102 protein-coding genes, 2 tRNA genes and 3 pseudogenes (1 of these 107 only partly in view) are annotated in these 111,635 nt (G+C 71.7%); 61 read left to right on the forward strand and 46 right to left on the reverse strand.

From position 1 onward, the window contains the following. Positions 1-55 precede the first annotated feature (55 nt). From ACIPYQ_RS31040 to ACIPYQ_RS31050, 3 genes are read left to right on the forward strand one after another with little or no spacing between them, the layout of a single operon-like run. Complete coding sequence (locus tag ACIPYQ_RS31040; RefSeq protein WP_361752419.1) at positions 56-964, forward strand: NUDIX hydrolase; 909 nt, start codon at positions 56-58, stop codon at positions 962-964. Continuing rightward, positions 961-1,806, forward strand: a complete 846-nt coding sequence (locus ACIPYQ_RS31045) for an MBL fold metallo-hydrolase (RefSeq protein ID WP_401257235.1) — start codon at positions 961-963, stop codon at positions 1,804-1,806. The genes ACIPYQ_RS31040 and ACIPYQ_RS31045 overlap by 4 nt, the downstream gene beginning before the upstream one ends. Further along, positions 1,803-2,099, forward strand: a complete 297-nt coding sequence (locus ACIPYQ_RS31050; protein ID WP_361752423.1) for a hypothetical protein — start codon at positions 1,803-1,805, stop codon at positions 2,097-2,099. Before ACIPYQ_RS31045 ends, ACIPYQ_RS31050 begins: the two co-directional genes overlap by 4 nt. Here ACIPYQ_RS31050 and ACIPYQ_RS31055 read toward each other — a convergent pair. Further along, positions 2,096-2,905, reverse strand: a complete 810-nt coding sequence (locus tag ACIPYQ_RS31055) for a nucleotidyltransferase domain-containing protein (RefSeq protein WP_401257237.1) — start codon at positions 2,903-2,905, stop codon at positions 2,096-2,098. The two genes, ACIPYQ_RS31050 and ACIPYQ_RS31055, sit on opposite strands and share 4 nt — an antisense overlap. A gap of 118 nt (positions 2,906-3,023) precedes the next feature. After that, positions 3,024-3,698: a Crp/Fnr family transcriptional regulator gene (locus tag ACIPYQ_RS31060; protein ID WP_003981529.1), complete on the reverse strand. Its 675-nt coding sequence runs from the start codon at positions 3,696-3,698 to the stop codon at positions 3,024-3,026. A 251-nt stretch (positions 3,699-3,949) separates the two neighbouring features. Between ACIPYQ_RS31060 and nth the strand changes: the two genes are divergently transcribed. The 3 genes from nth to ACIPYQ_RS31075 all read left to right on the forward strand — a co-directional run bounded on the left by nth (position 3,950) and on the right by ACIPYQ_RS31075 (position 6,859). Continuing rightward, positions 3,950-4,816 (forward strand): endonuclease III, encoded by an 867-nt coding sequence (gene nth, locus ACIPYQ_RS31065; RefSeq protein ID WP_401257239.1) that lies wholly within the window; start codon positions 3,950-3,952, stop codon positions 4,814-4,816. Positions 4,817-4,914: 98 nt separating this feature from the next. Beyond that, entirely contained in the window at positions 4,915-5,643 is a 729-nt protein-coding gene (locus ACIPYQ_RS31070; RefSeq protein WP_401257241.1) for an NUDIX hydrolase, read from the forward strand. Positions 5,644-5,656: 13 nt separating this feature from the next. Continuing rightward, entirely contained in the window at positions 5,657-6,859 is a 1,203-nt protein-coding gene (locus tag ACIPYQ_RS31075; protein WP_401257243.1) for a MarP family serine protease, read from the forward strand. A 21-nt stretch (positions 6,860-6,880) separates the two neighbouring features. On the opposite strand, the gene ACIPYQ_RS31080 is transcribed toward ACIPYQ_RS31075, so the two are convergent. The 6 genes from ACIPYQ_RS31080 to ACIPYQ_RS31105 form a co-directional block, all read right to left on the reverse strand. Next, complete coding sequence (locus ACIPYQ_RS31080; RefSeq protein ID WP_361752433.1) at positions 6,881-7,054, reverse strand: hypothetical protein; 174 nt, start codon at positions 7,052-7,054, stop codon at positions 6,881-6,883. A gap of 186 nt (positions 7,055-7,240) precedes the next feature. Further along, positions 7,241-8,200 carry an alpha/beta hydrolase gene (locus tag ACIPYQ_RS31085; RefSeq protein ID WP_361752435.1) on the reverse strand — a complete coding sequence of 320 codons (960 nt, stop codon included), beginning with the start codon at positions 8,198-8,200 and terminating at the stop codon, positions 7,241-7,243. Beyond that, the gene (locus tag ACIPYQ_RS31090; RefSeq protein ID WP_361752437.1) at positions 8,197-8,655 is read right to left on the reverse strand and encodes a phage holin family protein; all 459 of its coding nucleotides are present in this window, start codon (positions 8,653-8,655) and stop codon (positions 8,197-8,199) included. Before ACIPYQ_RS31090 ends, ACIPYQ_RS31085 begins: the two co-directional genes overlap by 4 nt. A gap of 55 nt (positions 8,656-8,710) precedes the next feature. Further along, the gene (nhaA, locus tag ACIPYQ_RS31095) at positions 8,711-10,189 is read right to left on the reverse strand and encodes a Na+/H+ antiporter NhaA (RefSeq protein WP_401257246.1); all 1,479 of its coding nucleotides are present in this window, start codon (positions 10,187-10,189) and stop codon (positions 8,711-8,713) included. A 181-nt stretch (positions 10,190-10,370) separates the two neighbouring features. Then, a complete protein-coding gene (gene acs, locus ACIPYQ_RS31100; RefSeq protein WP_383566836.1) occupies positions 10,371-12,371 on the reverse strand; it encodes an acetate--CoA ligase in 2,001 nt (666 codons plus the stop codon). 205 nt (positions 12,372-12,576) lie between these two features. After that, the gene (locus tag ACIPYQ_RS31105; RefSeq protein ID WP_401257248.1) at positions 12,577-15,033 is read right to left on the reverse strand and encodes a SulP family inorganic anion transporter; all 2,457 of its coding nucleotides are present in this window, start codon (positions 15,031-15,033) and stop codon (positions 12,577-12,579) included. Between the two features lie 236 nt (positions 15,034-15,269). On the opposite strand from ACIPYQ_RS31105, the gene ACIPYQ_RS31110 reads away from it, so the two are divergent. After that, the gene (locus tag ACIPYQ_RS31110; RefSeq protein ID WP_401257250.1) at positions 15,270-16,574 is read left to right on the forward strand and encodes a hypothetical protein; all 1,305 of its coding nucleotides are present in this window, start codon (positions 15,270-15,272) and stop codon (positions 16,572-16,574) included. On the opposite strand, the gene ACIPYQ_RS31115 is transcribed toward ACIPYQ_RS31110, so the two are convergent. Continuing rightward, complete coding sequence (locus ACIPYQ_RS31115; protein WP_401257252.1) at positions 16,528-17,568, reverse strand: ATP-binding protein; 1,041 nt, start codon at positions 17,566-17,568, stop codon at positions 16,528-16,530. The genes ACIPYQ_RS31110 and ACIPYQ_RS31115 overlap by 47 nt on opposite strands. A gap of 109 nt (positions 17,569-17,677) precedes the next feature. On the opposite strand from ACIPYQ_RS31115, the gene ACIPYQ_RS31120 reads away from it, so the two are divergent. Next, complete coding sequence (locus ACIPYQ_RS31120; RefSeq protein WP_401257253.1) at positions 17,678-18,499, forward strand: oxidoreductase; 822 nt, start codon at positions 17,678-17,680, stop codon at positions 18,497-18,499. Positions 18,500-18,866: 367 nt separating this feature from the next. Here ACIPYQ_RS31120 and ACIPYQ_RS31125 read toward each other — a convergent pair whose 3' ends face one another. Continuing rightward, entirely contained in the window at positions 18,867-19,742 is an 876-nt protein-coding gene (locus tag ACIPYQ_RS31125; RefSeq protein WP_401257255.1) for an HAD family hydrolase, read from the reverse strand. 490 nt (positions 19,743-20,232) lie between these two features. On the opposite strand from ACIPYQ_RS31125, the gene ssd reads away from it, so the two are divergent. From ssd to ACIPYQ_RS31160, 7 genes are read left to right on the forward strand one after another with little or no spacing between them, the layout of a single operon-like run. Next, on the forward strand, positions 20,233-21,390 hold the full coding sequence (gene ssd, locus ACIPYQ_RS31130; protein WP_401257442.1) for a septum site-determining protein Ssd: 1,158 nt from the start codon (positions 20,233-20,235) through the stop codon (positions 21,388-21,390). Continuing rightward, a complete protein-coding gene (locus ACIPYQ_RS31135) occupies positions 21,387-22,535 on the forward strand; it encodes a TadA family conjugal transfer-associated ATPase (RefSeq protein ID WP_401257257.1) in 1,149 nt (382 codons plus the stop codon). The genes ssd and ACIPYQ_RS31135 overlap by 4 nt, the downstream gene beginning before the upstream one ends. Beyond that, on the forward strand, positions 22,532-23,416 hold the full coding sequence (locus ACIPYQ_RS31140) for a type II secretion system F family protein (RefSeq protein WP_401257259.1): 885 nt from the start codon (positions 22,532-22,534) through the stop codon (positions 23,414-23,416). Before ACIPYQ_RS31135 ends, ACIPYQ_RS31140 begins: the two co-directional genes overlap by 4 nt. Next, positions 23,416-24,192, forward strand: coding sequence for a type II secretion system F family protein (locus tag ACIPYQ_RS31145; RefSeq protein ID WP_401257261.1), 777 nt, complete (start codon positions 23,416-23,418; stop codon positions 24,190-24,192). The genes ACIPYQ_RS31140 and ACIPYQ_RS31145 overlap by 1 nt, the downstream gene beginning before the upstream one ends. Before the next feature lie 50 nt (positions 24,193-24,242). After that, positions 24,243-24,440 carry a DUF4244 domain-containing protein gene (locus ACIPYQ_RS31150; RefSeq protein ID WP_401257263.1) on the forward strand — a complete coding sequence of 66 codons (198 nt, stop codon included), beginning with the start codon at positions 24,243-24,245 and terminating at the stop codon, positions 24,438-24,440. Continuing rightward, positions 24,427-24,813, forward strand: coding sequence for a TadE family type IV pilus minor pilin (locus tag ACIPYQ_RS31155; protein ID WP_401257265.1), 387 nt, complete (start codon positions 24,427-24,429; stop codon positions 24,811-24,813). The genes ACIPYQ_RS31150 and ACIPYQ_RS31155 overlap by 14 nt, the downstream gene beginning before the upstream one ends. Further along, positions 24,810-25,151: an Rv3654c family TadE-like protein gene (locus tag ACIPYQ_RS31160; RefSeq protein WP_401257267.1), complete on the forward strand. Its 342-nt coding sequence runs from the start codon at positions 24,810-24,812 to the stop codon at positions 25,149-25,151. The genes ACIPYQ_RS31155 and ACIPYQ_RS31160 overlap by 4 nt, the downstream gene beginning before the upstream one ends. A gap of 27 nt (positions 25,152-25,178) precedes the next feature. On the opposite strand, the gene ACIPYQ_RS31165 is transcribed toward ACIPYQ_RS31160, so the two are convergent. Next, entirely contained in the window at positions 25,179-27,671 is a 2,493-nt protein-coding gene (locus ACIPYQ_RS31165; RefSeq protein ID WP_401257269.1) for a DEAD/DEAH box helicase, read from the reverse strand. Positions 27,672-27,752: 81 nt separating this feature from the next. Here ACIPYQ_RS31165 and bldG point away from each other — a divergent pair, with 81 nt between their 5' ends. The 12 genes from bldG to ACIPYQ_RS31225 all read left to right on the forward strand — a co-directional run bounded on the left by bldG (position 27,753) and on the right by ACIPYQ_RS31225 (position 44,407). Continuing rightward, entirely contained in the window at positions 27,753-28,094 is a 342-nt protein-coding gene (gene bldG / locus ACIPYQ_RS31170) for an anti-sigma factor antagonist BldG (protein ID WP_008743037.1), read from the forward strand. Between the two features lie 122 nt (positions 28,095-28,216). After that, a complete protein-coding gene (locus tag ACIPYQ_RS31175; RefSeq protein WP_327415512.1) occupies positions 28,217-28,654 on the forward strand; it encodes an ATP-binding protein in 438 nt (145 codons plus the stop codon). 257 nt (positions 28,655-28,911) lie between these two features. Beyond that, positions 28,912-31,314 carry a sodium-translocating pyrophosphatase gene (locus ACIPYQ_RS31180; protein ID WP_401257270.1) on the forward strand — a complete coding sequence of 801 codons (2,403 nt, stop codon included), beginning with the start codon at positions 28,912-28,914 and terminating at the stop codon, positions 31,312-31,314. A gap of 163 nt (positions 31,315-31,477) precedes the next feature. Further along, a complete protein-coding gene (locus ACIPYQ_RS31185) occupies positions 31,478-32,044 on the forward strand; it encodes a small secreted protein (RefSeq protein ID WP_401257272.1) in 567 nt (188 codons plus the stop codon). Positions 32,045-32,204: 160 nt separating this feature from the next. Next, complete coding sequence (locus ACIPYQ_RS31190; RefSeq protein ID WP_401257274.1) at positions 32,205-33,719, forward strand: methyltransferase; 1,515 nt, start codon at positions 32,205-32,207, stop codon at positions 33,717-33,719. A gap of 113 nt (positions 33,720-33,832) precedes the next feature. Next, positions 33,833-34,030, forward strand: a complete 198-nt coding sequence (locus tag ACIPYQ_RS31195; protein WP_401257276.1) for a hypothetical protein — start codon at positions 33,833-33,835, stop codon at positions 34,028-34,030. Between the two features lie 288 nt (positions 34,031-34,318). Further along, positions 34,319-37,141: a type I DNA topoisomerase gene (gene topA / locus ACIPYQ_RS31200; RefSeq protein WP_361752474.1), complete on the forward strand. Its 2,823-nt coding sequence runs from the start codon at positions 34,319-34,321 to the stop codon at positions 37,139-37,141. A gap of 237 nt (positions 37,142-37,378) precedes the next feature. Continuing rightward, complete coding sequence (gene tmk, locus ACIPYQ_RS31205; protein WP_401257278.1) at positions 37,379-40,606, forward strand: dTMP kinase; 3,228 nt, start codon at positions 37,379-37,381, stop codon at positions 40,604-40,606. Positions 40,607-40,692: 86 nt separating this feature from the next. After that, on the forward strand, positions 40,693-41,904 hold the full coding sequence (locus tag ACIPYQ_RS31210; RefSeq protein WP_361752477.1) for a DNA polymerase III subunit delta': 1,212 nt from the start codon (positions 40,693-40,695) through the stop codon (positions 41,902-41,904). 203 nt (positions 41,905-42,107) lie between these two features. Continuing rightward, positions 42,108-43,706, forward strand: a complete 1,599-nt coding sequence (locus ACIPYQ_RS31215; RefSeq protein WP_401257280.1) for an alpha/beta hydrolase — start codon at positions 42,108-42,110, stop codon at positions 43,704-43,706. Positions 43,707-43,781: 75 nt separating this feature from the next. Next, positions 43,782-44,024, forward strand: a complete 243-nt coding sequence (locus tag ACIPYQ_RS31220) for a hypothetical protein (protein WP_401257282.1) — start codon at positions 43,782-43,784, stop codon at positions 44,022-44,024. Between the two features lie 128 nt (positions 44,025-44,152). Then, positions 44,153-44,407 (forward strand): hypothetical protein, encoded by a 255-nt coding sequence (locus ACIPYQ_RS31225; RefSeq protein WP_361752483.1) that lies wholly within the window; start codon positions 44,153-44,155, stop codon positions 44,405-44,407. Positions 44,408-44,497: 90 nt separating this feature from the next. Here ACIPYQ_RS31225 and ACIPYQ_RS31230 read toward each other — a convergent pair whose 3' ends face one another. Then, a complete protein-coding gene (locus ACIPYQ_RS31230) occupies positions 44,498-46,009 on the reverse strand; it encodes an MFS transporter (protein WP_401257284.1) in 1,512 nt (503 codons plus the stop codon). A 188-nt stretch (positions 46,010-46,197) separates the two neighbouring features. Here ACIPYQ_RS31230 and ACIPYQ_RS31235 point away from each other — a divergent pair. Beyond that, positions 46,198-46,271: transfer RNA gene (locus ACIPYQ_RS31235), tRNA-Thr, on the forward strand. Positions 46,272-46,319: 48 nt separating this feature from the next. On the opposite strand, the gene ACIPYQ_RS31240 is transcribed toward ACIPYQ_RS31235, so the two are convergent. The 13 genes from ACIPYQ_RS31240 to ACIPYQ_RS31300 all read right to left on the reverse strand — a co-directional run bounded on the left by ACIPYQ_RS31240 (position 46,320) and on the right by ACIPYQ_RS31300 (position 58,028). Further along, positions 46,320-47,705 (reverse strand): tyrosine-type recombinase/integrase, encoded by a 1,386-nt coding sequence (locus ACIPYQ_RS31240; RefSeq protein ID WP_401257286.1) that lies wholly within the window; start codon positions 47,703-47,705, stop codon positions 46,320-46,322. A gap of 62 nt (positions 47,706-47,767) precedes the next feature. Continuing rightward, a complete protein-coding gene (locus ACIPYQ_RS31245; protein WP_401257288.1) occupies positions 47,768-47,968 on the reverse strand; it encodes a helix-turn-helix domain-containing protein in 201 nt (66 codons plus the stop codon). Positions 47,969-48,145: 177 nt separating this feature from the next. After that, entirely contained in the window at positions 48,146-49,381 is a 1,236-nt protein-coding gene (locus tag ACIPYQ_RS31250) for a DUF3631 domain-containing protein (RefSeq protein WP_401257290.1), read from the reverse strand. A 188-nt stretch (positions 49,382-49,569) separates the two neighbouring features. Further along, complete coding sequence (locus tag ACIPYQ_RS31255) at positions 49,570-50,496, reverse strand: bifunctional DNA primase/polymerase (protein WP_401257292.1); 927 nt, start codon at positions 50,494-50,496, stop codon at positions 49,570-49,572. Positions 50,497-50,651: 155 nt separating this feature from the next. Beyond that, positions 50,652-51,308 (reverse strand): hypothetical protein, encoded by a 657-nt coding sequence (locus ACIPYQ_RS31260; RefSeq protein WP_401257293.1) that lies wholly within the window; start codon positions 51,306-51,308, stop codon positions 50,652-50,654. Between the two features lie 11 nt (positions 51,309-51,319). Continuing rightward, on the reverse strand, positions 51,320-51,814 hold the full coding sequence (locus ACIPYQ_RS31265) for a hypothetical protein (protein WP_401257295.1): 495 nt from the start codon (positions 51,812-51,814) through the stop codon (positions 51,320-51,322). Between the two features lie 209 nt (positions 51,815-52,023). Next, entirely contained in the window at positions 52,024-54,144 is a 2,121-nt protein-coding gene (locus ACIPYQ_RS31270) for a hypothetical protein (RefSeq protein ID WP_401257296.1), read from the reverse strand. Continuing rightward, the gene (locus ACIPYQ_RS31275) at positions 54,144-55,760 is read right to left on the reverse strand and encodes a hypothetical protein (RefSeq protein ID WP_401257298.1); all 1,617 of its coding nucleotides are present in this window, start codon (positions 55,758-55,760) and stop codon (positions 54,144-54,146) included. The genes ACIPYQ_RS31270 and ACIPYQ_RS31275 overlap by 1 nt, the downstream gene beginning before the upstream one ends. 81 nt (positions 55,761-55,841) lie before the next feature. After that, positions 55,842-56,090, reverse strand: a complete 249-nt coding sequence (locus tag ACIPYQ_RS31280; protein ID WP_401257300.1) for a hypothetical protein — start codon at positions 56,088-56,090, stop codon at positions 55,842-55,844. 26 nt (positions 56,091-56,116) lie between these two features. After that, positions 56,117-56,455, reverse strand: coding sequence for an RRQRL motif-containing zinc-binding protein (locus tag ACIPYQ_RS31285; RefSeq protein WP_401257302.1), 339 nt, complete (start codon positions 56,453-56,455; stop codon positions 56,117-56,119). Then, a complete protein-coding gene (locus tag ACIPYQ_RS31290) occupies positions 56,452-57,522 on the reverse strand; it encodes a hypothetical protein (RefSeq protein ID WP_401257303.1) in 1,071 nt (356 codons plus the stop codon). The genes ACIPYQ_RS31285 and ACIPYQ_RS31290 overlap by 4 nt, the downstream gene beginning before the upstream one ends. Further along, positions 57,519-57,773, reverse strand: coding sequence for a DUF6284 family protein (locus tag ACIPYQ_RS31295; RefSeq protein ID WP_401257305.1), 255 nt, complete (start codon positions 57,771-57,773; stop codon positions 57,519-57,521). Before ACIPYQ_RS31295 ends, ACIPYQ_RS31290 begins: the two co-directional genes overlap by 4 nt. Before the next feature lie 84 nt (positions 57,774-57,857). After that, the gene (locus ACIPYQ_RS31300; protein WP_401257307.1) at positions 57,858-58,028 is read right to left on the reverse strand and encodes a hypothetical protein; all 171 of its coding nucleotides are present in this window, start codon (positions 58,026-58,028) and stop codon (positions 57,858-57,860) included. A 379-nt stretch (positions 58,029-58,407) separates the two neighbouring features. Between ACIPYQ_RS31300 and ACIPYQ_RS31305 the strand changes: the two genes are divergently transcribed. Both ACIPYQ_RS31305 and ACIPYQ_RS31310 read left to right on the forward strand, forming a co-directional pair. After that, positions 58,408-59,196, forward strand: a complete 789-nt coding sequence (locus ACIPYQ_RS31305; protein ID WP_401257309.1) for a GntR family transcriptional regulator — start codon at positions 58,408-58,410, stop codon at positions 59,194-59,196. After that, entirely contained in the window at positions 59,193-59,840 is a 648-nt protein-coding gene (locus ACIPYQ_RS31310; RefSeq protein ID WP_401257310.1) for a YdcF family protein, read from the forward strand. The genes ACIPYQ_RS31305 and ACIPYQ_RS31310 overlap by 4 nt, the downstream gene beginning before the upstream one ends. 57 nt (positions 59,841-59,897) lie before the next feature. Here the strand turns inward: ACIPYQ_RS31310 and ACIPYQ_RS31315 are convergent, their stop codons facing one another. Beyond that, on the reverse strand, positions 59,898-60,530 hold the full coding sequence (locus ACIPYQ_RS31315; RefSeq protein ID WP_401257312.1) for a hypothetical protein: 633 nt from the start codon (positions 60,528-60,530) through the stop codon (positions 59,898-59,900). An 8-nt stretch (positions 60,531-60,538) separates the two neighbouring features. Further along, the gene (locus ACIPYQ_RS31320; RefSeq protein WP_401257314.1) at positions 60,539-61,009 is read right to left on the reverse strand and encodes a hypothetical protein; all 471 of its coding nucleotides are present in this window, start codon (positions 61,007-61,009) and stop codon (positions 60,539-60,541) included. A 411-nt stretch (positions 61,010-61,420) separates the two neighbouring features. Between ACIPYQ_RS31320 and ACIPYQ_RS31325 the strand changes: the two genes are divergently transcribed. Next, positions 61,421-61,485 (forward strand) — tRNA-Thr (locus tag ACIPYQ_RS31325). A gap of 206 nt (positions 61,486-61,691) precedes the next feature. Here ACIPYQ_RS31325 and ACIPYQ_RS31330 read toward each other — a convergent pair. The 4 genes from ACIPYQ_RS31330 to ACIPYQ_RS31345 all read right to left on the reverse strand — a co-directional run bounded on the left by ACIPYQ_RS31330 (position 61,692) and on the right by ACIPYQ_RS31345 (position 65,298). Then, complete coding sequence (locus ACIPYQ_RS31330; RefSeq protein WP_401257316.1) at positions 61,692-61,922, reverse strand: hypothetical protein; 231 nt, start codon at positions 61,920-61,922, stop codon at positions 61,692-61,694. A 7-nt stretch (positions 61,923-61,929) separates the two neighbouring features. Next, complete coding sequence (locus ACIPYQ_RS31335) at positions 61,930-62,394, reverse strand: hypothetical protein (protein ID WP_401257317.1); 465 nt, start codon at positions 62,392-62,394, stop codon at positions 61,930-61,932. A gap of 449 nt (positions 62,395-62,843) precedes the next feature. Continuing rightward, positions 62,844-63,527, reverse strand: coding sequence for a hypothetical protein (locus ACIPYQ_RS31340; protein WP_401257319.1), 684 nt, complete (start codon positions 63,525-63,527; stop codon positions 62,844-62,846). A gap of 169 nt (positions 63,528-63,696) precedes the next feature. Next, positions 63,697-65,298 carry a PQQ-binding-like beta-propeller repeat protein gene (locus tag ACIPYQ_RS31345; RefSeq protein WP_401257320.1) on the reverse strand — a complete coding sequence of 534 codons (1,602 nt, stop codon included), beginning with the start codon at positions 65,296-65,298 and terminating at the stop codon, positions 63,697-63,699. A gap of 142 nt (positions 65,299-65,440) precedes the next feature. Between ACIPYQ_RS31345 and ACIPYQ_RS31350 the strand changes: the two genes are divergently transcribed. From ACIPYQ_RS31350 to ACIPYQ_RS31365, 4 genes are all read left to right on the forward strand, one after another. Further along, positions 65,441-66,739 carry a serine hydrolase domain-containing protein gene (locus ACIPYQ_RS31350; protein ID WP_401257322.1) on the forward strand — a complete coding sequence of 433 codons (1,299 nt, stop codon included), beginning with the start codon at positions 65,441-65,443 and terminating at the stop codon, positions 66,737-66,739. Between the two features lie 94 nt (positions 66,740-66,833). After that, positions 66,834-67,343: a GNAT family N-acetyltransferase gene (locus tag ACIPYQ_RS31355; protein ID WP_361752497.1), complete on the forward strand. Its 510-nt coding sequence runs from the start codon at positions 66,834-66,836 to the stop codon at positions 67,341-67,343. A gap of 88 nt (positions 67,344-67,431) precedes the next feature. Beyond that, the gene (locus ACIPYQ_RS31360; protein ID WP_361752499.1) at positions 67,432-67,950 is read left to right on the forward strand and encodes a SigE family RNA polymerase sigma factor; all 519 of its coding nucleotides are present in this window, start codon (positions 67,432-67,434) and stop codon (positions 67,948-67,950) included. A gap of 71 nt (positions 67,951-68,021) precedes the next feature. Beyond that, entirely contained in the window at positions 68,022-69,281 is a 1,260-nt protein-coding gene (locus ACIPYQ_RS31365; RefSeq protein WP_401257324.1) for a hypothetical protein, read from the forward strand. Positions 69,282-69,351: 70 nt separating this feature from the next. Here ACIPYQ_RS31365 and ACIPYQ_RS31370 read toward each other — a convergent pair whose 3' ends face one another. After that, entirely contained in the window at positions 69,352-71,046 is a 1,695-nt protein-coding gene (locus ACIPYQ_RS31370; RefSeq protein WP_401257326.1) for a bifunctional 3'-5' exonuclease/DNA polymerase, read from the reverse strand. A 394-nt stretch (positions 71,047-71,440) separates the two neighbouring features. Between ACIPYQ_RS31370 and ACIPYQ_RS31375 the strand changes: the two genes are divergently transcribed. Continuing rightward, positions 71,441-72,643, forward strand: a complete 1,203-nt coding sequence (locus ACIPYQ_RS31375; protein WP_401257328.1) for a DUF2786 domain-containing protein — start codon at positions 71,441-71,443, stop codon at positions 72,641-72,643. Positions 72,644-72,653: 10 nt separating this feature from the next. Here the strand turns inward: ACIPYQ_RS31375 and tatA are convergent, their stop codons facing one another. Then, a complete protein-coding gene (tatA, locus tag ACIPYQ_RS31380) occupies positions 72,654-72,824 on the reverse strand; it encodes a Sec-independent protein translocase subunit TatA (protein WP_401257330.1) in 171 nt (56 codons plus the stop codon). Between the two features lie 95 nt (positions 72,825-72,919). Between tatA and ACIPYQ_RS31385 the strand changes: the two are divergent. Beyond that, positions 72,920-75,016, forward strand: a pseudogene (locus ACIPYQ_RS31385) (FUSC family protein). 119 nt (positions 75,017-75,135) lie between these two features. After that, the gene (locus ACIPYQ_RS31390) at positions 75,136-75,381 is read left to right on the forward strand and encodes a DUF397 domain-containing protein (RefSeq protein WP_030656519.1); all 246 of its coding nucleotides are present in this window, start codon (positions 75,136-75,138) and stop codon (positions 75,379-75,381) included. A 110-nt stretch (positions 75,382-75,491) separates the two neighbouring features. On the opposite strand, the gene ACIPYQ_RS31395 is transcribed toward ACIPYQ_RS31390, so the two are convergent. Further along, on the reverse strand, positions 75,492-75,980 hold the full coding sequence (locus ACIPYQ_RS31395; RefSeq protein ID WP_401257332.1) for an ATP-binding protein: 489 nt from the start codon (positions 75,978-75,980) through the stop codon (positions 75,492-75,494). A gap of 361 nt (positions 75,981-76,341) precedes the next feature. On the opposite strand from ACIPYQ_RS31395, the gene ACIPYQ_RS31400 reads away from it, so the two are divergent. The 9 genes and pseudogenes from ACIPYQ_RS31400 to ACIPYQ_RS31440 form a co-directional block, all read left to right on the forward strand. Next, complete coding sequence (locus ACIPYQ_RS31400) at positions 76,342-77,220, forward strand: helix-turn-helix transcriptional regulator (protein WP_361752510.1); 879 nt, start codon at positions 76,342-76,344, stop codon at positions 77,218-77,220. 89 nt (positions 77,221-77,309) lie between these two features. Then, positions 77,310-78,767: an aldehyde dehydrogenase family protein gene (locus ACIPYQ_RS31405; RefSeq protein WP_401257334.1), complete on the forward strand. Its 1,458-nt coding sequence runs from the start codon at positions 77,310-77,312 to the stop codon at positions 78,765-78,767. Between the two features lie 41 nt (positions 78,768-78,808). After that, positions 78,809-80,884, forward strand: a pseudogene (gene mrdA / locus ACIPYQ_RS31410) (penicillin-binding protein 2); the annotation flags it as partial. Positions 80,885-80,993: 109 nt separating this feature from the next. Continuing rightward, positions 80,994-81,506 (forward strand): DinB family protein, encoded by a 513-nt coding sequence (locus tag ACIPYQ_RS31415; RefSeq protein ID WP_401257336.1) that lies wholly within the window; start codon positions 80,994-80,996, stop codon positions 81,504-81,506. Between the two features lie 24 nt (positions 81,507-81,530). After that, on the forward strand, positions 81,531-82,145 hold the full coding sequence (locus ACIPYQ_RS31420; RefSeq protein WP_401257338.1) for a PadR family transcriptional regulator: 615 nt from the start codon (positions 81,531-81,533) through the stop codon (positions 82,143-82,145). Between the two features lie 93 nt (positions 82,146-82,238). After that, positions 82,239-83,204 carry an ATP-binding cassette domain-containing protein gene (locus ACIPYQ_RS31425; RefSeq protein WP_401257340.1) on the forward strand — a complete coding sequence of 322 codons (966 nt, stop codon included), beginning with the start codon at positions 82,239-82,241 and terminating at the stop codon, positions 83,202-83,204. Next, entirely contained in the window at positions 83,201-84,001 is an 801-nt protein-coding gene (locus ACIPYQ_RS31430) for an ABC transporter permease (RefSeq protein ID WP_361752520.1), read from the forward strand. Before ACIPYQ_RS31425 ends, ACIPYQ_RS31430 begins: the two co-directional genes overlap by 4 nt. Before the next feature lie 82 nt (positions 84,002-84,083). Next, complete coding sequence (locus ACIPYQ_RS31435) at positions 84,084-84,842, forward strand: MerR family transcriptional regulator (RefSeq protein WP_361752522.1); 759 nt, start codon at positions 84,084-84,086, stop codon at positions 84,840-84,842. Positions 84,843-84,984: 142 nt separating this feature from the next. Beyond that, positions 84,985-85,665 (forward strand): annotated as a pseudogene (locus tag ACIPYQ_RS31440) (VTT domain-containing protein); the annotation flags it as partial. A gap of 174 nt (positions 85,666-85,839) precedes the next feature. Here the strand turns inward: ACIPYQ_RS31440 and ACIPYQ_RS31445 are convergent. Together ACIPYQ_RS31445 and ACIPYQ_RS31450 are read right to left on the reverse strand one after the other, a co-directional pair. After that, entirely contained in the window at positions 85,840-87,480 is a 1,641-nt protein-coding gene (locus ACIPYQ_RS31445) for a threonine/serine exporter ThrE family protein (protein ID WP_401257343.1), read from the reverse strand. A gap of 172 nt (positions 87,481-87,652) precedes the next feature. Continuing rightward, positions 87,653-88,147: an inorganic diphosphatase gene (locus ACIPYQ_RS31450; protein ID WP_008742522.1), complete on the reverse strand. Its 495-nt coding sequence runs from the start codon at positions 88,145-88,147 to the stop codon at positions 87,653-87,655. A 174-nt stretch (positions 88,148-88,321) separates the two neighbouring features. On the opposite strand from ACIPYQ_RS31450, the gene dacB reads away from it, so the two are divergent. From dacB to ACIPYQ_RS31485, 7 genes are all read left to right on the forward strand, one after another. Further along, positions 88,322-89,773, forward strand: a complete 1,452-nt coding sequence (gene dacB / locus ACIPYQ_RS31455) for a D-alanyl-D-alanine carboxypeptidase/D-alanyl-D-alanine-endopeptidase (RefSeq protein WP_401257345.1) — start codon at positions 88,322-88,324, stop codon at positions 89,771-89,773. A 38-nt stretch (positions 89,774-89,811) separates the two neighbouring features. Next, positions 89,812-90,948 carry a zinc-dependent metalloprotease gene (locus ACIPYQ_RS31460; RefSeq protein ID WP_401257347.1) on the forward strand — a complete coding sequence of 379 codons (1,137 nt, stop codon included), beginning with the start codon at positions 89,812-89,814 and terminating at the stop codon, positions 90,946-90,948. Positions 90,949-91,188: 240 nt separating this feature from the next. Then, entirely contained in the window at positions 91,189-92,223 is a 1,035-nt protein-coding gene (tilS, locus tag ACIPYQ_RS31465) for a tRNA lysidine(34) synthetase TilS (protein WP_401257349.1), read from the forward strand. A 65-nt stretch (positions 92,224-92,288) separates the two neighbouring features. Beyond that, the gene (gene hpt, locus ACIPYQ_RS31470) at positions 92,289-92,849 is read left to right on the forward strand and encodes a hypoxanthine phosphoribosyltransferase (RefSeq protein WP_030010907.1); all 561 of its coding nucleotides are present in this window, start codon (positions 92,289-92,291) and stop codon (positions 92,847-92,849) included. A 216-nt stretch (positions 92,850-93,065) separates the two neighbouring features. Beyond that, positions 93,066-95,102, forward strand: a complete 2,037-nt coding sequence (gene ftsH, locus ACIPYQ_RS31475) for an ATP-dependent zinc metalloprotease FtsH (protein ID WP_361752533.1) — start codon at positions 93,066-93,068, stop codon at positions 95,100-95,102. A 122-nt stretch (positions 95,103-95,224) separates the two neighbouring features. Then, positions 95,225-95,833 (forward strand): GTP cyclohydrolase I FolE, encoded by a 609-nt coding sequence (gene folE, locus ACIPYQ_RS31480; RefSeq protein ID WP_319726065.1) that lies wholly within the window; start codon positions 95,225-95,227, stop codon positions 95,831-95,833. 124 nt (positions 95,834-95,957) lie between these two features. After that, positions 95,958-96,662, forward strand: a complete 705-nt coding sequence (locus tag ACIPYQ_RS31485; RefSeq protein ID WP_401257352.1) for a hypothetical protein — start codon at positions 95,958-95,960, stop codon at positions 96,660-96,662. Between the two features lies 1 nt (position 96,663). Here the strand turns inward: ACIPYQ_RS31485 and ACIPYQ_RS31490 are convergent, their stop codons facing one another. From ACIPYQ_RS31490 to ACIPYQ_RS31515, 6 genes are all read right to left on the reverse strand, one after another. Then, on the reverse strand, positions 96,664-97,152 hold the full coding sequence (locus ACIPYQ_RS31490; protein WP_401257354.1) for a DUF3180 domain-containing protein: 489 nt from the start codon (positions 97,150-97,152) through the stop codon (positions 96,664-96,666). A 54-nt stretch (positions 97,153-97,206) separates the two neighbouring features. After that, positions 97,207-97,815, reverse strand: coding sequence for a 2-amino-4-hydroxy-6-hydroxymethyldihydropteridine diphosphokinase (gene folK, locus ACIPYQ_RS31495; protein ID WP_361752539.1), 609 nt, complete (start codon positions 97,813-97,815; stop codon positions 97,207-97,209). Next, positions 97,812-98,171: a dihydroneopterin aldolase gene (gene folB, locus ACIPYQ_RS31500; protein ID WP_030010912.1), complete on the reverse strand. Its 360-nt coding sequence runs from the start codon at positions 98,169-98,171 to the stop codon at positions 97,812-97,814. The genes folK and folB overlap by 4 nt, the downstream gene beginning before the upstream one ends. Positions 98,172-98,301: 130 nt before the next feature. After that, on the reverse strand, positions 98,302-98,688 hold the full coding sequence (locus ACIPYQ_RS31505; protein ID WP_401257444.1) for a nuclear transport factor 2 family protein: 387 nt from the start codon (positions 98,686-98,688) through the stop codon (positions 98,302-98,304). A gap of 82 nt (positions 98,689-98,770) precedes the next feature. Further along, the gene (gene folP, locus ACIPYQ_RS31510; RefSeq protein ID WP_361752543.1) at positions 98,771-99,643 is read right to left on the reverse strand and encodes a dihydropteroate synthase; all 873 of its coding nucleotides are present in this window, start codon (positions 99,641-99,643) and stop codon (positions 98,771-98,773) included. Positions 99,644-99,725: 82 nt separating this feature from the next. Continuing rightward, on the reverse strand, positions 99,726-101,576 hold the full coding sequence (locus ACIPYQ_RS31515; protein WP_401257357.1) for a phosphatidylglycerol lysyltransferase domain-containing protein: 1,851 nt from the start codon (positions 101,574-101,576) through the stop codon (positions 99,726-99,728). A gap of 152 nt (positions 101,577-101,728) precedes the next feature. Here ACIPYQ_RS31515 and ACIPYQ_RS31520 point away from each other — a divergent pair, with 152 nt between their 5' ends. Continuing rightward, complete coding sequence (locus ACIPYQ_RS31520; RefSeq protein WP_319726043.1) at positions 101,729-102,838, forward strand: alpha/beta hydrolase-fold protein; 1,110 nt, start codon at positions 101,729-101,731, stop codon at positions 102,836-102,838. A gap of 60 nt (positions 102,839-102,898) precedes the next feature. On the opposite strand, the gene ACIPYQ_RS31525 is transcribed toward ACIPYQ_RS31520, so the two are convergent. Next, positions 102,899-103,861 carry an ABC transporter ATP-binding protein gene (locus ACIPYQ_RS31525; protein ID WP_401257359.1) on the reverse strand — a complete coding sequence of 321 codons (963 nt, stop codon included), beginning with the start codon at positions 103,859-103,861 and terminating at the stop codon, positions 102,899-102,901. A gap of 149 nt (positions 103,862-104,010) precedes the next feature. On the opposite strand from ACIPYQ_RS31525, the gene ACIPYQ_RS31530 reads away from it, so the two are divergent. The 4 genes from ACIPYQ_RS31530 to ACIPYQ_RS31545 all read left to right on the forward strand — a co-directional run bounded on the left by ACIPYQ_RS31530 (position 104,011) and on the right by ACIPYQ_RS31545 (position 107,500). Then, positions 104,011-104,709, forward strand: coding sequence for an ABC transporter permease (locus ACIPYQ_RS31530; RefSeq protein WP_401257361.1), 699 nt, complete (start codon positions 104,011-104,013; stop codon positions 104,707-104,709). Positions 104,710-104,713: 4 nt separating this feature from the next. Continuing rightward, entirely contained in the window at positions 104,714-105,382 is a 669-nt protein-coding gene (locus tag ACIPYQ_RS31535) for an ABC transporter permease (protein ID WP_361752552.1), read from the forward strand. A gap of 41 nt (positions 105,383-105,423) precedes the next feature. Next, the gene (locus tag ACIPYQ_RS31540) at positions 105,424-106,401 is read left to right on the forward strand and encodes an ABC transporter substrate-binding protein (protein WP_401257363.1); all 978 of its coding nucleotides are present in this window, start codon (positions 105,424-105,426) and stop codon (positions 106,399-106,401) included. A gap of 109 nt (positions 106,402-106,510) precedes the next feature. Next, entirely contained in the window at positions 106,511-107,500 is a 990-nt protein-coding gene (locus tag ACIPYQ_RS31545; RefSeq protein WP_361752556.1) for a hypothetical protein, read from the forward strand. Between the two features lie 15 nt (positions 107,501-107,515). On the opposite strand, the gene ACIPYQ_RS31550 is transcribed toward ACIPYQ_RS31545, so the two are convergent. The 3 genes from ACIPYQ_RS31550 to ACIPYQ_RS31560 form a co-directional block, all read right to left on the reverse strand. After that, entirely contained in the window at positions 107,516-107,731 is a 216-nt protein-coding gene (locus tag ACIPYQ_RS31550; protein ID WP_361752558.1) for a hypothetical protein, read from the reverse strand. Positions 107,732-107,812: 81 nt separating this feature from the next. Beyond that, complete coding sequence (locus ACIPYQ_RS31555) at positions 107,813-108,757, reverse strand: nucleoside hydrolase (protein ID WP_401257366.1); 945 nt, start codon at positions 108,755-108,757, stop codon at positions 107,813-107,815. Positions 108,758-108,822: 65 nt separating this feature from the next. After that, on the reverse strand, positions 108,823-109,965 hold the full coding sequence (locus ACIPYQ_RS31560; protein ID WP_361752564.1) for an NADH-quinone oxidoreductase subunit D: 1,143 nt from the start codon (positions 109,963-109,965) through the stop codon (positions 108,823-108,825). A 31-nt stretch (positions 109,966-109,996) separates the two neighbouring features. Here ACIPYQ_RS31560 and ACIPYQ_RS31565 point away from each other — a divergent pair, with 31 nt between their 5' ends. Next, on the forward strand, positions 109,997-110,488 hold the full coding sequence (locus tag ACIPYQ_RS31565; protein WP_361752566.1) for a PH domain-containing protein: 492 nt from the start codon (positions 109,997-109,999) through the stop codon (positions 110,486-110,488). A gap of 26 nt (positions 110,489-110,514) precedes the next feature. Next, a protein-coding gene (locus ACIPYQ_RS31570) for a PH domain-containing protein (RefSeq protein ID WP_401257446.1) crosses the window boundary here: on the forward strand, positions 110,515-111,635 show its 5' portion. It continues 235 nt past the right edge of the window; only the first 1,121 of its 1,356 coding nucleotides appear in the window; the start codon lies at positions 110,515-110,517; the stop codon falls past the right edge of the window.

Consider the following 111,635-nt stretch of genomic DNA (forward strand, 5'->3'; position numbering starts at 1 on the left):
GCGTCGGCGACGGGTGACCCTCGAACATCGGGCCGGATGGCCGTAGCATCCGGCCATGCCGAATGGTCAGCATGGTCAGCAGCAGCCCCCCGCCGGAGGCCAGTGGTACCCGCCGGAGTGGCCCGACCGCATCCGCGCGCTCGCGGACGGCTCCCTCGTCCCGGTGCCACCGCGCCGCGCCGCCACCGTGATGCTCCTGCGCGACACCCCGGCCGGTCCCGCCGTGCACATGCTGCGCAGACGGGCCTCCATGGCCTTCGCCGGGGGCGCGTACGCCTATCCGGGCGGCGGGGTCGATCCCCGCGACGAGGAGCACCAGGTGGGCTGGGCGGGGCCCTCGCAGCAGGACTGGGCCGCCAGGCTCGGTACGGACGTCCGGACCGCCCAGGCCATCGTCTGCGGCGCCGTACGGGAGACCTTCGAGGAGGCGGGCGTCCTGCTCGCCGGGGAGGGCCCGGACACCGTCGTCGGTGACACCACGGGTGACGACTGGGAGGCCGACCGGCAGGCCCTGGTCGCCCGCGAGCTGTCCTTCGCGGAGTTCCTCGACCGCCGCGGCCTGCGGCTGCGCTCCGACCTGCTCGGGGCGTGGGCCCGCTGGATCACCCCCGAGTTCGAGCCGCGCCGCTACGACACCTGGTTCTTCGTCGCCGCCCTCCCCGAGGGCCAGCGCACCCGCAACGCCTCCACCGAGGCCGACCGGACCGTCTGGATCCGCCCGGCCGACGCGGCCGCCGGCTACGACAAGGGCGAGCTGCTGATGATGCCGCCGACCATCTCCACCCTGCGCTCCCTGGAGCCGTACGGGAGCGCCGTCGACGCCCTCACCGCGGCCGCGGCCCAGGACCTCACCCCGGTGCTGGCCGAGGCCGTGCTGGAGGACGACGAGGTGGTGCTCAGCTGGCCGGGCCACGACGAGTTCACCAAGCGGGTCCGCCTCGGCCGTCCGGGAGGCACCGCATGAGCGACGCCGCCGCACTGCCCGGGCAGCCCCGCGGAGTGGTCACCTCCGGGCCGGCGACCGCCCGCGCCGTGAACGTCCTGGCCCCCAACGCCTCCGCGATGACCCTGGACGGCACCAACACCTGGCTCCTCTCCGAGCCCGGCTCCGACCTGGCCGTCGTGATCGATCCCGGCCCGCTGGACGACGCGCACCTGCGGGCGGTCATCGCCACCGCGGAGCAGGCGGGCAAGCGGATCGCCCTCACCCTGCTCACCCACGGCCACCCCGACCACGCCGAGGGCGCGGGCCGCTTCGCCGAGCTCACCCGCACCAAGGTCCGCGCCCTGGACCCGGCCCTGCGCCTCGGCGACGAGGGCCTGGCCGCCGGGGACGTCATCCGGACCGGCGGGCTGGAGCTGCGCGTGGTCCCGACCCCGGGCCACACCAGCGACTCCCTCTGCTTCCACCTGCCGGCCGACCGGGCCGTGCTGACCGGCGACACCATCCTCGGCCGCGGCACCACGGTCGTCGCCCACCCCGACGGCCGCCTCGGCGACTACCTGGACTCCCTGCGCCGCCTGCGCTCGCTCACCGTGGACGACGGGGTGCACACCGTCCTCCCGGGCCACGGGCCGGTCCTGGAGGACGCACAGGGAGCCGTCGAGTACTACCTGGCCCACCGCGCGCACCGGCTCGCCCAGGTGGAGACCGCGGTCGAGAACGGGTTCGTCACCCCCGAGGCGGTCGTGGCCCAGGTCTACGCGGACGTGGACCGCTCCCTGTGGCCGGCGGCGGAATGGTCCGTCCGGGCGCAGCTCGAGTACCTTCAAGATCACGGACTGATCCCTGGAGGGCCCGAATGAACACCGTGTTCCTGCTCGTCATGCTGATCGGCACCGCCGGATGGATCACCTCGACGGTGTCGCTGCGCGTGAAGGCCCTCCAGCTCAAGGCGGACCGGACGGAGCGCCGCCTGGCCCTCGTGCTGGACCACTTCGGCATAGAGGAGCCGGAGCCGGCCGGCATGGACGAGGTGCGCGCCCACATCGCTGCCGACCGGCAGATCTCGGCGATCAAGACCTACCGCCAGATCACCGGCGCGGGCCTGGCCGAGGCCAAGCTCGCCGTCGAGGCCCTCGCCGCCGAGAAGTCCTAGCCGGCGCCCCGCGGGGTCTTCGTGCCGTGCCGGGCCGTGTACTCGTCTGCCAGCCACGGCCCGAGGTCCTCGACGTACGCGCGCAGCACGGCCGGGTCCGCGACCGGATCCAGTGCCGCGACGGCGGCGGCGCGCATCTGGTCCGCGCGCTCCGGGTAGTACCCGCCGAAGATCTCCGCGGACTCGCCGAGGTCGCTGGTCCAGCCGCCCCACCGGGGCATCACCAGCGTGAACCCGGTGCGCACCAGGCGCCGTGAGAAGAGCCGGCACAGCCTCCGGTACTCGTCCTCGGTCGACGCCTCCCGCACCCGCCTGCGCCATCCGGGCAGTGCCTCGGCCAGGTCGCCGTTGGTCTCGCGGGCGAGCAGGCTGTCCGGACGGTAGCGCGGCAGGTGCTCGGCCAGGTCCGCGCCGAGCAGTGGCGTGCACAGGCAGGCGAGGAACCAGCCCAGGTCGAATCGTTCCGCCTCGCTCAGCAGGGTGTCCTTGCCGTGCAGCAGGATGCCGACGCCGTCGATCTCCGGGAAGTCCTCGTCGAGCCCGCGCGCCAGCACCTCCGCGGCGTCGCGGTCCTCGTCGGCGGGCTCGTGGTGCAGGGCCAGCAGGAGGTCGAGGTCGGACCGCCCGGGCCGGGCCGTCCCGCGCGGCACGGACCCGTACAGGTACGCGCTGTGCAGCCGCCGCCCGTACGCGTCGCGGATCCGCCCGCGGGCGGCCGCGACGACGCCCGCGAACTCGCCCTGGACCTGTCCGAGGGAGCCCTCGCGCTCGAAGTACCCGTACGTGTCCAGCCCTCTGTGCTCCATGGACCCACTGTGCACGGAGCGGCCGCTGAGGCGTTCGAGGCGCGGGGGCCTCGTCCTGGACGTGCGAAAGGGCCCCGCCCCCTCGGGCAGGACCCTCTCGGACAAGCGGGGCCGGGCGTCAGCGCGAGCGCTTCGCCAGTCGCTCCACGTCCAGCAGGATGACCGCACGCGCCTCCAGGCGGAGCCAGCCGCGGCCCGCGAAGTCGGCCAGGGCCTTGTTCACGGTCTCGCGGGAGGCGCCGACGAGCTGCGCGAGCTCCTCCTGCGTGAGGTCGTGCACCACGTGGATGCCCTCCTCCGACTGCACGCCGAAGCGGCGCGACAGGTCGAGGAGCGCCCGCGCCACACGGCCGGGAACGTCGGAGAAGACCAGGTCGGACATCTGGTCGTTGGTCTTGCGCAGGCGCCGGGCTACGGCGCGCAGCAGCGCGGTCGCGACCTCGGGCCGGGCGTTGAGCCAGGGCTGGAGGTCGCCGTGGCCGAGGCCGAGCAGCTTGACCTCGGTCAGGGCGGTGGCGGTGGCGGTGCGCGGGCCCGGGTCGAAGAGCGACAGCTCGCCGATCAGCTCGCCGGGGCCGAGGACGGCCAGCATGTTCTCGCGGCCGTCGGGGGAGGTGCGGTGGAGCTTCACCTTGCCCTCGGTCACGACATACAGCCGGTCGCCGGGGTCGCCCTCGTGGAACAGGGCGTCACCGCGTGCGAGGGTCACCTCGCCCATGGAGGCGCGGAGCTCCGCGGCCTGCTCGTCATCGAGCGCCGCGAAGAGCGGGGCGCGCCGCAGAACGTCGTCCACGAGTCTCTCTCCTATGTCGACCAGCTCAGGGGACCGTGCTCCCCATTTTGCCGGACGGCTCAAACAGTGCGATCAATCACAAGGATGCCGGACGGACGGGCGTGCTGTGCGGCGAGAGGCCAATCGGAGTGGTGTTACCTGAGGTCCGGGCGGGTGTCAGCGGCCGGCCTTAGGCTGGCCGGGTGTCCAATAAGCCGGTGAGAGCACAGGCCAAGGGGTCCGCAGGAGTGACGGCGCCCCAAAATTCAGCCGTGGGCGAACAAGCCCCAGTGAACGCGTCCGCGAAGGCCGCTGCCACCCCCCAGGGCAAAGTTTCGGCCAAGAAAACGAAGGCGGCCAAGCCGGAATCGCGCCTGGCCATGGTGCGCAGGGCGCGGCGCATCAACCGCGAGCTGGCCGAGATCTATCCGTACGCCCATCCGGAACTCGACTTCCGCAATCCCTTCGAACTGCTCGTCGCGACGGTGCTCTCCGCGCAGACGACCGACCTGCGGGTGAACCAGACGACCCCCGCCCTCTTCGCCGCCTACCCGACCCCCGAGGACATGGCCGCGGCCGCTCCCGAGCACCTGGAGGAGCTGATCCGGCCGACCGGGTTCTTCCGGATGAAGGCCAAGTCCCTGCTCGGCCTCTCGAAGGCCCTGCGGGACGACTTCGGCGGGGAGGTGCCGGGCCGGCTCGAAGACCTGGTGACCCTGCCCGGAGTGGGCCGCAAGACCGCGAACGTAGTCCTCGGCAACGCGTTCGGCGTCCCCGGGATCACCGTCGACACCCACTTCGGCCGTCTGGTGCGCCGCTGGAAGTGGACCGAGCAGCAGGACCCGGAGAAGGTCGAGGCGGAGATCTGCGCGATCTTCCCGAAGAGCGAGTGGACGATGCTCTCGCACCGCGTCGTCTTCCACGGCCGCCGGATCTGCCACTCGCAGCGGCCGGCCTGCGGGGCCTGCCCGATCGCCCCGCTCTGCCCCGCGTACGGGGAGGGCGAGACGGACCCGGACAAGGCGGCGAAGCTGCTGAAGTACGAGAAGGGCGGCCAGCCGGGCCAGCGGCTGACCCCGCCCCCGGACTACCCGGGCCTGCCCGCGCAGCCGCTGGGGGGTGCTCCGGCGCCGTCCTGAGCGGTCCCGGGCGGACCCGGCAGTGGTGCTGCACCTGAGGAACCAATCGGTACCCGCACGGCGTTTGGCGGTGTGGGAGATCACGGACGGGGATGCCTATGACGCGCGGTAGCGGGAGCGGGACACGGGACGAGGCCGAGGCAGGGGCCCGCGAGGGCGACGGCATCGCGCTCAGCACGCACGGCCTGCCCGCGTGGCTCGACCCCGTCGTCGAGGCCGCCGGGAGCGTGCAGCCGCGGCAGCTGAGCCGGTTCCTGCCGCCCGAGGACGGCCGCGGGCGGCAGTCCGCCGTGCTCGTCCTCTTCGGGGAGGGCCCCCGAGGCCCCGAGCTGCTCCTCATGGAGCGCGCCGGCACCCTGCGCTCGCACGCGGGGCAGCCGTCCTTCCCCGGGGGTGCACTGGACCCGGAGGACGGCGATCCGCACACCACCGGCCCGCTGCGCGCGGCGCTGCGCGAGGCCGAGGAGGAAACCGGACTCGATCCTTCCGGCGTTCAGCTCTTCGGCGTGCTGCCCCGGCTCTACATCCCGGTCAGCGAGTTCGTCGTGACCCCGGTCCTCGGCTGGTGGCGCACCCCCAGCCCGGTCGGCGCGGTGGACCCGGCCGAGACGGCCCGGGTCTTCACGGTTCCCGTGGCCGATCTCACGGATCCGGAACACCGGGTCATGGCCGTCCACCCGGCCGGCCACCAGGGACCGGGATTCACCGTCGAATCGGCTCTGGTCTGGGGTTTCACCGCCGGAGTGATCGACAGGATCCTGCATTTCGCAGGCTGGGAGCGCCCCTGGGACCGCACGCGCCAGGTCCCGCTCGACTGGCGCGCATGAGACGGTGGCCCACGTGAACGTGCTGGACATCCTGTTGCTGCTCGCCGCCGTGTGGTTCGCGATCGTCGGCTACCGCCAGGGGTTCGTCGTCGGCATCCTGTCGGTGATCGGATTCCTCGGCGGTGGCCTCATCGCCGTGTCCCTGATCCCCCTGATCTGGGACCAGGTGACCGACAACGGCACCCAGGTGTCCACCACCGTCGTCGTCATCGCCGTCGTCGTGATCATCGTCTGCGCCTCGATCGGCCAGGCCCTGACCACCCACCTCGGCAACCGGGTCCGCCGCCAGATCACCTGGTCACCGGCGCGCGCCCTCGACGCGACCGGCGGCGCCCTGGTCAACGTGGTCGCGATGCTGCTGGTGGCCTGGCTGATCGGACTGCTGCTCGCCGGGACCGCGATACCCACCCTGGGCAAGGAGGTCCGCAACTCCAAGGTGCTCCTCGGCGTGTCGCGGGTGCTCCCCGACCAGGCGAACACCTGGTTCATGGACTTCAGCTCCACCCTCGCGCGCAACGGCTTCCCGCAGGTGTTCTCCCCGTTCTCCAACGAGCCGATCACCGAGGTCCAGGCGCCCGACCCGGCGCTCGCGATCAGCCCGATCGCCGAGCAGGCCAAGCGCTCGATCGTGAAGGTCGTCGGCACGGCGCCCAGCTGCAGCAAGGTGCTGGAGGGCACGGGCTTCGTCTTCGCGCCCGGCAAGGTGATGACCAACGCGCACGTCGTCGGCGGGGTCGGCGAGCCGACCGTCCAGATCGGCGGCGAGGGCAAGCTCTACGACGCCAAGGTCGTGCTCTACGACTGGGAGCGCGACATCGCCGTACTGGACGTGCCCAAGTTGAAGGCGCCGGCGCTGGAGTTCACCGACAAGGACGCGACGAGCGGCAGCGACGCGATCGTCGCCGGCTTCCCGGAGAACGGCGCGTACGACGTCCGCGCCGCCCGCGTCCGCGGCCGGATCAATGCCAACGGACCGGACATCTACCACCGCGGTACTGTCCGACGGGACGTGTACTCGCTGTTCGCGACCGTCCGCCAGGGCAACTCCGGCGGCCCGCTGCTGACCCCCGAAGGCAAGGTGTACGGGGTCGTCTTCGCGAAGTCCCTCGACGACCCGAACACCGGCTACGCGCTGACGGTGGACGAGATCCGCGACGACATCCAGACCGGCAAGGTCGCCGACCGGCGGGTCCACAGCCAGGGCTGCGCCCTCTGAGGCAAGGCGCCCGCCGGGCTCCTACGTCCGTGGATGGCGCAGGCGTGCCGAGACCCAGCGGGCCCGGCGGCGCAGGATGCGCGGAATCCCGAGGTGGAGGTCGTGGCCGTGGCGGCCGGCCCTCTCGTGGGTGCCCGGCGTAGCCGCCGAGCGGTGTTCGTGCGCGGTGTCACCGTAGTCGTGCGTCCAGCTCATACTCCGAGCTGTGCCCGTGGCCCAAGGTCGGTAACCCCGTCAGGGGCGGCCAATTGGCCTATGCGCCAGGCAATTGAATGCTCGTAAGACGAGCGTACGAGCGAACTGTCCGACTTTCACAGGGCGATCGGGTTCGGCCGGAGGGCCTGACGGGGGGCCTGGCGGGAGCCTGACGGGGGGGCGGGCTCAGCGGTCCGGTTCGGGATCCTTGAGCCAGTTCACCAGCTCCGTCGAGAAGGCCACGGGGTCCTCCTCGTGCGGGAAGTGCCCGAGCCCGTCGAACAGCCGCCACCGGTACGGGGCTTCGACGTACTCCCCGGACCCGGCCGCACTGCGCGTGCGCATCACCGGGTCGAGCGAGCCGTGCAGGTGCAGCGTCGGCACGCGCACCGGCCGCTTCATCCGCCGGTTGAACTGCAGCCCGTCGGGCCGTGCCATCGACCGCATCATCCAGCGGTACGGCTCGATCGAGCAGTGCGCGGTGGACGGGATGCACATGGCCCGCCGGTAGACGGCGAGGTCCTCCTCCTCGGGCGGCCGGGGCCCCGACCAGTCCCGGATCAGGTCCCCTACGAGCGCTCCGCCGTCGGCGACGAGTTGACGCTCGGGCACGAACGGCCGCTGGAAGCCCCAGATGTGCGAACTGGCGCGCGTCTGCCCGAAGTCCGACAGCATCGCCGAGCGCCAGCGGCGCGGGTGCGGCATGGAGGAGACGACGAGCCGGCGCACCAGCTTGGGCCGCATCACGGCCGCCGTCCAGGCGAGGTACCCGCCCAGGTCGTGGCCGACGAGGGCGGCGTCCGGCTCGCCGAGGGACCGTACGACCCCGGTGATGTCGAGGGCCAGATTGGCCGGGTCGTAGCCGCGCGGGGTGCGGTCGCTGCCGCCCACCCCGCGCAGGTCCATCGCGACCGCCCGGTACCCGGCGTCGGCGAGCGCGGTCAGCTGGTGCCGCCAGGTCCACCAGAACTGCGGGAAGCCGTGGAGCAGCAGCACCAGCGGCCCGTCACCGACCTCGGCGACGTGGAAGCGGGCGCCGTTCGCGGCGACGTCCCGGTGCGTCACCGCCTGCCCGCCGGGAAGGTCGAGCCGTACTGCCGTGGCAGCTGTGGGGGGAACGCTGGAATCCGGGGTGGGCGCTGTCATGAGGACGAGCGTGCCACACCCACAGCCTTGTCACTCACCGGCCGCGGGTGCGGCTTGACGGTCCCGACCAGTGCGGCGGTCTGCTTGACGGAGGCGATGGACTTCTCCGGCGGCTTGATCTTCTTGAACTTCCGCACCGCGATCAGCACGAGCACACCCGCGATGAGCAGGAACGCACTCCCGACGATGAGGAAGGACCAGGCGAGCCCGAGCCCGAGGTTGTGGATCCCGTAGGCGGCGGCGAAGGTCAGCACCGGAAGCGAGAAGACCGCGAGCACACCTGCGACGGCGAGGGAGGCGGAGCCGCTGCCCACGCGCTTGACGTCCTCGCGGATCTCCGCCTTGGCGAGGGCGATCTCGTCGTGAACCAGGGCGGACATCTCGGCGGTGGCCGAGGCGACCAGCTGGCCGAGTGTGCGCTCGGCTCCCTGCGCCTCTTGGTCCACTGCGCTCATCGCTCTCTCCCTCTGTCGTCTGCTGCCGTGCGGCTGTCCTGCGTCGTCAGTCAGATCATGCCGGACGGTCGCCCTCGGTGGTGGACCCGGCCGCGCTTTGGAGCGCCGCGGCAGCCGCGGCCTCGGCCTTGCGACGGTGTTCCGCCGCCCGGTCCTCGTAGATCCTGGCCATCCTCAGGTGGTACTCGGGGTTGTGCTCCTCGTAGATGTCCGGGATGCCGTCGAGGTCCTCGTCCCGCTCCTCGGCGTCGGTGAGCGCCTTGTACGTGCGGTTGCGGAGCTTGAGCATGATGCCCGCGATCACGGCGGCGATGAGCGAGCCGATCAGTACGGCGGCCTTGATCTCGTCGGTGAGGGCCGGGTCGCCGGCGAAGGCGAGCTCGCCGATCAGGAGGGAGACGGTGAAGCCGATGCCGGCGAGCGAGGCCACGGCGAGCACGTCGGGCCAGGCCAGGTCCTCGTTCAGCTCCGCCTTGGTGAAGCGGGCGGCCAGGTAGGTGCCGCCGAAGATGCCCACGGCCTTGCCGACGACGAGGCCGAGGACCACGCCGAGGGGCTCGGGCCGGGTGAAGACCTGCGCGATGGCCTCGTCGGAGAGCGAGACCCCGGCGGACATCAGCGCGAAGAGGGGCACGGCGAGACCGGCCGAGATGGGCCGGACCAGGTGCTCGATGTGCTCGCCGGGGGAGTGCTCCTCGCCTTCCCTGCGGGTGCAGCGGAGCATCAGGCCCATGGCGACGCCGGCGATGGTGGCGTGGACGCCGCTGTTGTACATCAGGCCCCAGATGACCAGCGCGAGCGGGACGTAGACGTACCAGCCGCGGACGCCCCGGCGCAGCAGGAACCAGAAGAGCGCCAGGCCCACGAGCGCGCCGCCGAGCGCCAGGAAGTCGATCTCGTTGGTGAAGAACACCGCGATGATCATGATGGCGAAGAGGTCGTCGACGACCGCGAGCGTCAGCAGGAAGGCGCGCAGGGCCGACGGCAGGGAAGTGCCGAGGACGGCGAGGACGGCGAGCGCGAAGGCGATGTCGGTGGCGGTCGGAACCGCCCAGCCGTCCATCGCGCCGTTGCCGAGGACGTTGACCAGTACGTAGACCAGCGCGGGCACGGCCATGCCGCAGACGGCGGCGATCACCGGGAGGGCGGCCGCCTTGGAGTCGCGCAGGTCGCCCGCGACGAGCTCGCGCTTGAGCTCGATGCCCGCGACGAAGAAGAAGATCGCGAGGAGCCCGTCGGCCGCCCAGTGCTGGAGGGAGAGGTCCAGGCCGAGGGAGCCGGGGCCTATGTGGAAGTCCTGGACCGCCTGGTAGCTGGCGGCCAGGGGCGGGGTGTTCGCCCAGATCAGGGCAGCGACGGCGGCCGCGAGCAGGAGCACGCCGCCGACGGTCTCGGTGCGCAGGGCATCGGCGACGAAGCGGCGCTCGGGCAGCGAGAGCCGGCCGAGCAGCTTGCGGCTCTGGCGGTCGGTGGGGCTGGGCGCTGCCACGAGGGAAAACCTCCGGGGTCGGTTGGACGGCATGGCGAAGCTCATTGCCGACCAGACTTCCCGGCACACCCTGTGGTCTTTCTTTACGCTTTCAATATTTTACAGGGTGTACGCAGGGATGTATCCGGCGATCTTCACTTTATGTGCGAAAGGGACACCCGGCGCGTCGCGCGCCGGATGCCCCCTTCGGTGTGCCCTGGTGCCGTGGCGTTCTGGCGCCTCGGTGTCAGTCCTCGCTGCCGGCGGCGGCCGGGAGCTTGCTCTGGATCAGGTCCATGACCGAGGAGTCGGCGAGCGTGGTGACGTCACCGACCGCGCGGTTCTCCGCGACGTCGCGCAGCAGACGGCGCATGATCTTGCCCGAGCGGGTCTTCGGCAGCTCCTGGACCGGCAGGATCCGCTTCGGCTTGGCGATCGGGCCGAGCGTGGTGCCCACGTGGTTGCGCAGGTCCGCGACCAGGGTCTCGGTCTCGGACGCGCTGCCGCGCAGGATGACGAAGGCCACGATGGCCTGGCCGGTGGTCTCGTCGTTGGCGCCGACCACGGCTGCCTCGGCGACCGAGGGGTGCGAGACGAGCGCCGACTCGACCTCGGTGGTCGAGATGTTGTGGCCGGACACCAGCATCACGTCGTCCACCCGGCCGAGCAGCCAGATGTCCCCGTCGTCGTCCTTCTTCGCGCCGTCGCCCGCGAAGTACTTGCCCTCGAAGCGCGACCAGTAGGTGTCGATGAACCGCTGGTCGTCACCCCAGATGGTGCGCAGCATCGACGGCCACGGCTCGGTGAGGACCAGGTAGCCGCCTCCGCCGTTCGGGACCTCGTGCGCCTCGTCGTCCACGACGGTGGCGGAGATTCCGGGCAGGGCGCGCTGTGCGGAGCCCGGCTTGGTGGCCGTGACGCCCGGCAGCGGGGAGATCATCATCGCGCCGGTCTCGGTCTGCCACCAGGTGTCCACGATCGGGCAGCGGTCGCCGCCGATGTGCTTGCGGTACCAGATCCAGGCCTCGGGGTTGATCGGCTCGCCGACCGAGCCGAGCACGCGCAGGCTCGACAGGTCGAACTTCGCGGGGATGTCGTCGCCCCACTTCATGAACGTGCGGATGGCCGTGGGCGCCGTGTAGAGGATGGTGACGCCGTACTTCTGCACGACCTCCCAGAACCGGCCCTGGTGCGGGGTGTCCGGGGTGCCCTCGTACATCACCTGGGTGGCGCCGTTCGCGAGCGGCCCGTAGACGATGTAGGAGTGCCCGGTCACCCAGCCGATGTCGGCGGTGCACCAGTAGACGTCGGTCTCCGGCTTCAGGTCGAAGACCGCGTGGTGGGTGTACGCGGCCTGCGTGAGGTAGCCGCCCGAGGTGTGCAGGATGCCCTTCGGCTTACCCGTGGTCCCCGAGGTGTACAGGATGAAGAGCGGGTGCTCGGCGTCGAACGGCTGCGGGGTGTGCTCGGCGGACTGGCGGCCGACCACGTCGTGCCACCACACGTCGCGGCCCTCGGTGAAGGCGGTGTCCTGGCCGGTGCGGCGCACGACGAGCACGTGCTCGACCTGCGGGCACTTGGCGACGGCCTCGTCGATGGCGGGCTTCAGGGCGCTGGGCTTGCCGCGGCGGTAGCCGCCGTCGGCGGTGATGACCAGCTTGGCGTCTGCGTCCTGGATGCGGGAGGCGACGGCGTCGGCGGAGAAGCCGCCGAAGACGACGGAGTGCGCGGCGCCGACGCGGGCGCACGCGAGCATCGCGACGACCGCCTCGGGGATCATCGGCAGGTAGACGGCGACGCGGTCGCCCGCCTCGACACCGAGCTCGGTCAGGGCGTTGGCGGCCTTGGAGACCTCGTCCTTGAGCTCGGCGTAGGTGATCGCGCGGCTGTCGCCGGGCTCGCCCTCGAAGTGGATGGCGACGCGGTCGCCGTTGCCGGCCTCGACGTGGCGGTCCACGCAGTTGTAGGCGACGTTCAGCTTGCCGTCCGCGAACCACTTCGCGAAGGGCGGATTCGTCCAGTCGAGCGTCTCGGTCGGCTCGGTGGCCCAGGTCAGCCGCCGGGCCTGCTCGGCCCAGAAGCCCAGCCGGTCCGCGTCGGCCTGTGCGTACGCAGCCTCTGTCACATTGGCGGCGGCGGCCAGATCGGCAGGCGGTGCGAACCGCCGCTCCTCCTTGAGCAGATTGGCCAGGCTCTCATTGCTCACGACATCTCCCTTTCCCAGGGTGTCCGTTGTGTCCCCGGGCATAGCTCATCAGTCAGCGGCCCAGGTGACAAGGGGTAGCCGAGAATTGGTTTAGACCTATATCACGATCGGTCCGCACGAGAACGACGTGCGAAGGCCTCTTCCCGCTGCAGGGGGCGGGAAGAGGCCACACGATTGCACGGATACGGGAGGCTATCGGTTCACGGGCACCGGGGTTCAGGCGCGCCTCGGTGAGGTGCGCCGCGGGTCAGGCGTGCTGGCCCACGGTGTCGAAGACGCGGCAGTCGAAGAAGTCCTCGCCCTCGGACAGCAGGTAGGCCTGCGCCTCGCCCACGTGGAAGTACATCCCGTGCAGCTCCAGGGTGCCCTCGGCGAGCCGCCTGGCCACCGATTCGTGCGCCCGCAGGTGCTCCAGCTGCTGGACCACATTGGTCAGGCACAGCTGCTCCACCGCGTCCGCGGGGAGCCGGCCCGAGATCCGGGCCCAGGCGTGGTGGCGGCTGGCCATCCGCTCCAGGCTGGGCAGCCCGTGCCGCAGCCAGCGGCGCAGGGGGGTCATCGGAACCCCGGGCGCGGAGCTGAGCAGGGCCTGCATGGCCCCGCAGCCCGAGTGCCCGCACACGGTGATGCTGTCCACCTTCAGCACGTCCACGGCGTACTCGATCGCCGCCGCCACGGAGTCGTCCGTGGACTCCGCGCCGGGCAGCGGGACCAGATTGCCGACATTGCGGACCGTGAACAGGTCTCCCGGGCCGCTGGCCGTGATCATGCTGGTCACCAGGCGGGAGTCCGCGCAGGTGAGGAAGAGCTGGGAGGGCCGCTGCCCCTCGCGGGCCAGCCGGGCCAGCTCGTCCCGCACGTGGGGGGCGGTGTCCCGCTGGAAGGCGCTGATCCCGCTGGCCAGTTGGCCCGCGCCGCGCCGCCGGGGTGCCGGGGTGGGCGCTACGGCCGCGGAGGTCTCGGCTGCCGCTGCCGCCCTGGCCGCGGCCGTCGGCGTACGGGTCCCCGTGGGGCGGTGGTCGCAGTGGTTCTGCCAGGGGGTCCAGGGCCGGCAGCACTGGTGCACCCCGCGCTGGGCCGAACGCCGGGAGCGGTCGCCGCCGTGGGCCGCGAGGATCCCGTCCGCGGTCACCTGGTGGGCCCCGTCGGAGCCGTCGGAGCCGTTGGCCGGATCGGAGCCGTCGGCCGGGTCGCCGTCGTCGGAGGTCAGGATCGCCGAGCCGGAGCGGCCGGTGACCTCCAGTGAGCCGCCGTGCGCCAGGTGGGACTCCTGCCAGTCGTGCAGGGTCTCGTAGGCCGCGTGGTCCATGAAGGAGCCGTCCAGCTCGATCACCGCGTGCCCGTCGTGCGGAATCTGGTTCAGCACCCGGCTCAGCCGTGGCACCGCGAGGAAGGTCAACTGCCCGCGCGCCCGCACCCGGTGGATCCCGCTGTCCAGCCGCTCCATGGTGATCCGGGTCCGGGCGAGCCGGTGCAGGGCCAGGGCGACGGCCACCGCGATGCCGATGGCCACCCCCTCCAGGACCCCGCCGAGCACCACGGCCACGATGGTCGTGCCGTAGACGAGGGCCTCCCGGTGCCGGGTGACACTGCGCAGGTGGGTGATGCTGACCATCTGCACGCCCACGGCCATCACCAGCGCGGCCAGTGCGGCCAGCGGGATCAGGTCGAGGACCGGGACCAGCAGCCCGGCCGCGAGGAGCACCCAGAGCCCGTGCATCATGGCCGATTTCCGGCTGACCGCACCGGACTTGACGTTGGCCACGCTGCGGACGGCGACGCCCGTGATGGGCAGTCCGCCCAGGGCCCCGGAGACGATGTTCGCCGCGCCCTGCCCCCGCAGCTCCCGGTTGAGGTCGGCGCGCGGCGGGCGGTTGCCCGTACGCCGCTCGGAGGCGATCAGCTTGTCGGTCGCGACCGCGGAGAGCAGGGACTCCACGCTGCCGACCAGGGTGATGGTCAGTACGGCGGCGATGATCCCGAGGACCGGCCCCTCGGGCAGCTCGGGCAGGGCGTGGCTGCTCCAGGACGGCAGGTCCACCCGGGGCAGGCTGAGGCCGGCCAGCGCGGCGAACACGGTGGCCGTGCCGACGGCGGCGAGCGCCGCCGGCACCTTGCGCAGGGCGCGGCCCGCCCGCCCGGGCAGCCGCGGCCAGCCGAGCAGGACGATCAGGGTCAGCACGCTGACCCCGAGGGCGACCGGATGCAGGTCGGCCAACTGGCCGGGCAGCCCCTGGACGTTGGCCACGGCGGAGCTCTGCGGTGTGCCGCCGAGCACGATGTGCAGCTGGGCCAGGGCGATGGTCACGCCGATGCCGGCGAGCATGCCGTGCACGATGGCCGGGCTGACCATGAGCGCCGACCGGGCGGTGCGCAGCGCGGCGAGGCCGAGCTGGCAGAGGCCGGCGAGCACGGTGATGGCACACGTGGTGCGCCACCCGTAGCGCTGGATCAACTCGGCCGTGACCACGGTGAGTCCGGCGGCGGGGCCGCTGACCTGGAGTGGGGCGCCGCCGAGCCGCCCGGCGACGATCCCGCCGGCCGCTGCGGCGACCAGCCCCGCCTGGAGTGGGGCGCCGGTGGCCAGAGCGATGCCGAGCGAGAGGGGCAGGGCGATCAGGAAGACGGCGATGGAGGCGGAGAGGTCCGCGGGGAAGTCTTTGCGGAGCTGTTCGGTCGTGCGTGTGGGGGAGGTGGCTGTCATAGGTTCCCGTCTCCTCTGGGGGAGGGGTGAAGCGGCGGGAGTCTCAACACTCGGTAAATGGATGGTAATGGAGAGTAAAGGCAAGCGGTGAATAATACGGGCAAATGGCTCACTAATTAGCACTCAAGAGTGATTAAGCATTTTGTCCGGCTTGTCATACCTTCCTCAAAGTTGACCGCGTGGGACGTTGCGGCACGGAAGTCCTGCGATGGAACTGCGAGGGAGAGGTGGGGCGGATGATCGCCGCCACGAAGAAGATCGCCGGGGGCCTGGTCGCCACGGCGCTGGTCCTGGGAGTCGCCGGGTGCAGTGCCTCGGGACCCGCCAAGTCCCCGAGTCAAGGGGCCCCGAACGCACGGAAGGGCAACGCCCCCGAAGCACCCGGCAGCGTCAACCGGCCCATCGGCGACGGCTCGACCGCGTACACCGGCCCCCAGCCGAACGTGCAGAAGGCGCAGAAGCTGAAGCCCGGCGAAAAGCCGCCGCAGTTCGTGGTGTTCTCCTGGGACGGGGCCGGTGAGGACAGCCAGAAGCTCTTCTCGCACTTCCGCGAGGTTGGCAAGCAGTACAACGCCCGCATGACCTATTTCCTCAGCGGCGTCTACCTGCTCCCCGAGGAGAAACGTTCCCTCTACACCGCGCCGCAGCACTTGCCCGGCCGCTCCGACATCGGCTTCGGCGACCTCCAGGGCATCAAGGACACCGCCACCCAGGTCCGCGGCGCCTGGCTCGAGGGCAACGAGATCGGCACCCACTTCAACGGGCACTTCTGCGGGCCGGACGGCGGCGTCGGCACCTGGTCCGTGGACGAGTGGAAGAGCGAGATCAACCAGGCCAAGTCCTTCGTCAAGAACTGGAAGACCAACGCGGGCCTGAAGACCATGGAGGCGCTCCCCTTCGACTACGAGAAGGAGCTCATCGGCGCCCGCACCCCCTGCCTCGAAGGCCAGAAGAACTTCATGCTGGCGGCGAAGGACATGGGCTTCCGCTACGACTCCAGCGGCATCAGCAAGCAGATCTGGCCCAAGAAGACGGACGGACTCTGGGACATCCCGCTCCAGTTGGTGCCCATGCCGGGCCGGGCCTTCGACACCCTGAGCATGGACTACAACTACATGGTCAACCAGTCCGGGACGACCTCGCAGGGAGACCCCTCGCAGCACGCGTACTGGGGCGACCAGATGCGCGACGGCCTGCGGGAGGCCTTCGACCGCGTCTACCAGGGCAACCGCGCGCCGCTGATCATCGGCAACCACTTCGAGTCCTGGAACGGCGGCACCTACATGCGCGCCATCGAGGAGTCCATCAAGACGATGTGCACCAAGCCGGAGGTCCGCTGCGTGCCGTTCCGCGAGCTGGCGGACTGGCTCGACGCCCAGGACCCCAAGGCCCTGGAATGGATGCGCACCCTTGACGTCGGCGAGGCGCCGAAGCAGGGCTGGGCGAAGTTCCTGACCGCGGGGCCGCCGGCGGCGCCGGCCGCCCCCGCGGGCGTCAAGCCGGCTGAGGAGCCGGCTGATGAGAGTGCGGACGAGGGCTGACGAAGGACTCGCCTCCGGCGGTGTTCGCGACGCCCTCGCGCAGGGTGAAGCCGGGGTCGACCTGGTCCGCCAGGTCGACCCCGGTCTTGGCGTTGCCCCAGCTCTCCGCGTTCTTGAGGTGGAACCGCACCATCTGCTCGGTGTACCGGTCCCAGTCGCGGCGCGCGTACGAGTCGTCGGCGGCGTCCTGGAGCGCCTGGAGGGCGAAGCGGTTGGTCGCCTCCAGTAGCTCGAAGGCGGCCGGACGGCCCTTCTCCATCGCCCGTACCCAGTCGGAGTGTCCGACGGTGACCAGCAGGTCCTCGCCCACCTCGTCCTGGAGGAACTCGATGTCCTCGGGGCCCTGCACCTTGTTGCCGACGACCTTCAGTGCGACGCCGAAGTCCCGGGCGTACTCCTTGTACTGGCGGTAGACGGAGACGCCCTTGCGGGTCGGTTCGGCCACCAGGAAGGTCATGTCGAAGCGGGTGAACATGCCCGAGGCGAAGGAGTCGGAGCCTGCCGTCATGTCGACGACCACGTACTCGTCCGGGCCGTCGACCAGGTGGTTGAGGCACAGCTCGACCGCCCCGACCTTGGAGTGGTAGCAGGCCACGCCCAGGTCGGCCTCGGTGAACGGCCCGGTGGCCATGAGCCGTACGGGCTCTCCGTCCAGCAGCAGCGTGCGCGCGCAGGCCTCGTACACCGGGTTGTCCTCGGTGACCCGCAGCAGGCGCGATCCCCGGCCGGGCGGGGTGGTCTTGATCATCGTGTCGGCGGACGCGATGCGCGGGTTGGAGCCGCGCAGGTACTCCTTGATCAGGGGCAGGTGCGCGCCCAGGGCGGGCAGTTCGGCGGCCTCGTCCTCGCCGAGTCCGAGCGCGGCGCCCAGGTGCTGGTTGATGTCGGCGTCCACCGCGACGACGGGGGCTTCATTGGCGGCGAGGTGGCGGATGAAGAGGGAGGACAGCGTCGTTTTGCCGCTGCCGCCCTTTCCCACGAAAGCGATCTTCATGTTCACCAAGCGTAGTGGGTCGGTAGCGCGGTGTTGTCGAGGTGAGTGAAGAAGACCACTCCAAGGAGGGGTCGGTGCTACGGGTGCGCAGTGCGTAGGCTCCCTACTTATGAGTAGCGCTTCTGACCCGTTGGTCGCCCTGACCGGGCTTCCGGGTGTCGCCGAGTCCGTGGATTCCGTACGCAAGGCCGTGGACCGGGTCTACGGGCACCGGGTGATGCGCCGCCGCAGCGGCGAGATCACCTCGGAGGCCGCCCTGCGCGGCGCCCGCGGGAGCGCGGCGCTGTCCGGTGCGGACTGGGCGCTGGAGGAGGTGCGCCGCCGCACCGACTTCGGGTCGGAGCCGGAAGCGCTGACGGTGGGCGCGGCCCTGCGGCTCACCGCGGAGGCCGGCCAGCTGCTGAGCATCTGGCGCCAGTCGCCGCTACGGGTCCTCGCGCGGCTGCACCTGGTCGCGTCGGGCTCGACGGCGGAGGGGGACGTGGTCGGCCGCCCCCGCCTGGCGGGCGAGCAGGTGGTGGAGCCCTTCGTGGACCTCCCGCTGCCCAGCGCCGAGGAGGTCGCGGGCCGGCTGGACGGCCTGTCCCGCCTGATCATCGCGGGCGGATCCGCCCCGGCCCTGGTCACGGCAGCGGTGGTGCACGGTGAACTGCTGGCCCTGCGCCCCTTCGCCACGTACAACGGGCTGGTCGCGCGGGCGGCCGAGCGCATCGTCCTGATCAACAGCGGTCTGGACCCGAAGGCGATCTGTCCGGCGGAGGTGGGTCATGCGGAGCAGGGGCGCGAGGCGTACCTGGCCGCCTTCGAGGGCTACGTCTCCGGAACCGCGGAGGGGATGTCCGCCTGGATCGCGCACTGCGGGCGGGCGATCGAGCTCGGGGTGCGCGAGTCGACGGCGGTCTGCGAGGCCCTGCAGCGCGGCGCGGCCTGACCGGGCCGGAAGGTCCCGGACATGGGTTGCGGCGACACCGTACTGCTTTGGTGTCGCCGCTGGCATTTACGCCCAGTTACCAAGCGTCCTCGATAGTTGCCCATCAGGTCGGGGACTTTGCCCGTTACCTGGTGCGGCTGGCCCGTAATCGACGGGTCGACGTCGCGTGGGTGCTCGGCGTTCATGCTTCGGTCCGTGGGCCTTACTGCGTTTTAAAGATGATCCTCTCGGATGTTCTTTGGTCTCGCGGGCCGTTGCTTTATTTGTACTCCGCTTCGGTGCCATGCGAAACCCCTGGCTCCACTTTTTACTTTCCGGGACGACTTCGGGTGAACCGGACAGCACGTATCCGCGCAGGTCAGGACAATCAGCGGGGCGAGGCGGCGGCCAGAGCATGGGCCCGGCGGCGGCTCGCGTACCAGACCAGCCCGGCCGTGGCGGCCGCGGCGCCCACGGCGGCGGCTGCGACGAGGGCCGGGCGCGTCGGCATCGACAGCCCGGGGAGCCGCTGCTTGAGCCGCACGGGCCGGTTGAACACCAGGACCGGCCACTCGCGGGCCACCGCCTCCCGCCGCAGCGCCCGGTCGGGGTTGACCGCGTGCGGGTGTCCCACGGCCTCCAGCATCGGGATGTCGGTGGCCGAGTCGCTGTAGGCGTAGCAGCGGGCGAGGTCGTACCCCTCGGACTCCGCGAGCTCGCGGACCGCTTCCGCCTTGGTGGGCCCGTAGGCGTAGTACTCGATCTCGCCGGTGAAGCAGCCGTCCTCGCCCACGACCATGCGCGTGGCGACGACCCGGTCCGCGCCGAGCATCTCCCCGATGGGCTCGACGACTTCCGCGCCGGAGGTCGACACGATCACCACGTCGCGTCCGGCGGTGTGGTGGGCCTCGATCAGTGAGGCGGCCTCGTCGTAGATGATCGGGTCGATGAGGTCGTGCAGGGTCTCGGCGACGATCTCCCGCACCTGCTGCACGTTCCAGCCCTTGCAGAGGCCGGACAGGTACTCCCGCATCCGTTCCATCTGATCGTGGTCGGCGCCGCCGGCCAGGAAGATGAACTGCGTATACGCGGTGCGCAACACGGCTCGCCGGTTGATCAGGCCGCCTTGGTAGAAGGACTTGCTGAACGTCAGGGTGCTCGACTTCGCAATGACCGTCTTGTCCAGGTCGAAGAAGGCGGCGGTGCGAGGCGAGGAGTGCGGCAAGGGCTGATTTTCCACGCCTCGAGCATATGCGCCCACCATTCGGCGTAAGGTGTGGCGCGTGGGTTTGCCTGAGAAGGCTCTCGGGTACACCATGGAAGTCACGGATCGTTCGCGACCGTGCTAACCCGGTCTGGCTCCTCCCCCCCCGAGTCGGACCGTGGGGACGACCCCCGCTCTCCCCCCCGGCGGGGGTCGTCGCATGTCCGGACGCGGTTCGCGTCCCAGCCTTCGGCCCCAAGTGACCATCCCTCCGGCCCTCCTCTTGTGCGGGGCCGACGCGGCGAAGGCCCTCACCACATCAGACTCGTGACGGTGCGTAGTGGTTCCGCCGCGCTCCGGAACTCACCTGTGCGGGTGACCGGGTTATTCACAATCGTTGGGTTGTCCACAGTTATCGAGCAAGATCCACTTGTTTTTCCTGATCGCTGCACGGTGATTCCAGCCGCGAAGTCCGCGGTGCTGGATTTGCAGTGAGAAGGGGGCGGAGATCGTGGCTCGATCGAAGTCGTGTGAAACGCCGGAACCCGTGGTGGCGGGTGCGGGAGCAGGGGCCGGAGCGGGGGCCGGGGCCGCGTCCGGCGGCGGGCGGCCGCTGATCATCACCGAGGATCCCGTGCTCCTCGACGACCTGCTGAGGCTGTGCGCCGCCGCCGGCGCCGAACCGCATGTCCACCACGCGGTGCCCGAGCAGACGGGTGCGGGCGGAGGGTCCGGCGCAAGTGACGGTAGCGCCGGAGGCGTTGGATGGGATTCCGCGCCGCTCGTGCTCGTCGGGGACGACGCCGCGCGACGGGTGCGAGGGGCGCCCCGCAGGACCGGGGTGTTCCTCGTCGGCCGGGACCTGGACGACCCCCTCGTGTGGCAGCGCGCCGTGGAGATCGGCGCCGAGGAGGTGCTGCGCCTCCCCGACGCCGAGAGCCTGCTCGTCGACCGCATCGCCGACGTCGTGGAGGGGGCCGGGCGGCCCGCCCTCGCGGTCGGGGTGATCGGAGGCGCCGGCGGGGCCGGAGCCTCCACCCTCGCCTGCGCGCTCGCCGTCCGGGCGGCCCGCGCCGGGGAGCGGACCATCCTCATCGACGGCGATCCGCTGGGCGGCGGCATGGACGTGCTGCTCGGCGGCGAGAACGCCGAAGGGCTGCGCTGGCCGGACTTCGCCGCGTCGCGGGGGCGGGTCGGCGCCGGAGCGCTGGAGGAGTCCCTGCCCGAGCTGCACGCCCTGCGGGTGCTCAGCTGGGACCGCGGGGACCGGGTGGTGGTGCCGCCCGCCGCGATGCGGTCGGTGGTGGCCGCCGCGCGCCGCCGGGGAGGGGTGGTGGTGGTCGACCTCCCGCGGCGGGTGGACGAAGCCGTGGCCGAGGTGCTGGCCCAGCTCGACCTGGTGCTGATGGTGGTGCCGGGCGAGCTGCGGTCGGTGGCAGCCGCGGGCCGGGTGGCGGCCGGGGTGCGAATGGTGGCCCGGGACGTGCGCGTCGTCGTACGGGGCCGCTGCCCGGGCGGTCTGGACCCGGAGGCCGTGGCGGGGCTGCTGGGGGCGCCGCTGGCCGGCGAGGTGCCGGTCGAGGTGGGACTGCCGGGGCGGGTGGCTGAGGGAGAAGCACCGGGGGCGCAGGGCCGGGGCGCACTGGCTCGCTTCTGCGACGGCTTCTGGCAGCGGGCGCTCGGCCCGTCCCAGGGGGTGCCGGCATGAGCGCGGTGCTGCTGGACGCGGTGCGCCGTCGGCTCGCCGAGAGCGGGGCGGAGCCGACCCCGGCGCGGGTGGCGGCGGCCCTGCGGGCCCAGGGCCGGCTGCTCGGGGATGCCGAAGTGTTGGGTGTGGCCGCAGAGTTACGGTCCGAACTGGTCGGTGCCGGCCCGCTGGAGCCGCTGCTGGCCGATCCCGAGGTCACCGATGTGCTGGTGGCGGCCCCCGACCGGGTGTGGGTGGACCGCGGTGGCGGGCTGGAGCTGACCGGGGTGACCTTCGCCGACCCGGCGGCCGTGCGCAGGCTTGCCCAGCGGCTGGCCGCCGTGGCGGGGCGGCGTCTCGACGACGCCCGGCCCTGGGTGGACGCCCGGATGCCGGACGGCACCCGGCTGCATGCCGTTCTGCCGCCGGTGGCCGTCGGCTCGGCCTGCCTCTCGCTGCGGGTGGTGCGGCCGCGGGCGTTCACGCTGGAGGAGCTCGTCGCGGCGGGGACGCTGCCGCCCGGCGGGCACCGGCTGCTGCGGGACATGGTCGAGGCCCGGCTGTCGTTCCTCGTCTCCGGTGGCACGGGAACCGGCAAGACCACGCTGCTCAGCGCCCTGTTGGGGCTGGTCGGGCCCGGCGAGCGGATTGTGCTGGCCGAGGATTCGGCCGAGCTGCGCCCCGACCATCCGCACGTGGTGCGGCTGGAGACCCGGCCGGCCAATCAGGAGGGGGCGGGCCTGGTCACGCTGGCGGACCTGGTCCGGCAGGCCCTGCGGATGCGGCCCGACCGGCTGGTGGTCGGCGAGGTGCGGGGCGCCGAGGTGGCGGATCTGCTCGCCGCCCTGAACACCGGCCACGAGGGCGGGTGCGGCACCGTCCACGCCAATGCCGCCGCCCATGTCCCGGCCCGGCTGGAGGCGCTCGGGACGGCCGCCGGGCTCGATCGGGCCGCCCTGCACAGCCAGTTGGCCGCCGCGCTGACCCTGGTGCTCCACCTGGTCCGGGACCGCGAGGGACGGCGCCGGCTGGCCGAGGTGCACGTGCTGGAGCGGGACGCCGCCGGCCTGGTGGTCACCGTACCGGCGCTGCGCTGGGCCGCCCGGGGCTTCGTACGGGAGCCGGGCTGGGACCGGCTGCGTCCGCTGCTGCGAGGTGTCCGGTGAGCGCCGCGGCGGGGCTGCCGGTGCCGGTGTTCGCCGGGGTGCTGTGCGCCGGGGCGGCCGCCTGGGGGCTCTCCGGGGGCGACCGAGTGGTCCGGCGGGCCCGGGTGGTGCTGGCCGCGGGCGCTCCGGCGGTTCCCCACGGACCGCTGCACCGGGAACGGCTGCTGATCGCCGTACGGGTGCGGGCCGCGCAGTGGCGGGAGTGGGCCTGCGTCGGGGCCGGTCTCCTGGTCGCGGTGCTCGGTGGGTCGGTGATCCCGCTGCTGGTGGGCGCTGCGGCGCTGCCGCTGCTGCGGCGGTGGCTGCGGGTAAGGACGCGGGAGCGGGCCCGGGCGGCGCGGGCCGCCGAAGTGGTGGCCCTGTGCGGGGCGGTGGTGGGCGAACTGCGCGCGGGGGCTCAGCCGGGCCAGGCGCTGACGGCGGCGATGCGGCGCACCGCTGCGGGCCCCGGCGGGCCGGGTGCGGCGGAGGCGGGAGTGCTGGCCGCCGCGGCGTTCGGCGGGGATGTGCCGGGGGCGCTGCGCCAGGCGTCGAAGGAGCCCGGCGCGGAGGGGCTGGCCGGGATGGCCGCCTGCTGGCGGGTGTCGGTGGACGGCGGCGCGGGACTGGCCGCCGGGCTGGACCGGCTGGAAGGGGCCCTGCGGGCGGAGCGGGACCGGCAGGAGTCGCTGCGGGCCCAGTTGGCGGGGGCGCGCTCGACGGTGCTGGTGCTCGCCCTGCTGCCGCTGGTGGGCCTGCTGATCGGCACCGGGCTGGGGGCGGATCCGCTGCGGGTGCTGCTGCACACCCCGATGGGGTGGGGCTGCCTGCTGGCGGGAGCGCTGCTGGAGGCGCTGGGGCTGCTGTGGTGCCGGCGGATCGTACGGGCGGGGGAGCGGTGATGAGCGGCTTCTTCGTCCACAGGCTGGGGATGGTGCTGTGCCTCGCCGTCGCGGCCCTCTGGGCGGGGGCGGTGGTGGTGGCACGGCTCCGGGAGCGGAAGGCCCGGCGCAGGATCACGGCCCTGCTCGGGGTGGAACAGGGTCTTCGCGGGCCGGTGTTCGCTTCCGCGGCGCGGGGTGTGGTGGCGGCGTGGGCCGGGCCGGCCGGGGCGCTGCTGGCGGGCTGGGTGCTCGTCGGCGGCCTGACGGGTGTGGTGGTCGGCGTGCTGGCCGCGCTCGGGGTGTGGCGGTGGCGGGCGAGGGCCCGGCCGGCCGCCGGGGTGGATCCGAGGGAGGCGGAGCGTCAGCTGCCGTTCGCCGCCGACCTGTTGGCGGCCTGCCTGGCGGCCGGGGCAGGCCCGGTGGAGGCCGCGGAGGTGGTCGGGGAGTCCCTGGGCGGTCCGGTGGGCGAGCGGCTGGCGCGGGCCGGGGCGGAGTTGCGGCTCGGCGGCGAACCGGGCGCCGGGTGGGGGAGGTTGGCGGAGATGCCGGGTGCCCGGGCGCTCGCGGAATGCCTGGAACGGGCCGCCCGGACGGGGGCGCCCGCAGCGGAGCCGGTCTCCCGGCTCGCGACGGGCCTGCGGGAGGACCGGGCGCGGCTGGCGGGAGCCAGGGCGCAGCGGGCGGCGGTGCTCGTCACCGCGCCGGTGGGGCTGTGTTTCCTGCCCGCTTTTCTCGCGATCGGGGTGGCGCCGGTGGTGATCGGAATGGCCTCGGGACTTCTCTCGAACACCTGACGTCGCATTGACCACACACATCAACAACGGAAATCCACAGGAGGTTTGCCATGAGGATCATCTGGTTTCGGGTGCGGACGGCGCTGAGCGGTCGCGGGGGCGACGCGGGGATGTCCACCTCGGAATACGCCATGGGCACGATCGCGGCCTGCGCATTCGCCGCGGTCCTCTACAAGGTGGTGACGAGTGAAGTCGTCGCGACGGCCCTTCAGTCGACCATCGGGAAGGCGCTCGATGTGCCGTTCTGAGGGGAAGTCCGCCGCGCGCCGGGGAATGGCGGACCGGGGATATGTGACGGCGGAGGCGGCCCTGGTGATCCCCGCACTGGTGCTGTTCGCGGCGCTGCTGGTGTGGGCGCTGATGGCGGCGGCCGCGCAGATCCGGTGTGTGGACGCGGCCCGGGCCGGCGCCAGGGCGGCGGCCCGGTCGGAGCCGGCCGAGGTGGCCGTCGCGGCGGCGCGGGCGGCCGCGCCGCCGGGGGCGCGGGTGGAGCTGGAGCGGGTGGGCGACCTCTGGCGGGTCAGGGTGGCGGCGCCCGCGCCGGGGCCGGGCGGGCTGCCCGTACGGCTGGGGGCGCAGGCGGTGGCCCTGGCGGAGGACAGCGTGGGGCCGCCGCCGTGAGCCGGGACCGGGGGTCCGCCACGGTCTGGGCGACGCTGGTGGCCACGGTGCTGGGGGCGGTGTTCGGCGGGGTGCTGCTGCTCGGCCAGGCCGTCGTAGCCCGGCACAGGGCGGCTTCGGCCGCCGATCTGGCGGCGCTCGCGGCGGCGGCCACCTGGGCCCACGGACCGGAGACCGCCTGCGCCACGGCACTGAGGGTGGCCCGGGCGCAGGGAGCGGCGCTCGCCGGGTGCCGTCTGCACGGCGAGGTCGCGGAGGTGACGGCCCGGGGCGCGGCCGGTCCCTTCACGCCCGCCGTCGCGGCCCGTGCGGGCCCGCCTCGGGCGTCGCCGCACTGACCCGGGCACAAGGGCCCGGGAGAGGGCTCAGCGGCCGTCAGGGCCCTGGTCAGAGCCGGAGGGCGGGGTCGGTGGGGATTCGGCGAGGAGGCGGGTGAGAAGGCGGATGGCGCCGCGTTTGTGGAGGGGGTCGTTGCCGTTGCCGCACTTGGGGGACTGGATGCAGGAAGGGCAGCCGGCCTCGCACTCGCAGGCGGCGATCGCGTCGCGGGTCGCCGTCAGCCAGGCGGCGGCGGTGTGGAAGGCGCGCTCCGCGAAGCCGGCGCCGCCGGGGTGGCCGTCGTAGACGAAGACCGTGGGGAGGAGGGTGTCGGGATGCAGCGGCACGGAGACGCCGCCGATGTCCCAGCGGTCGCAGGTGGCGAACAGCGGGAGCATGCCGATGGAGGCGTGTTCGGCGGCGTGCAGGGCTCCGCCGAGGATCTCCGGGTTGATCCGGGCCTCGTCGAGCTGGTCCTCGGTCACCGTCCACCACACGGCCCGGGTGCGCAGGGTGCGGGGCGGCAGGTCGAGTTTGGTCTCGCCCAGGACCTCGCCGGTGATCAGTTTGCGGCGCAGGTAGGAGACGACCTGGTTGGTGACCTCGACGGAGCCGAAGCAGAGCCGGGCCGAGCCCCACGGGATCTCGGTCTCGGTCTCCAGGACGGAGATGGAGGTGGTGTCGCGGGCGGTGGTGGAGAAGGGCGGGCTGGCCTCCTCCACGAGGGCCGCCGAATCCTCCAGGTCCAGGTGTTTCACGAGATACGTGCGGCCCTGGTGGAGGTGGACGGCCCCCTCGTGGACGGCGGTGTGGGCGGCCGACTCGTCGACCGTCCCCAGCAGCCGGCCGGTGGACGCCTCGACGATCTGCACCGGGCGGCCGCCGCCGCCCCGGATGTCGGTCAGGTCCGAGGCCCGTTCCCGGCGGGTCCAGTGCCAGGCGGTCGCCCGGCGGCGCAGCAGCTTCGCCGCTTCGAGCTGGGGGAGGAGGTCCTTGGTCGCCGGGCCGAAGAGCTCCAGGTCGGAGTCGGTCAGCGGCAGCTCGGCCGCCGCGGCGCACAGGTGGGGGGCGAGGACATACGGGTTGTCGGGGTCCAGGACGGTGGCCTCCACCGGACGGCGGAACAGCGCCTCGGGGTGGTGGACGAGGTACGTGTCCAGCGGGTCGTCCCGGGCGATCAGCACGGCCAGGGCGCCCTGGCCGGCGCGCCCGGCGCGGCCGGCCTGCTGCCACAGGGAGGCCCTCGTGCCCGGGTAGCCGGTGATGAGTACGGCGTCCAGCCCGGAGACGTCCACGCCCAGCTCCAGGGCGGTCGTGGCGGCCAGTCCCAGCAGCTCGCCGGAGTGCAGGGCCCGCTCCAGGGCCCGGCGCTCCTCGGGCAGGTATCCGCCCCGGTAGGCCGCGACCCGCCGGGCCAGTGAGCGGTCCACCTCGGCGAGCCGCTCCTGGGCGATCACCGAGATCAGTTCGGCGCCGCGCCGGGAGCGGACGAAGGCGACCGTGCGGACCCCCTGGACGACCAGGTCGGTCAGCAGGTCGGCGGTCTCGGCGGTGGCCGTACGGCGTACGGGGGCACCCTTCTCGCCCCGTAGCTCGGTGAGCAGCGGCGGCTCCCACAGGGCGAAGACGACCTCGCCGCGCGGGGAGGCGTCGTCGGTGATCTCGATCACCGGTACGCCGGTCAGCCGGGACGCGGCGGCCGCGGGGTCGCTGGCCGTGGCGGAGGCCAGCAGGAAGACCGGTTCGGAGCCGTAGCGGGCGCACAGCCGCCGCAGCCGGCGCAGGACCTGTGCCACGTGGGAGCCGAATACCCCGCGGTAGGTGTGGCACTCGTCGATCACGACGTAGCGCAGGGCCCGCAGGAAGGAGGACCAGCGCGGGTGGGCCGGGAGGATCCCGCGGTGCAGCATGTCGGGGTTGGTCAGGACGTGGTTCGCGTACTGGCGCACCCATTCGCGTTCCTCGACGGGTGTGTCCCCGTCGTAGACGGCGGGGCGGACGGCGTTGCCCAGCGGGGCGGCCAGTTCCCGTACGGCGCGCCGCTGATCGGCCGCCAGGGCCTTGGTGGGGGCCAGGTACAGGGCGGTGGCGCCCCTGCCGTTCGGGGCCTCGGCGCCGTCCGCGAGGGCGGAGAGCACGGGCGCGAGGTAGGCCAGGGACTTGCCCGAGGCGGTGCCGGTGGCGACGACCACCGACTCGCCGTCCAGGGCGTGCTCGGCCGCCGCGGCCTGGTGTTCCCACGGATGGTCGATGCCGGCCGCCTGGATCGCGGCTACGACGTCCGTTCGGATGCGAGCGGGCCAGACTGCATGACGGCCCGCCCGAGGGGGCAAGTGCTCCGTATGGGTGATGCGCGCAGCTCGGGAAGGCCCCCGTGACAGGCGGTCCAGGACCGTGCCGGGAGTGGGTTTTGGGTCCACGGGTGGCTTGGGCCGTCCGGGACCGTGAGTATTGGCCATTGGAACCGAGTGTGTCACCGGCGTGCGGGACAATGGTCCGAAGGCGTCGTGCGCGCCTGCCGGTAAGTGATTGAATGCCATCGCGGCAGCCAATCCCTCGCCTACCTTCGGGTGGGGAGGCCCCTAGGGGGCGCCGCTCGATAGCAAGGTGCTGGAGGATCCGTGGACCTGTCCCTGTCGACTCGCACTGTCGGCGACCGTACGGTCGTGGAGGTCGGTGGCGAGATTGATGTGTATACCGCGCCCAAGCTGCGCGAGCAGTTGGTCGAGTTGGTGAACGACGGCAGCTACCACCTGGTTGTCGACATGGAGCGAGTGGACTTCCTCGACTCCACCGGACTTGGTGTGCTCGTGGGAGGTCTCAAGCGCGTCCGTGCGCACGAGGGTTCGCTGCGCCTGGTGTGCAATCAGGAGCGCATCCTGAAGATCTTCCGCATCACCGGTCTGACCAAGGTCTTCCCGATCCACACCACGGTGGAAGACGCCGTCAACGCCACCGACTGACGGCTCCAGGCGGCCCCCGGCAGCCTTCGGGCGGCCGGGAGCCGGCAAGGAGAGCGGGGGTACCGGGCCATGGATGGCCAGGGCCCCTGTCAAGGCACGCCCGTAGTCCGAGGGGGACGCGCATGGCCACCGTTGAACTGCGCTTCAGCGCCCAGCCCGAACACGTCCGGACGGCCCGCCTCGTCGCGGCCGCCGTGGCGCGCCGGGCCGGTGTCGAGGAAGCCGTCCTCGACGAGGTCCGCCTCGCCGTGGGCGAGGCCTGCTCGCGTGCCGTCGGACTCCATCGCAGCAACGGGCTGACCGCGCCCGTCCGGGTGGTCCTGACCGAGGAGGACAAGACGTTCTCCATCGAGGTCGGCGACGAGGTTCCGGGACCGGCCGGCGGCGCCGACGCCGTGCCCGGCCTCGAGGCCGCCCTGGACCCCGACGCCGACACCGAGGACGAGATGGGGCTCGCCGTGATCAGCGGGCTCGTCGACGACGTCGAGGTGACCAGTGGCGAATCGGGCGGGACCATCCGGATGAGCTGGCCCGTCTCCGGGTCCTCCGACCTTCCCTGAGATCCACCGGGCACCCCGCCCTTCATATCTTCCGATCTTTATCAAGGCCCTGCTGAGCAGGGCCTTTTTCATTTCCCTAGATCAATGACCGGGCGTCAATGCCTTTGCCCCATTACCACTTTCGAGGGTAATGGAGTGACGCGATCTATTGCTGAGGAGCAAGAGCACGCCAATTGCGTTTCCTGCGCACTGTTTTGATCGGGGCGCGCTCCCTACAATCCGTCCACATCTTGAGCTCATCACGTCAAGGAGGACGAATGACGGGGCTCTTCACCCCTATCGCGCCGGATCGCACCACAGATCTGGCATCCGCAGTACTCACCGATGACAATCGGCTCATCGTGATCGTCATTGCGGCCGTGGCACTCGCCGCACTCGTCGTCGCGCAGATCCTGGTCCGCCAGGTCCTCGCCGCCGACGAGGGAACCGACAGCATGAAGAAGATCGCCGCGGCCGTCCAGGAAGGCGCCAACGCCTACCTCGGCCGGCAGCTGCGCACCCTCGGCATCTTCGCCGTCGTGGTCTTCTTCCTGCTCTTCCTGCTCCCCGCCGACGACTGGAACCAGCGGGCGGGACGTTCCGCCTTCTTCCTCGTCGGCGCCATCTTCTCGGCGGCCACCGGCTACATCGGCATGCGCCTCGCGGTCCGCGCCAACGTCCGCGTCGCCGCCGCCGCACGCGAGGCCACCCCCGCCGAGGGGGAGCCCGCCAAGGACCTGACCGAGGTCTCCCACAAGGCGATGAAGATCGCCTTCCGCACGGGCGGCGTGGTCGGCATGTTCACCGTCGGCCTCGGCCTCCTCGGCGCCTCCTGCGTCGTGCTGGTCTACGCCGCCGACGCTCCCAAGGTCCTGGAGGGCTTCGGCCTCGGAGCCGCCCTGATCGCGATGTTCATGCGCGTGGGCGGCGGCATCTTCACCAAGGCCGCCGACGTCGGCGCCGACCTGGTCGGCAAGGTCGAGCAGGGCATTCCGGAGGACGACCCGCGCAATGCCGCGACCATCGCCGACAACGTGGGCGACAACGTCGGAGACTGCGCCGGAATGGCGGCGGACCTCTTCGAGTCCTACGCCGTCACCCTGGTGGCCGCGCTCATCCTCGGCAAGGCCGCCTTCGGCGACCTGGGCCTCGCCTTCCCGCTGATCGTCCCCGCGATCGGCGTCGTCACCGCGATGATCGGCATCTTCGCGGTCTCGCCGCGGCGCACCGACCGCAGCGGCATGACCGCCATCAACCGCGGCTTCTTCATCTCCGCCGTGATCTCCCTGGTGCTGGTCGCGATCGCCGTCTACGCCTACCTGCCGGCCACCTACAAGGAGCTCGTCGGCGTCGAGAACCCGGCGATCACCAACCACTCCGGTGACCCGCGCATCCTGGCCGTCGTCGCCGTCGCCATCGGCATCGTGCTGGCGGCCCTGATCCAGCAGCTGACCGGCTACTTCACCGAGACCAACCGCCGTCCTGTCCGGGACATCGGCAAGTCTTCCCTGACCGGCGCGGCCACCGTCGTCCTCGCCGGCATCTCGGTCGGCCTGGAGTCCGCCGTCTACACGGCGCTGCTCATCGGTCTCGGCGTCTACGGCGCGTTCCTGCTCGGCGGTACGTCGATCATGCTCGCGCTCTTCGCGGTGGCCCTGGCCGGCACCGGCCTGCTCACCACCGTCGGCGTCATCGTCGCCATGGACACCTTCGGGCCCGTCTCCGACAACGCCCAGGGCATCGCCGAGATGTCCGGCGACGTCGAGGGCGCCGGTGCGCAGGTCCTGACCGACCTGGACGCCGTGGGCAACACCACCAAGGCCATCACCAAGGGCATCGCGATCGCCACGGCCGTGCTCGCCGCGGCCGCGCTGTTCGGCTCGTACAACGACGCGATCGCCACCGCGGTCAGGGAAGTCGGGGCCAAGGCCGGGGAGATGAACCTCAGCCTGGACATCGCCCAGCCGAACAACCTGGTCGGGCTGATCCTGGGCGCGGCGGTCGTGTTCCTGTTCTCCGGCCTCGCCATCAACGCGGTCTCCCGCTCCGCGGGCGCCGTGGTCTACGAGGTGCGCCGCCAGTTCCGCGAGCACCCCGGGATCATGGACTACACCGAGAAGCCCGAGTACGGGCGCGTCGTCGACATCTGCACCAAGGACGCGCTGCGCGAGCTCGCCACGCCCGGCCTGCTCGCCGTCCTCACCCCGATCGCCGTCGGCTTCTCCCTCGGCGTGGGCGCGCTCGGCTCCTTCCTCGCCGGAGCCATCGGCACGGGCACGCTGATGGCGGTCTTCCTCGCCAACTCCGGTGGCGCGTGGGACAACGCGAAGAAGCTCGTCGAGGACGGCCACCACGGCGGCAAGGGCAGTGAGGCCCACGCCGCGGTCGTCATCGGCGACACGGTCGGCGACCCGTTCAAGGACACCGCCGGTCCCGCGATCAACCCGCTGCTCAAGGTCATGAACCTGGTGGCGCTGCTGATCGCACCCGCCGTCGTGCAGTTCAGCTACGGCCCGGACACCAACCCGACGGTGCGGGCGATCGTCGCGGTCCTCGCGATCGCCGTCATCATCGGCGCGGTGTACGTCTCCAAGCGCCGCGGCATCGCCGTCGGCGACGAGACCGAGGGCGGAGCCGCCGAGCGGGTGGCCCAGCCGGCCGACCCCGCGACGGTCTCCTGACCCGAGGTCCCGGCAGCAGGACGGGCAGAGCCGGGCAGGGCCGGCCGTACGCCCGAAGGGCGGACAGGCAGCGCGGACTGACGCGCCGTCTGTCCGCCTTTGTGCGTGCCCGGAGGGGAGGCGTGTATCTTCCGGGCCGAGAGCCTTCGAAGGGACCAATCCGGTGAACAAGAACCTTGCGGCCGCGTTGTCGGGCGGTGCGGTGCTGATGCTCGTCCTGTCCGGCTGCGGCGGGGACGACGGCGACGCGAAGGCCAACGCGTGGGCCAAGAAGGTCTGCGACCAGTGGCAGCCCGAACTCAAGAAGATCGAGACCGCCAACGCGGACATCAAGCGTGTGGCGACGGAGAGCAGTAAGCCCGACGAGGTCAAGCAGACGGACTCTGCGGCGTTCGCGGCCATGTCGGAGTCGTACAAGACCATGGGCGCAGCCCTGCAGTCGGCGGGAGTTCCGCCGGTCAAGGACGGCGCGGCGACGCAGGAGGCGGCCGCCAAGGGCTTCGAGGCGACGGCCAAGGGCTACGCCGACCTGAAGGCGAAGATGGACGCCCTCGACCCGCAGGACCAGACGAAGTTCGCCGACGGCCTCAAGGAGGTCGCGGGCGGTCTCCAGGAGGCGACGAAGGGCGGTCAGGACGCGCTCGCCACGCTCAACGCGGGAGGCCTGGACAAGGCGATCAACGGCCAGAAGGGCTGCCAGGTCGCGGCGGCGTCGGCCTCGCCCAAGTAGCACGCCCAAGCGGCACGCCCGAGCAGCTCGCCCGGGTGGCTCGCCCAATGAGGGCGTCCGATCAGGGCGGCCGGGGTCCCGGAAGGGGCCGCGGCCGCCCTTTCGTGCATACGGGCCCGGGCTGATCGGCAGGACGGGCCCCAGCGGACACAATGGGCGCGTGAGTAACACCAGCCTTCCCACGTCCGACCACGCCGCCGAACTCCGCAGCGCCCTGCTGGCCGCCGGCTTCACCGCCGACGGGCTGCTCGACCTGCTCGGCGCCCCCGCCTACGCCGCACTGGCCCGCAGCGAGACGGTCCCCGCCCTGCGCGCCACCCGTGGCCGCGGCGACGGCCCGCTCGCGAGCCTGGTCCGGCTGTTCCTCCTCCAGCAGCCCGAGGCGTACGTGCACGCCGCGGCCGCGCTGCCCGTCGACGTGGCGCTCGCCGACGGCTGGCTCCGGATGGAGGGCGATGAGGTGCACGCCACCGTCGACGTGCGTCCGTACGGCGGCCCGGACGGCGAGGACTGGTTCATCGTGTCCGACCTCGGCTGCGCCGTCGGCGGGGCCGGCGGGATCGGCAGCCGCGAGGAGGGTGTGGTCCTCGGCGTCGGCGGTGCCTCCACCACCCTGGCCGGGATCACCGTGCGCACCCCGGTCGGCTCCGCCCTCGACGTCGGCACCGGATCGGGCATCCAGGCGCTGCACGCCTCCCGGCACGCCACCCGGGTCACCGCCACCGACGTCAACCCCCGGGCCCTGGACTTCACCCGTCTGACGCTGGCCCTGTCCGGAGCCCCGGAGGCCGAGCTGCTCACCGGGTCCCTCTTCGAACCGGTGGGCGAGGCGACGTACGACCTGATCGTGTCGAACCCGCCGTTCGTGATCTCCCCCGGCGCCCGGCTGACGTACCGGGACGGCGGCATGGGAGGCGACGACCTGTGCCGGACCCTGGTCCAGGAGGCCGGAGCACGGCTCAACCCGGGCGGGTACGCGCAGTTCCTCGGCAACTGGCAGCACGTCGAGGGCGAGGACTGGCGCGACCGGCTGCGCTCCTGGGTGCCGCGCGGCTGCGACGCCTGGATCGTGCAGCGTGACGTGCAGGACGTGACGCAGTACGCGGAGCTGTGGCTGCGCGACGCGGGCGACCACCGGACCGACCCCGGGGAGTACGCGCGGCGCTACGAGGACTGGCTGGACGAGTTCGAGGCCCGCAAGACCAGGTCCGTCGGCTTCGGCTGGATCACCTTGCGCCGGTCGGACGCCGCCGAGCCCTCGATCGTGGTCGAGGAGTGGCCGCACACGGTGGAGCAGCCGCTCGGCGAGGCGGTGCTCGCCCACTTCGCGCGCCAGGACTACCTGCGCCAGCACGACGACGCCGCCCTGCTGGAGGCCTACTTCGTGCTGGCCGAGGAGGTCGTGCAGGAGCAGGTCGGCGCGCCCGGCGCGGAGGACCCGGAGCACGTCGTGCTCCGGCAGAACCGCGGGATGCGGCGCGCCACCAAGGTCGACACGGTCGGCGCGGGCTTCGCCGGAGTGTGTGACGGCTCACTCACCGCGGGCCGGATCCTGGACGCGATCGCGCAGCTGGTGCAGGAGGACCCGGTGGTGCTGCGGGACCGGACTCCGGAGGCGATCCGGTTGCTGGTAGAGCAGGGCTTCCTGGAGCCGGCGCAGGGCCCCGCGCGGTAGCGGCACCCGGATGTAACCCGGGGTTCGCCCGGTGTACCCCAGGGGCTGGCAGTCTCCTGCGCAGCGGGTTCCGGGGGGAATCCCGAGAGTGGCCCGGGGGTAAGGGGAGCGGCGTGGAAAACGGTCCGGCGATCTTTGCGGCGGCCGTGTTCCTGCTGTTCGGGGCCGCTCTGCTGGCCTGGACGGGGGCGCGCGCACTGCACCGCGAGCCGGTGGCCGAGGGCGTGCGCCCCGTCGTGGCGGTACCTCTGCTCCTGTTCGCCGGCGGGGGCTCGCTGGCCCTCGGGGCGTGGTGCCTCGCCCGGCTCTGACGCCGGAGTGCGAGGGTCCCGTACGAGGGCCCGGCCGGGCCCCGATCAGGCCGCGAAAGCCGACGTGGGACGGGGTGCGGGAGCGGGGCCAGACGGCCCCGCGGCCACCCTGCCCGGTGATCGGGAACGCTCCGGCGCGGCATCCGGGCGGCAGAAACGGCACTTGTCGGGTTACCGTTCGAGTGGCCGTTGCGGGCTTCTGCCGTTTGACACGGGGGCGGGTTGTACCGTCACACTCCGCAGCGTCGCCGTACTGCGACCGAGTGCCGACCGGAGAGAAGAGCCAAGTTGTCCCCGACTAGCGAGACCGCAAAGGGCGGCCGCCGACTCGTCATCGTCGAGTCCCCAGCCAAGGCGAAGACGATCAAGGGCTACCTCGGCCCGGGATACGTCGTCGAGGCGAGCGTCGGGCACATCCGCGACCTCCCGAACGGCGCGGCCGAGGTTCCCGACAAGTACACCGGCGAGGTCCGCCGTCTCGGCGTGGACGTCGAGCACGACTTCGCGCCCATCTACGTCGTCAATGCCGACAAGAAGGCGCAGGTCAGGAAGCTCAAGGAGCTGCTGGCCGAGTCCGACGAACTCTTCCTCGCCACCGATGAGGACCGCGAGGGCGAAGCCATCGCGTGGCACCTGCAGGAAGTCCTCAAGCCCAAGGTCCCCGTCCACCGGATGGTCTTCCACGAGATCACCAAGGACGCGATCCGCGACGCCGTCGCCAACCCGCGCGAGCTGAACCAGCGCATGGTCGACGCCCAGGAGACCCGCCGCATCCTCGACCGCCTCTACGGCTACGAGGTCTCGCCGGTCCTGTGGAAGAAGGTCATGCCGCGGCTGTCGGCCGGCCGCGTCCAGTCGGTGGCCACCCGCCTCGTCGTCGAGCGGGAGCGCGAGCGCATCGCCTTCCGCTCCGCCGAGTACTGGGACCTGACCGGAACCTTCGCCACCGGGCGCACCGGTGACGCCTCCGACCCGTCGACGCTGGTCGCCCGCCTGAACACGGTGGACGGCAAGCGCGTGGCGCAGGGCCGCGACTTCGGCTCGAACGGGCAGCTCAAGAGCGAGGTGCTGCACCTCGACGAGGCGAACGCCCGGGCGCTCGCCGCCGCGCTGGCGGACACCTCGTTCGCCGTCCGGTCGGTCGAGTCCAAGCCGTACCGCCGTTCCCCGTACGCCCCCTTCCGTACGACGACGCTCCAGCAGGAGGCCTCGCGCAAGCTGGGCTTCGGTGCGAAGGCGACGATGCAGGTGGCGCAGAAGCTGTACGAGAACGGCTTCATCACCTACATGCGTACCGACTCCACCACGCTGTCCGACACCGCGGTGTCGGCGGCGCGGGCGCAGGTCACGCAGCTCTACGGGGCCGACTACCTGCCGGAGAAGCCGCGCGTCTACGCCGGCAAGGTCAAGAACGCGCAGGAGGCGCACGAGGCGATCCGTCCTTCGGGTGATCGTTTCCGCACTCCGGCCGAGACGGGTCTGACCGGCGACCAGTTCCGCCTGTACGAGCTGATCTGGAAGCGGACCGTCGCCTCCCAGATGAAGGACGCGGTCGGCAACAGCGTCACCGTGAAGATCGGCGGCCGCGCCTCGGACGGGCGCGACGCCGAGTTCACCGCCTCCGGCAAGACGATCACCTTCCACGGCTTCATGAAGGCGTACGTCGAGGGCGCGGACGACCCGAACGCCGAGCTCGACGACCGCGAGAAGCGGCTGCCGCAGGTCGCGGAGGGCGACGCGCTCGCCGCCGAGGAGATCACGGCGGACGGGCACTCGACCAAGCCGCCGGCCCGCTACACCGAGGCCTCGCTGGTCAAGGAGCTCGAAGAGCGCGAGATCGGCCGTCCGTCGACGTACGCGTCGATCATCGGCACGATCCTCGACCGCGGCTACGTCTTCAAGAAGGGCACGGCGCTCGTCCCGTCCTTCCTGTCGTTCGCCGTGGTGAACCTGCTGGAGACGCACTTCGGCAGGCTCGTCGACTACGACTTCACCGCGAAGATGGAGGACGACCTCGACCGCATCGCGCGGGGCGAGGCCCAGTCCGTGCCGTGGCTGAAGCGGTTCTACTTCGGCTCGGAGGACGCGACCGAGGTCGTGCCGGCCGACGGGGACCACCTCGGCGGTCTGAAGGAGCTGGTCACGGACCTCGGCGCGATCGACGCCCGGGAGATCTCCTCCTTCCCGGTCGGCGAGGGCATCGTGCTGCGCGTCGGCCGCTACGGGCCGTACGTGGAGCGGGGCGAGAAGGACGCGGAGGGCCACCAGCGGGCCGACGTACCGGACGACATGGCTCCGGACGAGCTGACGGTCGCGTACGCGGAGGAGCTGTTCGCGAAGCCGAGCGGCGAGTTCGAGCTCGGCAAGGACCCGGTCAGCGGGAACCAGATCGTCGCCAAGGACGGCCGCTACGGGCCGTACGTGACGGAGATCCTGCCCGAGGGCACGCCGAAGACGGGCAAGAACGCGGTCAAGCCGCGCACGGCCTCGCTCTTCAAGTCGATGTTCCTGGACACGGTGACCCTGGACGACGCGCTGAAGCTGATGTCGCTGCCGCGCGTGGTCGGCGCGGACGCGGAGGGCGTGGAGATCACGGCCCAGAACGGCCGCTACGGCCCGTACCTGAAGAAGGGCACGGACTCGCGGTCCCTGGAGACCGAGGACCAGCTCTTCTCGATCACGCTGGACGAGGCGCTCGCGATCTACGCGCAGCCGAAGCAGCGGGGCCGCGCCGCGGCCAAGCCGCCGCTGAAGGAACTGGGCACGGACCCGGTGAGCGAGAAGCCGGTGGTCGTCAAGGACGGCCGCTTCGGTCCGTACGTGACGGACGGCGAGACGAACGCGACGCTGCGGCGGGACGACGACGTCGAGACGATCACGCCGGAGCGGGGCTACGAGCTGCTCGCGGAGAAGCGCGCGAAGGGCCCGGCCAAGAAGACGGCGAAGAAGGCCCCCGCCAAGAAGGCCCCGGCGAAGAAGGCGACGGCGACGAAGGCCGCTGCCGCGAAGAAGACGACGGCGGCCAAGAAGACCACCACGGCCGCGAAGAAGACCACGGCCAAGAAGGCGACGGCGAAGAAGACGGCCGCCGCCCCGGCCGCGGACGAGTAGTCGAGTAGTCGCGACAAGAGCCCCACGCGAAGCGTGGGGCTCTTGTGCGTCCGCCCCGCCACATTCAGCCCCGCCTGGGGGCACCTCCCAGCGGTAGCTGGGGGAGTTTGAGGCGCCGGGTCCGGGGCAGAGCCCCGCAACGGCGCCGGGCTGATCACCGCAAGGTGGGTCCGGCGTCACACCCGGCCTCGTCCACAGGCTTCCGCACCCGCATAGCGCAGCGGATAGGCTGGGCGGATGACGCGAGCCGAGCAGCCAACGGTCGTGACCGCCCCGGCGAACCCCACCTACGACGAAGCCCTAGCAGCGGATTCCCGCGAGCGTGCGGTGCGCGCACTGCTGCGCACCCCCAGGTTGCGCCGGCTGTGGAGCGCCCAGCTGGTGAGCGGCATCGGAGATGCCCTCGCCCTGCTGGTGCTGGTGCTGCTGGCCCTTCAGGCCGCGGTGTCGGAAGGGGCCTTCGGCGGCGGATACCGCGGTGCGGCCCTCGCCGTCGCCGCCGTCTTCGGGGTCCGGATCCTCGCCACCCTGCTCTTCGGCGCGGTCCTCCTCGGCCCGCTCGCCGGGCTCGTCGGCTCGGGCGGCAAGCTGGACCGCCGCTGGACGATGATCGGCGCCGACGGGATCCGCCTCGGGCTCTTCGTCGTCGCCCCGCTCTGGCTGGACTGGATCCCGGCCCACGCACTCACCGCGCTGCTGGCCACCGTCTTCGTCGCCGGCGCCGCCGAGCGGCTGTGGACCCTGGCCAAGGAGAGCGCGGCGCCCGCGCTGCTGCCCGCGCCGCTGCCGGAGGGGGCGACCGTACGGCCGCTCCCGGACCACCTGGACGCGCTGCGCCGGCTGACCCTGCGTACGGCCTTCGCCGCGCTCCCCATTGCCGCGGCCGCGCTGCTCGCCGCGACCCTGGTCGGCAAGGCGCTCGGCCTCGGCGTGGACTGGTTCGCCGCCAACCAGGCCGCCCTCGGCTCGTACGTGGCCTCCGGCCTCTTCGCCGCGTCGGTCTCGCTGCTGCTCCCGCTGGTGCTGCCCGGCGGGGCGACCCCGCGTCCGCGTTCGCCGCTGGAGGGCCTGCGCGCCCCCAAGGCGGGCGACCGGCCCGACAAGGGCCGTACGGGCGCCATCCCCCTGCTGGTCCTGAGCTGCGCCGCGGTCGCCGGAGCGGTGTCCTGCGCCGTCGCCGTGGCCGTCCTGCACGCCTTCGACCTCGGCGGCGGCCCGGCCGCCTTCGCACTGCTCGTCCTCGCGCTGGTCGGCGGCACCGCCGCCGGCATCCGCGCCACCCAGGCCGGCAAGGTGCTGCCCGGCCTGTCCCGGCGCCGGCTGCTGGCCCTCGCCATAGCGGTGACCGGGCTGGCGCTGCTGCTGACCGGCCTCGTCCCGGACATGGCGACCGTGCTGTTCCTCTCGCTGCTTGCCGGCGTCAGCGCGGGCGTCGCCGCCAACGCCGGACACACGCTGCTGGACCAGGAGACCGAGGAGTTCCGCCGGGCCCGGGTCACCGAGCACCTCCAGGCGGTCGTACGGGTGGCCGTGGCCATCGGCGCCGTCGCCGCCCCGGTGCTGGCCGCGGCGATCGGCCCGCACCGGCTGACCGGCGCCGAGGCCGTCTTCGCGCACGGCGGCGCCGCCTTCACCCTGATGCTCGTCGGCGCCCTGCTGCTGCCGGTCGCCGTCGTGGTGCTCACCAAGGCCGACGACCGCAGCGGCGTACCCCTGCGGCGCGACCTGCGCGAGGCGCTGCGCGGCGGGGAACCGGTGCAGGCCGCGTCCGCCACCGGATTCTTCATCGCCCTGGAGGGCGGCGACGGAGCCGGCAAGTCCACCCAGGTCGAGGCGCTGGCCTCCTGGATACGGGGCAAGGGCCACGAGGTCGTCGTGACCCGCGAACCGGGGGCGACCCCCGTGGGCAAGCGGCTCCGCTCGATCCTGCTCGACGTGTCCTCCGCCGGACTCTCGAACCGCGCCGAGGCACTGCTGTACGCCGCCGACCGGGCGGAACACGTGGACACCGTGGTGCGCCCGGCCCTGGAGCGCGGCGCGGTCGTCATCTCGGACCGTTACATCGACTCCTCGGTGGCCTACCAGGGCGCCGGCCGCGACCTCTCCCCGACGGAGATCGCCCGGATCTCGCGCTGGGCGACCGACGGGCTCGTCCCGAACCTGACCGTGCTGCTCGACGTGTCGCCGGAGGCGGCCCGCGAGCGGTTCACGGAGGCGCCTGACCGGCTGGAGTCGGAGCCGGCGGAGTTCCACCAGCGGGTGCGGTCCGGGTTCCTGACGCTCGCCGCGGCCGACCCCGGGCGCTACCTCGTGGTCGACGCGGGCCAGGACCCGGACTCGGTGACCACCGTCGTACGGCACCGCCTGGACCGGATGCTCCCGCTCTCCGAGGCCGAGGTGGCCGCCCAGGTGGAGGCCCGGCGCCTCGCCGAGGAGGAGGCACGGCGCAAGGCCGAGGAAGAGGCGGCCCGCAAGGCGGAGGAAGCGCGGCTCCGGGCCGAGGAAGAGGCCCGGCTGGCCCGCGAGGCCGAGGAAGCACGGATCAAGGCCGAGGCGGAGGCCGCGCGCCTGGCCGCCGAGGAGCGCCGGCGCGCCGAGGAGGAGGCCCGGGCCAGGGCCGAGGCCGAGCGGCTGCGCGTGGAGGCCGAGGAGAAGGCGCGTGCGGCGGAGGCAGAGCGGCTGCGTCGGCAGGCCGAGGAGGAGGCCCGGCTGCGGGCCGAGGCCGAGGAGCGCCGGCTGGAGAAGCAGCGGCGGGCCGAGGAGGCCCTGCTGAAGGCCGAGGAGGCGCGCCGGCTGGTGGAGGCCGCGTCGGCCGAGGCGGCGGCGAAGGCCGCTGCCGCTGCTGCCGCGGCGGAGGCCGCTGCGGCTTCGGCGGCTGCTCCGCCCGCCCCGGCGGCGCCCGCTCCCGCTCCTGCGCCCGCCCCCGCTCCCGCTCCCGCTCCTGCTCCTGCTCCCAAGGTGGGCATGACGAAGGAGCCGCACCCGGACGACGCCGTGACGGTCGAGACCCCGGTGGTCAAGCGGGTCGTCCAGCCGGACGACGTGACCCAGACCGTCCCGGTGCCGAAGGCCGACCCGGCGTCCGCCGCGGAGACGGCGGTACTGCCGCCGGTCCGCCCGGTCGACGAGACGGCCGTGCTGCCGCCGGTCCGCCCGGGGGCCGCCCCGCAGGGCTCCGGCTCCGGTACCGGCCGGGCACGGTCCGCTTCGCGGCCGACCGCCCAGCGCCCCGAGGAGAACCCGGCCGACCGGGTGCCGTCGGGCATCTTCCGGGACTCGGCCAACGACCGGACGCGGGAGCTCCCCCTGGTCGGCGAGGACGGCCGGCAGCAGCGGCCGCGCCCGGACTGGGCCGAGGAGACCCCGCTGGACGATCTGCCGACGCTGGCGGACGAACTGCTGGGCCGCCACCGGGACGACGAGGACGGCGACGAGGGCGAACGAGGACCGCGCCGCCGCCGCTGACTCCGGCGGGGGCGGGATGGCCGGGACGGGATTGTCGGTGGCGCCCGCCACAATGGGTGCACGGAGAGTGAAAGGCGGTGGGCGGGATGCCCGTATGGGACAACCTGGTGGGCCAGGAGCGGGTCCAGACGCAGCTGGCCGCCGCCGCCCGCGACGCCGACGCCCTGGTCACGGCCATCACGAACGGGACCGCCCCGCCCGCGGCGTCCAAGATGACCCACGCCTGGCTGTTCACCGGCCCGCCCGGATCCGGGCGGGCCACCGCCGCCCGGGCCTTCGCGGCCGCCCTGCAGTGCACCAGCCCTGACCGCGCCCTCGGCGGTGAGCCGGGCTGCGGGTTCTGCGACGGCTGCCACACCACCATGGTCGGCACGCACGCGGACGTCTCCACCGTCGTCGCGGACGGCAGCCAGATCCTCGTCGCCGACATGCGGGACACCGTCCGCAAGTCCTACACGTCCCCCGCCACGGGCCGCTGGCAGATCATCCTGGTCGAGGACGCCGAGCGGCTGAACGAGAAGTCCGCCAACGCGGTCCTCAAGGCCGTGGAGGAGCCTGCTCCCCGCACGGTCTGGCTGCTGTGCTCGCCCTCCGTGGAGGACGTGCTGCCCACCATCCGCTCCCGCTGCCGCCACCTCAACCTCAGCACCCCCTCGGTCGAGGCCGTCGCCGACATGCTGGTGCGGCGGGACGGCATCGAGCCGTCGGTGGCCATGGCCGCCGCCAGGGCCACCCAGGGGCACGTCGACCGCGCCCGCCGGCTGGCCACCGACGAGGCGGCCCGGGAGCGCAGGGCGACGGTCCTGAAGCTCCCGCTCCGGGTGGACGACATCGGAGCCTGCCTCAAGGCCGCCCAGGAGCTGGTGGACGCGGCCAACGAGGACGCCAAGCAGGTGGCCGAAGAGGTCGACACCAAGGAGACCGAGGAGCTGCGGGCCGCGCTCGGCGCCGGAGCGGGCGCCGGCAGCCGGATGCCGCGCGGCACGGCGGGCTTGATGAAGGAGCTGGAGGACCGGCAGAAGCGCCGGCGCACCAGGACCCAGCGCGACACCCTCGCCCTGGCGCTGACCGACCTCACCGGCTTCTACCGGGACGTCCTGGCCCTGCAGCTCGGCTCGTCCGTGGCCATCGCCAACGAGGAGATACGGCAGGACCTCGACCGGATCGCGCGGGCCTCGGGCCCCGAGCGGACCCTGCGCCGGATCGAGGCGATCATCGCCTGCGGGGAGGCCATCGACCGCAACGTGGCCCCCCTCCTGGCGGTCGAGGCGATGACGATGTCGCTGCGCGCGGGCTGACCACCGCCGGGCTGCCGCCGGTCCGGTGCACCGCCGCCGCCCGGGTCCACACCCGGTTGACGGGCTCACCCGTACGGGCGGACCGGCCGCCGAGGCCGGGACGGGCCCGGTCCGTGCCCCGTCCGGCGCGGGCCACGGAAGGCCCGCGGCCGTCCGCCGCAGAAGATCCCCCCGGTCTCCTCCGGCAGTCGTACGCTCCGGGGATGGACACCAGCCGCCTCCTCCGTACGACCGGGACCGTGATCGCCGCCGCCGGGCTGCTGCTCTCCGGGTGCACCTCGGGAGGTCTGGACGCCCCCCGCGCCGCCGCGGGCGGATCGGACGCCCCGCGCGCCGCGGAGTCCTCCGGGGCGGAGTCCGCCACGGCGTCGGCCCGCCCGTCACCCGAAGCCGCCGCGCTGCGCCCGTACTACGAGCAGAAGCTGACCTGGCGCGAGTGCGGAGTCCCCGGATTCCAGTGCTCCACCATGAAGGCCCCCCTGGACTACGCGAACCCCCGCTCCGGCCAGGACGTCGACATCGCGGTGGCGCGCCGGGTGGCCACCGGTCCCGGCAAGCGGCTCGGCTCGCTCGTGGTCAATCCGGGTGGCCCGGGCGGCTCCGGCATCGGCTACCTGCAGGCGTACGCGGGCATCGGCTACCCCGCGCCGGTCCGCGCCCGGTACGACATGGTCTCCTTCGACCCGCGCGGGGTGGACCGCAGCAGCCCCGTCGAGTGCCTGACCGGCCCGGCCATGGACGCGTACACACAGGTGGACCAGACCCCGGACGACCAGGCCGAGCGGGCCGAGCTGGTAGCCGCGTTCAAGAAGTTCGCGGCCGGCTGCGAGGAGCGCTCGCAGCGGGTCCTGCCGCACGTCTCCACCGTCGACGCCGCACGCGACATGGACCTGCTGCGCGCCGTGCTCGGCGACGAGAAGCTCACGTACGTCGGGGCCTCGTACGGCACCCTCCTCGGAGCCACGTACGCGGACCTCTTCCCCGACCGGGTCGGCCGGCTGGTCCTGGACGGTGCGATGGACCCCACGCGGTCCGCGATCGATCTGAACCGGGATCAGACGGCGGGCTTCGAGACGGCCTTCACCTCCTTCGCCGTGGACTGCGCGAAGCAGCCCGACTGCCCGCTGGGCAAGGGCGGACCGGATGCGGTGGGGGCGCGCCTGAAGGAGTTCTTCCGCAAGGTCGACGCCCAGCCCGTGCCCACCGGGGAGGCGGACCGCCCGCTGGGCGAGGCCCTCGCCACGACCGGGGTGATTGCGGCGCTGTACGACGAGAGCGCCTGGCCGCAGCTGCGCGAGGCGCTCACGTCGGCGATGAACGGCGACGGAGCGGGCCTGCTGAGCCTGGCCGACAGCTACTACGAGCGCGGGGAGGACGGCAAGTACGCCAACCTGATGTTCGCGAACGCCGCCGTCAACTGCCTCGACCAGCCCCCTGCCTTCAAGGACCCGGCAGCGGTCGATGCCGCCCTGCCCTCCTTCCAGAAGGCCTCCCCGGTCTTCGGCGCGGGTCTGGCCTGGGCCGCGCTGAACTGCGCGTACTGGCCGGTGGAGGCCACGGGCCAGGCGGAGAAGCTGACCGCGAAGGGCGCCCCGCCGATCGTGGTGGTGGGCACCACGCGGGACCCGGCGACCCCGTACAAGTGGGCGCAGGCGCTGGCGGGCCAGCTCGATTCGGGCACCCTCCTCACCTACGACGGCGACGGCCACACGGCGTACGGGCGCGGCAGCGACTGCATCGACACCGCGATCAACCGCTACCTGCTGGAGGGCAAGGCGCCGGAGGACGGCAAGAAGTGCTGAGGCCGCCGGCGCGCTGAGCCGCCGGCGGGGGGAAACGGCTTGCCCGGGGGCGTGCGCGCTTGATGACGTGCGGGCATGAGCAGAATGGCGCAGATCATCGCGCTGGCGCGGTACGAGGACGACGACTGCTTCGGCCTGTGGATGTTCCGGGACGGGGCGCTGGTGGAGGTGGGCATCCCGGGTACGGGACGCTTCCACGGGCCGCCGCCGTCGTGGCGAACGAGCCCGCATCCGGGCACCCTGGTCCGGACCGACCTGGGCCGCGCCGAGCTGGAGCACTCGCCCGAGTACGTGCAGGACCCGCGGCTGTCCTGGTAGCGGGGTGTCGAAACGATACTGCTGCGGGCATTGGAGTGAACTGCCGTTCCCGTCGCCGCCTCCGGGCGGTTGGACCGGCCGACGCGTACTTCGACCAGCGCGTCCTTCCGTACATCCCTAGGGGAGTCATGCGTATTCGCTCTGCTGTCACCGCATCCGTCCTGGCCGCCGGCATCCTGCTGGGCGGGGCCGGCGCCGCCCTGGCCAACGACGGGGTCGACATCGACTACTTCTCCGGCGGTCGCGCGGGCTACTCGTCGAACTGCTCGACGTTCGCCGCGGTGCCCAGCAACCGCCCGGCGTTCGCCGGCCCCGTCTACCACTCGAACTGCACCACGGACGGCGAGAAGGAGTGGGCGAAGGGGCACCACCTGGGCGCCTGACCCGGGTGGCTCGCGCCCGCGGGGGCGGACCGGCGGCGACGTCGGCCGCCCCTGCGGCGTTTCTGCCACTGCGGCGGTTCCGCTCCCGGCCTAGTGCGCGGACCCGGTGGTCCTGAAGGAGCCGGGCACCATCCACACCACGAGCACCAGCACGGCGGCCGTGATGCCGATCGAGACGTACGAGGTCGTGGCCAGGGCGCTGTCGAACGCGTCGCGGGAGCGCTCCAGCAGCCCGGTGGCCTCGGCGGCCCGCGCGGCGGTCGGCAGGCTCTCGGCGTACTCCTTCGCCCCGCCGATCGACTCGGCCGCCCGGGCCGGCGCACCGGCCATGTGCGCGGCGTACGCCGCGGCGTGGACGGAGCCGAGGAGCGCGACGCCGAGGCCCACGCCGAGCTCGTACGAGGTCTCGGAGACGGCGCCGGCCTGCCCGGCCCGTTCCGCGGGGACCGCCGAGACGAGCACGGCGGCGGCGGTGGTGACGGCCAGGCCGTCGCTGAAGCCGAGGGTGACCAGGAAGACGGCGATGTAGGCGTACGAGGTCGGCTGCGGGGCCAGGGCCAGCAGGGTGAACCCGGCCACCAGCCCGGCCAGGCCGATCGCCATGCAGGCCCGTACGCCGATCCGGTGCATCAGCGTCGGCGTGAGGAGCGAGCTGCCGAGCATGGCGAGGGCGGTGGGGAGGGTGCGCAGGCCGGCTTCGAAGGGGGAGTAGCCGTGGACGTACTGCAGCCACAGGGAGACCAGGAAGAGCGCGGCGCCGGCGGCGAGCATGGCCATGAGGGTGACGAGCGCGGCGGCGGTGAAGGGGCGGTTCCGGAAGAGCCGTACGTCGAGGAGCGGATCCGCCAGCCGCAGCTGGCGGCGGGCGAACCAGGCGAGCAGCCCGATCCCGGCCGCCAGGACCAGCAGGTCCGCCGCCGTGGGGCGGCCCTTCGCCACGTGCTTGATGCCCCAGGCGAGGGCGATGATGCCGGCGACGGAGAGCACGGCGCTGAGCACGTCGAGGGCGTGCTCGCCGGCGTCCTTGAACTCGGGCAGCAGCCACAGGCCGGCGACGACCGTCACGACCACCACCGGGACGTTGACCCAGAAGGCGGCGGACCACCCGTACCGCTCGACCAGCAGCCCGCCGACGAGCGGCCCGATCGCCGCGCCGGCGCCGGCGACGGCGGCCCAGATCCCGATGGCGAGGGCCTGCTCGTGGGCGTCGGTGAAGATGTTCCGGATCAGCGAGAGCGTGGACGGCATGACCATCGCCCCGCCGACGCCGAGCAGCACCCGCCCGGCGATGAGCTGCGCCGAGGTCCCGGCGGTCGCGGCGACCACGGAGGCCACGCCGAAGAGCACGAAGCCGATGAGGAACAGCTTGCGCCGCCCGAACCGGTCGCCGACGGCGGCGGTGGTGACGAGCAGCCCGCCGAGGACCAGCCCGTAGATGTCGATGATCCACAGCTGCTGCACGGCGCTGGGCTGCAGGTCGTCGATGAGGGAGGGGAGCGCGACGTTCAGGATGGTGGCGTCCATCGCGACGAGCAGCAGGCTGGCACACAGCACGGCGAGCATCGCCCAACGCCCGGACGTTCCCGTTACGGCTCGGGCCACGGGACCTCTCATCCCTTCGGGGGGACGCACGGCAGAACGATGCACCGAATACGACGCATCTGCCCCAGTATGTGACCTCTGTCTCACCCCCGCAGAACCCGGTTCAGGGCACCCGTCCACACCCTGTAGACTTGGCGCCGCTGCTGATGAGCGCCCCTCTCCGAGGGAATACTTGTCTGACCAGCGGTGCCGCCTTAGCTCAGTTGGCCAGAGCAACGCACTCGTAATGCGTAGGTCTCGGGTTCGAATCCCGAAGGCGGCTCTGTAGAAGCCCCAGGACTCACTCGCCGTGACCTGGGGCTTTTGCTATTCACCGGATCTTGCGCCGCCGCCGCGCACGGGCGGCGCGGGTGCTCTCGGTCTCAGTCCTGGTCTCAGACACCGGATTGGGGCCAGGCATGAACGCCTCACCCATCCGGCGCATCGCCTCCCGCGAGAGCTCCGATCGCCCCTTCACGTACCGCCTCGTCTGGCTGATCTGCGTGTGCCGAAGGATCTCCATGATGGTCGGCATGTCCACCCCCAACTCGTTGAGGATGGTGCCGGCCGTGTGACGGCTCCCGTCGTGCTGACGGCGGTCACTGATCCCCGCCTCGTCGAGCAGCTCCTTGAACTCCTCCCAGTCAGCCCGCGGATCGAGCGGCCGGCCGTCAGGTCGGGTGAACATGGCGCCGCACTCCTCCCACAGCTCACCGGCGGCCTGCCGCTGCTCGTCCTGCTTGGCCTTGTGCTCCAGGAGGTAGGGCAGGAAGGGCGGTGGGATCGGCACGGGCTGCTGGCTCTTCTTCGTCTTCGGCCGGGTGAACGCCAGCCCGCCGCCCTTCCTCTCGGGGCAGGTGCTGGCGTGCCGGCGGCACGTCTTCGCGCACGGCTTCGGGCAGCCGCGCTTGTAGCCCTTGTGGGTGGAGCACTCAGCGGGGCAGGGCTCGAACCGGTGCAACCGGGCACCGCAGGCGTGCGCGTTCTTGCAGCCGTGCCTCCAGGTGAGGCGCTGGAGCTGCCAGGCGGGGTGGAACAGCCCCTGCTCCAGGTCGACGTACTGCCAGCGCAGACCCAGGGCTTCGCCCTGCCGGAAGCCCATGCCGACGCCGATGGCCCATCGCATGAAGGTGGGTCGCTGCGCGGCGGCCGCGAGGAACGCCTTGGACTCGTCCCGCGAGAACGGGTTCGCCTCGGTCTCGTCGACCGAGGGCGGGTCAACGAGCGTAGCGACGTTCTCGTTGATGAGCCTGCGGCGGTGGGCGATCTTCAGGGCTCGGGACAGGATCCGGTGCACCTTGACCACGTGTGACGGCGCGTGCCCCTCCTCCATCATGGCCGCGTACATCACCTCCAGGTGCTCCGGCGCGAGCTTGTCGAGGCGGTGCTTACCGACACCGGGGATGATGTCGTTGCGGGTCTTCGACCAGTAGTCGTCGAGGGACCGCGGCTTGAGCTTCAGGCTCGCGATGGTGCTCAGATACGTGTCCATCCACTCTGCGACGGTCGGCTTTCGCCCGGCCTTCGTGGCGCGGCCCTCGTCGCGCAACTTCTCCAGGTCGCGGACCTTCTTGCTGACCTCGGTCTCGGTCCTGGCGCGGCGGTGACGTCGGTCCGGACCACCGTCCGGCTTCACGCCCATCGTGACGCGGCCGTGCCACCACCCGTCGCTGCCCAGGTAGATGGACGACTCCATGTTCGGCTTGCGGGGACTCATGTGCTCCTCCATGCGGAAGGCGGCCCCCGGGTGTCCGGGGGCCGCCTGTGTTTGCGCTGAGATCAGACGGACTGCGGCGGGAGTTGGGCGACGAACGCGTCGATGTCCGCCCGCTTGATGCGGCGGGCCCGGCCGAGCTTGATGAAGGGCAGGTCGCCGGAGGCCATCAGCTCGTAGACGGTGGAGCGGCCGAGCCGGAGCAGTACGACGGCGTCCTTCACGGTGCAGAGGACGGGGGAGGAGGACTGTGCGGCGGTGGTCACTGCTCATATCTCCTTGTTGATCGAGTGCGGGCCGTACTCCGGCCCCCTTCCGGGGATCCGCAACAGCCGCCACGCCGCAACAGCGCTGGTTAGGGGCGCGGGTTTGTGGCGGATCCGGATTTTGTGGCGGATCGGAGCCGCCACACGCGGCTTGTGGCGGCACCGATCCGGGGTGGTTCAGGCGATGCCGGCGGGCTGTCGTGTGGCGGTCTGGTGGGGCGTGTGGCGGATGCCGGGGAGGGGTTCCGCCACAGATTCACCCCCGCTGACCTGCGGTGTGGCGGCTGTGGCGGCTGTTGCGGACTTCTGGGGGTGGGGGGTGCAGTAGCGGGCCCAGGCGTCGGCCAGGTCTTCGGCGTAGTAGCCCTTGGGGGTGGCGGAGCCGACGCGGATCCCTCGGGGCTTGATGGGCTTATTGGCCGAGGTGACGTACTGGCCGAGCATCTGGGACAGGACGCGGGAGGTGAGGGGCTTGCCGTCCAGGTCGGCCCAGGGGGCGTCGTCCATGCGGAGGAGGCATTCGAGGATGGTCGCGGTCGGCATCCGCTCCTGGCCGCGGAAGACGTGGTCGCGCAGGTCGGTCAGCAGGCGGATACCGAGGGAGGAGGCGTCGTTCTCCTTGGCGGCGGTGACCAGTTCCAGGCAGGCGTCGCGGGCCCGCTCGGGCCAGTCGCCCCCTGCGGCCTCGGCGACAGAGAGGAGCGGTTCCCACACGTCCGCCGGCCGGTCGGTGATCCCGTCGGGCATGGTGGGCCAGGAGCCGGTGACCTGCTTTCGGACGGACTCGGCCCAGGCGAAGAGCCGGTCGCGCAGGGCGTGTCCCTGCTTCTTGTGGATGCGCTCCCGCCAAGGCTCGCACTTCTCGTTGGGGGCCTTCTTGCGCATGCGGATGATGACGGAGCGGGTGAAGACGGTGTCGGGCAGAGAGCCGAGTCCCGCGAGCGCGACGGCGCAGTAGGCCGGGAAGCCCTCCACGGTCTGGTTGGCGCCGTCCCCGACGCACCGGTACATCTTCCGGCCCCGGGTGTGACCGGCGTTGAGAAACTTGCGCAGGTTCTCATCGCCCGCGGCCTTGGGGCCGAAGATCGTGTCGATCTCGTCGAAGAGGATCGTGGGCCGTTCCCCTTCGACGCCGGCGACGGACCGGAACAGCGCGGACTGCGAAGCGTCCACCGCCGGCATGGAGTTCGGCACGAGGGTCTCGATCACGTCCAGAGCACGGCTCTTGCCTGACCCCGGCTCCGGGGAGAGGAACGCGATGCGGGGGGTGGCGTCGAAGGCGTCGAGCAGGTGCGCGTGCGCGTCCCACAGCGTCACAGCGACGTAGGCGGCCTCGCGCGGGAAGATGTTGAACCGTCGGTGGAAGGCCTCCACCTCGTCGAGCAGGGCGGCGCCGTCGATGGGCTCGGGCATGGGTGTTTCCCTCCGGGCGGGAACGGACGGGGTGCGGGACGGGTCGACGGGGTGCGGGTCAGAGCCAGAAGGGACGCCTTCGGCGACGCCCTCCAGGGCGCCTACCACCGGCTGTGGCGACGGCTGCTCGGCGTCCTCGGCGACTCGGTGGTCGAGAGGGCTCTTAGAGGCGGCAGGGAGGCGGGCGTTCATGCCGCGCTCCGGCCGCCGGCGGGGTTGTTGGCGATCGACCAATCCAGACCCCGGGCGATGACGTCGTCGTAGTAGCGCTCCGACTCGGTGGCGTTGCCCGCCACCGCGCTACTAAGAGCCCGCTCAACCTCCACGCGGCTCAGGTCGCCCGACGCGACGAACCGCCCCAAAGCCCTTGCGGCCCTGAGCAGCGTGTCGTTGCGGGTTCCGTCTCCTGCGTGGGCGACGTTCTGTACTTCGTTGTCCAGGGCCGCTGTCGCGTACCGGAACCCCTTCACTGTCAGGGGCGCAGGTACGTCCCTAACGGGCTTGGGCCTGGCTGTCAGGGCGTTGGCGAGCCATCGGGGCAGGGGGATGGGGCTGATGCTGTCCAGCACTGTGTAGGAGCCGTCCGGGGTGCTGCTGCCGGGAGCGACGACGTACCCACCCCAGCCCCGGGTGTCGACGTGCTTCCCCAGACGCCCGGCGGTGTTGCCGAGCCGGACTCCGGCGGGCTGGGTGAAGTACAGGTGCTGCCCGCCGCGCGCGGTCCGGACCCGGTAGGTGGCGGGGACGGCCTGTCCGGCGCGCTCGCAGAGCGCCTCAAAGGTAGTCACGCCGTCAGGCGTTCCTTCTCCGTCTGTCGGCTTGAGCGTGTCGAGGTCGACGACGAGCAGCCCGGACGGGCCAGTCGCGATCCCGATGTTGTAAGGAGCGTGCGTCCACGCGGCCGCGAGCAGATCCGGAGCAGTGGTTGCACGCTGTTCCGGCGTGCGGTGACCGGTCGCGCACCGGCCGGTGCGCGGACAGTGGGCCTGTGCGTGACCGGCGGGCCGCTTGTCGCGGGGGCGGAGCGGGAAGACGTGCCAGCCACGTTCGGCCGCCGCGACGGCGTGGGCGAGCAGGTCCAGGCCGGGAAGGTCGATGCTGGGCAGCTCGTTCATGCCGCCGCCTCCAGCCGGGCATGGATGCGCGGCCGGTGGTCTCGCCGGATGTCGGTGGGGTGGGTCATGCTGGAGTCCTCCAGTTCGATGCAACGTGCTGGTTGACGAGGGCGGCCCCGCTTCATTGGCGTGAGAGGGGGCCGCCCTCGGCGTAGCTAGCGCCCGTGGGGGTGCCGGATGTCGAGGAGCGCGAAGGTGAGCGCGGACTCGGCGATCTGGCCGTACAGGAACGCGGCGTCGGGGAAGGCTTCGAGGGCTTCGAGGGTGTCGGCGATGTTGAATCCGTCGGGGAAGTCGGGCTCGTCGAGGTCGACGCAGGCCCAGAGGTCACCCAGGCGTTCCAGCTCACCGCGTGCCTGCTCGAAGCGCTGGTTTCCGTCCCAGCGGTCCAGCCCCTTGAAAGCGGGCGGGACGGGGAACAGTTCGTCGGGGATGGCGTTGCGGCCGTCGGGCTTGCGGCCCAGCTCAACGAGCGGGGGCCGGTGGCCTTCGAGCACGCGGAGGATGGCCCAGGCGGCGCCGTAGGCGAATCCGGCTGCCGCGTCGTCGTAGAGCTCGGTCATGCGGCGCTCGTGCTCGCGGTGAGAGGCCCCGATCTCGAACAGCGCCCGGTCGTGCGGCCGGTCCGGGACTCCGGACTGCCAGCCGGGGACCGTGACCGCGCCGTCGACGTGCCGGAGCCGATCGAGGTTGTACTGCGCGCCGGCGGCTTGCGCGGCCCGGTGGGCGATGCGGGCCTCGCGGGCCGCGGCGCCGAGTGCGGACACGCTGTCAGTCAGCGTCTCGAACCACGGGATCACGGTGCGGGTCATGGGGCTACTCCTCAGCGGTTGTTGATAGTTCCGGTGGCGCGGCCGAACAGGCCGGACGCGGTGACGTTCTGGGTGATGTGCTGGACCGGTCCCGCACCCCGGCTGCCGCGCCCGCGGGTGCGGAGGGCGAGGGGTGCGAGGGCGCCGGCGGCGATGAGGGCGACGGTGGCCCAGAGGGCTTCGGTCATGGCGATCAGTCCCGGGGCGGCGTAGGAGATCCCGAACCCGGCTGCGGCGATCCCGCCGCCGAGCGTCGGGGCGAGGAGCGCGGTCGTCTTGGCCCATCGCGGAATCGACTCCCGGACCGGTTCCGGTTCGGAGGGCGGGCCGGGGCGGGGGTGGGTGTAGGCGAGGGTGCGGATCCCGTTGGGGAGGGTCACCCAGTCCACACCGGGCGGGACCTCCGTCGGCAGCAGGACGGTGTGCGGCTCGATGGGCCGGGGACGGTGGACAGGGTCGCCGTAGCGGGTGGCGGGGGTGAGCGGCTGGTGGGGTTCGGTGTGCACAACGCGGTCCCTTCAACGGGACGGGGTCACCTACCAGAACTGGTAGGTGACCCCGTGCGGCTTGTCGTGTGGCTTGTCGTCCCGCTTGTCGCGTGCCTTGTCTTGTCGCTTGTCTTGTCGCTTGTCGCCTCCGAGGTCAAAGCCCATTTCCGCCCCTCCAGAGGGCCGGGTAGGGGTTTCTTCATGGCGGGGCGACAAGCGACAAGGAGTCACGCGTCGGGGTCGTGGGTGTGGTGGACGTAGCGGGTCTTGGTGCCCGTCCCGATCCGTACCGCGAGCCCCTCGTCGACCCATTCCTGGAGCCATCCGCTGATGGTCTGCCGGTTGGTTCCGTGGGCGTCGGCGAGGGCTCGGGCGATCGCCGACGCCCCGGTGCCTTCGGGCCCGGCCGCCTTCAGGAGGGTGAGGGCGGCCTGGCGGGCGGCGTTGTCCTGCTCCCCGCGCAGCGCGGACAGGTTCAGTCCGCCTGGAACCGGCTTCAGCCTCGGTGTGGGTTCCGCTTCGGGGTCGGGGGCGGTGGCGAACTCGGCGTCGATCTGCCGCCGGAACTGCTCGGCGAGTGCGTCCTCATCGGGCACGCCCGACGCCGTCGCGGTGTGCTGGGTGTTGCGGTGGGCGGAGAGGTTCAGGCCCCCCTCTGCTGGCGCACCCCCGGGCGGGGCCGGGGTGGCCTCGTCGGTTTCGGGTTCGGTGTGCTGGTGGTCGGTGATCCAGGCGGTGCGGTTGTAGTCCCAGCGGCGGGCGTAGTCGGGGCCGGCGGCCTTGGCGGAGATCGCGTCGAGGTAGGGGTGTCGGTCGCTGGTGGCGTGGACGATGTCGCGGATCTGGTTGGGCAGGATCCGCCAGGTCCCGAAGAGCGCGACGGGGGATTCGGGGGTGCCCATGAAGCCGGTGCCCTTGTGGGGGGCCTGCTCGACGCGCAGGCCGCGGGCGCCGGGGAACAGCTTGGACAGGTCCATGCCCTCCGTTTCCCCGCCGGTCAGCGCGACCCGGGTCTTGGCCTCGCGGCGGATCATCAGGTTCCCGAGGACGGATCCGGTGGCGCCGAGGGCGGTCAGGACGGTGCGGATGCCCATGGCGCGGAGCATCCGGATCACTTCGAGGATCTTCTTCGCGAGCTTGCGCTTCTCGGGCTCGTTGCTGACGAGGATCTCGGCGCCCTCGTCGATCACGAGCATGATCTGCGGGATCTCGCGGCTGACCGGCAGCAGGTCGGTGTTGGCCTTGGCCATGAGGTCCTGGTAGGCGCGCTTGCGCTGGAGACCGATGCGCAGGGCCGCATCGAGCATCAGCTCGGCTTCCTCGTAGGTGGCGGCGAGCCAGTCGATCCCGGGCCGCACCACCCGCTCCGTCCCGCCCTCCATCGCGGGCCTGACCCAGGGCAGGCCCGCGCTGCCGGCGTTGAGGTCGATGACCCAGGTCAACATGTCATCCGCGCGGGCGAACCCGGCCAGGATCACGTGGACCATGTTCGTCTTGCCCGATCCCGTCGGCCCGACGACGAGCGCGCACTGCTCACGGAGGTAGGTGAGGATCACCTCCGCGTTGGTGCGGTAGCCCCACGGGATCCCGGTGTGGATCGACAAGGGGCTGTAGTCGCTCGGGTAGGGAACCTCGCCGGCGAGGACGTTGACGGTGGTCACGTCGATCAGGACGCGACCCTGGTCGATGCCCGGGGAGGCGGCGGCGGTGCAGCCGTGCGGCAGCCGCGCATCAGCGGACAGGCGGCCGTTCTCGCGGGCGATGCGGTCGTAAGTGGCGCCTCCCTGCGGGAGTTCGGCGTCGATCGTGAACCCGGTGTTCGTGGGCCACATCTCCACCGCCAGCACCCGCACGGTGATCCCGCAGACCCGCTGGATCCGGTCCACCCACTCCGCGGCGATGGCCCGCCGCGGGGCGGACAGTTCGCGGGCGACCTGCCGTTCGGCGGCGGCAATGGCCTCCAGCTCCCGAGCTTCCTCGTACAGGCCGACGGAGCGGGCGGCGGCGCCCATGCCGACGCCGATCACGGCGAGGGAACCGAGTGCGGTCCAGGTGAGGGGCCCGGTGGTGAGGGCCCAGGTGGTCCAGCCGGATCCGAGGAGCCAGGACGCGGCCCGCGCGCTGATGGTGCGGGCGGCGAGTTTCTGGCGAAGGCCGGTGGCGGTGTGCCCGATCGCGCCGGCCGTGCCGATGGCGAGGGCCCAGGTGGGCGGCATGTGGGCGAGGGTGCCGACGGTGGCGACGGCGTAGGCGCCGGTGGTGGCGGAGAGGGCGCCGGTGATGGGTCCGTGGCCGGCGGCCCAGTCCAGCGCGAGTCCGTTGTGGGTGACGGTCTTGGTGGCGGTCATCAGACGTTCCAGCCCTTCTCGGCGTCGAGGCCGTTGCGGGGGTCCTCGAACCGGGCGATGTCCGCTTCGTGGGCCTGGCGGAAGGTGGGGCCCAGCTCCTCGGAGAAGGACACGGAGTTGGAGAAGGTGGAGTAGAGGTCGGAGAGCATGTCGGCGACGACCTTCTCCAGCGGGAACTCGCTGTCGGAGCGCTCGGAGAGGATCTTCAGGATGTTCGCGATGGCCTGCAGGGCCTCGGGGAGGTTCTCCAGCATGGCGAGGATCTCCATGCAGTTCTCCGGCTCGTAGGACTGCGCGGCCTGCTCCAGCTCGGCGGCCAGCTCCTCGAACCTGAACCCGGATGCGTTGCTCACGTGTGCTCCTTCGGGGGTGGGCGGTACGGGAACGTGCGGGGTGGGACGCGCGGCCAAGTCGCCGATCTCGTCGGTGTCCTGCTCCTCGGCGTCGACCTGGGCCTCGGCAGCTTCCTCATCGGCGTCGAGCTGGGCGCGAATCTCGGCGTCGCGGGCTTCGCGCTCGGCCCGGGCCCGGCCGACGAGGAACCGGTACAGGCGGCGGCCAGGGTTCATCAGCCAGGCCCAGCCGAGTTTCCGGCCGAGCGGCGTGGCGATCAGCCCGGCCAGTCCGGCGGCGGCGCCGAGGACGGCGGCGAGGGCCCGGCGGGCGTGGAAGCGGGCCGCCGATCGCAGCAGTGCCTTGCGCGCCGTCCGCTGGGCTGGGGCCTTCGCGGCGGCCAGCCGCTTGCGGTAGGCGGCCTGCTGGACCTGCTCGCGGCCCTTGCCCACCGTGCGTCCGGTACTGCGGTCCCGGGCGGAGCGGGCGGCGCCGACGGCCTTGTCGCGGATGGCAGCCGCCTTGCCCAGGCCCTTCGCCAGGGTCCGTGCTGCCGCACCCCGCGGCTTCGCCGTCGTCGGGGCGGTGCCGACGCGCTCGGCTGCCTTGGCTGCGCGCCGGGTGTCGGCGACCTGGCGGCGGGCCTGAGCCGTTGCGGTGCGTGCGGCGGACCGGGTTGGGGACTGGGTACGGGCCTGAGATCGCAGGGCCTGCACCTGCCCGGCCCGGCCACCAGCCAGACCAGCAGCCACACGGGCGACCCGCTGACGGGCCGACGGCGCACTCGTCCTGCCCGCGGTCGATCCCGACCGGCTGCCAGCAGGACGGCCCCCACGGTTGCGGGCCTGCCCGCCGGCAGTCTTTCGAGCTCCGGCTCCACTGCCGGCAGTGGAGCCGGTACGCGGCGCGGTGCGGGGCTGGGCGGGGATCCGCCCCAGGAGACCACGGCCCCCGCTCCCGGCCGGGGTCCGGGTGGAGGCCGGGGTCGACTTCCCGGCGGGGGTGTTCTTGCGGGTTTTGGAGCGGCGGTGGGCGGCGGCGGTGCCCAGGACGGCGGCGCCCGTCATCGCCACGGCGAGAGCAACCGGGCCGCCGGCCAGTGCGGCGGTGGCCAGGAGTCCAGCGGTCGCGTTCGTCCCAGAGAAGGAGAGCGGGACGACGGGGAAGCCCCCGGCGGTGTGGTCAACGGCCTTGGCCGAAGCGGCCGGGCCGGTGGCCGCGACGGGCGGGGTGGGGGTGGTTTCTTCGGGGGGAGCCTGCGGTTCGGTGACGGTCTCGGTCATGCTGAACGTGCTCCTTCACGGGAGAAGGGGCCCGGCCGTAGGCCTCCTACAGCAACGGCCGGGCCCTGCCGTACAGGCAGGTCAGAGCTGGTTCGCCTCCAGGGCGAAGAACACGACGGTGGCGTTGGCCAGCTCGGGGTACCCCTCGACGACGTACTGCCGGATGTGCAGGAAGGTGTCGTACCGGGTCGCGCCGGGGACCGGGGTGAGGGTGCCGTACTGCGTGGCGGCCGCCCGGCCGGGCAGGTCCAGCGTGATGACCCAGTGGTGCGAACCCTGCTCGGCCCGATCCGGGGCGGGGGTGGTGGTCTGTGTGTTCTGCGTGGTCACGTGAATCTCCTGATCAGGTCGGGTAGTCAGGCAGCGCACTGTTCTTCGGGGTAGGCGCACGGGGTGCACATGCCGAGCGAGGGCGGGATCACGTACCCGGCGTCCATGCGGCAGGCCGGACACCGGCGGCGGGCAGCGTTCGCCTTGGCGAGTGCGGCGGCCCTCTTGGGCGTCATCGGCCGGACCGGCTTCGCCAGGTCGACGAGGTAGAGGTAGGCGACGAGCGGTCCGCGCCGGCCGCGGGGACGTTCAAGCTGGGCGACGACGTCCTGTCCGCCGGGCCGAAGGCCGACGGCGCGGAGCTGACGCCGGGTGGCGAGCCCGTCGGGGGCCAGACGCCACCGGTAGACCGGCAGCCCAGTCACGGCGTGGACTCTTCCTGGGACATGAGTGCGCCCCAGGCCTTCCGGACGCGCTGCTCGCCGCCAACGAACCCATCGTCGCGGAAGGCTGTGACGGCCTGCCGGTAGGACAGGGGCGGGTCGGCGGAGTAGCGCAGGTACCGCAGCACGACCAGGAGCTGTTCGTCGGTGAGGGGCTCGGCCGGATGGGGACGGGGCACCCCGGCGACGGCCGCGACGTCTTCCAGCGTCACGACCGTCACGGGGGGTGTGACGCTCCCCGTGACGCGGTCCCCGCCCGGGGTCCCCGGGCCGGGGCTGGCCTGCGTGTCTTCGCCGTCACGCACCCCCGTGACGGCCCCGGACCCGGCGGCAGGGAGAGCCGGGGTGACCGGAGGTTCGGGGACCGGCGGGAGGGCGGGTGTGACGGGTGCCGTCACGGCGTCACGCTCGGGCGTGACGAACATGTCCGCCAGGGCCGCGTCCGCGCCGGAGGCGATGCGCTCGCCCTGCACGGCGAGGAGTCGTCCGGCCAGCGTCGTGTCGCCGCTGCCGACTTTCCGGGCCAGCTTCCAGGATGTGCGCTCGGAGCGGGCCCGGATCTTCTTGTCGGGGTGGTTGACCGCGCGGGCCCGCTGGTAGGCCAGGGCCTGCACGATCGCCGCGGAGCGGGCCTCTGCCTCGGCGTCCCGGCCGTCGGTGTGGACCACGATCCGCCTGGCGAGGAAGGCCATGCCCTCCGCCGAGACGGACATGCCCAGCGGGGTGATCGCGTAAATGACCGTACGCGGCCCGTCCGGCGCCGAGGCCGCCGCCATCGCGGCCGCGGCGGCGGGCAACAGCCACAGCCCGGCCCGGATCACCGGCGGGGAGGACTGGCCGAGCATGGTCAGCCCGAGCAGTACGAGTGCGAGGACGGCGGTGGCGCCCTCGCCCGCCGCGACCGCGCCGAGCGCGGTGCCGGAGCCGTAGGCGCCCTTGATGTTGGAGAACGTGCCTGCGCCCCCGGCCGCGCCGGTGGCGAGCATGGGGACGAACGCGGTGGCGAGCACGACCTTCTGCGGCCGGTTCAGGAGCCGGCCGGTGCTCACGCCGCCTCCAACGGCACCCGGTTGGCCAGGTCTCGGCGGGCTACGAGCACGCGGTTGTGGGCCCGCCGGATTCGGCGGGCGTCGAACTCGGACGCCGGCCGCTCCAGGAGCGCAATTAGCGCGTCCAGCAACTCGACCTCGGCCAGGACCACGTCCATCTCGGCCTCGATCGCGGCCAGCTCCGCGTCCGACGGCTCCAGATCCGCCGGCAGGACGGTAACGGGCTTCTGACGTGCAACGATGTGGTTCATGAGTCGTGTTCTCCCTAGCAGGTGGACGGCTCGAAGCGGCCCCGGTGCTCTAACACCGGGGCCGCACTACGTTGGTGTGGAGGGTCAGGCGGGGCGCGGGTAGTGGCTGACGCTCGGCCGGGTGTGAGCCGGGTCGGCATCGCAGTCCGCGGCCCAGCCCTGGTGCGTCCAGCAGGTCTTGCGGTCGTCGCCGTGCATGCCGGCGTCCTCCAGCTCGTTGTCACGCCGGATCGCCGCGGCGAGCTTCTTGTTCATCTCGAACCCCTTCCGGGGCCGGAACATCCGGCTCCCCTCGCTCCGCCCGTACGAGACGGGCGGAGGAGGCAACCGGCCGCCGCCTGATGAGGCGGCGAGGCTGGCGTGGCGCTATTCCGTACACGGGGACAGAACCCGCGTCCGCCGTCCTCTCAGAGGGGGACGGATACCTCGGTCCACTGTTCAGTTCTCAACGGACAATCGCTTCCTTCGAGCCGTCTCACGGGCTCTCCGGGCGCCGAGAGCAGCCCAAAGAAGAGCCCTCTCCGGTTCGCTGTCCTAGGACTGCGAACTTCTGTGGATGACTATGGACTCGCAGTCCCAGGACTGTCAACAGTCCTGGGACTGTGTTTGACTGGACCCATCGAGAGGAGCTCGCGTGGCACCCAAGTGGCGAGAGCTGGCTGACAAGCTGGCCGGACAGATCAGGCGGGGCGACTACGCCCCTGGCCAGCAGCTACCGCATATCCGCGACCTCGTGGATGCGGGTGAGGGTTCGAAGTCCACGGTCCACGCGGCGTACAAAGCGCTCGAAGCCGAGGGCCTTGTGACCTCGTCGCGGGGACACGGCACGGTCGTGCGGCAGCAGACCCCGTTGAAGCGTCTGGGCATCGCCCGGTACGACAAGGCGAAGTGGCGGGACGGCGATGAGGTGGCGTTCATCGCCGACCGCGTGGCATCAGGCCGTGCGTACAAGCGCGGCGAGCAGACGCAGAGCGTCAGCCGGGTGCCGGCGCCGCCGCTGGTGGCAGCGGCGCATGGGCTTCCCGAGGGTGCCGAGGTGTACGCGCGAGCCAGGCTCGTGAAGGAAGGCGACCAGCCGACCCACACCCTGACCAGCTACTACCGACCCGAACACGTCGAGGGAACGCGCATCGTCGACCCGGCCCCGGGGCCCGCCGGCCGGGGCGGCGGCTTCCGCGTCCTCTACGACGCGGGCTACGAGATCGACCACATGCGTGAGGAGCTGTTCGCGAGGGTCGCGGCACCGGAGGAGGCGACGCTGCTCCAGCTGGCGCCCGGCGAGTGGGTCGTTGAACTGCACCGGACCACCTACACGGCGGACGGAACTGTCGTCGAGTACGCCATCGGCCTGCACGCGGCCACCCGGTTCGCGTGGGCCTACGACTTCCAGGTGCCCGACTCGGCGCGGGAGGCAACACCGTGATCTCCGCGCAGAACTGGGCCGACGCCGAACAGCTCTGGGACTTTCAGCAGATGCACCACGAGCCGCGGCGCTGCTCTGTGGCCATCGGGCTTGGTAGCCATGACCTCGGAGTCGCTGAAGTCGCGGTTGACCTGTACCAGCGAGGCATGGCGCCGCTGATCGTCTTCACCGGCGCCACAAGCCGAACGACCCGCGAGCGGATGCCCCGTGGTGAGGCGGAGCACTACCGCGAGCGGGCCCTAGAGCTGGGCGTTCCCGACTCCGCCATCCTCGTAGAGCCGCAGGCTCGGAACACAGGCGAGAACATCCGCTTCTCCCGGTCACTGCTTGCGGACCAGGGCGTTCTCGTCGAGTCGGTGCTGCTGGTCAGCAAGCCCTACGAGGAGCGGCGGGCCTACGCGACGGCCCGCAAGCTGTGGCCAGAGGTAGAGATCGTCAGCGCGTCCGCGCCGATGACGCTCGCGGAGTACGTGGAATCGATTCAGGATCCCCGGCTGGTCTTCGACATGCTCGTCGGCGCGCAGCAGAGGCTGCTCGTCTACCCCCAGCAAGGGTTCCTGATCCATCAGGATGTCCCCTTTGCGGTTTCTGTGGCCTACGAACGTCTCTGTGTCGACGGTTTTACTAGTCGCCTTGTGGCATAGGAATAACCGGCCAAGTAGTGCATTTCTCAAGGCTGGGTTGGTGGTGAGGCGTCGGCTCTAACCTCGCTGTGGAATCTCAAAAATTTCAGCTAGTTCGGAGGCGAGTCGGCCGCTGTCCAATTTCCCACTCCATTTAATCCAATGAAAATTAGGATTGCCCTCTAGTTGGAGTAGCCTCTTCGCCGCGCTGGAGAGGTCGACGTTGCTGAATAGGGCGACGGGGGAGAATGAATCCTGAGCGAGGCCTAGTGCTTTCTCCAACGATTTTGGAGGGATGGCGCGTGTTGCATGCTTCGCGACTCCTCGTAGGTGCACCTCGTTGCCCTCGTATTCGAGATACAGCTCGAAGTCGTAACCTCTGTCTACTTGCGACTCGGAGATGTGCGCCCTTGCGTCTGGCGCGAGCTGGGAGATTACCCTGATGATTTCTGCGGTGAGGTTGCGCTCGTATGCGTAGGCGTGAGCCCAGTCTCCCGGTCGCGGGCCGGAGCCCTCCTCCCACGGCTGGACTGAGTCGGCGGGCAGGGTTACGGATACTTCCTCGATGTTTGAGCCATGCAGGTCGGGAACCTCGACGTTCACGACGACCTTCAGTCCACGGCCTGTGTCGTAGGTGCGCAGCACTACTCCCTTCAGGAGGTCGAGCCCCCAGGGGACCTGAACCACTTGCCCGGGCTCCAGCTCACTCATCTCTCTCCTCACCATGGCCGATTACCCCCCGCGAATTCACCCAAGTAATCCCCTACAACATCATCCATCGTGATGGCCAGCCCGTCGACGGCTCGCCGCCATGTACGGACTGTGGTCAACGTTATCGGAAATTTCCCCTTATTTTTTAGCTTTAGGAACTCGGCCTGATCGTCGTGGGCGATGGCATTGCGGGCCGTATTGAGGGTTTCGAGCTCGTCCTGCCATTTCTCGGCCCGCTTGTCGGCCGTCTTTAGTGCGGGCCATAGACTCAATCCTAGACTGGCGAAGTCGCTACCGAGGGCGGCCGGTTGTGCATTTCCTCGGTCGAGTTTCCGTCCCCTGGAAAGCCCACTTCGCAGAATCGCCTGGAGAGGGGGGGAAGTGATGGGATCGCAGAGAATGTCTGATGCCTCATCGTGCAAATCTCTTGAGAATCCTTGAAATTCTCCAGCAAGTCTCAATGTGATCGACCAGTTCACTTGCGTAGTACGCCATCGGCGTCCACGCCCCTGGCCGCCGACGCTCGCATGTGCATCGAATAGCTCTTTGAGCTTCGAGTTTCTCTCCGTCGCCCAACGCCTATATGCAGTCGATGGCACCCTTCCCCCTCGGCAGAGTCGCGCATGTCAGCCCATCCGCTGCATCCTAGACGCGCAGAGGGCTCTGCTGGTCATGGTGTTGGGGCAGTTGGCGGGAGGCCGTGGAAGGGATCGTTGTAGGCGCGGTCCGACGTGCTGCTCAGGCCCGGGTCCCGGGAGGGCTCTGCGGGCGCAAGGGGGCTCAGTTGTGGGCTCATTCGAGGCTTCATTCGTGATCGTACGCCGGTGTCCACACGTGTACGAGAACCCTGCTGAGCAGCCGCGGAGGAAGGGCCACATGCGCCTACGGACGCCATCGGAACGGGATCGGACAACTCGTAATGCGTAGGTCTCGGGTTCGAATCCCGAAGGCGGCTCTGTAGAAGCCCCAGGACTCACTCGCCGTGACCTGGGGCTTTTGCTATTTCTGGCGAACGCCACGGGATCGGATCGGACCCATCTCCTGCTTCAGGGCCTGAGGTTCGTCCGGTGAGTGCCGCCCCTCCGGACGGGAGCCCGATCGGGAACGGCCGCGGCTGGCACGTGTTCAGTGCCCCGGGCCTTCCCGCGCGATCAGTGGGTCTTACCTGAGAGCGGTGTGCTTCCGCGTCATGTGGGCCTGCCATGCCCAGCGGGCGAGCCCGCCGACGGCCAGGGAGGTGATGGTGGCGCCCCAGTCGATGACGTGGGGGAGGCCGGGGAAGAAGGCGAAGAAGGCGAAGGATGCGGCGGCGCCGATGAGGAAGGCGGCGAGGCCGGCGCGTCGGCGTTTGGCTTCCCAGGCGGGGTCATCGGGGGTGGGTTGGTTGGTCATGCGCGGCTCACTTCGTGATGTGGTGGCACTGGCTGACCCGGCGCACGCCGTTGATGTTGAGGTGTGCGCATGCCTTGCCGTAGCGGGGCAGTGTTTGAGGCTTGTTGTCGCGCATCGGGTGGATCTCGCACTCGGTGTGCGTCTTGCCGGGGGAAGTGCGGTAGGTCTTGTTGTTGGTGTCCGCGTAGGTGAAGTCGATGCGCCAGTTGCAGAAGCCTGCGTTGAGGGCTCCGACGAATCCGCAGTCGACGCCGGCGTTCTGGTAGGTGATCTTCTTGCCGTCGCCGCGGATGATGTGGGTGAACATGCAGCCGGTCGGAACGGTCATGGTGATGCCGCCGACCTGGTACTCGAAGCTGGCGACGGGCGTTGAGCCGATGGCGCCTGCGTGCGCCTCGGCGGGAGGTAAGACGGCCAGTGCGGCCGTCGTGGCGAGAACGGCAAGGATCCGGGTTGTGAAGAGCGTGCCCATCCGTGTCCCCTTCAGGAGGAGTGTGTCTGTGGAAGGGAACTCCTGTCGTCGGCTCGGGGTTCTGTCCCAGGAGGCGGTCCACTACGAAGAGTGATCAGCAGATATGTATGCTGACCACCCGTAACCGTCGCCCCGAATGTGATCTCACCTTGTGGTGCATCCGGACCAACTTTGCCTTCTGTCCGCTCGAAGGTGACGAGGCGGTGTGGGGTGCCGATCTGGCGGCTCTGGGGGGCCCTGCGGCTGGGGTTTCCCGGGCCTGGGATCGCGTACAGCGTTTCGGGGGGTCACGGCATGCGGGTCCTCGACTTCGAACGGCAGCCATGCCCACGGCCAACGGGGAGCAGGAGCCGTGGCCGCTGCCGGCAGAAGGCGGTGACGAAGAGATCGTCACCGCACTGAGGCGACACCTCGACGTGTAGTGGCCTTGGGGTGGTGGCTGGCCGGGGTCATGGGGTGGGTGTGGGGGTGGGGGAGGTGGGGGTGAGGCGGACTGTGGTCAGGATGCGCATGATCAGGGAGTCGGGGATGGCTCCGGGGACGCCGGTGCGGCCGTAGAAGTTCCAGGCCACGAAGGCGCCCTGGGCGTTCTTGAAGCCGAAGACGATCGACTGGCCGTCGCCGGCGCAGCGGTTGGGTTGTGCGGCGCCCTGGGAGCGGGCTTTGACGTAGGTGCCCTCCACGCCGTACTTCGTCGTGTACGCCACGGGCTTGTCCCACTTCACGACGCTCTTGTCCGGCTGGGTGTAGGCGGCGTAGACCCAGGTCGGGGCGTTCTTCTCGGCGACCTCGGCGGTGTCCTTGGCGCCTTCGGCGCCCTTGGTGCCGACGCTGCCGAGGGGGAAGTCGGAGACCGTGCCGTCGCCGTTGGAGTCGATGCTGCACCACTCGGACTTGTAGCGGGCGGGCGCCGTGTGTCCGATGAGGATCTTGTCCGGGTCCTTGTCGTCCGCGTGGCCGCTGAAGACGTCGGGCGAGAGGACCTCCCAGTCCGGCGGGACGTCGAACGAGGTGCCGTGCTTGGGGTTGACCACGGTCTTCCAGCCCGCGATGAGCGGTTTGGAGGGGTCCGGGGGGCCGTCCGGCTCGTCCCTGGCCATGATGACGGCGGTCACGGCGGCGGTGGCCGCCACGGCCAGCAGTGTCGTCAGCGTCCTCAGTGCCGTGATGGGCCTTCTGCGGGGCTGCCGCGGAGGCTTCGGCGGTTGCTGGAAGGGTGGCGGCTGGTACAAGCCGTCCGGCCGGGCCGGCTGTTGGTACGGGTTCTGCACGTGCCCTCCTGGGGTGCGGGACTGCGCGACGCTACTTGCCGAACGAGAGGATCGCGCGGCTCTTCTTCTTGGGCTCCGGGCCGTAGACCCGGCCGTTGAGCAGGAAAAGCCGTCCGCCCGCCCAGGTGGTGCGGACACCGTGGGAGTAGAAGACGCTCGCGGCTCCGGCGGACACGGCCGGGCTCTGCAGGACGGGCTGCGAGGCGCCGTCCGCCGGCGCGAGCGAGACGACCGAGCCCGCCGCGCCGCTGCCGGGGGAGACGTACACGAGGACCCGGCCCTCCTCGATTGCCAGCGGCCACACGGTGCGGCCCTTGGGCTGCTCCGCGGTGCGCCACCGCTCCTTGCCCGTGTTCAGGTCGACGGCGACGACCTGGTTGGTGTCCTCGGTGTCGAGGGTGGCGGCGGGCTTGCCCGCGCCGATGTAGAGGGTGTCGGCGTCGGCCACGGCGGCGTAGCACTCCTGGAACCCGCCCGCGTTGCCGAAGCCGTTGCACCGGCCGCTGACCCCGAACGCGGAGGCCCCCTGCGAGCGGACCTTGCCGTCGGCCGCGAACGCCGTGATGTTCCAGGTCTTGCGGTCCTGGTGGTGCGCGGCGACCACCAGCGGGTCCACGGAGAGCACCCGGCCGAGGGTCCAGCCCTTCTCGTACTTGTAGCTCCACTTGGAGGTGCCCGTGGCCGGATCCAGCTCCTCGACCATCGACTGCCCGCGCGCGGTGGGGTCGCTGGGGTCGAAGCAGTTGCGTAGGCCGATCAGCCGGGAACCCCCGGCGAACCCGGACGGAGTGCAGCCGTCCGTCTTCGAGGTGCCGAAGAGCTTCCTGCCGTCGGTGACCGAGAAGCCGCTCATGACCGCCGACCGGGCGAGGGCCACGGTGTCACCGCTGATCGCGATCTCGAACTCCATCGAGGAGTCGTACGCGTTCTCCGCCGGCACCGGTACCTTCCATCCGGCCTTGCCCGTGGCGAGGTCGATCAACTGGAGGTGCGTGCAGTGCGAGGTCTCCGAGGCGCTCTCCTTCAGCCCGACGACCAGTTTGCCGTCCGCGGTCGGGGCCGGCGGAACCGCGCACAGCCGGGTCTGGAGCGGGAGCTGCCACTTGTCCTGGCCGTCGGTCGCCCCGTAACCGGTGAACTCGGTGGCGATCGCCTTGACCACCACGTCGCCCACCCGCCACGGGCCGTACTGGGAGGTGCCCGAGCCGGGGAGCTCGGTCTGGTTGTCGCGCAGCCAGACCCGGGCTTCACCTGGGCGGATGCCGGCGTTGGGGTCGTAGGTGTCGGGGCCGACGCCGGGGCCCTTGCCGTCGCCCTTGTCGATCGAGGGGGAGGCGGAGGGCCGGGCCTCGGACGGTTCGCCGCGGTCGCCGCCGACCGCGAGGTACACCCCGCCGCCGACGGTGAGCAGGACGGCCACGGCCAGTGCCGTCAGGACGGCCGGCCGGCCCTTGAACCGGCCGCCTCCCGCGGGGCCGCCCCGCGTGGGGCCGAAGCCGGGCGCCGGGACCGGTTGTGGCTGTGACGGCGCCGGCGGCCCTGCCTCCGCAGGCGGCTGCGGCTGCGGCCCCGACTGCGGTTCGAACGGTTCGGGCGGGGGGCCGAAGCCGCCGCGCCACTGCTCATCGCTCATGGGGAGAGTGTGGCCGGTACAGGACCCTTTCTAGAATAGATTTTTAGACTACTTCGCCGGGTCCCTTCGGGTCGCCGGGCCGCGGGCGCAGGGCTACGTTGGTACATGTGGGTGCTTGTCCCGCCGTACGAGGAGGCCGGGCATGACTGCACATCGACGCAGGTCGGCGGCCATGGCGGCAGCCGCGGCCGGCCTTCTGGCGCTCCCCGTCACGGCCGGTGCGGGAGCGGGGACGGCCCACGCCCGGGACCCGGCCGCCGTGTCCGCGGTGTCCGCCGCGTCCGCCGCGTCCGTGGTGTCCACCGTGTCCGCACCGGTTCCGGCCCCGGTTCCGGCCCCGACGCCCGCCCCGACCCCCGCCTCCGACGAGTTCCCGCGGCTGACGCCCGCCGTGGCCCGGCAGTTGGACGACGCGATCCGGAAGGTCCAGACCGAGGCGAAGGTGCCCGGGGTGATCGTGGCCCTGTCGGCGCCGGGCAAGGGCGAGTACGTACGGTCCTTCGGCATCGCCGACAAGGCGACCGGCGCGCCGATGGCCCCCGGCCTGAACATGCGAATCGGCAGCGAGACGAAGACCTTCACTGTGACCGCCCTGCTGCAGCTGGTCGACGAGGGCAAGGTCGGGCTGGACGACCCGATCGGCAAGTACATCGCGGGGGTCCCGAACGGCGACCTGATCACCCTGCGCCAGCTGGCCGAGATGCGGAGCGGGCTGTTCAACTACTCCGAGGACGAAGGCTTCTTCAAGGCGCTGACCAGCGATCCCCGACGGCCCTTCACCCCGCAGGAACTGCTCGCGTACTCCTTCAAGCACCCGGTCCTCTTCGCACCGGGCGCGCAGTTCTACTACTGCAACACCAACCTGATCCTGCTCGGGCTGGTGGTGGAGAAGGTCAGCGGGATCCCCCTCGCCGACTACATCGACCGGGAGGTCGTCCGACCGGCCGGGCTGCGGCACACGCTGTTCCCCACCGGCGCGGAGTTCCCCAGTCCGCACGCCCACGGCTACACGGACCAGACGGCCACCGGCAAGACCGAGGACGCCACCGACTGGAACCCCTCCTGGGGCTGGGCGGCCGGCGCGATGATCTCCGACCTCACCGACCTGCGGAGCTGGGCGAAGACCCTGGCGACCGGAACCCTGCTGACCCCCGCCACCCAGGCCGAGCGGCTGAAGGTGATCGACGCGCTCCCGGGCACGGGCTACGGCCTGGGCATCTTCAACGTCCAGGGCTGGATCGGGCACAACGGCTCACTGCCCGGCTACCAGTCGCTGACCGTCTACCTGCCGCAGGCGCAGGCCACGCTGGTCGTGATGCTCAACACGGACATCGCCTATCAGGGCAGCGAGCCGAGCACCCTGTTCGGCCGGGCGATCACCGAGATCGTGACCCCCGAGCACGTCTTCACCCTGCCGGCCCAGCCCGTCACCGGGCACTGAACAGGCCCTCCCACGACCGCTGGTGCGGATCCGCGCCGCCCGTGCACCATGGGTGCGGCGCGCGAGACACCCTCCAGGGAGATGTGAGACGTACATGAGCGGTCAGGCAGCAGCACAGCAGGACAGCCGGCCCCCGCACGGGGAGGGCGCGGGCGCGGTGGCGGTCCGGGCCGCGGGCGAGGCGGACGTCGACACGGCGGCCGCGCTGTTCCGGGGCTACCTCGACTTCTACGAGGTGGACCTCGAAGACCCGGACGGCCCGCGGGCCTTCCTCGCGGAGCGGATCGCGAAGGACGAGTCGCTCGTCCTGCTCGCCGAGGTCCCGGACCTCGGGACGGTCGGCTTCGCGCAGGTCTACCGCGCCTTCTCGTCCCTCTCCCTGAGCACCGCCTGGGTGCTCAACGACCTCTACGTCGCCCCCGCCGGCCGCCGCACCGGCGCCGGTCGGGCGCTGCTGCGCGAGGTGCTGCGCCGGGCCCGCGAGGCCGGGGTGTCCGGCGTACAGCTGGAGACCGCGTACGACAACACGGTCGCGCAGGGGCTGTACGAGGCCGAGGGCTTCGTCCGGGAGGAGTTCCACGTGTACTTCCACGACCTAGGCTGACCAACTCCGGCCGGGGGATCGCCGGGTGATGAAACATTTCCGCACCGCCGTCGCGTCAATGGGGTGAGACGGACGCGAGGGAGAGCACATGGGGCAGGGCCGCAGAGACGGGTTCCGTGAGTTCGCGGCGGGCCGGTCGGGCCACCTGTACCGGTCGGCATGTCTGCTGGCGAGCGGGGACACCCACCTCGCGGAGGACCTGGTGCAGGAGACCCTGGGCCGGATGTACCTGCGCTGGGGGCGGATCTCCCGCATCGACAATCCGGCGGCCTACGCGCAGACGGTGCTGGTACGGGCCTTCCTCACGCACCAGCGCCGCCGGTCGGCGGGGGAGCGCCCGGTCGGGGAGTTCCCCGACGCGGGCGTGCCGGCCACGGCCGGCGGAGCCGACCCGGAGTTGCGGCTGACGCTGCTGCAGGCGCTGGGGAAGCTGGCGCCCAAGGACCGGGCGGTGCTGGTGCTGCGCTACTGGGAGGACCGGAGCGTCGAGGAGACCGCCGACGCGATGAACTCCAGCTCGGCGGCGGTCCGTACCCGGACTTCGCGGGCGCTGGCCCGGCTGAGGGAGCAACTGGGCGGGAGCCTCGCCGCGTTCGCCGATCTCTGAGGGCTCCGGCGGTTCCTCGCGTTCCCTTCTCTTTCCTCACCCCACCCTTGAAACGGAAGGCTTGGTTCCCCATGCCCTTTGAAGACGACCTCGGCGTAGCCCTCCGGCGTGCGGGAGAGGGTTTCACGGCCGACCGGGACGCCCTGGCGGACGCCGGCGAGCAGCGCGGCCGACGGCTGGTGGCGCGTCGCCGCCACGCCGCCGCGGCCGGCGGATCCGTGCTGGCCCTGGCCCTGATCGCCACGGCGGGCGCCTACGCCGGAGGCCTGCTCGACGGCGCGGGAAGGGCCGGCGTGGTCAACGTCGCGGCGCCGCCGACCACGCCCGGCGGGGACGACAAGGGACCGCTGGCCGGCTCCGGCGCAGTCACCGCGGCGCAGATGATCGCGAACCTCCGGGAGCTCCTGCCCGGCGGGCAGCTGACCGAGCCCGACGGGCGGGGTTCGGAGGACCAGGTGCCGATGGCCTCCGGCGTGTACGACGACGGGAAGGGCAAGGCGGCCGTCAGCCTCGCCCTCAGCCGGGTGGACCCGGCCGGCAGCAACGCCCGCGCGATGACCGAGTGCGGGGACAAGAACGTGCAGGAGTACGACGACTGCCGGACCGAGCAGCTGGCGGACGGTTCCAGGCTGCTGCTCTACAAGGGGTACGAGTACCCGGACCGGCGGGTGGACACCAAGCTCTGGCGGGCCGTGCTGGCCACCCCGAAGGGCTTCATGGTCGAGCTGTCCGAGTGGAACTCCCCCGCCGAGAAGGGCGCCCCCGTCTCGCGGAGCAACCCGCCGCTGACGCCGGACCAGTTGAAGACCGTGGTCACCTCGCCCCTCTGGCAGCCGGCGCTGAACGACCTGCCGGCGCCCGCGCCCGATCCGGCGCCGTCGGCCCGGCCGGGGTCGTCGGCCGCCCTGCGGGACCGGGAGGCCGCGGTGGCACTGGAAGAGCTGGTGACCGGGATCGGGATCAAGATCCCGATCCTCTCCTGGGGCGGGGAGGGCGGACACGGCTACATCGTGTTCGACGACGGCAAGGGCAAGTCCCTGGTCTCGCTGACCGTGGGCCGGAGCGAGGGCGTCTCGGGCTTCCCGGGCCTCAACCAGCCCCCGCTGCCCGACGGCACCCTGGTCAACGTCAAGCAGGGCCCCGCAGAGAAGGGCAAGGGCGTGATCGAATGGCAGGTGGACACGCTGCGCACGGACGGGCTGCGCGTGGTGGTCTCCGCCTACAACACCGCCAACCAGAGCGGCACGGCCACCCGCGAGCAGCCCGCACTGACGCTGGACCAGCTGAAGGAGATCGCGCTCGCCCCGGGGTGGAACCGGACCCGGAACTAGCCCGCCCCTTTCGGATCCTGCTTCCCCGGCTACGTCTGGGAGGTACCCCCAGACCCGCTCCGACCAGCCTCTACTTGGCGTCGGCGTAGCACTCCACGACCGCCGTGGTGAACGGGAAGCGGACCGGGGTGTCGCCGAAGGCGATCCGGCCGGCCCGGTCTCCGGCGGCGCGGATCGCCTCCGCGACGGCCTCGGCCTCCTCGGCGGGGCAGTGCACGATCACCTCGTCGTGCTGGAAGAACACCAGCTCGGCCCGCATCCCGGCGGTCGCCTGCCGCAGGGCCGCGAGCAGCAGCAGGGCCCAGTCGGCGGCGCTGCCCTGCACCACGAAGTTACGGGTGAACCGGCCGCGGGCCCGGGTGTTGCTGGAGGCGTGGCTCGGGGTCCAGGCGTCGCCGTCGCCGTCCTGCGGGATCCCGGCCTCGCCCTCGCCCGGGTCGCCGTCCCCGTCCGCGTCGCGGGCGGATGCGGGCGGCGGGCAGGTGCGGCCGAGCCAGGTCCGTACGAGCCGGCCCTCCTCGCCGGCCTTCGCCGCGTCGTCCACGTACGCCACGGCCCGGGGGAAGCGGCGGCGGAGCGCGGCCAGGTTCTTCAGGCCGTCCCCGGAGGTCTGGCCGTAGACGGCGCCGAGGACGGCGATCTTGGCCTTGTCCCGGTCGCCGGAGAAGCCCTGGCGGGAGACGGCGGTGTAGAGGTCCTCCGGCCGGCCGGCCACCTCCATGAAGGCGGGGTCGCGGGAGATCGCGGCGAGCACGCGCGGTTCCATCTGGTCGGCGTCGGCCACGACGAGCCGCCAGCCGGGGTCGGCGACCACGGCCCGCCGGATCACCTTGGGGATCTGCAGGGCGCCGCCGCCGTTGGTGACCCAGCGGCCGGTCAGGGTGCCGCCGGGGATGAACTCGGGGCGGAAGCGGCCGTCGCGGACCCAGTCCGCGAGCCAGCTCCAGCCGTGGGCGGTGTAGATCCGGTACAGCTTCTTGTACGCGAGCAACGGCTCCACGGCCGGGTGGTCCAGCTCCTGGATCTCCCAGCGGCGGGTGGACTTGAGCTTGATCCCGGCCTCGGCGAAGGCCTTGACGACATCGGCCGGCAGGTCGGGGCGCACCCGCCTGCCGAAGGCGGCCGAGACGCGGTCGGCCAGCTCGGCGAGGCGCCGGGGCTCCCCGCCGCCCGCGTACCGCTCGCCGAGCAGCTCGGTCAGCAGCGCGCGGTGCACGTCGGCCCGCCAGGGCAGGCCTGCGCGGTTCATCTCGGCGGCGACGAGGAAGGCCGCGGACTCGGCGGCGGTGAGCAGCCGCATCCGGTCGGGGTGGGCGGTGGCCCCGAGCCGTTTCGCCTGGTCGGCGTGGACGGCGAGGAGGGCGTCCAGGGGGACCGGGGTCGGCTGCGGGTCGAAGAGGGAGTCCTGGGCGCGGGGCTCCGCGGCGCGCGGCCGCGGATCGGGCGGTACGGGGGCGTTCGTGAGCCGGGCCCAGGCGGCGGCCGCCGAGCGGGGCTCGCCGAAGCGGCCCTCGTGGCCGAGGAGCAGCAGCTCGGCGTCCTCGATGTCGTGGCACCGCTCGACGCGGGCGCCGGCCGCGAGGAGGCGGGGGTACACGGCGGCGGTGGACCGCCAGACCCAGCGGGTGCCGGGCGGGGCGGAGCGGATCGCGTCGGCGGGGTCGCGGACGCGGAGCCGTTCGCCTTCCGCGGGGGGTACCGGGGTGGCGTGCCACCAGCCGTCGGCGTCCTCGGCGAGGGCCCAGCGGGGGGTGGGGTCGCTCATGGGTGCGAGTGTCCCACCGGGGTCTGACAGGGGTGGGGCGCCGGGCCGGGGGTGCCGGGCCGGGCGTGGCGCCGCTGCCCCCGGGCTCCCGCCGGGCGCTGCCCGGGCCCGCGCCTCAATCGCCGGCGGGGCTCAAAGATCGGGGCTCCGCCCCGGACCCCGCGCCTCAAGCGCCGGCGGGGCTGGATTTTGTGCCGGCCGGGCTGGATGGTGCGGCGCGGTGAAAGATCGGGGCTCCGCCCCGGGCCCCGCGCCTCAAGCGCCGGCGGGGCTGGATTTTGTGCCGGCCGGGCTGGATGGTGCGGCGCGGTGAAAGATCGGGGCTCCGCCCCGGGCCCTCCCCCAGACTCCGTCCGGGGGGACCCCCACCCCTCAAGCGCCTGCGGGGCTGGAAATGGGGCGTGCCAAGCTGGGAGGTGTGACTGACCTTGCCGTGATCGTTGACCGGGCCTTTGCCGCTGCCCTCTATGCCCAGGACGATGCCGGGCTGGACACCGGGGCCTCGTTGCTCGTCGCCGATCAGGGGCGGTGGGGCGGGGTCGGGCGGGAGTTGTTGGCGCGCGGGGAGGCGTTCGTACGGCAGGGGTGGGAGCGGGGGTGGCGGCCGGCCGATGTGCTGCGGCTGGTCCGGCGGGACCTCGACGAGCGGCACCTGCGGATCACCGGGGACCTGATCGCCGCCGAGGCGCGCCGCTACGCCCGGCTTCCCGAGCGGTGGACCGACGCCGAGGTGTGGTGGACGGGCGACGACACGTACGCCGAACGGCTCGCGCAGCGGGAACGGGCGGACCGGTTCACACTGGCCACCGCCTTCCTGGAGGTGCTGCGGCTGCTGATCCGGCTGCCCTCCATCGAACCGGTGGGTCCGGTTCCCGGAGACCCGGCCGCCGACGCCCTGGAGCACGCGCACATCGAGCCGCGCATGCTGGGACGGATCCGGGCGCTGCTCGCCAAGGCCGAGGCGACCACCTTCCCGGAGGAGGCGGAGGCGCTCAGTGCCAAGGCCCAGGAGCTGATGGCCCGGCACACCGTGGACGAGGCGCTGCTGGCGGCGAGCGGCAAGGGACCGGCTCAGGTGCCGGGGGCCTGCCGGATCGGCGTCGAGCCGCCGTACGAGGAGGCGAAGGCGGTGCTCCTCGACGCGGTGGCCACCGCCAACCGGTGCCGGGCGGTGTGGAACAGCGGCTTCGAGTTCTCCACGGTGGTCGGCTTCGAGAGCGACCTGGAGGCGGTCGAGCTGCTCTACACCTCGCTGCTCGTCCAGGGCACGGCGGCGATGACCCGCGCCGAGGCCGCGCAGCGTTCGGGCGGGCGCAAGCGGACGAAGACCTTCAGGCAGTCCTTCCTGCTCGCCTACGCCAGCCGGCTCGGCCACCGGCTCGCCGAGACGGCCGAGCACACCGCCACGGAGGCCCCCGACAACCTCCCCGCGCTCGTGGCGCGCGACGTCGCCGTCACCTCGCGGGCGGACGAGATGTTCCCCCGCACCACGACCACCCGGCTGCGCGGCGCCACCGACCACGCGGGCTGGGAGGACGGCACGGCCGCCGCCGACCGCGCCCACATGGGCGGCAAGCGCAGGCCCCTGCCCCGGTAGGTCCGGTCCGTCAGGGCTTCGGGTCGTCCTCCGCGCGCAGGGCCCGCGCCTCCGACTTCAGGATCCGCACCGATCTGCCCAGCGAGCGGGCCGTGTCGGGCAGCCTCTTGGAACCGAACACCAGCAGGCAGACCACCAGGACGATGAGCAGGTGCCAGGGCTGGACGGCGTTCCGGAACACGGGCGTTCCCCTTTCGGACGACCGGCCCATGGAACAGGCAGGGTGACGGTCCGGACAAATCTGAAGAAGTCCTGAAAGCGGTAACCCTCGGCGCCATGAGCTGGTTCCGGGCACTGAAGGACGCCGCCCGGTCGGGCATGGCCGTCGAGCGGACCCGCCTCGAACCGCTCGTCGCACTGCGCGCCGCCGCCGGCCTCGCGATCGTCATCGGCGCCGGGCTCGCGCTCCTCGGGCCGGGCGCGGCGGCCAGTTCCGCCTTCGGCGCCTTCATGGCCGCCATCGCCACCTTCCAGCAGAGCTGGCGTCCGCGCCCCGCGCTCGCCCTCGCCTCGGGCCTGACCCTGGCCGTCTCCACCTTCGTCGGCTACCTCGTCGGCTCCTCGAACCTCGGGCTCTTCCTCGTCCTGCTCGCGGTGTGGACCTTCGCCGCGAGCATGCTGTGGGCGGCCGGCCCCACGGCCGGGATCATCGCCTCCGGCAACGTCGCGGTCATGCTGGTCACTGTCACCCTGCCCACGTCCGTCCCGCAGGCCGCCGGGCACGCCGCGATGATCGCCGCCGGCGGGGTGGTCCAGGCCCTGCTGATCGTGCTCTTCCCCGTCCGCCGCTGGGGCGCCCAGCGCGACGCCCTGGCCGACGCTCTCGCAGCCGAGGCCGACTACGCCCGCCGGCTGCGCCAGGACCCCGTCGCCCCCTTCGACCCGGAGCCCCTGATGCGGGCGCGGGCGGCCGCCACGGTCACCTCGCGCCAGGCCCGCCGGCGGCCCGCCGAGCTGCACGGGGCGCGGGGGCTCGCGGAGAGGATCCGTCCGGTGCTGGCCTCTCCCCCAGCTACCGCTGGGAGGTGCCCCCAGCCGATCCGGCGGTCGGGGCGCCCGCCGAGGGTCCCGGCCGGGACCGCGTACGGGAACTGCTCGCCGCCGCCGGGGCCGTCCTGGACGCCGCCGCGCACGCGATCCGGCACGGGGAACCGGTGAGCCTTCCCGCGCCGTCGCCGGCGATCCTCAAGTCCCCCGACACGGCCGACCTCCTCACCGGTGCGCCCCGGCGGGCCGCACGCCGGCTCGCCGCCCTGCTGGACGACGTACTGGAGACGGCCGAGCCGGGATCCGGGTGTACGGCCGAGCCCGGGGAGTCGATGCTGCGGCCCACGATGTGGGGGCTGGTGCCGCTGGTCCTGGGCGCCGTACGGGCCGAACTGCGGCCCGGGTCACCGGTCCTGCGGCACGCCGTGCGGGTGACGGCGGTGGCCTGCGCGGGCCTGGCGATCGGTCACGCGCTGCCGTTCGGGCACGCCTACTGGGCCCCGATGGCCTCCGTGATGGTCATGCGGCCGGACTTCAGCCAGACGTACGCGCGGGCCGTCGCCCGCTTCGGCGGCACCCTGGTCGGGGTCGCCGTCGCCACCGGGGTGGTGCAGCTGTTCCAGCCCGGCATGTACCTGTCCGGGTTCCTCGCCGTGCTCAGCGCCGGGCTGATGTACGCCCTGATGCGCACCGGGTACGCCGTCACAAAGCTCTTCGTCTCCGCCTACGTGGTCTTCCTGCTCGGCATGGGAGGGGTCCTCCCCCAGACTCCGTCCGGGGGGACCCCCAGACCAGACCGTGCCCGACCGGGTCGCCCTCACACTGGTCGGCGGCGTGCTCGCGATGATCGGCTACGCGCTCTACCCGGCCTGGGAGACCCCGCGGCTGCGGACCCGCCTCGCCGACTGGATGGCCGCCGACGGGCGGTACGCGGCCGCCGTGCTCGGCCAGTACGCCGACCCGGCCGGGGCCCGGCGCGCCGACGTGCGCGAGGCCCTGCTGGCCGCCCGCGACGCCCGGATCGCCTGGCACGAGGCGGTGGACCGGGCCGCGGGGGAGCCGGTGCGCCACCGGGGGGCTGTCCCGCGCCGCCGCCGAGCAGGCGGGCGACGCCCTGGCCGCCGTGGGCCGGGGCGCGATGCTCCTGGAGCCCACCTCCCGGACCGCGGGCACGCTCCGGTGCCGGGCGCGGCCGCCCTGGCCGGGGCGCTGAGCAGGGCGACCGAGGCGGGCGCCAAGGCGGTGCGGGAGCGCCGCGTACCGCAGTGGGACGAGGTCAGGGCGGTGCTGGCGGACTGGGAGGCCCCGGAACCGGGCGTGCTGCGGGGGGCCGCCGAACAGCTGCTGGACTCGCTGGACGAGGTGTCCGAGGCCCTCCGGCCGTGAGGGCGGACCTGTCTGTGATCAAGGGACCACCCCGCGTGCACGTGCATCTGCCCGTGCAGCCGCTTATGAACACAGCTATGATCCGGAGGAGTTGACATCTGCACTATCGGGGGCTTCCTGTGGACCACGCGTACAACGGGATGGCAGCTGCAGAACTCGCTTCCTTGTTTGAGCTGACGTGGCAGAAGAGCAGACACAGCAACTCGCAGGGTTCCTGCGTGGAGTTCGCGAAGCTGCCCGGCGGCGACGTCGCCATGCGCAATTCGCGCTTTCCGGACGGACCGGCACTCGTCTACACGCCGGCCGAGATAGAGGCCCTGCTCCTGGGCGTCAAGGACGGCGAGTTCGATCACCTGATCGGCTGACGGAACGGCGCACCCATCAAGCCATGCACGTGCACTGGCCGGGACCGATCGCAGTGATCGGTCCCGGCCAGTTGTCTTGACCGTCGCTCTTGTGCCGGTCCGCCGGTCCGTCAGTCCTGGAGCAGGAACAGCGCCCAGACCACTTTGCCGGTCAGCCGCCCCGCGAGCGGGTGCCAGCCCCAGCTGTCGCTGTACGAGTCCACCAGGAACAGTCCGCGCCCGGACTCCAGGTCGAAGTTCTCCTCCGTGCGCTCCGGTGAGAAGGCCCCGCCGGGCCGGTCCTCGCTGGGGTCGCGCACCGCGCACACCAGCCGGGTGCTCCACCGCATCAGGTGCAGTCGTACCGGCGGCTCCGGCTCGGCGTCCGGGCCCCGCGAATCCTCGGGCAGGGCATGGCGCAACGCGTTGGTGACGAGCTCGGAGACGACCAGGGCCACATCGTCGAAGCGGTCGTCGAGGCCCCACTGGGACAGGGTCGACCGGGTGAAAGTGCGCGCGCCCCGCACCGCGTCGAACCGCGCGGGCAGAGCACAGGAGGCGGAGCCGGAGACAGCCGTGGGGTCGACCGGGGGAAGCCCCTGCCGTAACGGCTCGAGCATGGTCGATCCATTCGTCCCCATGCGAGGCACTCCCGGGATTCGCGGACGAAGCGGCGGCTTTGTCCAAAGAGAACTGCGGGGTGGGTCCGGCGCCGGCGCGAAGAGCACGCAGGTGCGCGGGGACCATCGTTCCGAATGCGCGAGCCGGATGCAAGGGCAGATGCACGTGCACGCGCCGGACCTGTCCACTCACGTGACGGTTCTTGCTCATTTCTTCCTACGCATACTTACGGACTTCTTTTCCCGGAGGCGGGATTCCGTTACAGAACGAGTACGGCCCGATGCGTTTTGGTGGCAGACTTCGGGCCCTGGGGTACGGGGGCCCCGCGACGCACGCGCACACCACGCGCACGCCAATGCGATGGGGAGGGCAGTACTAGTGACCGCAGAAGCAAGCGGTTCTGTGGTGCGCCGCATCCTCCTGGGCTCCCAGCTCAGGCGACTCCGAGAATCCCGCGGCATCACCCGTGAGGCGGCCGGCTACTCGATCCGCGCATCCGAATCGAAGATCAGCCGCTTGGAGTTGGGAAGGGTGAGCTTCAAGGCAAGGGACGTAGAGGACCTCCTGACGCTCTACGGGGTCACGGACACCTCCGAGCGCGAGTCCCTCCTGGGGCTGGTGCGCGAGGCCAACGCGACCGGCTGGTGGCACAGTTACGGCGACGTGCTGCCCGGGTGGTTCCAGACCTACATCGGCCTGGAGGGCGCCGCCTCGCTCATCCGGATCTACGAAGTCCAGTTCGTCCACGGCCTGTTGCAGACCGAGGCCTACGCCCACGCCGTCGTCAGCCGCGGCATGCCCGGCGCCACCACCGCCGAGATCGACCGCCGCGTCGCCCTGCGCCTGGAACGGCAGAAGGTCCTCGTCTCCGAGAGCGCCCCGGTCTTCCACGCCGTCCTCGACGAGGCCGCGCTGCGCCGCCCGTACGGGGACCGCAACGTCATGCGCGGCCAGCTGGAGCACCTCATCGAGGTCTCCCAGCGGCCCAACGTGCAGCTCCAGGTGATGCCCTTCTCCTTCGGCGGCCACGCGGGAGAGAGCGGAGCCTTCACCCTGCTGCGCTTCCCCGAGTCGGACCTCCAGGACATCGTCTATCTGGAACAGCTCACCAGTGCCCTCTACCTCGACAAAGACGAGGAAGTGGGGCAGTACGAGCGGGCGATGGAGCGGCTCCAGGCCGACTGCCCCGACCCCGACCGGACCAGGGATCTTCTTCGTGGCCTGCTTCAACTGTCTTGATTCGCACGTAGTATGACGTCTGATCAGTGCATGATGACCGATCGGTCTCCGGTGCAGCGCACGGGTGCGCGCTCGCAGTAAGGGATGGCATGTCCATATTCAGCGACCTGGCTCACCAGTACATCGACGGCGAATGGCTGGCCGGCACCGGTTCGTGGGACATCATCGACGTCAACCCGTACAACGGGGAGAAGCTCGCGGCCATCACCGTGGCCACCGTCGAGCAGGTGGACCAGGCCTACCGCGGCGCCGAACGCGCCCAGCGGGAGTGGGCGGCCACGAGCCCCTACGTCAGACGCGCGGTCCTGGAGCGCGCCCTGCGGATCACCGAGGAGCGCGAGAAGGAGATCGTCGAGGCGATGATCGACGAGCTCGGCGGGACCCGTCCCAAGGCCGAGTACGAGGTGTACCTCGCCAAGGAGTTCATCCGCGAGTCGATCCAGCTGGCCGTCCGCCCCGAGGGGAAGATCCTCGCCTCGCCGGTCGAGGGCAAGGAGAACCGGGTCCAGCGGCTCCCCGTCGGCGTCGTCACCGTGATCAGCCCCTTCAACTTCCCCTTCCTGGTCACCCTGAAGTCGATCGGACCGGCCCTGGCGCTGGGCAACGCGGTCGTCATCAAGCCCAACCAGAACGCTCCGGTCGTGGGCGGCGGGCTGATCGCCAAGATCTTCGAGGACGCGGGACTGCCGGCCGGCCTGCTGAACGTCCTGGTCACCGACATAGCCGAGATAGGCGACGCGCTCCTGACCCACCCCGTCCCCAAGGTCATTTCCTTCGCGGGATCGGACCGGGTCGGCCGGCACGTCGGGGCGGTCGCCGCCCGCCACTTCAAGCGCACCGTCCTGGAGCTCAGCGGTAACAGCGCGCTCGTCGTCCTCGACGACGCCGACCTCGACTACGCGGTGGACGCGGCCGTCTTCAGCCGCTTCGTCTACCAGGGCCAGGTCTGCATGGCCGCCAACCGGATCCTCGTCGACGCGGCCGTCGCGCAGGAGTTCACCGAGAAGTTCACCGCCCGCGTGCGGGGACTGAAGACCGGCGACCCGCACGAAGCCGACACCCACATCGGCCCGCTGATCAACTCCTTCCAGGCCGACGCCCTGACCGCGCTGGTGGACCAGGCAGTGGAAGCGGGCGCCCAGGCACTCGTACGGGGGTCTACGCGCGGCAACCTCGTCGAACCGACGGTGCTCGCCGGGCTCCCCGAGGACTCCCCGCTGCTCGGCCAGGAGATCTTCGGCCCGGTGGCCCTGCTGGTGGTCTTCGACGGCGAGGACGAGGCGGTACGGCTGACCAACGCGACCCCGTACGGACTGAGCGGCGCCGTGCACACCCGGGACGTGGAGCGCGGGGTCCGCTTCGCGCAGCGCATCGAGACGGGCATGATGCACGTCAACGATTCCACGATCGGGGACGAACCGCTGGCCGCCTTCGGCGGCGAGAAGGCCTCTGGCCTGGGCCGACTGAACGGCGAGGCAACCGTCGAGGCCTTCACCACCCAAAAGTGGATCTCGGTGCAGCACGGGCGGAGCCGCTTCCCGTTCTAGACTCGGCCGGGCGTACGGCATGCGTCCGGGGGAGATCAGCGTTGAGCAACATACCGGAGACCGGACGGACCCCTCGGGTCCAGAACCGTCTCGTCGTCATCCAGATCGTGGTCTTTTCGCTGCTGCTCACCCTGGGCGGACGGCTCTGGTACCTCCAGATACGCAATGGCCAGGAGTACACGGACGAGGCGAAGAACAACCACGTCCAGCAGGTGGTCCAGCCCGCCGTGCGCGGCTCGATCCTCGACTCGCGCGGGGTTCCGCTCGCCGACAACGCCACCCACCTCGTGGTCTCCGCCAGCCGCACCGAGCTGCTGACCATGAAGGACAAGGGCAGGTCCGTGCTGACCCGGCTCGCCGGGGTGCTGGGCGTGGACGCCCAGGAGGTCATCGACAAGGTCCGGCTCTGCGACGCCAAGACCAAGCAGCCCTGCTGGAACGGATCCCCGTACCAGCCGATCCCGGTCAGCAACGCGGCGACCACCGAGCAGGCCCTGCAGATCCGTGAGCACCCCGAGGACTTCCCGGGCATCACGGCCGAGGCGACGGCCCTGCGGCGCTACGCGGCCCCCGACGAGGCCAACACCTCCCAGGTGCTGGGCTACCTCTCGCCGGTCACCGACGAGGAGATCGCGAAGGCGAAGAAGTCGGACTCCCCGTACCTGCGCTCCGACCAGGTGGGCCGCTCCGGCCTGGAGCGCACGTACGACAAGGAGCTGCGCGGGAAGGCGGGCATCACCCGCTACGAGGTGGACAACCTCGGCCGGGTCATCGGGCAGGGCGAGACCGACCCGGCGCAGCCCGGCTCGAACATCGTGACCTCGATCGACTCGCGCGTGCAGGCGGTGGCCGAGCGCGAGCTGAACGAGGCGATGATCGAGGCCCGCAAGGTCAACGACAAGAACACCGGCAGGAACTACGAGGCCGACTCGGGCGCCGTCGTGGTGATGGAGACCAAGACCGGCCGCATCGTCGCGATGGCCTCGAACCCGACCTACGACCCGAACGCCTGGGTGGGCGGGATCTCCGCCAAGGACTACGCCGGGCTCACCGACAAGGAGTCCAACTACCCGCTGCTGAACCGGGCCATCCAGGGCCAGGCGGCGCCGGGCTCCATCTTCAAGGTGGTCACCTCGACCGCCGCGGTCAATGCCGGGTACCCGTTCAACAACCGCTACCCCTGCCCCAGCTCGTACTCGGTCGGCAGCCAGACCTTCACGAACTTCGAGTCGCAGGGCCACGGCGACATCACCATCGGCCGGGCGCTGGAGGTCTCCTGCGACACGGTCTACTACGCCATCGCGGACCAGGAGTGGAAGAAGGACGGCGGCATCAAGCCGAAGAAGGACCCGAACGACTGGTTCCTCAAGACCGCGCACGAGTTCGGGCTGGGCAAGCGCACCGGCATCGACCTGCCGAACGAGGTCCCCGGCCGGATCCCCGACCGGAAGTGGAAGCAGGACTTCTTCGACGCGAACAAAGACGCCTGGTGCCGGGACGGCAAGAAGAACGGCAGCTTCGCCGAGAAGATCGCCTACGAGAACTGCCGCCAGGGCAACCAGCTGCGCGAGGGTGACGCCATCAACTACTCGATCGGGCAGGGCGACACGCTCGTCACCCCGCTCCAAATGGCCTCCGTCTACGCGGCCATCGCCAACGGCGGCACCCTGCACCAGCCCAGCGTCGGCAAGGCGGTCGTCAGCGCCGACGGGAAGTCGGTCCAGGAGATCGCGCCGAAGGAGCAGGGCAGGCTGCCGATGGACCGCAAGACCCGGGACAACATCGACGAGGCCCTCGCCGGCGTGGCCACCAACGGCAGCGCCGCCTGGCGCTTCGGCGGCTGGCCGCAGAAGCAGATCCCGATGCACGCCAAGACGGGCACGGCCGAGGTCCAGGGCAAGCAGACCACCTCGTGGTTCGCCTCCTACACCGAGGACTACGCGATCGTCATGACGATCTCCCAGGGCGGCACCGGCTCCGGCGCGTCGGGACCGGCGGTCCGCAAGATCTACGAGGCGATGTACGGGCTGGACCCGACGGGCAAGCAGGACCTCACCAAGGCCCTGCTCCCGCAGCCGGCCACCGCGCTGCCGGCGATTCGGCCGGACGGTGAGATCTCCCCGAACTGAGGCGGGATCTAGGACACGATCTGACCGCAAGGCTCCGTAGCGTATGAGGTGTCGGGGGGAGGGCCCCCGGCACCCCACACGAAGAGGCGGTCCGGTCATGGCGCAGATTTCCACCGAGGTCCCCGGCGACGAGCGCGGCACGCTCCTCGCTTTCGTCGAGGCCCAGCGGGTCGCGCTGCGCGAGGCGGCGCAGGGGCTGACCGAGGAGCAGGCGGCGAGCCGCCCCAGCGTCAGCGAGCTCTCCCTGTCGGGGCTGCTCAAGCATGCGGCGGACTGCGAGCTGTCCTGGCTGCGGATGGCCCAGCAGGCCCCGGCCCAGGAGCAGCGCAGCGAGGAGAGCTGGGGCGAGGCGTTCCGGCTGGTCGAGGGCGAGACCATCCCGGGCGTACTGGCCATCTGGGACGGGGTGGTGAAGGAGACGGAGGCCTTCATCGCGGCCGTGCCCAGCCTCGACGACACCTTCCCGCTCCCGCCGGCGCCCTGGTTCCCCAAGGACGGCAAGGTCTCGATGCGCTGGATGCTCCTGCACCTGGTGGAGGAGTTCGCCCGGCACGCGGGTCACGCGGACATCATCCGGGAGTCCCTGGACGGCACCCGCGCCATGGGCTGAGGGCCCGGCCACTAGCCTGGCCGCATGTCAGCGATCAGGCTTCTCGTCCTCGGCGCGGTCCGCCAGCACGGGCGGGCGCACGGGTACCAGGTGCGCAACGACCTGGAGTACTGGGGCGCCCACGAGTGGTCCAACACCAAGCCCGGCTCGATCTACCACGCGCTCAAGCAGATGGCGAAGCAGGGCGTCCTGCTCGCCCACGAGGTGGCGCCGAGCGCGGCGGGCGGTCCGCCGCGCACGGAGTACGAGGTGACGGACGCGGGCCGCGAGGAGTACTTCAAGCTGCTCCGCGAGGCCCTGGCGGCGTTCGACCAGAAGACGGACCTCCTCTCGGCGGCGATCGGCTTCATGGTCGACCTGCCCCGGTCGGAGGTCCTGGCCCTGCTGGGGGAGCGGCTGGCGAAGCTGGCGGCCTGGCGGACGTCGGTGACGGACTACTACACGCCCGAGGAGGGCCCGCAGGCGCTGGGTCACATCGGCGAGATCATGCACCGCTGGGTCCATTCCGCGGACGCCGAGGCCGAGTGGACCCGCGGTCTGATCGCCCGGATCGAGGAGGGCGCCTACTCCTTCGCGGGCGAGGGCGGTGACCCCTTCGTGGGGGTCCTGGCGGACGGCCAGGAGAACCCGTACGCCTAATCAAGTTTGACTAGCCCGACTCCGGGCAGTACCTTGGCGCCCCCTGCTACTCAAATTTGACTAATGAGCTGAACGTGAGGAGTTGGAAGCGCGTTGGCGATCTCCGTCGAAGGCGTCCACAAGCGGTACGGCGACAAGCCGGCCCTGGCCGGACTGGACCTGGAGGTGACGGGCGGGACGGTGCACGCCGTGCTCGGCCCCAACGGAGCCGGGAAGACCACGGCGGTCCGCATCATGAGCACCCTGCTGCGGCACGACGAGGGCGTGGTCCGGGTGGCGGGCCACGACGTACGGAAGGACCCGGCGGCCGTCCGGGCCCGGATCGGGCTGCTCGGCCAGCACGCGGCGCTCGACGAGGAACTGTCCGGGCGGCAGAACCTGGAGATGTTCGGCCGCCTCCACCACCTGGGCGCGCGGCGGGCCGGGCTGCGGGCCGACGCGCTGCTGGACCGGTTCGGCCTCGCGGACACCGGCCGCAAGTCCGTGAAGCAGTACAGCGGCGGCATGCGGCGCCGGCTCGACCTCGCGGCGTCCCTGATCACCGAGCCCGAGGTGCTCTTCCTCGACGAGCCGACCACCGGGCTCGACCCGCGCGGCCGCGCCGAGGTGTGGAGCGCGGTCCGCTCGCTGGTCGGCGGCGGCACGACCGTCCTGCTGACCACGCAGTACCTGGAGGAGGCGGACCAACTGGCCGACCGCATCGCACTGATCGACGCCGGCCGGGTGGCGGCCGAAGGCACCGCCGACGAGCTGAAGTCCCGCGTCGGGCCGGACCGGATCGTCGTCGTCCTGCGGGACGCGGCCCGGCTCGCCCAGGCGGCGGCGCTGCTGCCGGACCCGACCGTGGACGCGGACACCCTCACCCTGGGCTTCCCGGTGGAGGACCGCATGGCCGGCCTGGCCCTGACCCTGCGCGCGCTGGAGGGGGCGGGCATCGAGGCGGCGGACCTCTCGGTCCGGCGGCCCACGCTCGACGAGGTCTTCCTGCACCTGACCGACCGTACGGCCACCGACCGCACGCCCACCGACCGCACGGACGCCACGGAGGTGGCCGCATGACACCGCACACGATGTCCGCGGCGGGCTGGGTGGCCGTGGACTCCTGGACGATGACCCGGCGCGAGCTCGCCCACTGGGCGCGGCAGCCGGTGCAGGTGGTCGTCGGCCTGGTCTTCCCCGTGATGATGCTGCTGATGTTCGGCTTCCTCGTCGGCGGCGGGCGCGGGATCGACGGCGAGTACGTCGAGTTCCTCGTGCCCGGCATGCTCGCGCTGACCATGGCCTTCGGGCTGGAGGCGACCATGACGGCGGTCACCCAGGACCTGGGCAAGGGGGTGATCGACCGGTTCCGCGCCATGCCGATGTCCTCCTCGGCGGTCCTGGTCGGCCGCAGCGCGGCGGACATGCTCCAGTCGGCCGTGGGGCTGGCGGTCCTGGCGGGCGTCGGCCTGCTGCTCGGCTGGCGCTGGCACGGCTCGCCGGCGGCCGCGCTGCTGGCCTTCGTCCTCCTCCTGCTGCTGCGCTTCGCGATGCTGTGGATCGGGATCTTCCTGGGCATGGCCGCGGGCCGGCCCGAGCTGGTCCAGGCGGTGCAGATCCTGGTGTGGCCGGTCGGCTTCCTCTCCAACGCCTTCGCCACGCCGGAGTCCATGCCGGGCTGGCTGGGGACGGTAGTGGAATGGAACCCGATGTCGGCCACGGCGACGGCGGTCCGCGACCTCTTCGGCAACCCGGCGGCGGCCTCCCCGTCCTGGGCCTCCGACCACGCCGCGCTGCTCGCGGTCGGCTGGCCGCTCCTGCTGCTGGCGGTCTTCTTCCCGCTGGCGGTGGCGAGGTTCCGCGGCCTGAGCAGATAGGCCCGGGGGCGGGGACTTGCACCTCACGCCACGTGAGGGACCACAGTGAAGGGCGTACCCAACCAGAGGAGAGGGACGGGAGATGGGCTACTCCGTGGGCCAGGTCGCCGGATTCGCCGGAGTCACGGTGCGCACCCTGCACCACTACGACGAGATCGGTCTGCTCTCCCCGAGCGGACGCAGCCACGCGGGTCACCGGCGGTACGACGAGGCCGACCTGGACCGGCTGCAGCGGATCCTGTTCTACCGGGAGCTCGGCTTCCCCCTCGACGAGGTCGCGGTCCTGCTGGACGACCCGGAATCGGATCCGCGGGAGCATCTGCGCCGGCAGCACGCCCTGCTGACCGACCGGATCGCCCGGCTCCAGCAGATGGCCAAGGCCGTTGAGCACGCCATGGAGGCGAAGACGATGGGCATCAACCTCACGCCCGAGGAGCGGTTCGAGGTCTTCGGGGACAAGGACCCCGAGCAGTACGCGCAGGAGGTGGAGCAGCGCTGGGGCGACACCGAGGCGTACGCGGAGTCGCAGCGCCGGGCGGCCTCGTACACGAAGGACGACTGGCAGCGGATCCAGGACGAGTCCGCCGACTGGGGCCGCCGGTACGTGGCGGCCATGGAGGCGGGCGAACCCGCCGACGGCGAGCGCGCGATGGACCTGGCCGAGGAGCACCGCCTGCACATCCACACGTGGTTCTACGAGTGCCCGTACGAGATGCACACGTGCCTCGGTGAGATGTACGTGGCGGACGAGCGGTTCACCGCGTTCTACGACGCGATGAAGCCGGGCTTCGCCGCGCACCTGCGGGACGCGATCTTCGCGAACGGTGTGCGCAAGGTGTAAGCGGAATGTCACGCATCCGACCCCCTCCGGTCCCTGGAACCGGGAGGGGGTCGTGTGCGTTGATAATTGAGACCGCCTTTACCTTGCCCGCAACCGCCTGCTGCCCCCGGCACGCCCCCCGATCCAGGAGAGTCCGGAACCCGTGTACACGATTGCGCTCGGCCCTGAGTGGCTGTCCCCGGACTACCTGATCTCGCATTTCGGCCTGATCGGCATTCTGGTCATCGTCTTCGCCGAGTCGGGACTCTTCGCGTTCCTGCCCGGCGACTCCCTGCTCTTCACCGCGGGCCTGCTGGTCGCGGACGGGCAGTACATCAAGCAGCCGCTGTGGCTGGTCTGCACCCTGATCGTGGCCGCCGCCATCATCGGTGACCAGGTCGGCTACATGATCGGCAAGTTCTTCGGCCCGAAGCTCTTCAACCGGCCGAACTCCAAGCTCTTCAAGCGCGAGAACCTCGACAAGGCGCACGAGTTCATGGACCGGCACGGCCCGAAGGCCATCGTGCTCGCCCGCTTCGTGCCGATCATCCGCACCTTCGCGCCGATGGTCGCGGGCGCCGGCTCGATGAAGTACCGCACGTTCCTGACGTACAACATCATCGGCGGCATCGGCTGGGGCGCGGGCGTCACGGTCGCGGGCTACTGGCTCGGCCAGATCGAGTTCATCAAGACGAACGTCGAGCCGATCCTGGTGGGCATCGTCCTCATCTCGGTCATCCCGGTGGTCTTCGAGGTCCTCAAGGCCCGCAAGGAGAACAAGGCGAAGGCCCTCGAGGCGCCGGCTGAGGCCGCCGCGGTCGACGGCGCGGGCCCCCAGACCCCGGGCACCCGCGGCCGCCACGCCAAGCGCTAGCCGTCTCAGCCCCGCCGGCGTTTGAGGCGCGGGGCCCGGGGCGGAGCCCCGATCGGTGAGCCGCGCGAGGCACATCGCATCAGCCACCACGTACGCCCCCGCGGGCCGCCAGAGCCCGCGGGGGCGTACGCGTACCCCGTAGGGCTAGAAACCCCTCGTCCGCTTCGCCGCACGGCGCTTCGCGGCGCTCGCGGCCCCCGGGATCCGCATGAACAGCCTGGACGTCTCCGACCCCAGGTTGACCCCGATGGCGATGGCCAGTGCGATGGCCGCCGCGTTCACCAGGGAGCCCAGCCCCTCGTTCAGCCGGTTCTCGGCGATCAGCAGCAGCCCGTAGTACGTGGCCGAGCCGGGCAGCAGCGGGCCGATGGCGGCCGTCACGTACGGCAGGGCGGAGGCGAAGCGGTAGCGGGAGAAGAGCTGCCCGAAGAGGCCCACCAGCCCGGCGGCGATGGCGGTGGACGGCACGGGCGGGATGTCGCCCGCGTAGTGCAGGGCGCCGAAGGTGACCCAGGCGACCCCGCCGTTGAGGGTCACGATCAGCACGGTGGAACGTTCCTGCTGAAGCAGGATCGCGAAGGTGAAGACGAGCACCATCGAAGCCGCGATCTGGATCAGCGGCCGCTGCTGGATCTCCAGGACCTCCTCCGGCCGGGGGGAGGCGTCGAACTGCAGGCCGACGTAGAGCACGACCAGCACGCCCATGATGATGCCGATGAAGAGGTACATGACCTCCAGCAGCCGGGCGGAGGCGGTGATGTAGAAGCCGGTCAGGCCGTCCTGCACGGCCGCGACCAGGGCCCGCCCGGGCAGCAGCGCGAAGAGCCCGCCGGTGATCACGGCGGAGGCCTTCACGTCGATCCCGGTCATGTTCAGCGCCACCCCGATCGCCGCCGGCGGCATCGCCGCGACCACGAACTGGTAGAACTCCGGCAGCCCGCGGCCGGCGCACAGCCACGCCAGCCGGTCGCCGAGGATCGCGCCGAGCGACGCCGCGATGAAGACCAGCACCCCGCCGCCGACCAGCGTGGAGGCGGCGCCGGCGAGCAGCCCGGCGGCGGCGGTGAGCATCCAGCCGGGGTACGGGTGCCGGTTGCGGCGGATCTCGGCGAGGCGCCGGTAGGCCTCCTCCAGCGAGATGTCGATCTCGGGGGCGCTGATGTCGTCCACCAGCCGGTAGACGGCCGAGAGCCGGTTGTAGTCGGTGCCGCGGCGGCGCACGGTCCGGTTCGCCGAGACGGGGTGGTCCACCAGCGAGGGCTGGTGGGTGATCGACAGCAGGGTGAAGGTGACGGTCGGCTCGCAGCGGTCCAGCCCGTAGGAGCGGGTCACCGCGAACATGGCGGCCTCCACGTCCTCGGCGCCCTCGCCGCCCGCGAGCAGCAGCTCGCCGATGCGCAGGGTCAGGTCGAGCACGCGGCCCACGGCGGGTCCGGCCTCGGCCGGCCGGTGCACGAGATCCGGTACGGGACGCACGTCGACCGGCATGCGCAGCATCGTGCGCATGCGGTCCTGCCAGGGGGACTCCTTCAGCTGGGTGAGGGGGAAGTCCTGGCCGGGGGTGTAGGCGGGTGGGGAGTGCGCGGCGCTGTAGGTGGCCGGGGTGGCGAAGGCCGACCCCTCGGGCTCGGGCTGCACCGGTTCGGCGCCGGCCGGACGGGCGAACTCCGAGGTCGGCTGGTCCTCGTCGAGGGCCTCCGGCTCCATCCCGGGCGGCGGCGTGAAGGCGCTGTGCGCCTCGTCGGACTGGGGCTTCCTGTCCTCTGCCCCGTCGGCCTCCGCCACGCGTCCTCCAGTCCGTGATCACCTGCGGTACCAGTATGCGGAACCGTTTCCTCCACGGCGAAGGCAGCCCGGCTCCGCATGCGACAGCGGGCGGCACCCCGTCCGGGGTACCGCCCGCCATGTCGCAAGGGGCGCGGGGGATTCCCCCGGCCCGTTACCGCCGAGCGCGAGCTCAGTGGTGGCCGCCCTGCGCCTCCAGGCGCTTGTACGAGGCCTCGATCTCGGCCTCGGCCTCGGTGCGGCCGACCCAGTTCGCGCCCTCGACGGACTTGCCCGGCTCCAGGTCCTTGTAGACCTCGAAGAAGTGCTGGATCTCCAGGCGGTCGAACTCGGAGACGTGGTGGATGTCGCGCAGGTGCTCGACACGCGGGTCGGAGGCCGGCACGCAGAGCAGCTTGTCGTCGCCGCCCGCCTCGTCCGTCATGCGGAACATGCCGATGGCGCGGCACTTGATCAGGCAGCCCGGGAAGGTCGGCTCGTCCAGGATGACCAGCGCGTCCAGCGGGTCGCCGTCCTCGCCGAGGGTGTTCTCGACGAAGCCGTAGTCGGCCGGGTAGCTGGTCGAAGTGAAGAGGCGACGGTCCAGACGGATCCGGCCGGTCTCGTGGTCCACCTCGTACTTGTTCCGCGAACCCTTGGGGATCTCGATGGTGACGTCGAACTCCACGTCCTGCTCCTCCATGATCAGCTTCAGCGGTCCGAATGGCTTCGGGACCGCACTTGATTCAAATACGCGCGCGTCCGGCCCAGCCCAGCCGGGTGGGGTGCCATGCTCGCGGCAAGACGCAGTGGTTAAGTGTCCCTCACGCATATGTGTGATCGCGAAAGGGGCTGGTCCGAGGTGCCATTGGTCAAGTCGTGGCAGCTCATCGCGGGTGCGGCCGTTGCCGGCCTCGCCCTGTCGGTGGCAGTGGTGGCCGCCGCCGGTCCGTGGGACTCCGGCCAGCGTAAGGCCGAGCGGGACAGGGCCGCCTCCTGGGGCCTCACGGGTGGCACAGATCACGGTGGCGGGCCCGGCTCCGGTCCCCTGCCGCAGGCCGCGCCCAGCGCCCCCGGCGTGCTCGGCGCGATCGGCCCCGGCGCCGCACGGGGGCAGGCGGCCGCCCCCGCCCCCTCCGGGAAACTCGCCGCCGCGCTCAAGCCGCTCCTCGCCGACCCCGCGCTGGGCACCGTACGCACCGCATCCGTCGTCGACACCGCCACCGGGCAGGTGCTCTACGAGTCCGGGGCGCGGGACGCCATGACGCCCGCGTCGACCGTCAAGATCGTCACCGCCGCCGCCGCACTCGCCGCGCTCGGGCCCGAGCACCGGATCAGGACCACCGTCGTGCCCGGAGCCGCCCCCGGACAGATCGTCCTGGTCGGCGGCGGCGACCCCTCCCTCACCGCGAAGAAGAAGAGCCCCGCCGGATCCGGCGGCAGCCTCGTCGCACTCGCCGCCGACACCGCGCAGGCCCTCAAGGCCGCCGGAACGGACACCGTGACCCTCGGCTACGACGACAGCCTCTACACCGGCCCCGCCCGCCACCCGATCGGCCTGAACCCCAACATCGCGCTCGTGACCGCCCTGACGGCCGACGAGGGCCGCCCCGACGACTCCACCTCCGGGCCCGTGGACCGGGCCGAGGACCCGTCCAAGGACGCCGCCCGCGCCTTCCGCACGCTGCTCACGGAACGCGGCATCAAGGTCACCGGCGAACCCGCCAGGACCAAGCCCGCCGCCGGGGACGCACCCGCCCAGCCGCTCGCCACCACCCTCTCCACCCCGGTGGCCGGGCTCGTCGAGCGGATGCTGACCAACAGCGACAACGACATCGCCGAAGCCCTCGCTCGGCAGACCGCCCTCGCCTCCGGCCAGCCCGCCAGCTTCGAAGGCGCGGAGAAGGCCGTCGCCGCCAAGCTCGCCGCCCTCGGCGTCGACACCGCGGGCTCCCGCTTCGCCGACGGCAGCGGCCTGAACCGCGCCGACAAGGTCAGCGCCGGCCTGCTCACCGGCCTCCTCACCAAGGCCGCCGACCCGCTCCACCCGGAGCTGCGGCCGGTCCTCACCGGACTGCCCGTCGCCGGCTTCACCGGCACCCTGCGCGGCCGCAACGCCGGCACCTCCCCGGCCGCGGGCCTGCTCCGGGCCAAGACCGGCACCCTGACGGGCGTCAACTCCCTCTCCGGTACCGTCGTCGACCCCTCCGGCCGACTGCTCGCCTTCGCCTTCCTGACCGCGAACAGCCCCGGCCCCGAAGGCGCCGAGAAGGCCCTCGACAAGCTCGCCGCGGCCGTCGCGACCAGTTCGTAGGGGGTCCGCCGGGCGCCCTGCCCACGTACGGTTGACGCATGACGAGCATCAGTGGTGCGGAGATGGTCGACTGGAACCTCGCGGTGGCGACCGCGACCCGTTTGGTGCGACCGGGGCCGGAGGTCACCCGGGACGAGGCACGGGCGGTCGTCGCGGAGCTGCGCGGGCACGCCAGGACCTCGGAACGGCACGTGCGCGAGTTCACCCGGATGATCGCGGAAGGCGCCGCCGTCCCCGACACCCCCGTCCTGGTCGTCGACCGGGCCGGCTGGGTCAAGGCCAACGTCGCCGGATTCCGCGAGCTGCTCCAGCCGCTCCTCGGCAAGATGCAGGACCGCCGCGCGGGCGCCGGCGGCGGGGCCGTGCTCGGCGCGGTCGGCGGCAAGGTCACCGGAGTCGAGCTGGGCATGCTGCTGAGCTTCCTGGCCTCCAGGGTCCTCGGCCAGTACGAGACCTTCGCCCCCGTCTCGCGCGACCTGCCGGCCTCGGCCGCGGGCGGCCGGCTGCTGCTCGTCGCCCCCAACATCGTGCACGTCGAGCGCGAGCTGGAGGTGAACCCGCACGACTTCCGGCTGTGGGTCTGCCTGCACGAGGAGACGCACCGTACACAGTTCACGGCCGTCCCGTGGCTGCGCGACCACCTCGAAGGCGAAATCCAGACGTTCCTGGGCGCCACCGACGTGGACCCGGCGACCGTCCTGGAGCGCGTCCGGGAGGCCGCCCAGTCCTTCGCGGGCGCCCGCCCCGACGCCGAGCACGGCGACGAGGGGCGCTCCTTCGTCGAACTCGTGCAGACCCCCGAGCAGCGCGAGATCCTGGGCCGCCTCACCGCCGTCATGTCCCTCCTGGAGGGCCACGCCGACTTCGTCATGGACGGGGTCGGCCCCCAGGTGGTGCCCTCGGTCGCCGAGATCCGCGAGAAGTTCCAGCAGCGCAGGGCCAGCGGAGCCGGCCGTCTCGACGCCGCCCTGCGCAAGCTCCTCGGCCTCGACGCCAAGCTGCGCCAGTACCGCGACGGCGAGCGCTTCGTACGGGCCGTCGTCGGCCAGGTCGGCATGGACGGCTTCAACCGGGTCTGGACCTCCCCGAACACACTGCCGACCAAGGCCGAGATCGCCAGGCCCGCCGACTGGGTGGCCCGAGTCCACCGCAAGGGGAGCGAAGGGAGCGAATGAGGGTGACTCAAGGGGCGTAAACATGTCTCACTGGGGGAAGCAGCATCACCCGTCCGAGGGACCGTGGGCCGTGGAAGGGCGTGCGATGCTCGGGGAACGGCTCGGTTCTGTCACCATCAACGCACTCTGAGTGACATTCCTGAGTGGCAGCCCCCGCCCGGCGGGGGAACCGGGCACCACCCCAGCGCACCACACCCCAACGCCTCCGAGGCATCCGAACTCCATCGAAGGGCACCGGACATGGGTCCCCATCCTGCGGTCGCGGCGATACGCCTGGCGGTCCGCCGCGTACTCCACGACGTCCTCACCGACCTCACCGACACCCCCGCCGGCCCCCGCACCGCAGCGGGCACCCGGCCACTCGTCCTCGTCGCGTGCTCCGGCGGCGCCGACTCCATGGCGCTCGCCTCGGCCCTCGCGTTCGAGGCCCCCAAACTCGGCATCCGGGCCGGCGGCATCACCGTCGACCACGGCCTCCAGCCCGGCTCCGACCTGCGCGCCGCCGAGGTCGTCACCCGCATGACCGCACTCCGCCTCGACCCGGTGGAGTCCGTCGCCGTGCGCGTCGGCCGTGACGGCGGACCCGAGGCCGCCGCCCGCGACGCCCGCTACGGGGCCCTGGACGAGGCCGCAGACCGCCTCGGCGCCGCCGCCGTGCTCCTGGGCCACACCCGGGACGATCAAGCCGAAACCGTCCTGCTGGGCCTCGCCCGCGGCTCCGGGATCCGCTCGCTGTCCGGCATGGCAGAAAAGTCAGGAGGACCCGGCCGCAGCCACCGCTACCGCCGCCCCTTCCTCCAGGTGGACCGGCAGACCGCCCGCAAGGCCTGCATGGTCCAGTCCCTCCCCGTCTGGGACGACCCGCACAACATCGACCCCGCCTACACCCGCTCCCGCCTGCGCCACGAGGGACTGCCCGCCCTGGAGAAGGCGCTGGGCAAGGGGGTCGTCGAGGCCCTGGCCCGCACCGCCCAGCTCTCCCGCGACGACGCCGACGCCCTGGACGCCTGGGCCGCCGAGGCCGAGACCGGCGTACGGGACGCGGACGGCCGCCTGGAGTGCGCCAAGCTGTACGCCCTGCCCCCGGCCGTCCGCCGCCGGGTGCTGCGCAGGGCCGTGGTCGCCGCGGGCTCTCCCGCGGGTTCCCTCTTCGCCCGCCACATCGAGGAAGTCGACCGGCTCATCACCGGATGGCGCGGCCAGGGCGCCATCAACCTGCCCGGACGGGTGGAGGCCCAGCGGCAGGGTGGCAGACTTGTCATCCGGCAGGGCTGATTGGTGCTGAAACACGGCTGAGTCCTCCGGGGACACCCCCGGAGCCCCGGCCGACAACGAAAGTGATGCGGGTGGACGAGAAGGACATGGGCAACGACCTCCAGTCGGTGCTCATCACCAAGGAAGAGATCGACGCGAAGCTGGCCGAGCTGGCCGCGAAGATCGACGCGGAGTACGCGGGCAAGGACCTGCTCATCGTCGGTGTGCTCAAGGGCGCCGTGATGGTGATGGCGGACCTGGCGCGCGCCTTGTCCACCCCGCTCACCATGGACTGGATGGCGGTGTCCTCGTACGGCGCCGGAACCCAGTCCTCGGGTGTGGTCCGGATCCTCAAGGACCTGGACACCGACATCAAGGACAAGCACGTCCTGATCGTCGAGGACATCATCGACTCCGGTCTGACGCTGTCCTGGCTGCTGTCGAACCTGGGCTCCCGCCAGCCGGCCTCCCTCGAGGTCGTCACGCTGCTGCGCAAGCCCGAGGCCGCGAAGGTCGCGATCGACGTGAAGTGGGTCGGCTTCGACATCCCCAACGAGTTCGTGGTGGGCTACGGCCTCGACTACGCGGAGAAGTACCGCAACCTGCCGTTCGTCGGCACGCTCGCCCCGCACGTCTACGGCGGCTGATCCCGCCCCCCGTCCCCGGGGCCCGCTGCGGGAAGCGGCGCACGCTCCGGGGAACCTGTGGGCGATTCCCGCCGTTGAAGCAGGGGAAGGCGGGTCTGTCAGCCGTCCCACGGGGCCGCGGGTGACAATACAGGGGTACATTCCGAAGAACAGTCTTTACTCACAGCAGCATTTACCTACGGGCAGGAGGGACGGGGTGCCTGGCGCCCCGTATGGATGGACGTGAAGCGATACTTCCGTGGGCCGGTCATGTGGATCGTGCTGGCCGTCCTCGCCGTGGTCGTGTTGATGAATGTCGTCGGCTCCGGCGGCGGCTACAAGTCGGTGGACACCAGCGAGGTCATCAAGGCGATCAACACTGGCCAGGTGGAGACAGCGAAGCTGACCACCGGCGACAGCCAGATGATCAAGATCGAGCTGCGCGACGGCCAGAAGCTCGGCAAGCACGACGGCACCAAGTTCCAGGCCAACTACATCGGGGATCAGGGCGTCCAGCTCGCCCAGAGCCTCCAGACCAAGTACGACGCCGGTCAGATCCCGGACGGGTACTCCGTCACTCCGGACAAGACCAGCCCGTTCCTGAGCGTTCTCCTCTCGCTCCTGCCCTTCGTCCTCATCGTCGTTGTCTTCCTGTTCCTGATGAACCAGATGCAGGGCGGCGGCTCCCGGGTCATGAACTTCGGGAAGTCCAAGGCCAAGCTCATCACCAAGGACACCCCGAAGACGACGTTCGCCGATGTCGCGGGCTCGGACGAGGCCGTCGAGGAACTCCACGAGATCAAGGAGTTCCTCCAGGAGCCGGCGAAGTTCCAGGCCGTCGGCGCCAAGATCCCCAAGGGCGTGCTGCTGTACGGCCCGCCCGGCACCGGCAAGACCCTGCTCGCGCGCGCCGTCGCGGGCGAGGCCGGTGTCCCCTTCTACTCGATCTCCGGATCCGACTTCGTCGAGATGTTCGTCGGTGTCGGTGCCTCGCGTGTCCGTGACCTGTTCGAGCAGGCCAAGGCCAACGCCCCGGCGATCGTCTTCGTCGACGAGATCGACGCCGTCGGCCGGCACCGCGGTGCGGGTCTCGGCGGCGGTCACGACGAGCGCGAGCAGACCCTCAACCAGCTGCTGGTCGAGATGGACGGCTTCGACGTGAAGGGCGGCGTCATCCTGATCGCCGCCACGAACCGTCCGGACATCCTCGACCCGGCACTGCTGCGCCCCGGCCGCTTCGACCGGCAGATCGCGGTCGACCGTCCGGACATGCAGGGCCGTCTGGAGATCCTCAAGGTCCACCAGAAGGGCAAGCCGGTCGCCCCGGACGTCGACCTGGGCGCCGTCGCCCGCCGTACGCCCGGCTTCACCGGTGCCGATCTCTCCAACGTCCTGAACGAGGCCGCGCTCCTCACGGCCCGCTCGGACAAGAAGCTGATCGACAACCACTCGCTGGACGAGGCGATCGACCGCGTCGTGGCGGGCCCGCAGAAGCGGACCCGGATCATGTCGGACCGGGAAAAGAAGATCACCGCGTACCACGAGGGCGGACACGCCCTGGTCGCGGCGGCCTCCCCGAACTCCGACCCGGTCCACAAGATCACGATCCTGTCCCGCGGCCGGGCCCTGGGCTACACCATGGTCCTGCCCGACGAGGACAAGTACTCGACCACGCGCAACGAGATGCTCGACCAGCTGGCGTACATGCTGGGCGGGCGCGCGGCCGAGGAGCTGGTCTTCCACGACCCGACCACGGGCGCGGCGAACGACATCGAGAAGGCCACCGCCACGGCGCGGGCCATGGTCACGCAGTACGGCATGACCGAGCGTCTCGGTGCGATCAAGTTCGGCGGCGACAACACCGAGCCGTTCCTGGGCCGCGAGATGTCGCACCCGCGGGACTACTCGGAAGAGGTCGCGGCGCTGGTCGACGAAGAGGTCAAGAAGCTCATCGAGACCGCGCACAACGAGGCCTGGGAGATCCTCGTCGAGAACCGTGACGTCCTCGACAACCTGGTCCTCGCGCTGCTGGAGAAGGAGACGCTGAACAAGGAGCAGATCGCCGAGATCTTCTCGACGATCGTGAAGCGTCCGGCCCGCCCCGCGTGGACCGGCTCCTCCCGCCGCACCCCCTCCACCCGTCCGCCGGTGCTCTCTCCCAAGGAGCTCCAGCTGACGAACTCGGCGAACGGCACCTCGGCGACCACTGCCGTCACGCCGGTCTCCACGGAGAAGGGCATCGAGGTGGCCCCCGAGGACCGCCCGGAAGTCTGATCCACCCTGATCCACCCGGAATGGAAGCCGCGCCCCCCAGGTTCTAGCCTGGGGGGCGCGGCACTTTCATCTGGTCATACTTGGGTGGCCGCGAGCGCTGTGCACACAGGAACGAGGAAGAGATGACCGACCCAGTGACCCTGACCGGCGATGAGGGCACGATCGGCGTGTTCGACGAGAAGCGCGCCGAGGCGGCGGTCCGTGAGCTCCTGATCGCGGTCGGCGAGGACCCTGACCGCGAGGGTCTCCTGGAGACCCCGGCGCGCGTGGCGCGGGCGTACCGGGAGATATTCGCCGGCCTCTACCAGAAGCCCGAAGAGGTCCTGACCACGACGTTCGACCTCGGCCACGACGAGATGGTCCTGGTGAAGGACATCGAGGTCATGAGCTCGTGTGAGCATCATCTGGTCCCGTTCCACGGTGTCGCGCACGTCGGCTACATCCCGTCCACCGACGGCAAGATCACCGGCCTGTCGAAGCTGGCCCGCCTCGTGGACGTGTTCGCCCGCCGTCCCCAGGTGCAGGAGCGCCTGACCACGCAGATCGCGGACTCCCTGATGGAGATCCTGGACCCGCGCGGCGCCATCGTGGTCATCGAGTGCGAGCACATGTGCATGACCATGCGAGGCGTCCGCAAGCCCGGCGCGAAGACCATCACCTCGGCGGTCCGCGGCCAGCTCCGCGACCCCGCCACCCGCAACGAGGCCATGTCCCTGATCATGGCTCGCTGAGCCGGTGGCCCCCCGGGGAGGTTCTGATCAGCCCCGGCGGCACGTCTAGAGTGTGCTGCTGATGATCGTGAGGAGCCGCCGGGGAGGGCGGTTCCGCGACGGGGGGAGTCGGTCAGTGGTTGGCATGCGCATATTTTCGGCCCGGTGGGTACGGGGTGGGCTCGCCCTCGCCTGCGGCGGCGTGCTCGTCGCCTGCGGGGGCCCGGCGGAGGGCGGGAAGCCAGGCCCCGCGGCGTCCGGGGGCTCCTCCGCGTCCCCGTCCGGTGCCGCGCCGTCCGGCAAGCCCGCAGAGCCTTCCCAGGGGGCCCATGACCGGCTCGCGGGACGAGGGCCGGTCCTGGACGTGAAGGGCGCGAAGTACCGGCACTCCGTGCGGATCGTCGACGCGGTGGTGAGCCCCAACACCTCCGAGGAGCCGGCGCCGAGCGGTCTGACGTACATCCAGCTCGTGCTCAGGGTCACCGGCGAGCCCGGCCGGCAGCTGAAGGCTCCGAACCCCAAGCACTGGGTCGTTGAGTTCGACGGCTGCCGGGCAGCTCGGGAGAAGAACTCCCAGGTGAGCTGCGGTCTGATGGACGGCGGCTCGCCGTACTACGCTCGCGCGGACATGGAATCGGACGAGTTCGGCCCGGGCGTGGACAGCATGTTCGGCACCCTGGAGGCGGACACGGCGTACTGGCTCCGCGCCTGGCAGCTCATCCCGGAGAACGCGGACCTGACCCAGGCCACGTTCTGCGAGGTGGGCCCGCCGTCATCCCGGGTCAACGACAACTGTATTCCGGTGGGCGAGGTGCGCACCGGGAATCCGGCGCTGCCCGGATCCGGCTGAGTCAGGCTCGGGCAGGGGACTCCGGGGTGGTGTCGTCGTCCTCGGGGAGCTTCAGGACCCGCTCCAGGAAGAGGGCGGCGGCGATGACGGCGATGCCTGCCAGGACCGAGAAGGCGGCGTACCAGGCCTGGTCGCGGCGGGCGGGGATGTCCAGGGAGTCGGTCAGCAGGAAGACGCCCACCCCGCCGTACATGCCCGCCACGAGCGCCGCCACCAGGGCGCTGGCCTGGCCGAAGACCACCGCGCGGGCCGCCATCAGCGGCTCCACGCCCTTGGCCCCGGGGCGGCGCTCGCGCTGGGCCTTGAGGCGGGACCGCATGGACAGGGCCGTGGCCAGCAGGACCGCCGCGATGACGCCGAGGACGATCGGTGCGGCCAGCGGAACGCCGGGCAGCGTGCCGTACGCGTTCCACAGGCGGGCGCCCGCCCAGGACAGGATCCCGGCGACCACGAAGATGCCCGCCAGGACCGCCGGCCTCAGTTGCTTCACTTGCCCGTTCCCCGCTTTCCGCGCCGATCAGTCAGGCAGTCCACAGGGTAACGACTACTCCGGGAGGTGGAGTTCCAGGTCGGGGCGCGGCGTGACGCCGCTCAGGCCGGTTTCGGCCAGGAGCGCGGCGACCGGGCCGCGGCCCGGGATCTGGGCCTCCGGGTCGATGTCGTGCCAGGGGGCCAGCACGAAGGCGCGCTGGTGGGCGCGCGGGTGCGGCAGGGTGAGGACGGGGTCGTCGGAGACCCTGTCGGCGTACGCGACGATGTCCACGTCGATCGTGCGCGGGCCCCAGCGCTCCTCGCGGACGCGGTCGAAGGCCTCCTCGATGGCGTGGCCGCGCTCCAGGAGCGAGGACGGGGGCAGCGTGGTCTTCACCGCGATGACCGCGTTGAGGTACGAGGGCTGCGAGCCGGGCTGGACGCCCCACGGCTCGGTCTCGTAGACGGGGGAGACGGCCTTGACCCGCAGGCCCGGGGTGTCGCCGAGGGCGTCGATGGCGCCCTGGAGGGTCTCCAGCCGGTTGCCGAGGTTCGCGCCGAGCGCGATCACGGCCCATTTCGGGTTGGACAGGGTGACGTCCGCGGCGTCGACCGTCTCCACGACGGAGGCGGGTACCGGCTGGACGGTGGGGTCGCTCTGAGCGTTCAGTCCGTTGTTCATGCGCGGCTCCGGGTGATCGTGATGGTCACGTCGTCGAAGGGGACGGTGATGGGCGCGTCCGGCTTGTGGACGACGACCTCCACCTGCGCCACCGCTTCGTGCTTCAGGCACTGCTGGGCGATCCGCTCGGCCAGGGTCTCGATCAGGTCCACGGGCTCGCCCTGGACCACGTCGACGACCTCCTCCGCGACCACCCCGTAGTGCACGGTCTTCGCCAGGTCGTCTCCGGCCGCCGCGGGGCGGGTGTCGAGGTGCAGCACGAGGTCGACGATGAAGGTCTGGCCTTCCTCGCGCTCCCGGGGGAAGACGCCGTGGTGCCCGCGAGCCTTGAGGCCGCGCAGCGCGACACGATCCACGCGAATCACTCCTGCTTTCGTAGTGCTTCCGGTCCCGGGACTCCCCGGGGCCATGGGCCTACGCCGAGTGCGGTCGGCGTCGTCCGTCTTCGAATTTACCTGCGAAATACTCCGGGTCCCGCCGTAGGGGTCAGGAGGCGTCGTCCTCGTCCTCGTCCTCGGACTCCGTGAGGACGGGAGAACCGTGGTGGGACCAGAGGAGCCAGCCCTCGGATGTGCGTCGGAACACATTCGTGGCGACGACGAGCTGACCGACGAGCGGGCCGAGTTCCCCGCCGTCCTCGGCGGGTCCGCCGCTGAGGATGTTCTCGGTGCACGTGACCAGGGCGGTGTCACCTATGACGGCCACCTTGGTGTCGGTGAGGAAGAACTGGATGTAGTCCGTGTGGGACATGATCAGGGCGTACGAGCGGAGTACCTCGCCGCGGCCGGAGAGCACGGGCCAGCCGGGGTGCACGCAGGAGATCTCGTCCTCCAGCCAGAGCGCCGACAGAGCGTCGAAGTCCCCCCGCTCCATTGCCTCGTAGAAGGCCGTGTTGACCTCCTCGACCGCTTCGATGTCGGTTCTGCTCACATTGCTCCTTGTCGGTCGTTGAGGATCAGAGTGCCCCTTCCACGGCGCGGGCGACGCGAACCGCGTCCGCGGTCGCCCGGACCTCGTGGACCCGCACGGCCCAGGCGCCCTGGTGGGCGGCGATGGCGGAGACGGCGGCCGTCGCGGCGTCGCGCTCGCGGGCGGGCGGCGGGGCGGCGTCGTCCGCGCCGGCCAGGACCCGGCCGAGGAAACGCTTCCTCGACGCGGCGACCAGCAGCGGGAAGCCCAGCGCGCGCAGCTCGGGCAGGTGGGCGACCAGGGCCAGGTCGTGCTCGGCGTTCTTGGCGAAGCCGAGGCCCGGGTCGACGACGAGCCGTTCGGGGGCGATCCCGCCGGCCACGACGGCGTCGATCCGGTCCCGGAGCTCGGCGGTGACCTCGGCGAGCACGTCCTCGTAGACGGCGAGGCTGTTCATGCCGGCGCTGAAGCCGCGCCAGTGCATCACGACGAAGGGCACCTCGGCGGCGGCGACGGCGGGGATCATGCCGGGGTCGGCGAGTCCGCCGCTGACGTCGTTGACGAGGAGGGCGCCCGCGGCGACGGCCTGGGCGGCGACGGCCGCGCGCATGGTGTCGACGGAGACGGTGACGCCTTCGGAGGCGAGGCCGCGGACCACGGGGACGACCCGGCGCAGCTCTTCCTCCTCGTCGACGCGGGAGGCGCCGGGCCGGGTGGACTCGCCGCCGACGTCGACGAGGTCGGCGCCCTGCTCGACGAGGTCGAGGCCGCGCTTGACCGCTGCGGTGGTGTCGAACCAGCGGCCGCCGTCGGAGAAGGAGTCGGGGGTGACGTTGACGACGCCCATGACCGCGCAGCGGTCCCACTCCGGCAGACCTGTGACCCGGCCCCTGCCGGTGGCTCCGCGCTTCGTGTTCATAGGTCCAAGGGTAGGGCTGACCTGGATACGGCAGGGCCCCGGCGGTCTGTCGGCCGCCGGGGCCCGGTGGGCGTACGGGTGGCTAGGCCACCTGCGCCTCGCGTTCCGTCTGCTTCGGGACGGTCGTCATGTGGTTGTGCGTGCAGGTGCGGACGGGCTTGGGGCGGCGGCGGCTCTCGAAGAGGCGCGGGAGGGCCAGCGTCACGAAGCCCTCGGCCTGCATGACGGCGAAGCCGATGCGGGGCAGGTCGCGGGTGGAGCGGTAGACCATGAAGCGCGGCTCCCAGCGGGGGCGGAACTTCTCGTTGAACTTGTACAGGGACTCGATCTGGAACCAGCGCGAGAGGAAGACCAGCAGGCCGCGCCACATCCGCAGCACCGGGCCGGCGCCGATCTTCTCGCCGCGGGCGAGGGCGGCGCGGAACATCGCGAAGTTCAGCGAGACCTTTTCGATGCCGAGGCCCGGGCAGGCTTCCAGGGAGGCCACGATGAGGAGCTCGTTCATGCCGGGGTCGGCGGCGCGGTCGCGGCGCATCAGCTCGAGCGACATGCCGTCCTTGCCCCACGGGACGAAGTGCAGGACGGCCTTGAGGTCGCCGTACGGGCTGGTGTCGCCCTCCTCCACGCGGTGGGCGGTGGCGATGAAGCAGTCGCCGTCGCCTTCCTCGCCGACCCGGCCGAGCGCCATCGAGAAGCCGCGCTCGGTGTCGGTGCCGCGCCAGGCCTCGGCGGCGCCGCGGACCTGCTCGAGCTCGGTCTCGGTGAGCTCGCTGACGCGGCGGACCTTGGTGGTGTAGCCGTTGCGCTCGATGCGCTTCACCATCTGGCGGACATTGCGCATGGCGCGGCCCGAGAGGGAGAAGTCTTTGACATCGACAATTGCCTCGTCACCCAGCTCCAGGGCGTCCAGGCCGGTCTCGCGGGTCCAGACCTCGCCGCCGGTCTCGCTGCACCCGACGACGGCCGGGGTCCAGGAGTGGGCCTTGGCCTCCGCCATGAACCGCTCGATGGCGCCGGGCCAGGCCTCGACGTCGCCGATGGGGTCGCCGGAGGCGAGCATCACGCCGGAGACGACGCGGTAGGTGACGGCGGCCTTGCCGCTGGGGGAGAAGACGACGGCCTTGTCGCGGCGGAGCGCGAAGTGGCCGAGCGAGTCGCGGCCGCCGTGCTTGGCGAGCAGCTCGCGCAGCTTGGTCTCGTCGTCGGTGGTGAGGCGGGCGGCCGGGTGCTCGGGGCGCAGGGCCAGGTAGATGGTGGTGAGCGCGGTCAGCATGCCGAGGGCGCCGAGGGAGTAGCCGACGGTCCAGGAGACCCGGCCGGCGTAGTTGACCGGGCCCTCGAAGCCGAAGAGGCCCTCGATGACGTGGCGGAGCTGCTCGGACAGGCCGGGGTTGCCGACGACCTTGCCGGGGTGGACGTTGACGATGACCAGCCCGAGGCCGATGGAACCGGCGCTCATCAGCACGAAGTTCGCGAGTGCCTTCCAGCGGCTGCGCGGGTCCGGGAGGGCCTTGAATTCACCCTGGTGGCGCAGCAGCAGTGCGAGGAGCACCGCGGAGATGACCACGCTGATGACCGAGTGGCGGTACGCGAACTGCGCCGCCGCGCCTGCGGGCAGCAGGACGACGGCGGCCCGCCAGGCCCGCCGCTTGTGGCGCTTGAGGCCGTGGGCGAGCAGCAGGAGCAGTACGCCCGCGCTGATGGAGAGGGCTGCCGCGAACGGGCCCAGGGACCCGGGCAGCACTTCTGTGACCGCGTGGATCCGGCTGTGCCGGAAGCGCGGGAAGACACCGGCCGCGATGTCCAGAAGGCCGACGATCATGACGGCCGTACCTACCAGGCCGGGCACCGACTCCGGCTGTGGGCCTCGGAGGATTCGGCGGACCCTGCTCGGAACCTGTCCCGACTTATCGCCATCTATCCTGCTAGACATCGCTTCCCGTTGCTCCGCGAGAGATCATGTGGCCGAAGGCCGCGACAGCCTCCGGTGTGTGGTGCGTCCCTTAGGACGACATCGACGAGGAGCGGGTTCACTCTTTCGTCGGAAAAAAACTGTCCTGCCACCAGAAAGTCGACTGACTGCTCATGGGTCTCACGAGTACTACGGTTCTGGCGTTGGCCATCCTGGCCGGTGTGCTGCTGTTCGCGGCCACGGTCTGGATGTGGCCGAAGCTTTCGGGCCGCACCTGGCGCGCTGTCGCCGGCCGGATCGGGCTCCTGCTGGCGACGCAGCTGGCGCTGTTCTCGGCTGTGGGTCTCGCGGCTAACAAGTCGTTCCTCTTCTACGGTTCCTGGGCCGACCTGTTCGGCCAGGAGACGTCCATGGGCAAGGTCGTCGACCACTCGATGAGCAGCGATGACATCAAGGTCGTCGACAAGCAGAAGCTGGACGTCCCCGGTGGTGCCAAGCCTCAGGTGGGCGGTCAGATCCTGAAGGTTGCCATAACCGGGCAGAAGTCGAAGATAACGAGCCCCGGCTACGTCTGGCTCCCGCCGGAGTACTTTCAGCCCCAGCACAAGGACCAGAACTTCCCCGCGTCCATCGTCCTGACGGGCTACCCGGGCACCGCCGAGAACCTGATCAAAGGGCTCGACTACCCCATGAAGGCCTTCAGCCTGTCCAAGTCGGGCAAGATGAAGCCGATGATCCTGGTCATGCTGCGCCCGACGATCGCGCCGCCGCGTGACACCGAGTGCGTCGATATACCCGGCGGGCCGCAGACCGAGACCTTCTTCGCCGAGGACCTCCCGCAGGCCATCCAGAGCACCTTCCGGGTCGGCAAGAAGCCGCAGAACATGGGCTTCATCGGGAACTCCACGGGCGGTTACTGCGCACTGAAGATCGCCGCGCACTACCCGGAGACCTTCGGCGCCGCCGCGGGTCTGTCCGCGTACTACGACGCCCCGGACGACCCGACGACCGGTGACCTGTTCCACGGGGACGAGAAGCTGAAGAAGCGTGCGGATGTGCTGCACAGCATCGAGAACAAGAAGCCGAGCGGTACGTCCTTCCTCGTGACCAGCAGCGAGAAGGGCGAGCCGAACCTCGGTGACACCCGGAAGTTCATCAAGAAGGTGAAGGGCCCGGACCGGGTCTCCTCGATCATCCTCGACAGCGGTGGCCACAACTTCAACACGTGGCGACGCGAGATCCCGCCGATGCTGGTGTGGATGAGCGGACGCATCCAGGCCTGAGGCCGTGGACGCGGTGAAGGCGGAAGGGCCCGGCTCCGGCCGGGCCCTTCCGCCTTCGCGTCACGCGTCCTGCAACTGGGCCCGGCGCAGTGCCCGGTGCACGCCCTCCGGGGTCAGTACGCCGACCAGGGCGCCGGAGTCGGGGTCCGTGACCCCGATCCGGCCCGAGTCCTCCTGCAGCAGGGCGGCGAGCGCCTCGCGCAGCGTCGCGCCCAGCTCCACGGCCGCGGCCGGGGCCTTGCCCTCGGCCGCCGCCAGGTCGGCGGCCTCGACCGCGGTGACGGCGAGCCGCTTCAGGCCGCGGTCGGAGCCGACGAAGGAGGCCACGTACGGGGTGGCGGGCGATCCGAGGACCGCCGCGGGGCGGGCGAACTGCTCGATGGTGCCGGTCCCGTAGACGGCGATGCGGTCGCCGAGCCGGATGGCCTCCTCCAGGTCGTGCGTGACCAGCAGGATCGTCTTGCGCACCGTCTTCTGCAGCGTCAGGAACTCGTTCTGGAGCCGTTCGCGCACCACCGGGTCCACCGCGCCGAACGGCTCGTCCATCAGCAGCACCGGCGGATCGGCGGCGAGCGCGCGGGCCACGCCGACGCGCTGGCGCTGCCCGCCCGACAGCTGCTCCGGGTACCGGCCTCCGTAGACGGCCGGATCCAGCCCCACCAGTTCGAGCAGCTCGGCCGCCCGGGCGCGGGCCCGGGTCTTCGGGGTGCCGATCAGCTGAGGCACGGTGGCCGTGTTCTCCAGGACCGTCTTGTGGGGGAACAGTCCGACCTGCTGGATGACGTACCCGATGCGGCGGCGCAGTTCGACGGGGTCGGCGGCGGCGATGTCCTCGCCGGCCAGCAGGATCCGGCCGGAGGTCGGGTCGATGAGCCGGTTGACCATCTTCATCGTGGTCGTCTTGCCGCAGCCGGACGGTCCCACGAGCGTGACCAGCTCGCCCTCCGCCACCTCGAAGGACAGGTCCTCGACGGCTGTCGTCCCGTCGGGGTAGCGCTTGGTCACGTGCTCGAATCGGATCACGGGTCCATCCTTCCGCACGCGCGGTGCGGTTTTGTGAAGGGCGTGTTGCTCCGGTGCGAAGGATTCCGGCCACGGGGGGTGGTGCGGGTTATGGTCGCTCGTGGTCGTGTGATCGTAAGACGTGTGTTCGAAGACGGGGGGTGGGGTGGATGGCCGGGCGGAACTGCCTGGTGGCGAACGACTGGATCTGCTGGGACTACGTCACCTCCCGCTCCCAGGAACTCACCGACGCCACCGTCGAACACATCTGGATCACGGGCGTGTCGGTCCTGATCGGCATCGTCGTGTCCGTGCCGCTCGCCCTGCTGGCCCGCCGCGGCCGCCGCTGGGCGGCGCCCGTGCTCGCCTTCACCACGCTGCTCTACACGGTCCCCTCGCTGGCCATGTTCTCCCTGCTGCTGCCCGTCTTCGGGCTCTCGGCGGCGCTGGTGGTGACCGGGCTCGTGCTGTATTCGCTGACGATCCTGGTGCGCAACGTGCTGGCCGGCCTGGAGGCCGTGCCCGAGGAGGTGCGCGAGGCCGCGCGCGGCATGGGCTACGGCCCGGGGCGGCTGATGTGGCAGGTCGAACTGCCGCTGGCGCTGCCCGCGCTGCTCGCCGGCGTACGGATCGCCACCGTCTCGACGGTCGCGCTGACCACGGTCGGCTCCATCGTCGGCAAGGGGGGCCTCGGCAACCTCATCGCCCCGGCGGTGAACAGCTCCTTCAAGGCCCAGGTGCTCACCGCCTCGGTGCTGTGCGTGCTGCTCGCGCTCGTGGCCGACCTGCTGCTGCTGGGCCTGCAGCGGCTGCTCACGCCGTGGACCCGGGCCGGAGCCCGCCCGGCGGCTTCCGGGAAGGGGGCCTGAGGCCGTGGGAGTACTGGGAGGGGCCTGGGACTGGCTGGCGAACGGCGCCAACTGGTCGGGGGAGAGCGGGGTCTGGCACCGGCTCGGCGAGCACGTCTACGTCAGCGGGGTCGCGCTGGCCATCGCCTGCGCGGTGGCGCTGCCGGTCGGCCTGTACCTCGGCCACCTCGGCAAGGGCGGCGCCCTCGCGATCAACGTGTCCAACATCGGCCGGGCCGTTCCGGTCTTCGCGGTGCTGGCGCTGTTCATGGTCTCCCCGCTGCGCAACGCGGGCTATCTGCCGACCATCGCGGCGCTGGTGCTGTTCGCCGTCCCGCCGCTGCTGACCAACGCGTACGTCGGCATGCGCGAGGTGGACCGCTCGGTGGTGGAGGCCGCCCGGGGCATGGGCATGTCCGGCGGCCAGCTCTTCCTGCGCGTCGAGCTCCCGCTGGCGCGCGGCCTGGTGATGACGGGGCTGCGCTCGGGCGCGGTGCAGGTCGTCGCCACGGCCACGATCGCCGCGATGGTCGGCCAGGGCGGCCTCGGCCGGATCATCACCGCCGGCTTCAACACGTACAACACCCCGCAGGTCGTCGCGGGCGCCCTGCTGGTGGCCGCTCTCGCCCTGCTGGTGGAGGGCGTCCTGGTGGCGGCGGACCGGCTGCTGCCGCGGGCCGCGGGCCACCGCTGAATCCCGTGCATCCTGTCCACAGTCCCGAACGGAGTCACTCCATGACCAAGACCACGCGCGTCCTCGGCGCGTCCCTGGGCGCCCTGGCCCTGACGGTGTCGCTGGCCGCGTGCGGCGGCGACAGCCTGGAGAAGAGCAAGGACGGCGGCTCGTCGGCCCCGGCCGCGGGGGGCAAGGGCGCCCTGGTCGTCGGCGCCGCCGGGTTCACCGAGTCGAACGTGCTGGCGGAGCTGTACGCGCAGGTCCTCAAGGACGCGGGCTACAGCACCTCCGTCAAGACGGTCAACAACCGCGAGCTGTACGAACCCTCGCTGGAGAAGGGCGAGATCGACGTCGTCCCGGAGTACGCGGCCACGCTCGCCGAGTTCCTCAACGCCAAGGTGAACGGTCCGAAGGCGCCGGAGGAGAAGCCGGTGGCGACGAGCGACGTCGCGGCGACGGTGGCGGCCCTGGAGAAGCTCGCCGCCCCGCTCGGGCTGAAGGCGCTGCCCGCGGGCGGGGCGGTCGACCAGAACGCATTCGCGGTGACCAAGGAATTCGCCCAGAAGAACAACCTGAAGACGCTTTCCGATCTTGGCAAGTCCGGGCTGAAGGTGAAGATCGCGGCGGGCGACGAATGCTCCGTACGGCCCTTCTGCGCACCGGGGTTGACGACAACATACGGAATTCAGGTTTCCGGTATTGACCCGAAGGGCGTCGGCACCCCGCAGGCCAAGCAGGCCGTCAAGGACGGCGCCGACCAGCTCGTGCTGACCACGACCACGGACGCCACCCTCGACAGCTTCGGCCTGGTCCTGCTGGAGGACGACAAGAAGCTCCAGAACGCCGACAACGTGCTCCCGGTGGTCAACGCCAAGGACGCCGGCGCCCCCGAGGTCGCGGCCGCCCTCGACCAGCTGACCAAGGCCCTCACGACGGCCGATCTGGTCGACCTGAACCGGAAGGTGGACGCCGAGCGCGCCAAGCCGGCGGACGTGGCGAAGGCCTACCTGGAGTCCAAGGGTCTTCTGAAGAAGTAGAAGTCACGTGGGTTGATGGAGGAATGTGGCGTACCTGCCCGGGAAGAGCGGCAAGAGATTTGCCGGGCGGGTATCCCGCTGGACCCCCACGCCCTGTAAATTTCGGGCCATGCCCCGTGGACGCCACCGCAATCCCGAACCCCTGCACCGGCTGCTCACGCCGACGACCGTCGCAGGTGTGTCCGTCATCAGCGCCGGAGCGGCCTGGCTGCTCGCGGAACCGCTGGCGCTGAGGCTGCTCGTGGCCCTCACCGCGGCCGCCGGGGTCGGCGGCGCCGTCGTGATGCGCGCCTGGGACCGTTCGGCGGGCCGCCGCGTCGCGGAGCTCGCGCGCGAGCGGGTCAAGGACGAGTGGCGGACGGACGAGCGGATAGCCGAGCTCGAGTCCGACCTCGAGGAGGCCCGCGTGCTGCGCGGCCGGCTCGACGCCAAGCTGCGCGCCAAGCGGGTCGAACTGGCCGGGCTGCGCGGCGAGCACGCGGCGCTGCTGCGGCGGTACGCGACCGCCGAGACCGAGCGCGCCAGCGCCCTGGAGGGCCGCCGGCTGCTGGCCATCGAGGCCTCCGCGGCTCCGGCCGCCGCCGCGCAGAAGGAACTTCCGCCCGTCTCCGAGGAGCGCACCTCGGCGGGCGCGCCCACCACGGTCGGCTACGCCCGGGCCCACGCGGCTCTGGGGGCGCTGGCCCGCAGGACGCAGACTCAGGCGGCGCTGCCCGCGTCGCCCGCCGCGCCGGCGCTCCCCTCGCCCTCCGCCCCCGCGTCCTCGGTCCCGGCCCGGCGTCAGGCTGCGGCGGTGGCCCCGTACGCGGCCCAGCGGCGTACGGCCTCCCGCGTCGAGGGCGGCTTCGACTTCTTCGGCACCAAGAACGCGGCGCAGGCCCGTGCGGTGATCGAGGCGGTCCAGAACGAGGACCTGGCCGACGTGGTCGGCGCCGAGGCCCTCGCGGTCCACAAGGCGGAGTCCGCCCAGGACGCCCCCGGACCGGAGTTCAAGCCGGCGACCGCCGAGACCCGTGCGGTGGGCCAGGTCATCGACCTGACGGCCCACGACGAGACCGAGCCGATCGACGTGGTCCGCCTGCGCACCGCGATCTCGTAGCACCCGGCAGGTCCCTCAGAACAGGGGGAGCTGGCCGGGGTGTTCGGGCAGGACGAAGCCGTCCAGCGTGGGCGCGGAGGCGCCGAGGACCACTCGGGAGCGGGATCCGGGGCAGGACACCAGATCGCCGCGTCCGCGCCCGGCCGGGGGGTCGTGGCGGGCGATCCGGCCGGCGGTGACGGCGCAGTCGCGGCCGCAGGCGGGGCAGGCCCGACGGGGGGAGTGGGACATGGCCCCCAGTCTGCCCTGCCCCGCCGACATCAGCCCTGCCGGGCGGCCGGCCGAGCTGGATGTCGATGGTGCGCCCGGCGGTCAGGGGCGTGGCCTGCCGAGGGATGCGACCGCGTCGACCATGTGGTCCCAGAAGCGCCCGGCGTCGAGGGTCACGGCGACCTGCGCGTTGACCGGGCGGTCCAGGTACCGGTGGAGGTCCACGACGGTGGCCCCGCGCGTGTACCGGCCGTGCAGTTCCACGGTGACGTTCGCCTCCACGCACTCCACGACGGCCGGGTCGATCACGCGGGCCACGGCGACGGGGTCGTGCAGCGGCGGGTGGGGCATGTTCCACAGCCGGCGGTACGTGGAGGCGAAGTAGGTCAGCAGTCCGGCGCAGATGTCGCCGAGTTCGGTGCCCAGGCCCTCGAAGCGGGCGAGGATCTCGGGTGTGGCCAGGGCCTGGTGGGTGACGTTGAGCCCGCACATGGTCACGGGTACCCCGCTGCGGAAGACGATGTCCGCGGCCTCGGGGTCGGTGTGGATGTTGAACTCGGAGGCCGGGGTGCGGTTGCCCCGCTCCGTGGAGCCTCCCATCAGCACGATCTCGCGGATGCGGGCGGCGCTGTCGGGATGGCGGGTCAGCAGCAGGGCGATGTTGGTCAGCGGGGCGGTGGGGATCAGGGTGACCGGCTCCGGGTGTTCCACGAGGATCCGGTGGATGAGCTCCACCGCGTGCTCGGGGACCAGGTCGACCGTGGGTTCGGGGAACCGCGGTCCGTCCATCCCGGACGCGCCGTGCACGTCGTCCGCGACGACCAGCGGCTGGAGCAGCGGCCGGTCGCACCCGGCGGCGATGGGCACGTCCGTGATCCCGGCGACGGTGCACACCCGGCGGGCGTTGAGGGAGGTCTTCTCCAGCGTCTGGTTGCCGGCGACCGTGGTGATGGCGAGCAGGTCGACCGCCGGGTTCGCCGCCGCCAGCATGATCGCCAGCGCGTCGTCGTGCCCGGGGTCGCAGTCGATGATGATCGGGACGGGCACGGGCGACCTCCTCGTCGGACTGCGGAGCACCCAGTCTGCCGCCGGAGGGGCCCCTCGCGCGGTCTCTACTTGTCGATGTCCCCGACCACGAAGAAGAGCGAGCCCAGGATCGCCACCATGTCCGCGACGAGCTGCCCGGGCAGCAGCACGGCCAGGGCCTGGATGTTGTTGTAGGAGGCGCTGCGCAGCTTCAGCCGGTACGGGGTCTTCTCGCCCTTCGAGACGAGGTAGTAGCCGTTGATGCCGAGCGGGTTCTCGGTCCAGGCGTACGTGTGGCCCTCGGGCGCCTTCAGGACCTTGGGCAGCCGCTGATTGACCGGCCCCGGCGGCAGCTCCGCCATCCGGTCCAGGCAGGCCACGGCCAGGTCGAGCGCGTTGTGGGTCTGCTCCAGCAGGCACTCGAAGCGGGCCAGGCAGTCGCCCTCGGTGCGGGTGACGACCTTGAGGACGTCCTGCAGCTCGCCGTAGGCCAGGTAGGGCTCGTCGCGGCGCAGGTCGAAGTCGACGCCGGAGGCGCGGGCGATCGGGCCGGAGACCCCGTACGCGTGCACCGCCTCGGCGGACAGGACGCCGACGCCGCGCGTGCGGGCGCGGAAGATCTCGTTGCCGCGCACCAGGTCGTCGTAGACGTGCATGCGGGTGTTGACGTCGGCGATCGCGGCCCGGGCCCGGCCGAGCCAGCCGGCCGGCAGGTCCTCCTTGAGGCCGCCGACGCGGTTGAACATGTAGTGCATGCGGCCGCCGGAGATCTCCTCCATGACGGCCTGGAGCTCCTCGCGCTCGCGGAACGCGTGGAAGATCGGGGTGATCCCGCCCAGTTCGAGGGGGTACGAGCCGAGGAACATCAGGTGGTTCAGCACCCGGTTCAGCTCGGCGAGCAGGGTCCGCATCCACACGGCCCGCTCGGGGACCTCCATGCCGAGCATCCGCTCGACGGCCATGACCACGCCGAGCTCGTTGGAGAAGGCGGACAGCCAGTCGTGGCGGTTCGCGAGCATCACGATCTGCCGGTAGTCACGGGCCTCGAAGAGTTTCTCGGCGCCGCGGTGCATGTAGCCGACCACGGGCTCGGCGCTGACGATCCGCTCGCCGTCCAGGACGAGGCGCAGGCGCAGCACGCCGTGCGTGGAAGGGTGCTGGGGGCCGATGTTGAGCACCATGTCGGTGCTCTCCGCCGCTCCGCCGATGCCGACCGTGGTCTCCGTCATGCGGGCATTGTCTCAGCCCTACGCTGAAGGCATGGATACGGGGACAGAGGGTGAGACGGGCGGGCCCGTGTGGGTGGGGCTGCCGGGCGGGCTGCTCACTCTGCGGCGGCTGCTGCTGGTGATCTGGATGACGGGGTTCGCCGTCGTGACGGCCGTCGTCCTGGGACTGACGGCCGGCCCGTGGTGGGCGTTGCTCGGGGTGCCGTGGCTCGCCGTCCTGGTCTGGGGCTGGGTGCTGCTCGGCCGGAACTGGCGGTCCTGGCGGTACGCCGAGCGCGCGGACGACCTGCTGATCAGCCGGGGTGTGCTGTGGCAGGAGCAGACCGTGGTCCCGTACGGGCGGATGCAGCTGGTCGAGGTCACCTCGGGCCCGCTGGAGCGGCGCTTCGGGCTGGCCTCCGTACAGCTGCACACGGCGGCGGCGGCCACCGACGCCAAGATCCCGGGACTGGCGCCGGCCGAGGCGGAGCGGCTGCGCGACCGCCTCACCGCCCTCGGCGAGGCAAGGTCGGCGGGCCTGTGACCTCCGGCCCGGCGGGCGAGGACCCGCTGACACGCACCGGTGCCGCCGCCCCCGCTGCCGCCCCCGACGGCGGGCCCGCCGCGGGCGGACGGCGGCTGCACCCCTTCACGCCGCTGCGCCGCGCCTGGGTGCCGATCGCCGCGACCGTCGGCGTGCTCGCCCAGCAGGGCGACCAGGCCCAGAAGTGGATGGCGGACCTGTCCGTCCTCCTGCGGCTGCTGGCGCTGGCCGGCGTCGTCCTCGTCTTCGCCGGGTACGGCTTCCTGAGCTGGTGGTTCACCCACTACGCGGTGACCGACACCGAGCTGCGCATCCGCACCGGGCTGTTCTTCCGCCGCACCGCGCACATCCGCCTCGACCGCCTCCAGGCCGTGGACGTCACCCGTCCCCTGCTGGCCCGGCTGACCGGCGTCGCCAGCCTGCGCCTCGACGTCATCGGCACCGACGACAAGGACCAGCTGTCCTTCCTCGGCGAGAAGGAGGCCGTGGCCCTGCGCGCCGAACTCCTCGCCCGCGCGGCGGGCTTCGCCCCCGAGGAGGCGGTGCGCCTCGGCGAGGCCCCCGACCGGGAGCTGCTGCGCGTGAGCCCGCGCGAGCTCGCGGTGTCGCTGCTGCTCAGCCTCGGCGTGCTGGGGGCGCTCGTGGCCGGGGTCGTCGGGCCGGTGGCCGTGTGGTGGTTCAGCTCCAGCCCGTGGGCGGCCGTCGTCGCCCTGCTCCCGATGCTCGGCGCGGTCTGGGCGGCCACCGCGGGCCGCTTCCTCGCGGAGTACGACTGGCGGGTCGCGGAGTCCCCGGACGGGCTGCGCCTGGACCACGGCATGCTGGACCGCGCCCACGAGACCGTGCCGCCGGGTCGCGTGCAGACCGTTCGGATCGTGGAGCCGCTTTTGTGGCGGCGGCGCGACCGGGTCCGCGTGGAGCTGGCCGTGGCGGGTTCGAAGAACGAGGTCCTGGTGCCGGTGGCCTCGCGGGCCGCCGCGTACGCGGTGATCGCCCGGGTGCTGCCCGGGGTGGACCTGGCGGCCCTGTCCTTCTCCGGCTCCCCGCGCGCCGGCTCGCGCTGGGTGGTCCCGGTGTGGTGGAAGGGCTACGCGCTGGCCGTCTCCCCGGAGGTGTTCGCCGCCCGGCACGGCCGCCTGTGCCGCCG

The sequence above is a fragment of the Streptomyces sp. NPDC090045 genome, assembly GCF_044747975.1.
GTDB lineage: Bacteria > Actinomycetota > Actinomycetes > Streptomycetales > Streptomycetaceae > Streptomyces.

Excerpts from the sequence above, each read along its gene's own strand:
- ACIPYQ_RS31315 (WP_401257312.1), bottom strand. The coding sequence starts at position 60,530 with ATGAGTGAGCTGGAGCCCGGGCAAGTGGTTCAGGTCCCCTGGGGGCTC.
- ACIPYQ_RS31080 (WP_361752433.1), bottom strand. The coding sequence starts at position 7,054 with ATGAGCTGGACGCACGACTACGGTGACACCGCGCACGAACACCGCTCG.
- ACIPYQ_RS31560 (WP_361752564.1), bottom strand. The coding sequence starts at position 109,965 with ATGACGGAGACCACGGTCGGCATCGGCGGAGCGGCGGAGAGCACCGAC.
- ACIPYQ_RS31225 (WP_361752483.1), top strand. The coding sequence starts at position 44,153 with ATGCGTATTCGCTCTGCTGTCACCGCATCCGTCCTGGCCGCCGGCATC.
- ACIPYQ_RS31295 (WP_401257305.1), bottom strand. The coding sequence starts at position 57,773 with ATGAACCACATCGTTGCACGTCAGAAGCCCGTTACCGTCCTGCCGGCG.
- ACIPYQ_RS31110 (WP_401257250.1), top strand. The coding sequence starts at position 15,270 with ATGATCGCCGCCACGAAGAAGATCGCCGGGGGCCTGGTCGCCACGGCG.
- ACIPYQ_RS31240 (WP_401257286.1), bottom strand. The coding sequence starts at position 47,705 with ATGAGTCCCCGCAAGCCGAACATGGAGTCGTCCATCTACCTGGGCAGC.
- tilS (WP_401257349.1), top strand. The coding sequence starts at position 91,189 with ATGGGTCCCCATCCTGCGGTCGCGGCGATACGCCTGGCGGTCCGCCGC.
- ACIPYQ_RS31085 (WP_361752435.1), bottom strand. The coding sequence starts at position 8,200 with ATGACAGCGCCCACCCCGGATTCCAGCGTTCCCCCCACAGCTGCCACG.
- ACIPYQ_RS31540 (WP_401257363.1), top strand. The coding sequence starts at position 105,424 with ATGACCAAGACCACGCGCGTCCTCGGCGCGTCCCTGGGCGCCCTGGCC.
- ACIPYQ_RS31180 (WP_401257270.1), top strand. The coding sequence starts at position 28,912 with ATGACGGGGCTCTTCACCCCTATCGCGCCGGATCGCACCACAGATCTG.
- ACIPYQ_RS31365 (WP_401257324.1), top strand. The coding sequence starts at position 68,022 with ATGCCCTTTGAAGACGACCTCGGCGTAGCCCTCCGGCGTGCGGGAGAG.
- ACIPYQ_RS31105 (WP_401257248.1), bottom strand. The coding sequence starts at position 15,033 with ATGACAGCCACCTCCCCCACACGCACGACCGAACAGCTCCGCAAAGAC.
- ACIPYQ_RS31045 (WP_401257235.1), top strand. The coding sequence starts at position 961 with ATGAGCGACGCCGCCGCACTGCCCGGGCAGCCCCGCGGAGTGGTCACC.
- ACIPYQ_RS31270 (WP_401257296.1), bottom strand. The coding sequence starts at position 54,144 with ATGACCGCCACCAAGACCGTCACCCACAACGGACTCGCGCTGGACTGG.
- hpt (WP_030010907.1), top strand. The coding sequence starts at position 92,289 with ATGCGGGTGGACGAGAAGGACATGGGCAACGACCTCCAGTCGGTGCTC.
- ACIPYQ_RS31150 (WP_401257263.1), top strand. The coding sequence starts at position 24,243 with ATGAGGATCATCTGGTTTCGGGTGCGGACGGCGCTGAGCGGTCGCGGG.
- ACIPYQ_RS31405 (WP_401257334.1), top strand. The coding sequence starts at position 77,310 with ATGTCCATATTCAGCGACCTGGCTCACCAGTACATCGACGGCGAATGG.
- ACIPYQ_RS31040 (WP_361752419.1), top strand. The coding sequence starts at position 56 with ATGCCGAATGGTCAGCATGGTCAGCAGCAGCCCCCCGCCGGAGGCCAG.
- ACIPYQ_RS31430 (WP_361752520.1), top strand. The coding sequence starts at position 83,201 with ATGACACCGCACACGATGTCCGCGGCGGGCTGGGTGGCCGTGGACTCC.
- ACIPYQ_RS31070 (WP_401257241.1), top strand. The coding sequence starts at position 4,915 with ATGACGCGCGGTAGCGGGAGCGGGACACGGGACGAGGCCGAGGCAGGG.
- ACIPYQ_RS31485 (WP_401257352.1), top strand. The coding sequence starts at position 95,958 with ATGCGCATATTTTCGGCCCGGTGGGTACGGGGTGGGCTCGCCCTCGCC.
- ACIPYQ_RS31275 (WP_401257298.1), bottom strand. The coding sequence starts at position 55,760 with ATGACCGAGACCGTCACCGAACCGCAGGCTCCCCCCGAAGAAACCACC.
- ACIPYQ_RS31050 (WP_361752423.1), top strand. The coding sequence starts at position 1,803 with ATGAACACCGTGTTCCTGCTCGTCATGCTGATCGGCACCGCCGGATGG.
- ACIPYQ_RS31220 (WP_401257282.1), top strand. The coding sequence starts at position 43,782 with ATGAGCAGAATGGCGCAGATCATCGCGCTGGCGCGGTACGAGGACGAC.
- ACIPYQ_RS31115 (WP_401257252.1), bottom strand. The coding sequence starts at position 17,568 with ATGAAGATCGCTTTCGTGGGAAAGGGCGGCAGCGGCAAAACGACGCTG.
- ACIPYQ_RS31520 (WP_319726043.1), top strand. The coding sequence starts at position 101,729 with ATGGGTCTCACGAGTACTACGGTTCTGGCGTTGGCCATCCTGGCCGGT.
- ACIPYQ_RS31420 (WP_401257338.1), top strand. The coding sequence starts at position 81,531 with ATGTCAGCGATCAGGCTTCTCGTCCTCGGCGCGGTCCGCCAGCACGGG.
- ACIPYQ_RS31460 (WP_401257347.1), top strand. The coding sequence starts at position 89,812 with ATGACGAGCATCAGTGGTGCGGAGATGGTCGACTGGAACCTCGCGGTG.
- tmk (WP_401257278.1), top strand. The coding sequence starts at position 37,379 with ATGACGCGAGCCGAGCAGCCAACGGTCGTGACCGCCCCGGCGAACCCC.
- ACIPYQ_RS31350 (WP_401257322.1), top strand. The coding sequence starts at position 65,441 with ATGACTGCACATCGACGCAGGTCGGCGGCCATGGCGGCAGCCGCGGCC.
- ACIPYQ_RS31250 (WP_401257290.1), bottom strand. The coding sequence starts at position 49,381 with ATGCCCGAGCCCATCGACGGCGCCGCCCTGCTCGACGAGGTGGAGGCC.
- ACIPYQ_RS31300 (WP_401257307.1), bottom strand. The coding sequence starts at position 58,028 with ATGAACAAGAAGCTCGCCGCGGCGATCCGGCGTGACAACGAGCTGGAG.
- ACIPYQ_RS31375 (WP_401257328.1), top strand. The coding sequence starts at position 71,441 with ATGGGGCGTGCCAAGCTGGGAGGTGTGACTGACCTTGCCGTGATCGTT.
- ACIPYQ_RS31395 (WP_401257332.1), bottom strand. The coding sequence starts at position 75,980 with ATGCTCGAGCCGTTACGGCAGGGGCTTCCCCCGGTCGACCCCACGGCT.
- ACIPYQ_RS31120 (WP_401257253.1), top strand. The coding sequence starts at position 17,678 with ATGAGTAGCGCTTCTGACCCGTTGGTCGCCCTGACCGGGCTTCCGGGT.
- ACIPYQ_RS31360 (WP_361752499.1), top strand. The coding sequence starts at position 67,432 with ATGGGGCAGGGCCGCAGAGACGGGTTCCGTGAGTTCGCGGCGGGCCGG.
- ACIPYQ_RS31370 (WP_401257326.1), bottom strand. The coding sequence starts at position 71,046 with ATGAGCGACCCCACCCCCCGCTGGGCCCTCGCCGAGGACGCCGACGGC.
- ACIPYQ_RS31550 (WP_361752558.1), bottom strand. The coding sequence starts at position 107,731 with ATGTCCCACTCCCCCCGTCGGGCCTGCCCCGCCTGCGGCCGCGACTGC.
- ftsH (WP_361752533.1), top strand. The coding sequence starts at position 93,066 with ATGGACGTGAAGCGATACTTCCGTGGGCCGGTCATGTGGATCGTGCTG.
- ACIPYQ_RS31565 (WP_361752566.1), top strand. The coding sequence starts at position 109,997 with ATGGATACGGGGACAGAGGGTGAGACGGGCGGGCCCGTGTGGGTGGGG.
- folE (WP_319726065.1), top strand. The coding sequence starts at position 95,225 with ATGACCGACCCAGTGACCCTGACCGGCGATGAGGGCACGATCGGCGTG.
- nhaA (WP_401257246.1), bottom strand. The coding sequence starts at position 10,189 with ATGAGCTTCGCCATGCCGTCCAACCGACCCCGGAGGTTTTCCCTCGTG.
- ACIPYQ_RS31125 (WP_401257255.1), bottom strand. The coding sequence starts at position 19,742 with ATGGTGGGCGCATATGCTCGAGGCGTGGAAAATCAGCCCTTGCCGCAC.
- ACIPYQ_RS31260 (WP_401257293.1), bottom strand. The coding sequence starts at position 51,308 with ATGACCCGCACCGTGATCCCGTGGTTCGAGACGCTGACTGACAGCGTG.
- ACIPYQ_RS31175 (WP_327415512.1), top strand. The coding sequence starts at position 28,217 with ATGGCCACCGTTGAACTGCGCTTCAGCGCCCAGCCCGAACACGTCCGG.
- ACIPYQ_RS31415 (WP_401257336.1), top strand. The coding sequence starts at position 80,994 with ATGGCGCAGATTTCCACCGAGGTCCCCGGCGACGAGCGCGGCACGCTC.
- ACIPYQ_RS31055 (WP_401257237.1), bottom strand. The coding sequence starts at position 2,905 with ATGGAGCACAGAGGGCTGGACACGTACGGGTACTTCGAGCGCGAGGGC.
- ACIPYQ_RS31505 (WP_401257444.1), bottom strand. The coding sequence starts at position 98,688 with ATGGAGCGGGGGGACTTCGACGCTCTGTCGGCGCTCTGGCTGGAGGAC.
- ACIPYQ_RS31345 (WP_401257320.1), bottom strand. The coding sequence starts at position 65,298 with ATGAGCGATGAGCAGTGGCGCGGCGGCTTCGGCCCCCCGCCCGAACCG.
- ACIPYQ_RS31335 (WP_401257317.1), bottom strand. The coding sequence starts at position 62,394 with ATGGGCACGCTCTTCACAACCCGGATCCTTGCCGTTCTCGCCACGACG.
- ACIPYQ_RS31545 (WP_361752556.1), top strand. The coding sequence starts at position 106,511 with ATGCCCCGTGGACGCCACCGCAATCCCGAACCCCTGCACCGGCTGCTC.
- ACIPYQ_RS31210 (WP_361752477.1), top strand. The coding sequence starts at position 40,693 with ATGCCCGTATGGGACAACCTGGTGGGCCAGGAGCGGGTCCAGACGCAG.
- ACIPYQ_RS31090 (WP_361752437.1), bottom strand. The coding sequence starts at position 8,655 with ATGAGCGCAGTGGACCAAGAGGCGCAGGGAGCCGAGCGCACACTCGGC.
- ACIPYQ_RS31330 (WP_401257316.1), bottom strand. The coding sequence starts at position 61,922 with ATGACCAACCAACCCACCCCCGATGACCCCGCCTGGGAAGCCAAACGC.
- folP (WP_361752543.1), bottom strand. The coding sequence starts at position 99,643 with ATGAACACGAAGCGCGGAGCCACCGGCAGGGGCCGGGTCACAGGTCTG.
- ACIPYQ_RS31435 (WP_361752522.1), top strand. The coding sequence starts at position 84,084 with ATGGGCTACTCCGTGGGCCAGGTCGCCGGATTCGCCGGAGTCACGGTG.
- ACIPYQ_RS31355 (WP_361752497.1), top strand. The coding sequence starts at position 66,834 with ATGAGCGGTCAGGCAGCAGCACAGCAGGACAGCCGGCCCCCGCACGGG.
- ACIPYQ_RS31255 (WP_401257292.1), bottom strand. The coding sequence starts at position 50,496 with ATGAACGAGCTGCCCAGCATCGACCTTCCCGGCCTGGACCTGCTCGCC.
- ACIPYQ_RS31400 (WP_361752510.1), top strand. The coding sequence starts at position 76,342 with ATGGGGAGGGCAGTACTAGTGACCGCAGAAGCAAGCGGTTCTGTGGTG.
- ACIPYQ_RS31135 (WP_401257257.1), top strand. The coding sequence starts at position 21,387 with ATGAGCGCGGTGCTGCTGGACGCGGTGCGCCGTCGGCTCGCCGAGAGC.
- ACIPYQ_RS31515 (WP_401257357.1), bottom strand. The coding sequence starts at position 101,576 with ATGTCTAGCAGGATAGATGGCGATAAGTCGGGACAGGTTCCGAGCAGG.
- ACIPYQ_RS31165 (WP_401257269.1), bottom strand. The coding sequence starts at position 27,671 with ATGGCATTCAATCACTTACCGGCAGGCGCGCACGACGCCTTCGGACCA.
- ACIPYQ_RS31530 (WP_401257361.1), top strand. The coding sequence starts at position 104,011 with ATGGCCGGGCGGAACTGCCTGGTGGCGAACGACTGGATCTGCTGGGAC.
- ACIPYQ_RS31155 (WP_401257265.1), top strand. The coding sequence starts at position 24,427 with ATGTGCCGTTCTGAGGGGAAGTCCGCCGCGCGCCGGGGAATGGCGGAC.
- ACIPYQ_RS31145 (WP_401257261.1), top strand. The coding sequence starts at position 23,416 with ATGAGCGGCTTCTTCGTCCACAGGCTGGGGATGGTGCTGTGCCTCGCC.
- acs (WP_383566836.1), bottom strand. The coding sequence starts at position 12,371 with ATGCCCGGGGACACAACGGACACCCTGGGAAAGGGAGATGTCGTGAGC.
- folK (WP_361752539.1), bottom strand. The coding sequence starts at position 97,815 with ATGAACAACGGACTGAACGCTCAGAGCGACCCCACCGTCCAGCCGGTA.
- ACIPYQ_RS31215 (WP_401257280.1), top strand. The coding sequence starts at position 42,108 with ATGGACACCAGCCGCCTCCTCCGTACGACCGGGACCGTGATCGCCGCC.